This is a genomic window from Polaromonas jejuensis NBRC 106434, from assembly GCF_001598235.1.
GTDB classification, from domain to species: domain Bacteria; phylum Pseudomonadota; class Gammaproteobacteria; order Burkholderiales; family Burkholderiaceae_C; genus Polaromonas; species Polaromonas jejuensis.
The window spans coordinates 454,214-537,680 of sequence record NZ_BCYO01000001.1; the positions used below are offsets into that span (position 1 = coordinate 454,214).

The window sequence follows — 83,467 nt, forward strand, 5'->3', positions numbered from 1 at the left end:
TGTCGTCGGCCCGCAGCAGCACGTCGCACAGGCCGCCCGCGTAGGTGTCGGGCAGCGGGCATTCCTGGATATCCGTCAGGTCTCCGAGCGCGGTGCGTACCACCACAGTCTCCCCGCGCTGCTCGATGCGCGCCTGTGCAAACACGCCATGGCCGATGAAGTCCGCGACAAAGCGCGTCGCGGGCCGGTGGTACAGCGCATAAGCGTCGTCCCACTGGTGCAAATGCCCCTCATGCATCACGCCTATGCGGTCCCCGATGGCAAAGGCTTCGAGCTGGTCGTGGGTGACAAACAGGGCCGTGGTACCGGCCGCCTTGAGGATGCCGCGCACCTCGTGCGCCAGGCGTTCGCGCAGGTCCACATCGAGGTTGGAAAAGGGCTCGTCAAGCAGCAGCAGACGCGGCCCCGGTGCCAGCGCCCGAGCCAGTGCCACGCGCTGCTGCTGCCCGCCGGACAGCTCATGCGGAAAACGCCTGTGCACATGGCCCAGGCCGACCAGCTCCAGCACTTCGCTGACACGCTGCTGGCGTTGGGCGGCATTCAGCTGCGTGAGCCCGAAGCCCACATTGCGCGCCGCGTCCAGATGCGGGAACAGGGCGTAATCCTGAAACACCATGCCGATGCGGCGCGATTCGGCCGCTACATGGCTGGAGGGGCTGCTGACGATTTGCTGCGCCAGGCTGATGGTGCCGGCCTGAGCGCGCTCCAGCCCGGCGACCGCCCGCAGCAGCGTGGTTTTGCCGCAGCCCGAGGGGCCGATCAATACCCCGATCTCTCCGGCCTGCAGGCTGAAAGACACACCATCAACGGCCGGTTGTGAGCGGCCCGCATAGTGCACACCCAGCCGGGAGAGATCCAAAAACATGGGTCTGATTGTAGATGCTTACAATTCTCATTTGCAGTGACAGACTGCCAAATGCAAAACCACGGCGCAGGCCGGTGGCCCTGGCCCGCACCGGCCGAGGCCTTATTTCGGGTCTACATGCTTCGCCGTCTCTTGCCCTCATTTCTTCTCCGGTTTCTTGCCCCGGCATTGCTTTTTTCACTGGTGGGCCTGCTGACTTTGCCAGTGCTGGCGGTGGCCTTGTCCTGGCTGCAGTTCAACGAGGAGGCGCGCTCCATCCTGGCGCAGATGCTGCAAACCGTCTTGCCGGACTACGCCTGGACCTCCTTGCTGCTGTGCCTGTTCGTGGCGCTGGGTGTGGGTCTGGTGGGCATGGCCACCGCCACGGCCGTCACGCTGTTCGAATTTCCCGGCCGGCGCAGCTTTGAATGGGCGCTGCTGCTGCCGCTGGCCATGCCGGCCTATGTGCTGGGCTATGCCTACACCGATTTTTTGCAGTACGCCGGCCCCCTGCAAACCTGGCTGCGCGCCGCCTTGGGTCTTGAGGGCCGCCTGCTGCCCGAGGTGCGCAGCCTGGGCGGCGCGGTGCTGGTCTTTACCGTGGCGCTCTACCCCTATGTTTATCTGCTGGCGCGCACCGCCTTGTCGGAGCGCGCCGCGCACCTGATGGAAGCGGCGCGTCTGCTGGGCGCGCCCCTGTCGCGCCGCATTCGCGAGGTGGCACTGCCCCTGGCCCGCCCGGCCGTGGCGGCGGGCGTGGCGCTGGCCTTGATGGAAACGCTGGCCGATTTCGGCCTGGCGAGCTATTTCGGCATCCAGACCTTTACCGCCGGCATCTACAAGGCCTGGCTGTCCATGGACAACCGCATTGCCGCCGCGCAGCTGGCGACGGTGCTGCTGCTGGCGGTGGCCGCGCTGCTGCGCATCGAGCACGGCGCGCAAAAGCGAATGCGCTTTGTCGTCGGGCGCGGCGCACGCGCCGGGGCTGCGGATGCGGCGCCGGTTCAGCTGCAGGGCGGGCGCGCGGCTCTGGCCTGGCTGGCCTGCGCCTTGCCGATTGCGCTTGGCTTTGTGCTGCCTGTGCTCTTCATGCTGCGGCCCCTGATCCTGGGTTGGGAGCATCTGCTCTGGGACAAATTCCTGGGCTGGACGCTGAACAGCGTCGTGCTGGCCGGCCTGAGTGCGGTGCTGGCGAGCGCCCTGGCGGTCAGCCTGGCGTTTGCGCTGCGGCGCCGGCCGCATGTACTCACGCGCGCGGCCGCGCAGCTCGCCGGCCTGGGTTATGCCGTGCCCGGGGCCGTGGTGGTGGTCGGTTTGCTGCTGCCCGTGGGCTGGCTGCAGGCGGCCGCGCCGCAAACCGGCGTGGGTTATTGGGTCACGGCCACGGTGCTCGGCATTGTCTGGGCCTATCTGGTGCGCTTCAGCGCGGTCGCGCTGCAAACCATGCAAAGCGGCTACTCGCGCATTCCGGTCAGCTTCGATGACAGCGCCCGCATGCTGGGCAGCACCGGCGCCGGCCTGCTGGCCCGGGTGCACTGGCCGCTGCTCAAGCGCTCGGTCGCGGCGGCCGGCCTGCTGGTGTTTGTGGACGTGATGAAGGAACTGCCCGCCACACTGGTGCTGCGCCCCTTCAACAGCGACACCCTGGCCGTGGTCACCTATCAGCTGGCACGCGACGAGCGGCTCGGCGAAGCCGCCTTGCCGGCCTTGGCGCTGGTACTGGTGGGCCTGCTGCCGGTGGCGCTGCTGAGCCGCACCCTGCGCGCCAGGTAGCGCCGGCCTGGCCGGGCAAGGCGGCGCCCAGCTTGCGCTGGCCCGCAGGTTGCTATTTATTCGATAGCTGCTTGCGCCCGTACCATATGGGCCAATCCCGGAAAGTACAAGAAACTGTCCCCGGGGGTGCGTCACTCGATGCCTGGATATCTTGAAACGAGCGGCGGCCTAAAAAACCATGTCTTTACCGCAGCACGACCCGGCAGCGCGTGATTTTTTGAAGACTGATGCAACTTGTTTCATTCCTTACTGATCTGCACGAGTCGCGCAAAGAACAGCCTGCAGAGAACCGTATCCAACCAGTATCAACAGTGAGGGCGGGATGGCGAAAGTCCAAGAATGCTTGAAAGGCAGTAGCAGGAAGAGGCGTTGCCGTGAAGAGGACTATGGTTTCATGGTTTGCAGCCGCCGCGCTGATAGGGGCGGCGTGCACTGGTTTGGCGATGGCGCCCAACTCGGGCCGCATGCATGGGGGCATGGGGCAGCACCAGGGATTTGCGCATCCCTTTGTACAGCACCCCGGGTTTGTACAGCACCCTGGGTTTGTACAGCACCCTGGGTTCGTGCACTCCCATGAGTTTGGCAGGTTCCACCATTTTCATAGGCATGCCAACGTCATCATCGTCGGCGGTCCGTTTTTCTGGCCACCCTACTACGATCCTCTGTACATTGCGCCGAATCCGCCGGTTTATGTGGCACCTGCCGTGAATTACAGTTATTACTGCACCAACCCAAGCGGTTATTACCCCCAGATTCAAAGCTGCCCGAGCGGCTGGCTGCGGGTTGTTCCAGATAATCCGCCGGCCTACTGAAACTTGATCGTTTCCCGGGCCGCGCTTCCCGAAATTTCTCCAGAAACTCCATCGCCCCATGGGCGACCCGGCTGGCGCGCCAGGCGTCGGTATTTTTGGCGGTTTCTGCCTCTAGCCCCTGATGGACGGCTGTAGTCAGCTATAAAAACAATAGCGAATGTGCGAGCCCCCAGTGCGAGGCACCGCTTGCCCGAATGATCCAGCGGCCGCCATCCCGGCTGGAGTCCGCGATCTCAAGGCGTCGCAGCGGCTTCGCGGCATCGGCCCCGCCCCTGAAATCTCTTGGCAGCGCTCATAAAATAGGAGCGACCCAGCCCCTCATTGTTCCCATTGCAGCGCCTGTCATCGCGGGTGCCTGTTCCTCGTCCACTGTTACCAAAGGCCCGCATGCTTGTTCAGGATGGTTTGCCCGCGCGTGAGCGCATGCGCGCGCTGGTGGTGATCATTCTCGGGATTGTCATGGCCGTGCTCGACGGCACCATCGTCAACCTGGCGCTGCCCGACATCACGCGCGAACTCCATGCCTTTGCCGCCCAGTCCATCTGGGTCATCAACGCCTACCAGATCGCCACGCTGGCGCTGCTGTTGCCGCTGGCCACGCTGGGCGACATTGTGGGCTATCGCCGCGTTTATCTGACAGGCCTGGCGGTGTTCACGGCGGCCTCCGTCGCCTGTGCACTGGCCGATTCATTGACCATGCTGGCACTCGCCCGCGTGCTGCAGGGACTGGGCGCGGCCGGGCTTATGAGTGTGAACACCGCGCTGGTCCGGCTCATTTATCCCAAGCAGCTGTTGGGCCGCGGCATTGCCATCAACTCGCTGGTGGTGGCCATCGCCTCGGTGGCGGGGCCGTCCATTGCCGCGGCCATTCTTTCCGTGGCCTCCTGGCCCTGGTTGTTTGCGCTCAATGTCCCGTTTGGCCTGCTGGGCCTGATCCTGGGACGCAGCGCCTTGCCGCAAAACCCGGCCAAGGCCGAGGGGGCACGGTTTTCCTTGCTCGATGTGGTGTTGAACGGCCTGATGTTTGGGCTGATATTCATAGGTGTCGAGGGACTTGGGGTGCGTGTTGATGCGGCGCCGGGCGGGGCGCAGGGTGCCCCGCTCTGGCTGGCGCTGGCAGAGCTCGCCACAGGCATCGTCGTCGGTGTGATTTATGTGCGGCGCCAGTTGGCCCAGCCTGTTCCGCTGTTCCCGCTGGACTTGTTGCGCATCCCGGTTTTTGCACTGTCCATGGGCACCTCCATTGGCGCCTTTTGCGCCCAAACCCTGGCGTATGTCGGCCTGCCTTTCCTGCTGCTGGGCAGCTATGGCCGCAGCCATCTGGAGGCCGGCTTGCTGCTGACCGCCTGGCCGCTGAGCATCGTGGTCATGGCGCCGCTGGTGGGCCGCCTGATCGGCCGCTATTCCGGCGGTCTGTTGGGTGGCACTGGGCTGGGCATGCTGTCGCTGGGCCTGGTGCTGCTCGCCATGCTGCCATCGCAACCGGCCAATGCCGATATCGTCTGGCGCATGGCCTTGTGCGGCCTGGGCTTTGGCCTGTTCCAGTCGCCCAACAACCACATCATCATCACCTCGGCGCCGGCGCACCGCAGCGGCGGCGCCAGCGGCATGCTGGGTACGGCGCGCCTGACCGGGCAGACTCTGGGTGCGGTGTTGCTGGCCATGATCTTCGCGTTTTTTGATCCGCAAGATGGCAAGGGACCGCTCGTCGCCCTGTGGCTGGCTGCAGCCTTTGCCGCTTTGGCGGGCACTTGCAGCGCGCTGCGCATGAAGCGGCAATAAGGGCCGCCTCAACGGGCACCATGCCCACCCTGATTTATGGCTTTGCCACAGCGGCCGCCTGGCGGATGGCCTGCAGGGTGACGCGGCCCAGCAGGCTGCCATTTGTGTCCACAATGCCGGCCTCATCGGTGCCGGCATCCAGCATGGCGGACAGCGCATCGCGCAGGGGCGTAGCGGGTGCCAGGTGCGGTGCGCCGGCGGCGGGCATGCCGCCTTCCATGCAGGGGCCCGCTGTCAGCAGCGCCAGTCTCTTCAGCGAGCGATCGCCGCCCACAAAGGCTTCTACAAACGCGTCGGCCGGATGCGCCAGGATGCGCTCCGGCGTGTCGTACTGAACGACTTTTCCCGCACGCAGGATGGCGATGCGCGAACCCATGCGGATGGCTTCGTCGATGTCGTGCGTGACAAACACAATGGTTTTGCCGAGCTCGCGCAGGATGCGCAAAAATTCGTCCTGCAGGCGGGTGCGGGTGATGGGGTCGATGGCGCCGAAGGGTTCGTCCATCAGCATCACCGGTGGGTCGGCGGCGAGTGCCCGTGCCACGCCCACGCGCTGCTTTTGCCCGCCAGAGAGTTCACGCGGAAAACGCTCCCGGTAGAGGCCAGGCTCCATGCCAACCAGCGCCAGCAGCTCATCCACGCGCCTGGCAATACGCGGCGCATCCCAGCCCAGCATTTTCGGGACGGTGGCAACGTTCTCGCCAATCGTCATGTGGGGAAACAGCCCCACCTGCTGGATCACATAGCCAATGGAGCGGCGCAGCTCCACCGCGTCGATTTGGGTCACATTCCGTCCGCCGACTTCGATGCGCCCCGAGTCGGGCTCTACCATGCGGTTGATCATTCGCATGGTGGTGGTCTTGCCGCAGCCCGAGGGGCCGATCAGCACGCAGATTTCGCCCGCATTGATGGTGAGCGACAGCCCGTCGACCGCGGACTGCGCGCTGGTTCCGAAGGTCTTGGTGAGGCGGTCGAGTGTAATCATGCAGTGCGAAGCCCTTGGGGAGTCATGCGGCGCTGCAAGGCGCCAAAAAGAAAGTCAGTGCCCAGCGCCAGCACAGAGACCGGGATGGCACCGACCAGCAACTGCGGAATCGCCATCATCGCGATGCCCGCGGTGATGAAGTCACCCAGCCCGCCGCCACCAATGAATGCGGCAAGCACAGCACCGGAAATCACCTGCACCGCAGCCGTGCGCAGGCCCGCAAAAATGACCGGCAAGGCCATCGGCAGTTCGACCTGCCGCAGGAGGGTTGACCGGGTCATGCCCATTCCGACGGCGGCATCGACGACATCGGCGTCCACGCCGCGCATTCCGACAATGGTGTGGGTCACGATGGGCGGTAATGCGAGCAGCGTCAGGGCGAACAGTGCCGGTGCAAAGCCAGTCCCGAGAAGCGGCATGACCAGCGCCAGCACGGCCAGCGATGGCAGGGTGCGACCGACATTCGCCGCGTTCACCACGGCCAGCGACAGGCCGCCACGCCGGGCAACGGCAATGCCGGCGGGGATGCTGATCAGCGCGGCCAGCATCAGTGCCGACGCCGACAGTGCAATATGCACGCCCAGTGCCCGTGAAAACTGCGCCGGGTGGGCGAGGATATAGTGCCAGGCATCCAGGAGCATCATGATTCCTGCGGTTCAGGCCGCAAGACGGCGTTTAAGCTGCCGCTCGACCAGGGCGAGCAGCAGGTCGACGCTGACTGCCAGGGCGCAGGCAGTCAATGCACCCGCCCATATTTTTGCGGGATGGTCGCTGGCAATGCCGTTAAAGATCAGCGTGCCCAGTCCGCCCGCATTGACATACGCGGCGACCACGGTCACGCTGATGACCGTGACGGCCGACACGCGCAGGCCGGCCACAATCAGGGGCAGGGCCAGCGGCAGCTCGATGCGCCGCATGATCTGGGCCGTATTCATGCCCATGCCGCGCGCGGCATCGATCACGTCGGCGGGAACCTCCCGAATGCCGGTCGCCACGCTGCGGATCAGGATCATCAATGAAAACGCCACCATGGTGATGATGGCGTTGGCACGGCCCAGCCCGACGACGGGAATCAAAAATGCGAGAAAGGCCAGCGTCGGGATGGTGTACAGAAACCCGGAGATGGTCATGACCGTGCCGTACAGCCGTTCACGCCGGGCGGCCACGATGCCAATGGCCAGCGACAGGGCGAAGGCAATCGTGAGCGCGGTCAGGGAGATGGCAATATGCTCCCACAATGCGTAGGCGATATCCGTCCAGTTGCGCAGGAACCATTTCATAGTGGTTTCACGCGGCCTCAGGTTTGAGCGGGGTCGAACAGACCCGCAGCGACAGCGCGTTGAACGCGGTCGATGTCCGGACCCAGCGGGCGATCCTCGTCCAGCACGGGAACCAGGTCGCGCACTTGCCTGTAGGTCCGGCGTGCGCCTTCACCCATGAGGGTTTCGTCAAGTTCACGCAGGTCCACCGCCTGGGCGGAAACCAGAAGCTCGATGGCAATGAGATAACGTACACGCTCTACCAGCTCGTCCAGTTTTTCTGCAACGCCCAGGGCCATGCACGCATGATCTTCCAGCCCCTCGGAGACAGGCATGTAGTCCAGCGAGCCGGGATTGGCGCGCAGCCGTATCTCGGCCCACAGGGCTGTCAGGGTCTTTTGCACCGTGGCAAAGCCGGAGTGGGCCGGCCCGTGGCGGGTCAATTGCAGGGGCAGGCCCGTGAGCGCGGGTGACATGAAGCGCTGGCAGCGGGCCACGGACATGCTGGCGCACTGTGCCAATGCGATTGCGCAGGCGTCCAGCGCCAGTGCCAATGCCGGCACGTGAAAGTTTCCATTGGAGAGCATGACGCCTTCGTCGGCCAGAACCAGAGGGCTGTCAGCGGCGCTGTTCAACTCCACCTCGACCTGCGTCCTGGCCAAGTCGACCATACCCTGGGCAGCGCCATGCACCTGAGCCACGACACGCATGGAAACCGGATCCTGCACGCGGCGGGCAGAACCCGGCGTCAGGAGCGCGCTGCCCTTGAGAAGCGCGCGCAACTGCTTCGCGACCTCCACCTGGCCCGTGGCGGGTCTTGCCGCGACCGCGCTGGGATGAAGCGGCGAGAGGTTGGCCCGAAAGCCCTCGTAGCCCAGCGCTACCGCTGCCAGCCAGGCATTCAGTGCAGCCGTCGCGTCGTGCAGCACCAGCGCGGCACGCGCCGTGGTGGCTGCGTTGGCGCTGATCAGTGCCAGTCCATCCTTGGCGCCCAGTTTCACGGGCTTGAGCCCGGCACGCTCAAGCGCGACGCTGCCACTCAGGACTTCGCCGCCAAATTCGGCTTCACCCTCGCCGAACAGTGGCAAGGCAAGGTGCGACAGCTGGGGCAGATCGGCCACGCCAATGGAACCGAAGCGCGGCACCACCGGGTGCACCTGATGATTCAGCAGCGCGATGCAGGCATCCAGCACATCGGGTGACACCCCGGACCCGCCGCGTGCCATGCCGGCGACGCGGGCAAACTGCATGGCGCGAACGGAAGACCGCTCATAGGCCGGCCCGACGGCCACTGCTCGGGCGCGTACGGCCCTGCGCTGGTAGTCTTCCAGATCACCTTCTGGCAGCACCGCACCGGTGTTGGCACCCAGCGCGGAGTTGAGGCCATAAATGGGCAGGCCGGATGTAGACAAACGCATGACTACGTCACGCGCCGCAACGACACGCGCACGCGCGCCAGCTGCCAGCAAGACGGACTCACCCGTGCGCGCCACACGCACCAGATCGTCGATTCCCACCCACTTTTCGCCGACCTCAATTGTCATGACGCGGCAGCTTTCATGCGTTGATGCGTTGGTGTGCCGACGGCACTACTTGACGAGACCCTTGGCCTTGAGAAAGTCGCGTGCCACCTCTTTGGGTTCCAGCTTCTCCCCGTCGACCTGGTAGTTCATCTGTGCCATCGTGGCTTCGTCGAGCAAGGCGCTGACGCGGTTCAGGACGTCACCAATTTTCGGGTTGGCTTCCAGTGTTTCCCGGCGAATCACAGGCACGACGAAGTACGGGGGCCACAGGCTTTTGTCATCCCGCAGCCGCTTCAGTTTCATGGCACTGATCATGCCGTCCGTGGAGTAACCGTTGACCACCTGGATCTGGTCGTTCTTGAGTGCCTGATAACGCAGGCCAATGGCCATCTGCAAGTCTTCACCAAACACCATGTTGTACTTGGCCTTCAGGCCGGGCAGTCCGTCCTTGCGATCGCGAAATTCGGGGCCGGCGCCTATCTTCAGGTCTTTGGCGACCCTGGCCAGATCCGACAGGGTTTCCAGCTTGTACTTCTGCGCCGTATCGCTGCGGACCACCATGACGTAACCGTTGTTGAGCTTGGACTGGTTCAGCACCACAAACCCCATCTTGGCGTAGGCCTCTTTCACCTTGTCATAGACGGCCTTGGCGTCCGTCATGGGTTCCTGCTTCAGCACGGCAAGCAGCATGGTACCGGTGTACTCGGGGTAGAAGTCGATCTGCTTTTCTTCCATGGCTTTCTGCGCAATCAGCGTGCCGCCGAGGTTGAGCTTTTTCTCGGTCTTGATGCCGGCCGCCTCCAGAGACTGGGCGTAAATTTCCGCCAGTACAAACTGCTCGGTGAAGTTTTTGGAGCCCACGCGAACCGCCTGCTGGGCCTGAGAGGCAAGCGGCACCACGGCGGCAAGCGCCAATGCAGAAAAGGCCAAAAGTTTGCGAATGGTCACGATGATCTCCGGGCGAGGGTTGCTGCAGGAAAGGCCGACATTAACAGTTCTTATGACTTCGTGCCTATCATCTTGCCTGGCAAAAAAACGTTTCATCAGAGCTCCTCGAAAGGCGTAGCGGCCGCGGCAGCCATGGCCGCCAGGGGCCGGTAGTCGGCGGGATCGGGGATCGCAAAGCCTGCAAGCAACAAACGTTCCATGACCGGCGCCAGTTCCGGCGCCGCGGCCGTTGCCAGCAGGGCCTCGCGCAGCCGCGCGAGCTCGTCTTTATGCAGGGTGGCAGTTGCCACCAGCGGGGGGATGGGAAGTGCAGGGGTGCTCGCGATGATGCGCACCTGGGCGGCAAAGCCCGGTTCATGGCGCCGCAGCAGATCGTGGTAATAGCTGTCCAGCGGACCCACGTCGATGCGGCCCGTGGCCAGCGCCTCGATCACGCCGCGTGCATGGATCAGGTCGCCGACTGCCTCACGGTAAAGCCGTGGTCGCGCAGCCGTGCGGTAACTTTCAAGATGACGGCGCAGCGCAACGCCGCCCGACATGGAATCGGCCAGCGTGTAGCCGACCACGCCGCCAAAAGTATCTTCCAGTGTGCGGTAAGGCGCGTCGGCGCGTACCACGATGTCGGTGAAGTACACCGGTTTTCCGCCGTAGCGGGCCGGCGACGGCAGCGGCGCGGCGACCAGGGTGGGCGGCCTTGCCTCATTGATCCGCTGCGCAAAGGGCAGGCCGCACATCATGGCCAGGCCCAGGTCATTGCGCGCCCACAGCGCCGACAGGGGCGCCGGCGCATCGTAGTCGATCACGTTCCATGGCAGGCCTGCGCGCGCCAGCGCCCAGGCGAGCAGCTGTTTCCAGTCGGCCTTGACCGACGGAGTCGCCGAGTACATGCGGGCGTTGGCAACCGGCTGGGCGCTTTCCTCGGAAGGCGGCATGACATTCATGGCTTGGCTCCTGTATCAACGGAAGCGCAACTGCTGTCCAAGATTCATGCGTTTGGCTTTCTCCAGCATGAAGGCACCCAATGCAATGTCCGACAGCGAGAGGCCGCGGTGCCAGAACAGGTTGGTTTCGTCATCACTCTGGCGGCCTGGCTTGAGACCCGCGACGATCTGACCGAGCTCGGCATACAGCGTTTTCTCTGACAGTTTGCCGGCGTCCACATGAGCGCGCAGGGCGCCGAAAGGCCCAGCCTTGGCCTGGCCCCAGTCGTCCATGACCATTTTGTCCATGATGTCGGTGAGCGACAGCTCGACCGCGCTCATGGTGCCGTAGGGAATGACGCAGGCGCCTTTTTTGATCCATTCGGTCTTGAGCAGGGGTTCGGGCTTTTCGAGCCGCGAAGCCTCGACCACGATGTCGGCGCCGCGCACGCACGATTCCCAGTCATCGGTGACCGTGATTTTTTTGCCCAGGTCTTTTTCAAGCCTGGCGGCAAAGGCGTTGCGGCTTTCGGGCCGGCGAGAGTGCACGCGAATCTCGTCGAAGTCGTAGATCGAGTCGAGCAGGCGAACATTCCAGTAAGACGTGCCGCGCGCACCGATGTGGCCCAGCACCCTGGAATCTTTTCGCGCCAGGTATTTCGCCCCCAGGGCGGTGATCGCGCCTGTGCGCATGTCGGTGATGTCCGAGGCGTCGATGATGGCGATGGGTGAGCCGTTCTTCGGATTGAACAGGTTGAGAACAGCCAGCTCGGACGGCAGGCCGATCTCATAGTTGCGGTAGAAGTCACCCACCACCTTCACGCCCGCCAGGCCCAGCGGGCGGATGTAGCCGCGCAGCACATTGAAGTGGCCCGGGTAATCCTTTTCCGGCACCAGGTGCATGCGCGGCTCGATCGTGGTCTGCTGGTTGCCTTGCGCATGCAGCGCCTGCTCCACCGCGGCAATGATTTCCGCGTTGGTGAGGGCCAGCGCCTGAACGTCGGGATGGTTCAGGTAGGTCAGGTAGATTTCGGATGCATCGTCAGACATGGTTCAGGCTCCCCGCATCGGTAGGTTTAGTGGTTGTCCTTGGCGCTCTGCCTTGCGATGTTATAGCCGGCATCGGCATGGTGCGCCGCAACCAGCCGTTGGCTGCTGCCGATCTGGCTGAGTTCGAGAGAATGCGGGTGGAAAGCGGTGCCGGAAGTGCCGATGAGGCGAATCGCGCCAGGGACGAGGGGGACCGTGATGCCGCGACACAGGCGCCGAGCGGCTCTGAAAACAGGCCAAAACAAGCTGTCTGTTAGATGAATCAGGCTGCAGCCCATATGGATAGAGCGCATGAAGCTATTGAATTAATAGCGAATCCCTGGCGGGAAGACGGCGCTGGTACCACCAACAGGAATCGAACCTGTATCTAGCGCTTAGGAGGCACTCGTTCTATCCATTGAACTATGGCGGCACTTCTTGGCAAGCTGCGAAGAACAGGAATTGTATGCGCAGCCGGGCCTGACTTCGCACCATGTGGCGCGACTCAATCGTAGGGAATGGTGAAGATCAGGTCCACCGCGCTCTGGTTGCCGGCCTGGGCACGGACCGTGAAGCGGCGCGACAGGTCATAAAACACGTACAGCGTGCCCAGTGCACCCGAAACGCTGCGCTCGTAGGCGGCGTAGAAATTGCGCGAAAAGCGCTTGCCCAGGGTGACAGCGCCTTCGGTGGTGCTGCCGTCGGCGCTGCTGGAGGCGCCGCGAAACGACAGCTCGTCGAGTCCCAGCGCGGCGGCCAGGCCGCCCGACATGCCGCCGCTTTTGCTGCCAAGCAGGGCCAGTGCCGCCTGCTGCAGCAGCGCGGCTTCGGCGCCACCCGAGGCCGCGGCCCGGCCCACGATCAGCCACGACAGTTTTTCCGCATCCGGCAGCTCGGGCTGGGCGTACAGGCGCACGCTGGGCAGCAGGGCGGTGCCGGTGATTTGCACGCCCACGCGCTGCGTGAGGTTGGGGCGTATCGCCAGGATGTCCAGCGCCGGGTTGGCGATGGGGCCGGTAAAGCGCAGCACGCCTTGCTCCACATCCAGGCGCTGGCCGTAAGCCCGGTACTGACCGCCTGCGGTCCTGACCGTGCCGGTCAGCCGGGGCTCGCGCAGCGAGTCGCCATCGAGGGCCAGGCTGCCGCGGATGCGCGTGTCTATGCCCTTGCCCTGAACCCGGAAATCGGGGCCGAGGTCGATCTGCACGGCCAGCTTGACGGGGCGGGCTTCCTTGTCGGCCGTGGCGCCGCTGGTTTGTGCCGGTGCTTGCTGGCCCGCCGCCGCGCCGCTGGCGCTGCGCACCACCACGTCATCGCCCAGCTGCGGCGTGCCCTCGTCGGGCAGGATGATGCGCGCCTCGTCCACCACCAGCCTGCCATTGAGTTCGGTCTGCCCGCCCTTGAGGCTGGCCTGCACCTCGCCCGACACGGTGAGTTTTCTGTCGGTGCGCAGGCTGGCGCGCAGCCGCTGCAGTCTGGCATCCAGCTGGACTTGCGGCCTGCCGTCTATCCAGCCGGCCTCGCCCTGGGCCGTGAGCGTGCCGCCCGTGCCTTTTTCGCCCGCGCCCTGCAGGGTGAACTCGTTGATGCGCATGCGGGTGCCGTCGAGCCGGGCGCGCAGGCGGCCGTTGCCAAACTCGATGCCATCCACTACCGAGCGCAGCGCCAGGTCGTTGGCCTGCAGGTCGCCGGCCAGCTGAGGGGCGGCGCGCGTGCCGCTGATCGCCACATCGGCGCCCAGCGAGCCGCGCAGCCGCCAGCCCGGCGGCGCCAGCAGCGACCACACGCCTATGCGCGGCAGCTGGGCACGCAGCTGGCCACTCAGCGGCGCATCCGCGGGCCATGACCAATGACTCCAGCCGCCGCCACCGCTGCCCGCGGGGGCGCGGGCCAGACGGGTTTTAAGCTGGCCTTCGGCCGTGCCCGCGCGCTCACTGTCCCAGCGCAAGGCCAGCGTCAGGGCCTCGCCTTCGCTGAGCAGCGACAGGCGCGCCTGCCTGACGCCCGCCGCCACGCGCGCTGAGCCGCCTTGCGCGGCTTCGGCCTGCACCGTGATGTCGCCGCTGCTGCGCGCCAGGCTGGCATTGAGGCGCAAGGTCTCGCCGAGCGTGGCGTTCCATTCGCCATCGAGCAGCAGGTTGCCGCCCAGGCCTGCGCCTGCCATTTGGGGGCCGGCCAGCAGCTCGATCCAGGCCATGGGCAAACCGCTGAGTTTGCCGGCGCTGATGAACTCGCCGGGCCGCCAGCGCAGGGGTTGCCAGGACAGGGTGGCCTGCGAAGGAGTTGTCGCTGAAATGGCGCCGGACGGCGCACTCAGGAGCGCCTCGCCGGCACCGCTTTCAAAGGCCCCGCCGCTGCGGGTCGGCGTCCACTTGAGCGGCACCGTGCCGCGCGTGGCCAGCCGCCAGGCGCCGCTGCCCAGGGCCGGGTCTTCCACGCTCACGCTGAGCGTTTTGAGCAGGCCCTGCCAGGTCGCTTCGCTCGGCGCGGCTGGCGGCTTGACGCGCCCGCCTTCGCCGGCCAGTTGCACGCTGAAGCGCCGTTGGTCCACTTCGATGCGGCCCTGCGTGCTGAGTTGGGCCTGGCTCAGGCGACCCGAGAGCGTGGCCTGGAAGGCGCGGATTTTCAACGCCTCTGCCGTTGTTGTCGCGGTTGCGGCGGTGGTCGCCATTGCGGTGTTTGCGGGGGCAGGCGTTGACGCTGCCCTGCGCCAGTCGAGCGAAGACAGTTCCAGCCGTGCCTGCAGGGCCGGGTCTTGCCAGCCGCCTTGCCAGCTGGCCTGCAGTTCGGCGCTGCCGCTGGCCGAAGCGGTCTTCAGCGACGCGGGCAGGCCCGGCAGTTTCTGCAGCCAGCGCAGGGCTTGCGCCATGTCGCTGCCGTGCACGCTCACCTCGCCCTTGCCGCTGGCGGGCCGCAACTCGCCCTGCAGTTGAGCGTCCAGTCCGGGGGCTGTGAGCGTCAGCTTGCCTTTGCCGCCCTTCGCGGCGGGCTGGGCTTCGAGCTGGCCGGCCAACTCGGCGTCGTCGGTGCGCACGCGCAGGGTCGACAGCACCAGGGTGCCGCCCGCCTGTTCGGTATTCCAGCTGCCGGTGGCGCTAGCATCGCGCAGGCGCAGCGGGCCCAGGGGATTGTTTTTGGCGTTGGCGTCGTTGCGCGCCGCCTGCATGTTCGCTTCAAAAGCGATGGCCGCCCCCTGGCTGCGGACGTCGGCCTTGCCGTCCAGCGGCAGCGGGGCCAGCTGGGTGTGCAGCAGGGCCGGGTTGACGTTTCGCAGGGTGGCTTGCAGTTTCCAGGCTGGCGGTGCGCCGGCTGTGCGGGGTGTGGCGCGGGCATCGGCCCATTCGCCGCTGGCCAGCAGCTCGCCGCCGCCCAGCCTGGCCTTGAGCGTACGAACCATGGCCGCGCCCTTGCTGGCGTCTGTGCTTGCGCTGCCGCGCCATTCGCCCTGGGCTTCCAGTCGCTCCAGCGGCAGCTTCTGCTGGTCCCAGGGGCCGGGCAGGGCATTGGCCAGTTGCAGCTGCAGCAGCCAGGCCGAGGCGGCCGGTGCGCCGGAATTTTCCGCCGGCCGCACGCTGGCGCTGCCGGTCAGCAGGGTTTGCGGCCCTCGGGGCCAGAACGCGGCCACGTCCAGGTCGCGAAAGCTCGCGTCGGCTTGCGGCAGGGGTTGCGCAGCCCAGGGCATCACGCGGGCCGTGGCGCTGGCCTGCGGCTGCAACGGCGTTTTTCGCGCTGGAGGCTGAGCCTCCATCTGCAGTTCGGCCTTGACCAGCAGCTCGGCAAGCGGGCCGTGCGCGGTGGCCTTGAAGGCGAGCGGCAAAGCGGTCTTGCCACCGGGGATAAGGGTGTCGAGGGCGCCCGCGAGGCTGGCATCCAGCCGCAGCGGGCTGCGTGAAGACAGGACCGCCCGGCCGTTGTAACGGCCGCGCGCCACCTGCGCGCTGAGCAATTCGAGTTGGTGCGCCAGGCCGTTGAAAGCGTAGTTGCCCGCGATGCCTGAGGCGGAAAATACCGTGCCGCCCGTCCATTGCAGCTGGCCCACAGAGAACCCGTCAAGCACCACCGGCAGCGGCAGCCCGAGCGCCGAAGGCGGCACCGACGGCGTGGTGGAGGGCGGGCGCTGGTCGTCAACCTGCACGCTGGCCGCGGCCAGCCTGTTGAGCTTGAGCGTGCCATGCAGCAGCGACCAGGGCTGCCAGGCCAGCGTGACGTCCCGCACGTCCACACGCAAGCCGTCCCGCTGCCATACCAGCTGGTCGACATGCCCGCCGGCGCGCAGCGAACCCGTGACGCGTTCGGCGCTCAGCGGCTGCGACCGACCTATCCAGCCCAGCGCGGTGGCCAGCGAGCCGTCGGTGCCGGCCCACCACCACAGGCCTGCCGTGGCGCTGACGGCCAGAACGGCCACGCTGCCCGCGGCCCACGCGGCGGCGCGCCACCGGCGCCGCGGCGGGCGGGCCGGTTCAGGCGGATTCGCTGAGGTGGCGGGCGTGTACATCAGAAAACAAATCCCACGCTGACGTGCAGGCGCAGCCGTTTGACCTTGACACCGTAAGCCAGGTCAATCTGCAAAGGCCCGATCGGGCTTCTCCAGCGAACACCTGTGCCAAGGCCGACGGAGGGGCGCAGGTCACGCGGCTTGTCGGCAACGGCACCGGCGTCCAGAAACACCGTGTTTTCCCATTCGCTGGGGCGGCCATCGATCATCAGGGGGCGTTGCCATTCGACGCTGCCGACCGCCATGTAACGGCCGGGCCCGACCACCCCATTGGCCAGCGGAATGCCGATGTCGCGGTAGCCGTAGCCGCGCACCGTGTTGTCGCCACCGGTGCGAAACAGCTGGGCGCTCGGGATGCGGGCCGCGTCTTTGGCCAGCACGGCGCCGCCTTCTGCGCGCATGGCAATACGCCCGCGCCCCAGCGTTTGAATGCCCAGCCAGCGGCCGGTCGTGCGGGTAAAAGGCTGGCGATTTTCGCCCAGCGTGGTGCCGGCGCCCAGCTCGAATCCCAGGCCGTAGCCATTGCTGGGAAAAGGCAGGCTGTTGAAATAGCGGCCGGTCCAGACGTAGTTGGCCGTCAGCGCCGAGCCGTCGCCGGTATCGGCCGCCGAATTGCCCAGCAGGCCTGTGCCATGGACATTGGCCCGATCGTATTGCAGGTAGATATTGCGGTCGATGCGATCACCGGCCTGCGTGCGGCCAAAGCGCAGCCGCTGGGCCTGGGTGATCAGTTCGTTGTCGTCGATGCGTTCGGTACGGCCCAGGGCGACCCAGCGCCAGCTGGCTTCGTCGGGGATGGAGGTCCATTCGGTTTGCGCGAACGGGTCTTTTTTCTCAAGCTGCAATTTGGTGACGGCACGCCAGCCTATGCCGGGTACGCGCTGGTGGGTGTGTTCCACGGATGCCCGCGGCCCGCTGTCGGTGGTCGCACCCACGCCCAGGATGACTTTTTGCAGCCTGGCTTCACGCACCTGCACCTGAACCGGCGCGGCCTGCGGGTCGCTGGCGGGGTCGACAAAAATATAGGCCGAATCGAAGTAACCGCTGGACGCCAGCCGCTGCTGGGCCTCCACCAGCTGGCTCTGGTCATAGACCGCACCCGCATTCAGGCGGGCCAGCCGCGGCACCAGCAGCGGGTCATAACGTTGGATGCCGGTGACCTCCATAGGGCCCAGGCGGTACAGCGGGCCTGAGTCGAGCTGGAGTGTCAGGTGGGCGGTGCGGGCCGGCGCATCCACATCGGCCAGGCTGTCGGCCAGTTTTCCGGCCGGGTAGCGCCTGGCCACCAGCTTGCGCAGGGCCTGTGTCTTGGCGCCATCCCAGGCCTCCTGGGTAAAGCGCTGGCCGGTGGGCAGGCGCCAGTCGCGCCGGATTTCTGCACGCTGGGCAATGGCATCAGGATCCGGTGATTCGGCAATATCTCCCGCGAAGTTGATGGCGACGGGGCCCGTCAGGGTGGCTTCGCCGGGATCCACCGCCACCACGATGGTGGGTCGTTCATTGAGGCCGCCTTCACGCGTGATGCGAATGTCGGGGCTGAAGAAACCCAGCGTGCCCACAAGGTTGCGCACATTGCGCTCGGCCAGCACGATCAGGCGCGCCAGTTCCGCCTCGTCCAGATCGGTCACTGCGCGGTAGCGCTGCAGTTCGAGGTGTTTTTCGAGCAGTTCGCGCACCGCTGGCGGGGCTCGCACGGCAATGTCGAAGGCGGTGACTTCCTGCCCGGCGCTGGTGGGGCCGACGGCGCCTTCCGGCGTCGGGGCCGGCCTTACCTTTTCGGGTGGGGGTTCGGGCGCGGGGGAGGTTTGCGTGACGCCGGACGGCGGCGTTGATAGCGTGGGACGCGTGGGCGAAGCGGGGATGACGGCACTGGCCGGCTGTGCCGGCGCGGCGGTTTGGGCCCTGGCCACGGTCGCAGGAGACATCGCCAACAAGGCGAGAAGGGGGAGCAGGGCGGCGAATGCAAGGCCTGCAGTGGTCAGCCCTTGCGGGGTGGCCGTCCGCGCGCAGCAGGTACGGGGGGTGGTCACGGCCCCGAGTTTACTTGAGCACTACTTGGAGAGCAGACGCATCGCCTCTTCAAGGCCCTTGATGGTCAGCGGATACATGCGCTGGCCCATCAGCTGCTGAATCACGCTGATGCTCTGGCGGTATTGCCAGACGCCCTGCGGCTCCGGATTGATCCAGGCGAACTTCGGAAAGGCGTTGGTCAGGCGCTGTAGCCATTCGGCGCCGGCTTCCTCGTTGTTGTATTCCACGCTGCCGCCGGGCTGCAGTATTTCGTAGGGGCTCATGGTGGCGTCGCCCACGAAAATCAGCTTGTAGTCCTTGTTGTACTTGCGGATGATGTCCCAGGTCGGAAATTTTTCGGCGAAGCGGCGGCGATTGTTCTTCCACATGAAGTCGTAGACGCAGTTGTGGAAGTAATAGAACTCCAGGTGCTTGAACTCGGCCTTCACGGCGGAGAACATTTCCTCGACCCGGTGGATGTGCTCGTCCATGGTGCCGCCCACGTCCATCAGCAGCAGCACCTTCACGTTGTTGTGGCGCTCGGGCACCATCTTGATGTCCAGCCAGCCGGCGTTGGCGGCTGTTGATTTGATGGTGTCGTCCAGGTCCAGTTCCTCCTGGTTGCCCTGGCGGGCGAACTTGCGCAGGCGGCGCAGCGCGACCTTGATGTTGCGCGTGCCCAGTTCCTGCGTGTCGTCGTAATCCTTGTAGGCGCGCTGGTCCCAGACCTTCACCGCGCTCCTTTTGCGGCTTTTTTCCTGGCCTATGCGTATGCCCTGAGGGTTGAAGCCATTGGCGCCAAACGGCGAGGTGCCGCCGGTGCCTATCCATTTGCTGCCGCCTTCGTGGCGCTCCTTTTGCTCTTCAAAGCGCTTCTTCAGCGCTTCCATGAGCTCGTCCCAGCCCATTTTTTCGATCTTGGCCTTGTCCTCGGGGCTGAGTTCCAGCTCCAGGTTCTTGCGCAACCATTCGAGCGGAATCTCCTTGGTGAAATCGGCGATCATTTCCACGCCCTTGAAGTAGCTGGCGAAGGCGCGGTCAAACTTGTCGTAGTGTTTTTCGTCCTTCACCAGCACGGTGCGGCTGAGGTAGTAGAAGTCGTCAATCTTGTAGGCGCCTTCACCGCCGCTGGATTCGTGCTTTTCGCTGTTCGGGCCAACGACACCGACCTCCAGCGCTTCAAGCAGCATCAGGTACTCCTTGACGGACACCGGCAGTTTGGCCGAGCGCAGCGTGTAGAAGAAGTCGATCAGCATGGCAGTCTCAATGACGCGGCTTGTCGAGCAGGTACAGCAGTTGCGCCTTCACCTCGGGCCATTCGCCGGCGCGCAGGCTGTACATGACGGTATCGCGAATGGTGCCGTCGCGGCGCAGCGCGTGGCCGCGGATCACGCCGTCCTTGCGGGCGCCCAGCCGCTCAATGGCGCGTTGTGAGGCGTGGTTGAAGTTGTCGGTGCGCCAACCGACCACATGGCAGCCCAGGGTCTCAAACGCATGCGTGAGCATCAACAGCTTGCAGGTGGTGTTGACATGCGTGCGCTGGCAGCGTGCGGCGTACCAGGTGTAGCCAATCTCGACGCGCTTGAGGGCCGGCACGATGTCGTGGTAGCTCGTAGAGCCCAGCACCTCGCCGCTGTCCGCATCGGTGACGGCAAAAGCCAGGCGGTTGGTGGTCTGCAGCGCGGTTTCGATGTATTCGCGCGTCTCGTACGGTTCGGGCACCGAGGTGATGCGCAGCTTCCACAGCTCGCCATCGGCGGCGGCGGCTTTCAGTCCGGCTTCATGTTCAAGTCCCAGTGGCACAAGCCGCACGCCGCGTGCTTGCAGGGTGACGGGTTCGACAAACGCCATGCTCAATTCTCCTTATCGGGCTTCTGGCGGTTTCTCCAGCGGCGGGCGATCTGCAGGCCCAGGCCGCCGCCCAGGCCCACCAGCACTATGCCGCCTATGGCGCTGTTGCCGTAGCCTTGCGCAAAAATGTCCAGGCCCAGCAGCTGGCCGGCCCAGTAGCCTATGAGTGCACCGCCTATAAAGCCAATGGCGTCCGACAGGCCTTCAAGCAGCAATGATCTCTGGTCCATGGATGGGTCTTCGGTTTCAGCGGTTGTTGCGTTGCATGAACACCAGTTTCTCAAACAGCGTCACGTCCTGTTCGTTCTTGAGCAGCGCGCCTACCAGCGGCGGCACCGCCACTTTTTCGTCCCGGCTTTGCAAGGCCTCCAGCGGAATGTCCTCGGCCACCAGCAGTTTGAGCCAGTCGAGCAGTTCGCTGGTCGATGGTTTCTTTTTCAGGCCGGGCAGATGACGCACGTCATAAAAAGTCTTCATGGCCGCCGCCAGCAGTTCTTTCTTGAGGTCGGGGAAATGCACGTCCACGATTCTCTTCATGGTGTCGGCGTCGGGGAACTTGATGTAGTGGAAAAAGCAGCGCCGCAAAAAAGCATCGGGCAGTTCTTTTTCGTTGTTGGAGGTGATGAACACCAGCGGCCGGTGTTTGGCCCTGATGAGTTCACGCGTCTCGTACACGTAAAACTCCATGCGGTCGATTTCGCGCAGCAGGTCATTGGGGAATTCGATGTCGGCCTTGTCGATCTCATCGATCAGCAGCGCCACCGGCTGCTCCGAGGTGAAGGCCTGCCAGAGCACGCCCTTGACGATGTAGTTGTGGATGTCCTTGACCTTTTCGCCGCCATCGACGGTACTTAGCTGCGAATCGCGCAGGCGCGACACGGCGTCGTATTCGTAGAGGCCTTGCTGCGCCTTGGTGGTGGACTTGATGTGCCACTGCAGCAGCGGAAGGTTCAGGGCCTGCGCCACTTCCTCGGCCAGCATGGTTTTTCCGGTGCCCGGTTCGCCCTTGACCAGCAGCGGCTTTTTCAGCGCGGCGGAGGCATTGACGGCCAGCATCAGGTCCTGGGTGGCGACGTAGTTTTTTGAGCCTTGAAATTTCATGTTCATGGGTCAGCAGCGTGAGAGGTGAGACGGAAATTGAGCGGGCCCTGGTGCGGGGTGCCGGCAATGCATGCCCGGCTTCGACGAGCCCAGATATAATCCAAGGTTGTTTTATACGATGAATTCTCACCGGATTGTGCGCGCAAAATGAATAAGCTGTTCACCACGATATTCGCTGTAGCTGTCTCATGTGTGACGGCGTCAAGCCTTGCCCAGGAGATCAAGGGCGACGCCAAGGCCGGCGAAACCAAGAACGCCATGTGCATCGGGTGCCACGGCATCAAGGGCTACCAGGCTTCCTTTCCCGAGGTCTACAAAGTACCCATGATCTCCGGCCAGGGGGCCAAGTACATCATCGCTGCGCTCAACGAGTACAAAAAAGGTGAGCGCAAGCATCCCACCATGCGCGACATCGCCGCGTCCCTGTCGGATCAGGACATGGCCGACCTCGCCGCCTACTATGGTGCGCATGGCGTGGTGGCCGGTGCCGCCGTGCCGGCCACGCCCAGCAAAGCGCCCAGCCCTGAGGTCCAGGCCTTGCTGAACAAGGCCAATTGCGCGTCTTGCCACGGCGCCAATTTCAGCAGCCCCATCGATCCGGCCTATCCCAAGATCGGCGGCCAGCATGCGGACTACCTGTTTGTGGCACTCAAGGCCTACAAGACTGAGCACAACCCCAAGGTCGGTCGTGGCAACGCCATCATGGGCGGCATGGCCAAGCAATTCAGCAACGCAGAACTCAAGTTGCTGGCCAACTACCTGTCGTCGGTGGACGGTGAGCTGAAGGTTGTTCCGCAGAGCCACTTCCGCTGAGCCGGGAACAAGCCCATTTAAAAAAGCCGCTGCTTCAGCGGCTTTTTTATTGGCGTGAACAGGCCCTAGTCGCGGGTCGCGCGGCGCTGCACGCAGTCTATATATGCCGCGCCATCGGGCGGGCGGCCCGAGCGCTGGCTTTCCCAGACCATTTGCCCCAGACAGTCCATGGTCTCATGGTGCGCGTCATGCAGGGAGTCGCGCCTGGCGGTCAGCAGCTCCACCGCCTGGCGGATGCCGCGCGGCTGGTCGATGGAGCATTGCTCGCTGATGGTCAGGTGCATGGACAGGTGCAGGAAGGGATTGGTTTTACCGCCTTCCACGTCGTACATTTTTTCCAGCGCAGCATCCGCATCGGCAAAGTCCGCGTGGTATTCGGGGTGTTCATCCAGCCACTGGCTTGCTATGGTTTCTATAGCTTCCAGCGGTTGCCCTGAGCGGGCTTTGGCATAAACTGAGCAGAAAAATCGGCGAACGTCGGCTTGCGAGGGCGTGAACATGGCCTGAGCGTATCACGCGATGGTTTCCCGCTGCCGGCGAGGTGGTTTCGTATATGTGCCTCATCGGCGGCGCGCGCCGGCCACGTCCTACAGACAACGCCCGCGGCTTTGCCTACAGTACGCTTCAAGGTGGCGCAGTTCCGGGGCAGGGCCATCCAGGGACCCACAAGCCCGGCGAGGAGATTTCAATGAACGCAGCACGCATTGCCGGAATTATTTTGATCGTGGCCGGACTGGCCGGCTTTTTCACCGGTGGTTTCAGCTTCACCAAAAACACCACCGCGGCCAAAATCGGACCCATTGAGCTGTCGGTGCAGGAAAAAGAATCCGTCAACATTCCGAAGTGGTTGAGCCTGGGGGCCGTGGCTTTGGGCGCGATCGTGCTGGTGGCGGGCTTTCGTAAATCCTGAGCGTCCCTGATGCAGTGGGTGGCTTGTCCAGCCGCGCCAGCCGTCACTTGTGGGGCGCGTGTTTTGGCGGCTTCAGTTGCGCTGAGCGCCCAGCAGGCGGGAAATGGTTTGTGCGGCCGTGAGCAGTTGCGGCAGCATGCTTGCCTGCATCACCTTGGCGCTGGTCCGGTTGGCCTGGCCGCTGATGTTCAAGGCCGCGACGGTCTGGCCGGCCCGGTTGGTGATCGGTGCCGCCATGGACACCATGCCTTCCTCGAGTTCCTGATCCACCAGCGCCCAGCCCTGCCGGCGAACCTGGGCGATGCGCGCCGCCAGCTCATCGATGTCGGTTACCGTGTGTTTGGTGCGCGCTGTCCGTTTTGAGGCTTGCAGGCGCTGCATGAGTTCATTTTCCGGCAGCGCCGAGAGCAGCATGCGTCCCAGCGAAGTGCAATAGGCCGGCAATCGCGAGCCCACGTTCAGGCTGATGCTCATGATCTTGTGCGTGGGCACGCGTATCACATACACGATGTCCGTCCCGTCAAGCACGGCCGCCGAGCATGACTCCTTCACCTGCTCGACCAGGGTCTCCATCACCGGCTCGGCCAGGTTCCAGATCGGCATCGACGAGAGGTAGGCAAAGCCCAGGTCCAGGATGCGCGGGGTCAGGCGGAACAGCTTGCCGTCGCTGTCCACATAGCCCAGGGTTTGCAGCGTCAGCAGAATCCGGCGGGCGCCGGCGCGCGTGAGGCCGCTGCGCCCGGCCACTTCGGTGAGGGTTTGCAGGGGCGACTCGGCGCTGAAGGTGCGAATCACCTCCAGCCCCCGCGCAAAGGACTGAACATAGCTGTCGCCCGGCGCGGGCGTGGTGCGGGGTGCTGCGCTGATGTCGGATGTTGCGCTGGGGGGTTGGGTTGCCATCATGGACAAAATCTCCTAGAATTCATTATACGAACTCTTGTTCTAATGTCGAACAAATTTAGCCGGCGCAGCCTGATTTCCGGGTTTGCTCCATGCGCACGGTGTGTCGCGTTTTTTTTTGCCCCTTTGGAGACTATTGAATGATCAACAAGATTGCCCGTTCCGTTGCCGATGCGCTGGCGGACGTGAAAGACGGTTCCACCGTGCTGATTGGTGGCTTTGGCACCGCCGGCATTCCCAATGAGCTGATTGACGGCCTGATTGAACAAGGCGCCAAAGACCTGACGGTGGTCAACAACAACGCCGGCAATGCCGAGGTCGGCTTGGCCGCTCTGCTCAAGGCCGGGCGGGTGCGAAAAATCATCTGCAGCTTTCCGCGCCAGGCCGACAGTCAGGTGTTTGACGGGCTGTACCGCAGTGGCCAGCTGGAGCTGGAACTGGTGCCGCAAGGCAATCTGGCCGAACGCATTCGCGCAGCCGGTGCGGGCATCGGCGCCTTCTTCTGCCCCACGGGCTTCGGCACGCAGCTGGCGGGTGACCGCGAAACGCGAGAGATCGACGGCAAGCAGTACGTGCTCGAGTACCCGATCCATGGCGACGTGGCGCTGATCAAGGCCGAGAAGGGGGACCGCTGGGGCAACCTCAGCTACCGCAAGGCCGCACGCAACTTCGGGCCTGTGATGGCGATGGCCGCAGGCCGCACCATCGCGACCGTGCATGAAGTCGTCGAGCTGGGCGAGATGGATCCCGAAGCCATCATCACCCCGGGCATCTTCGTTCACCAGATCGTCAAGATCGACCGCGTGGCCACGCAGGCCGGCGGCTTCAAGAAGGCAGCATGACCATGAGCTATCAAAAACGTACCAAAGACCAGCTCGCCGCCCGCGTGGCGCAGGACATCTTCGACGGCGCGGTCGTGAACCTCGGCATCGGGCAACCGACGCTGGTCGCGAACCACCTGCCGGAAGGCCGCGAAGTCATCCTGCACAGCGAAAACGGCATCCTGGGCATGGGCCCCGCGCCGGTCGAAGGCGAGGAGGACTACGACCTCATCAACGCCGGCAAGCAGCCGGTCACGCTGCTCAAGGGCGGCGCATTCTTCCACCACGCCGACAGCTTCGCGATGATGCGCGGCGGCCACCTCGACATCTGCGTGCTGGGCGCCTTCCAGGTCTCCGCCACGGGTGACCTGGCCAACTGGAGCACCGGTGAGCCCGGCGCCATTCCGGCCGTGGGCGGCGCCATGGACCTGGCGATAGGCGCCAAGCAGACCTGGGTGATGATGGATTTGCTGACCAAAAAAGGCGAGAGCAAGGTGGTGGCGCAGTGCACTTATCCGCTCACCGGCATTGCCTGCGTCAAGCGCATTTACTCCGAACTGGCGACGCTGGAATGCACGCCGCAAGGCCTCAAGCTCATCGACAAGGTGGAAGGCCTGGAGCACGCGGAGCTGGAAAAACTCATAGGCCTGCCTGTGGCAGTCTGATTTCCTGTGGCCTGATCCCCCCTGATCACCGCCTGTTGTAACCCTTTTTCATCGAGAACCCCATGACCCAAGCTTTCATTTGCGATGCCATCCGTACCCCCTTCGGCCGCTACGGCGGCGCCCTGAGCAGCGTGCGCGCCGACGACCTGGGCGCGGTGCCTATCAAGGCGCTGATGGCGCGCAATCCGAACGTGGACTGGGCGGCCGTCACCGACGTGATCTATGGCTGCGCCAACCAGGCCGGCGAAGACAACCGCAACGTGGCGCGCATGTCCAGCCTGCTGGCCGGCCTGCCCATCGAAGTGCCCGGCGCCACCGTGAACCGCCTGTGCGGCTCCGGCCTGGATGCCGTGGGCACGGCGGCGCGTGCCATCAAGTCCGGCGAGGCCGGCCTGATGATTGCCGGCGGCGTGGAAAGCATGAGTCGCGCCCCGTTCGTGATGCCCAAGGCCGAGTCGGCTTTCAGCCGCAACAACGCCGTGTACGACACCACCATAGGCTGGCGCTTTGTCAACAAGCTGATGAAGGCCCAGTACGGCGTGGATTCCATGCCCGAAACCGCCGAGAACGTCGCCACCGACTTCAAGATCGAACGCGAAGCCCAGGACCGCATGGCGCTTGCCAGCCAGCTCAATGCCGTGGCGGCGCAAAAGGCCGGCCACCTGGCCCGCGAAATCGTCGCGGTGTCGGTGCCGCAGAAAAAGGGCGACGCCATCGTGGTGGACAAGGACGAGCACCCGCGCGAAACCAGTCTCGAAGCGCTGGCCAAGTTGAAGGGCGTGGTGCGCCCTGACGGCAGCGTGACCGCCGGCAACGCCTCGGGCGTGAACGACGGCGCTTGCGCCCTGCTGCTGGCCGGCGAAGCCAGTGCCGCCAAGTACGGCCTGACGCCGCGTGCCCGTGTGGTCGGCATGGCCACGGCCGGTGTGGCGCCGCGCATCATGGGCTTCGGCCCCACGCCCGCTACGCTGAAAGTGCTGGCGCAAACCGGCATCACGCTGGAGCAGCTCGACGTGATCGAGCTCAACGAAGCCTTTGCCGCCCAGGGACTGGCCGTGCTGCGCGCGCTGGGCCTGAAGGACGACGACGCCCGCGTCAACGCCTGGGGCGGTGCGATTGCGTTGGGCCATCCGCTGGGTGCCAGCGGTGCGCGCCTGGCCACCACGGCCGTCAACCGCCTGCACGCCACCGGCGGCCGCTACGCCCTGTGCACCATGTGCATTGGTGTGGGCCAGGGTATTGCCGTGATTCTGGAACGTGTCTGAAGCGCCGGCCTTGGCCCCCAGCCATCCCATTTCCGGTAATTTCTCGAGTCTTTGACATGGCGCCCTTGATGAAGCCCGCCCGTTCAAGCCGCCGAGCCCTGCTGATGGCGTCGCTGGCATCCCTGACCCTTCCGGCATGGGCCCAGGACGCCAGACCCATCAAGATCATCGTGCCGTTTGCGCCCGGCGGGGGCAACGATGTGTTTGCGCGCCAGATGGCCAGGAGTCTGGGCGAGATGCGCAAGCAGGGCATCATCGTGGAGAACAAGCCGGGAGCCGGCGGCAACCTGGGGACGGAACAGGTGGTGCGCAGTCCGGCGGATGGCACGACGCTGCTGCTGGGCCACTCCGGCACGATCTCCATCAATCCGGCACTGTACAAACAGGCCAGGTTTGACCCTCGCAAAGACCTGGTTCCCGTCGCCATGTTTGCCTCGTCGGCACTGGTGCTGGTGGTGCCGGCCTCGTCGAATGTCAAAACGGTCGCCGAGCTGGTGGCCCTGGCCAGGTCACGCCCCGGCGAACTCAATTACGCGTCCAGCGGCAGCGGAACCGGTGGCCATCTCACGGGCGAGCTGTTCGAGGAAAAGAGCGGCGTGAAAATCAGCCATGTCCCCTACAAGGGCACGAATCCGGCCCTGACGGATCTGGTCGGCGCCCAGGTGCAGATGATGTTCAGTGTCATCCCGCCGGCGCTGGCCCTGGTCAAGAGCGGCCGCCTGCGGGCGCTGGCCGTCACCAGCAGCAAGCGCCTGCCTTCGCTGCCGGACGTGCCCACCCTGGCCGAATCCGGCGTTCCAGGGCTTGCCGGGTTTGAAAGCACGCTGACCTACGGCATCCTCGCGCCGCGCGGGACGCCCGAGGCCTTGGTCAGGGAAATGTCCGAACAGATGCTCAAGGTCGCCGCGACCGCCGATTTCCAGTCCCGGCTGGGTGTGGAGGGCGCGGTGCCGCTGCTGGGCGGTTCCGCTGACTATGCGGCCCTGATCCGCAAAGAAAGCACCAAGTGGGCCGAGGTCGTGAAGATCTCTGGCGCCACGGTCGAATAGGCAAGCCACGCGCGGGATTCCCTGCGTGTGGTTTTGAATCGCCGCGCGCGACGCTGTCCGCAAGGCCTCCCATGAAAGAAACCATGAGCAAGCAAGAAGTTACGCTGGTCACGGGCGCCAGTTCGGGCATTGGCCGCGCCATCGCCGAAGCCCTGCTGGCACAGGGCCGCCATGTGGTCAACCTTGACTATGTGCTGCCCGACTGGAGCCATCCGAACCTTGCCTCCTACCAGGCCGACCTGACCAAGGAAGCGTCCACGCGTGAGCGTGCCGCCGAAATTGCCGCCAGCTACAAGGTCACGGCGCTGGTCAATAACGCCGGCGCGACTCGCCCCGGCACCATAGACACGGCCACCACGGCCTCGCTCGATGACGTGGTGGGCCTGCACCTGCGCGCCGTCATGCTGCTGACGCAGGCTTTTCTTCCCAGCTTGCGTGCCTCGGGCCAGGGCCGCATCGTCAACATGTCCTCGCGCGCCGCTTTGGGCAAGGCGGACCGCATCGTGTATTCGGCCACCAAGGCCGGCATGATAGGCATGACGCGCACGCTGGCCATGGAGCTGGGGCGCGACGGCATTACCGTGAACGCCATAGGCCCCGGGCCCATCGCCACCGAACTGTTTCGCAAGAGCAACCCCGAGGGCGCGCCGCAAACGCAGCGCATCCTGGACAGCATTGCGGTGGGGCGCATGGGCACGGCAGAGGACGTGGCGCGCGCGGCAATGTTCTTCCTGTCGCCCGACAACGGCTTTGTGACCGGCCAGGTGCTCTACGTGTGCGGTGGCACCACCCTGGGGGTGGCGCCGATCTGATTTTTCGCCCCTCTGCTGGGGCCTCTCCCATCCCGGTTTCACGCGTGCGGTCCACAGGATCAGCCTGTGCGTGACCGGGGCTTTCTCTCTCGTTACCTTGAAAGACTTCTCCATGTCCCGCTTTTCCACTTCCGATCGCCGTCAATTCGCACTGCGCAGCCTGACCGCCGCCGTGGCCCTGGGCGCCGGCCTGCTGGCCGCCATGCCCGCGGCCGCACAAGCGGCCTACCCCAGCAAGCCCATCACCGTGATCGTGCCTTTCTCCGCGGGCGGCACCACCGACATTCTGGCGCGCATCGTGGGCCAGGCCTTGACGGCGGAGTTGGGCCAGTCCGTGATCATCGACAACCGCGCCGGCGCGGGCGGCAACATTGGCGGGCAGGCCGCGGCCCGCTCGCCTGCCGACGGCTACACCCTGTTCATGGGCACGGTCGGCACGCATGCGATCAATGCGGCACTCTACAAAAAAATGCCCTTCGACCCGATCAAGGACTTCACGCCCCTGACCCGCGTGGCCAATGTGCCCAACCTGCTGGTGGCCAACCCGGCGCAGCCCTTCAAGACCGTGAAGGAGCTGATCGCCTATGCCAAGGCCCATCCCGGCCAGCTGAACTTCGGCTCCTCGGGCAATGGCAGCTCCATCCACCTGTCGGGCGAGCTGTTCAAGACCATGGCCAAGGTCGACATGCAGCATGTGCCTTACAAGGGCAGCGCGCCGGCAGTGACCGACCTGCTGGGCAACCAGATCGCCATCATGTTCGACAACATGCCCTCGGCCATCCAGCATGTGCGCTCGGGCAAATTGCGTCCCATCGCCGTGACCACCGCCAAGCGCTCGCCGGAACTGCCCAACGTGCCGACCATCGCCGAAGCCGGCGTGCCCGGCTATGAGGCCACCTCGTGGTTCGGCCTGTTCGCGCCCGCCGGTACGCCGCCTGCCGTGGTCAGCAAGCTGAACAGCGCCATCGTCAAGGTACTGGCCAAGGCCGACGTCAAGAAGAAAATCAACGAGCAGGGCGCCGAGGTGTACAGCGAAACGCCCGAGCAGTTCTCCGCCTTCATCCAGAAGGAGTCGCTGAAGTGGGGCAAGGTGGTGCATGAGTCCGGCGCCAGCGTGGACTGAGGCTGACTGCTTCCATTTCTACTTCAACACGGTATGTCGCTGCGCCCCCCTTGCCGTGATGTAGCACTGTCTGCGGGAGCGCGCCTGATCTCGCATTGAATAAGAAATGGCATAAACACCGGGCCCTGGCACGGCCCGTGGCGCCATGCGCTGCCAGCGGCTGCATCGGCCGCTGGCAGCGCATGGCGGTTATTCTTGGACGGTTTTGTCGGCGGCTGCGGATGGCGGGCTTTCACCAGCGATTCCTGCAGCGGCTTTTGCTATTGATTTGGTAGCTGCCTGCGCCCGATTCTATTGGGCTAAAGGCATATCTGGTTCCTAATATGGCCTTTCCGCTGATCACCGACCCTTTTTTCTACGCCGTGGCCATTCCTGCCGTGCTGATGCTGGGCGTCAGCAAAAGCGGCTTTGGCGCGGGTTTTGGCTCGCTCGCCGTGCCGGTGATGGCGCTGGCTGTCACGGTGCCGCAGGCGGCCGCGATCTTGATGCCGCTGCTGCTGATGATGGACCTGCTGGGGCTGGCGGCCTTCCGCAAGGACTTCGATATGAAGTTTCTGCGCTTCCTGATTCCCTTCGGCCTGGTGGGCACGGTCGTCGGTGCGCTGCTGTTCAGGGTGCTCGATGCCAAGGTGGTGGCCGGCATCGTGGGGGTATTCACCTTGCTGTTTTTGGCGCAGCGACTGCTGTTTCCGCCCCGGCCCGGCAGCCCGCCGCCGCCGACATGGCTGGGGGCGATATTGACCGTGACCTCCGGTTTCACCAGTTTTGTCTCCCACGCCGGCGGCCCGCCGCTGAGCGCCTATGTCATTCCGCTGCGCCTGTCGCCCGTCAAGTTCACCGCCACCATGGCGTGTTTCTTTTTTGTGATCAACCTCTCGAAGTGGATTCCCTATGCCTGGCTGGGCCTGCTGGACCTGCGCAACATGGCGACCTCGCTGCTACTGCTGCCCCTGGCACCTGTCGGCGTGTGGATGGGGGTGCGCCTGGCCAAAAGCATCAGCCCGCTCTGGTTTTACCGCTTTCTTTACCTGGGCATGTTCCTCACCGGCGTCAAGCTGCTGTGGGACGGCATGCACTGAGGGCCTTTGGCCCTGGCAGGGCTGTTTGTGTGACATTTGTCATGGCTGGCTGGTATTTTTCGGCCACTTTCAGGAAAATGGCGACCCGGCTAAAGCTTATGTCTTATAAGGGCTGCTGCTTTCCGTTTTAAGTCCCGGCGGGCTTGTCCATTCCTACCATCCCCATGCGTCCGAAGAAACTTGGCCGATACAACCTCATCCGTGTGCTCGGCAAGGGGGCGATGGGTTTGGTGTACGAGGGGCGCGATCCCCATCTGGATCGCCGCGTGGCGATCAAGACCATCCAGGTTGAAAACCTGTCGGTCGAGGCCGCGATGGAATACGAGCAGCGCTTTCGCACCGAGGCGCGGTCGGCGGCGCGCCTGCAGCACCCGAACATCGTCAGTGTCTACGACGCAGGCCGCGATGGCGACATCGCCTTTCTGGTCATGGAATTCATCCAGGGGAGCGACCTCAAGCACCACCTGGACCAGGGCGAGGTTTACACGCTGGGGCAGACGCTGGCCATCATGGGCGACCTGCTGTCGGCGCTGGACTACGCGCACTGGCAAAACATCGTCCACCGCGACATCAAGCCCGCCAATCTGCTGATCGAAGCCGGCGGACGGGTCAAGCTTGCGGATTTCGGGGTGGCGCGCATCCAGGACTCGGGCGAGGCCACGCGCACGCAGGGCTCCCTGGTGGGCACGCTCAAATACATGTCGCCGGAGCAGGTGCAGGGCCGCTCGATTGACGCCCGGGCCGACCTCTTTGCTGCGGGCATCGTGCTGTACCAGTTGCTCACGGGCCAGCGGCCGTTTGATGGCGCCAACGACTTTGCCATCATCCAGCAAATCATCGGGCATAGCCCGGCACCGCCGTCCTCGGTCAATCCTCAATTGCCGCCCGCTGTTGACGCCGTGCTGGCCCGGGCGCTGGCCAAGTCGCGCGAGCAGCGCTTTGCCGACGCGCAGGAATTCGCCACCGCACTGCGGGCGGCCACAACAGAGGTTTCCGAGAGCACGCTGGTGCTGCCGGTAGCCACGCCCGGGTCGGCCCATGCCACCTGGAGCGCCACCCGGCGAAGCGGCGAAGCCCAGGTGGGTGCGTTGCCGGGGGGCAGCACGGCTGTGCCGACGGTGACGCAGGAACTCGAGCTGGTTTACTGGAAAGACATCAAGGACTCGGCCGACAGCGAAGACATCCAGGGTTTCCTGGCCCGATTCCCGGCCGGCATTTACGCCGGGCTGGCGCGCCGCCGGTTGAAGACGATCGGCGCGCTGGCGGGCGAGGGCGCAGACAGCGGTTCGCACTCGGGCCCGGAAACGGTGATCATGCCGCGATCGGTGTCCGGGGAGGAGCGCACCGTGCTCATGCCGGGAAGCGCTGGCGCGGGCATGTTGGCGGCGCTCCCGGAGCCGCCTGGCCATGCCTGGATGCCGCCCGAAGAGGGTGCCGAGGGTAGCGCGGGTAAGAGGCCATCGCTGGAACGCACTCTGCCTCTGCCGGTGGCGCCCGCGGCCGCCTCCCGGGACGCGAAGGTTTCGGTGTCGGCGACTCGCCCACAGCCCAGCTCCCGGCCTTGGGGCTGGGCCCTGGCCGGTATCGTCGGTGTCGTGCTGATGGCGGGTGCCGGCATGGGCCTCAAGCGCCTGTCAAGGCCGGGCACGCCGTTGGCCGCGCCATTTGCCGTGCCGGCCGCTGCATCCTCAGCGGGGCTGGAAACCGGACCGGCCGAAGCGCTGCCACCGCTGGCGTCCGCTCCGCCGGCGCCAGACCCCGCGGCCTCGAAACCGCCTGAACCTGTGGCGGCGAGGAAATCTGCGCCTGATCAAGACCGGCCGGCCAGACGGGCACAGGCCGGTGTGGCCGCTGGCGCGGCAATGCCGCGGCACTTTGAGCACGCCGTGTCCGCCGCCGCCCATCCGCGGCAGGCCTGCGAAAGCCGCATGCTCATCGCCTTTCAGATATGCATGGCCGAGCAGTGCGCCAAGCCGGCCTTTGCCCATCATCCGGTATGCGTGGAGCGGCGCGCCATGGAGCAGCGGCGGCGCGACGCCGAGATAAGCCGGTAGCCACCTGCTGTTGCTATTAAAAGCATAGCTGATTGCGGCTGCCCATCAAGGGCTGCAGCCGCGTTTTGCTAATAGTTCAGTCATGCCAGCGGACGGGCCCGCGCTGCCTCAGCTGCTCGCGCTCCTGCGCCATCTGCTCTTCCAGTTGCAGGCGTCCCTGCGTGGCCACGGCGATGACCTTGGTGCGGTCTTTGCGGTGCGGGTACATCTGCTCGAACAATTCAAGGTTGTGCTGGCGAAAGCGCATGGCGGTCTGCCGTGCCTCGTGCGGCGGCTGGCCCAGCAGCTCCAGCACGGTGCGGGCGCTGCGCAGGCTGGACTCGAACACCTCGCGCTCCACCCGCATCACACCGCGGTCGCGCAGCGCATTCCAGTGCGTCACGTCGCGGGCGCGCGCCACGATCTGCAGGTGCGGAAAGTGCTCCCGCACCAGGTCCACGATCTTCAGCGACTGCTCCATGCTGTCCACCGACAGCACCAGGATCTTGGCGCTGGCGGCGCCGGCCGTGCGCAGCAGGTCCAGGCGCGTGGCATCGCCGTAGAAGACGCGGTAGCCGAAGGCGCGCACGGTTTCAACCATGTCGGCGTCGTGTTCCAGCACGGTGGCGGGAATGCCCTGGGCCAGCAGCATGCGGCCGATGATCTGGCCGTAGCGGCCAAAGCCGGCAATGATGATGGGCGCGTCCTGCGGCTCGGAGATTTCTTCGAGCTGCGGTGTGTCGCAGTTGGCCCAGCGCGGCAGCAGCAGCTTGTCGGCGGCCAGCAGCAGCAGCGGGCTGATCAGCATGGACAGCGCCACCGCGCCTATCAGCAGCGAGGCCGTCTCGGCAGAAAACACCCGGGCGCCTGCCGCGGCCTGGAACACCACAAAGGCAAATTCCCCGCCTTGGGCCAGCAGCACGGCAACCACCGGGCGCTCCTGGTAAGGCAGTTTCATGAGGGCGGCCAGCCCGTAGATCACGGCCAGCTTCAGGCCCAGGAAGCCCAGCAGGATGACGGCCATCAGACCGGGTGACTTCCACAGCACGCCAAAGTCGATGCTCATGCCTACCGCAATGAAAAAGAGGCCGAGCAACAAGCCCTTGAAGGGCTCGATGTCGGTTTCCAGCTCGCGCCGGTATTCGCTTTCGGCCAGCAGCACGCCGGCCAGAAAAGCCCCCAGCGCCATGGACAGGCCCACCAGCTGCATCAGCGTGGCAATGCCGACCACCAGCAGCAGCGAAGCGGCGGTGAAGATTTCAGGCGTGCCGCTGTTGGCGATCCAGCGCAGCAGCGGACGCAGCAGCAGCCGGCCGCCCAGGATGATGCCGCCAATGACTGCTATGATTTTGATAGCTTCCAGCGCCCGATGGGTATGGGCGACGGCCTCGTTTTCACCGGCAAGAGCGCCTAGCAGCGGCAGCAGCGCCAGAATCGGAATGGCCGCGACGTCCTGAAACAGCAAAATGGAAAACCCGGCCTGGCCGCTGGACGTGGGCAGCAGGTTGCGCTCGCCCATGGTCTGCAGGGCAATCGCGGTGGACGAGAGGGCCAGGCCCAAGCCGGCCACCAGCGCCGTTTGCCAGTTCACGCCAAGCGCCATGGCCGCGCCGGTGAGCAGGGCGGCGCAGCCCAGCACCTGGGCGCTGCCCCAGCCGAAGATGGGCCGGCGCAAGTTCCACAGACGATGCGGTTCCAGTTCCAGGCCGACCAGAAACAGCATCAGGACCACGCCGAATTCGGCGAAGTGAAGAATGTCCTGCACAGCGGTGACCAGGCCCAGGCCCCAGGGGCCAATGGCGATGCCGGCGGCCAGGTAGCCGATGATGGAGCCCAGGCCGAATTTTTTCGCCAGCGGCACCGTCAGGACGGCGGCGGCGAGGTAGATAAAGCTGTTGACGAGCCAGGCGGGGGCGTGTTCCATCAGGAGGGGGCCCCCATGTGCGTTGCCGCGCGTACGTCGCCGTCCTCCGACAGGGCCGCCGCGATGTTGTCTTCGTTCATGGCCAAACGGTCTCTTTTGGGCACCACGCAGGCGGGATGCTGCTCGAGGTCTTCGAGTTCGGGCCAGTCGGGGTAGCTTTGCAGACGCTGGCTGAAGACCGCCAGGTGCTCGGCGACGGCCTCCTTGCTGACCCTGTGCGCGCCGTGCAGCACCATCGGCGGCAGGAAGCGCATGCCGCACAGGACGGCGCTTTGCTCATAAGGCGGCAGGAAGGCCTCAAAAAAATAGCGGTTGTAGCCCTGCGGGTGGTAGGAGGCCTCCGGCCCGCCGGTGGTGGCCACCAGCCACAAATCCTTGCCCTGCAACGCACGTCCGTCCTGGCCATAGGCCCAGCCATAGCTGAGGACATCGTCGAGCCAGAGCTTTTGCAGGGCCGGCATCGAATACCACTGGATCGGGTGCAGCAGCACCACGAGCCGGGCGCGGGCCAGCGCGGCTTGCTCTCTGGCCACGTCAATCGCGTAGTCGGGGTAGCTTGAATACAGGTCCTGCACCTGCACGCGCGGCAGTGCCTGGGCGGCCTGCATCAGGGGGCGGTTGACCCGCGATTCGCGCCAGGTGGGGTGGGCGGCGATGACATAGATGTCAGGGCTGGCGGCCGCCACGGGGGGGCTGTCGGCGGTTGTGAGAACGGTGTCCATGCCGTTACCATAGCGGAAAAATCAGGATCAGAGTTTCCCCAAACACCAGAGGAGATCGGAATGCCCGTGGTTGTGATTGCCAATCCGAAGGGAGGCGTCGGTAAAACGACATTGGCCACCCATGTTGCCGGCTACTTTGCCAGCCAGGACCATGCGGTCATGCTGGGGGATGCCGACCGGCAGCAGTCCTCACGACTGTGGCTGGGCTTGCGATCACCGGCTGTCAGGCCGATTGCGACCTGGGATGTGAACGCCGACCTGATTGTCAAGCCGCCCAAAGGCACGACCCATGTGGTGCTGGATACGCCCGGCGGCCTGCATGGCTGGCGCTTCAACGATGTCATCAAGCTTGCCGACAAGGTGATCGTGCCGCTGCAGCCCAGTGTGTTTGACATCTTTGCCACGCGCACCTTTCTGGATCTGCTGACCGAACACCGCCATGCCGGCCGGGTGCAGGTGGGCATTGTCGGGATGCGCGTGGATTCGCGCACGATTGCCGCCGACAAGCTGCGCGAATTCGTGGAAGGCCTGGGGCTGCCGGTGCTGGGCTATCTGCGCGACACGCAAAACTACATTCACCTGGCGGCACGCGGATTGACCCTGTTTGACGTGGCGCCCGGCCGGGTTGAAAAGGACCTGGAGCAGTGGCAGGGCATTTGCCGATGGTTAGGTTAGCTTGTCGCTGATTCGACAATCGGGCCCCGGACGTCCGGCTAAAGTCAACGCATGAAAATCTTTCAAACCTTGTCCGAGCTGGCGGCCTGCACCGGCCAGGAAGTCGCGGTCAGCGACTGGATCACCATCACGCAGCAGCAGGTCAACCTGTTTGCCGAGGCGACGGGCGACCACCAGTGGATTCATGTGGACCCCGAAAAAGCCAGCGCCGGGCCGTTTGACGGGACGATTGCGCACGGCTTTCTGACGCTGTCGCTGTTGCCGCAGTTTTTTGAATCCTCGTTCGAGATCACCGGCTCACGCCTGGGCGTGAACTACGGCCTGAACAAGGTGCGCTTCACGGCGCCGGTCCCCGTGGGCAGCCGCCTGCGCGCCCGCATGAAGCTGCTGGCGGCCGAGCCGATTGAGCAGGGTGGCCTGCAGCTGAGCTGGGAAGTGACGGTGGAAAGCGAAGGCTCGGCCAAGCCGGTCTGCGTGGCCGAATCGCTGGTGCGGCGCTATCCCTGAGTCGCGGCTCAGACGGGTGTCAGCAGGCGGGCCGGCAGCCAGCCTTCAAACACACCGATCACGCTGTTGAGGCGCGCAGTCGCCTCGGCTTGGCCGTGCACTTTCGCAATGCACAGGTGCAGGTCGCTGCGCAGCAGCCACAGGTCGGCCGGGGTCAGGGCGATATTGATCTTGTAGATGACACGCTGCGTGCGCATGTCTTTGCAGTCAAGCAATATGGCTTGAAGGCTTTCCCGGATTTGTTCAATCGGCAGACGATGGTTTGCCCTGACTGAATCGGATGAATCGGAAACCGAATCGGAAAACTTGAGAACGGCATGGCCGAGGAAACGGGAGATGGACATGGTCACGGGGTGTCCCTGGGCGTTTTGTGAACGGCAGGGAAATGTGATGGCGCCTGACTGCCGGGTATCGGCATCCATGCGTATTAAAGTTTCAATTTTACGGGTTTACCCTAATCCGCACTGACCGAATGGTTGGCGGAGAGTGTGGATGCTTCTGGCAGGTGGGCCAGCGAAACAGGGCCGCCGGCAGCTGATTCTCGCGCCTCAGCCGCCCGAGGCCCCGCCAAAGCCGTTCTGCCGCCAGGCCTCAAAGACGGTGACGGCAACCGTGTTGGACAGGTTCAGGCTGCGCTGGCCCGGCCGCATCGGCACCTTGAGGCGTTGGGCCAGGGGAAAGCTTTCGCGCACGTCGGGCGCCAGGCCCCGGGTTTCCGCGCCAAACACCAGCCAGTCGCCGGGCAGGAAGCGCACGTCATACATGTTGCCGGCGCCCTGTGTCGTCATCGCGAAGAGCCGCTCCGCCGGCGGTTGCTGGCTGTGCAGCAGTGCCTGCCAGCTGGCATGGCGCAGCACCTGGGCGTATTCGTGGTAGTCGAGGCCGGCGCGCCGCATGTGCTTGTCGTCCATCGAAAAGCCCAGTGGTTCCACCAGGTGCAGGCGGCAGCCGGTGTTGGCTGCCAGCCGGATCACATTGCCGGTGTTGGGCGGAATTTCGGGCTCGACAAGGACGATATTGAACATGAGGCGGATCAGGAGAGGCTCGGGCCTCGGCGGCTTGATGGTGCGGGCAAAAAAGGGCGGTGAGGCAGGGATTCTAGGCGGGGGCCGTCCTGGCCAGCACCACAGCGGTGATGTGCGCGGCGCCGGCGTCCCGCAGGGCCTGCGCGGCCGTGAACAGCGAGGCACCGCTGGTCATCACGTCATCCACCAGCAGCACACGCCGGCCTTCGAGGTCGGCCACGCGCAGCGGGTCCACCTCGAAGGCGCCCCTGACATTGGCCAGCCGGGCCTCGCGCTTGAGCTGGCTTTGCGGTCGCGTGTGCTTGATGCGCAGCAGCAGTCGGGCATCGGCCTGGGCGGCGGTTCGGCTCTGCCGGGCCAGCGCACCGGCCAGCTCCCAGGCCTGGTTGAAGCCGCGCGTCTGCAGGCGCACCAATGACAGCGGCATGGGCACGACCCAGTCCCTGGCGTCCAGCATGCCAAAGGCCTGCGCGACGCCGGGCGCCTTGAGCAGCAGGGCGGCAAAAAATCCGGCCCAGCCTGGCTGCTCGCCAAATTTGTAGCCGGCAATCAGGGTGGACCAGGGATAGGCGTAGGGCACTGCGGCCAGCGTCCGGTCCGGCGGCGGGCGCTGGCGCGCGCAAGCGGCGCAAAGCTCATGGCCGGTCCGCAGGCCCATGGAGAGATCGGCGGGCAAGGCCAGCGCGCAGCCGGCGCAACGAGGCTCGGCCTGCGCAAAACGCGCCACGCAGGGCTGGCACACCTGGCGCGCAGGCCAGCTCCGGCAGACGGCGCATTGACTGGCAAAGCCGGGCAGCCGGGGCGGGAACAGGCCGGGGGAGAGCAGGCGCGTGAACACCGTGCCAATATACTCGCCTACCTTTCGCCAACTGCGCAACCCCTTTTCATGACCACCACCCAGCGCCCGCCCACGCTCGATCCACTTGCCGTCAGCCGTTGGCAGCGCAGCGCACCGCCGGCCTCGCCCTGGCTGCATGAAGAGGTGGCGCGCCGCATGCTGGAGCGGCTTCAGTGGATCAAGCTGCAGCCGCAGGCCTGGGCGCATTGGGGCGCCTTGCGCGGTGGCCTGGAGGCGCATGCGCAGCTCGCCAGCCGATACCCGGATTCAGCCTGTTTTGTGGCTGAAGCCCATTCGGACAGGGCGCAGCAAGCTATGAAAAATATAGCGAAACCGTGGTGGAACCCCAAGCAGTGGATGGCGGCCCCGACGCGCTTTGAGGCGCCGCCGCCGGCCAGCGTCGACATGCTGTGGGCCAACATGGCGCTGCACGAAGCGGCCGACCCGCAGGCCCTGCTGGCCCAATGGCACCAGGCCCTGAAGGTCAATGGTTTTCTGATGTTTTCCTGCCTCGGGCCGGATACCGCCCGGGAACTGCGCGCACTCTACGCGCAACTGGGCTGGCCGCCTGCGGGGCACCAGCTGACCGACATGCACGACTGGGGCGACATGCTGGTGCAGACCGGTTTTGCCGAACCGGTGATGGACATGGAGCGCATCACGCTGACCTACGAGACCCCGGCAAGGTTGCTGCAGGAGCTGCGCGAGCTGGGCCGCAACTTTCACCCGGCGCGCTTTCCCGCCTTGCGCGGGCGTGCCTGGAAGGCGCGGCTGGAGCAGGCGCTGGGCCAGCATCTGGCGGTGGGCGCTGATGGACGGCTGTCACTGACTTTCGAGGTCATTTATGGCCATGCGCTGAAAGCCCAGCCCAAAATCAAGGTCAGCGCGCTCAGTGCGGTCTCGGTTCAGGACATGCGCGCCATGCTGCATGACAAGCGGGACAAGTCCTGAGTTTTTCTGAGTTCGCCCCCGCAGCTGCCGGGTCGCCCGGCCGCAGGCCCTGAGTCAAGCTGCGGCTTGCGCATGCGTTTTCGCAGGTGTATAAGTCCATTGTGCTTTGTTCTATTGTCCTGTGGTCACAAGGTGTGATGAGAGGGGGTGTTATGAGCAGACGCATTTATTGGCTGATACCCGATGTGGCGAGCGCCAGGCGGACGGTGGATGACCTGCTGCTGGCGCGCGTTCCGGTGCAGCATATTCACTGTGTCGGACGTGAAGGCGTGAACCTGTCCGGACTCCATCCCGCCAATGTCTTGCAGACCACGGACGTGATTTACGCGGCCGAGGCGGGTCTGCTGATCGGCGGCACCCTGGGTATTGCCGCTGGCCTGCTGGTCGCCATGTACTACCCCATAGCCATAGGGGGGAGTTCCCTGCAGTGGGGCATGGTGGCCGTGCTGGGTGTGCTGGGCGCCTTGTTTGGCGCCTGGTCGTCAAGCATGATTGGCGTGTCCGTGCCGAGCCACCGCCTCAAACGCTTCGAGGCTGCCGTCGAGCAGGGACAAATCCTGCTGATGGTGGATGTGCCGGGTTTGCAGGTCAAGGCGATCGAAGCCCTGTTGCAGGCTTCGCATCCGGAAGCGCACTTTGAAGGCGAGGATCCGGACACCCCGGTGTTCCCCTGAAACACTGACACGCGTGCCTGTCTTTCGGCACGAGAGCATTGTCCAGATTTGAGGGAGATGATCATGGACCTCCATATGCGTTCGTACCGCGGGCACAGCCTGCCGGACTGGTCTGCCGCGGCGGTCGCCGGGCTTGCGGCGGGCGCCATCCTGATGGTGCTGGAACTGTTCTGGTCGACCCTGGCCAGCAGCGGCAGTCCGTGGGCGGCCTCGCACATGATTGCCGCCATCGTGATGGGGCCGGGCGTGCTGCAATCGTCCGATTTCAGCCTTCAGATCGTGGCGGTGGCGCTGGTGGCCCACTATGTGCTGGGCATCGTCTTCGGCCTGGTGCTCGCGGCCATCATCGCGCCGTTCCGCGGGGATTCGGGTGTGGCCGTGGTGGCGTTGGCCGGCGCGGTGTTCGGCGCGGTCCTGTACCTGCTGAACTTTTACGGCATGGTTCACTTTTTTCCGTGGTTCGCCGAATGGCGCGGCGCGGCGACGCTGGTGATCCATCTGATCTTCGGGGTGGCGGCGGCACTGCTGTACTGGAAGCTGGAGCGACAGGAGGCAGGGCGTCTACGGTGACGCAAGAGGCCTCCCATGCTCATGGCTGTCACGCTTATCGTCATTGTCATCGGCTCGGTACTGTTTCACCTGATCAGTCCCTGGTGGACGACACCGCTGGCCTCGAACTGGCAGCAGATGGACGATACGCTGACGATCACGGTGCTCATGACCGGCCTTTTTTTCGTTGTCATCAATCTTTTCCTCGTCTATATCCTGCTGCGTTATCGCCACCGCGAAGGTCGCCGCGCCGCCTATGAGCCCGAGAACCGCAAGCTGGAGCGCTGGCTGATCGGGATCACCACGGTCGGCATCGCGGCCCTGCTGGCGCCTGGCCTGCTGGTGTATGCGAATTACGTCAGGGCGCCACGCGAGGCCGTGGTGCTGGAAGTGCTGGGCCAGCAATGGCAATGGCGCTACCGCTTTCCCGGTGCCGGCGGCAAGCTGGGCTTGAGCGACGCCCGATTCGTCAGCGCGGCCAATCCCTTTGGCCTGGACCTCGCCGACCCGGCGGGCCAGGGCAACATCCTTGTCAACAACAACGAGGTGCATCTGCCGCTGGGTAAACCGGTGAAGGTGCTGCTGCGCTCCCACGATGTGCTGCATGATTTTTACGTTCCGCAGTTTCGTGCCCGCATGAACATGGTGCCGGGCATGGTCACGTCGTTCTGGTTCACACCGACAAAAACCGGCCGCTATGAGGTGCTGTGCGCCCAGCTATGCGGCGTGGGGCACAGCAACATGCGCGGCACTGTGCTGGTGGAAGACGAGGCGAGTTTTCAGGCGTGGCTGAAGGCACAGCCGACCTTCGCCATGACGATGGCCGGCCCGGCCCCTGGCGCACTCGCCGGGCTGGCGGCTGGCGCCGATGCGCAGGTTGCACAGGGGCAGGCACTGGCCCAGTCCAAGGGTTGCGTGGCTTGCCATACCGTTGACGGCAGTCCGAAGGTGGGGCCGAGCTGGAAAGGTCTGTACGGCAAAGCCGAAACCATGAAAGACGGCTCGACCGCGCAGGTCGATGAAACTTATCTGCAGAGCTTCATCCGCAACCCGCAAGCCCGTGGCGTGAAAGGCTTTCCGCCTGTCATGCCCAGGATTGAACTGAGTGATGAAGAACTGGCCGCGCTGGTGGCCTACATCAAGTCGCTTGGCGGCCCGGTTCCAGCCGCACCCGAGCAGAAGGCGCAACGCTGACGGCTCGCCGTCCCACGAGGAACACCATGGACTACGCTGACCACGCCGCACATCATCCGCAGAGCTTCTGGACCCGCTACGTCTGGAGCCAGGACCACAAGGTGATCGCGGTGCAGTACGCCTGCATCGCCATTGCCGTGGGGCTGGTCGGCCTGGTGCTGTCCAACCTGATGCGCTTGCAGCTGGGCTTTCCCGGCCAGTTCGAATTCATCAACATCGAGCGCTACTACCAGTTCGTCACCATGCACGGCATGATCATGGTGATCTACCTGCTCACCGCGCTGTTCCTGGGTGGTTTTGGCAACTACATGATTCCGCTGATGGTGGGGGCGCGCGACATGGTCTTCCCCTACCTCAACATGCTGAGCTTCTGGGTCTATCTGCTGGCGGTGCTGGTGCTGGTGGCGAGCTTCTTCGTGCCCGGCGGGCCCACCGGCGCGGGCTGGACGCTGTACCCGCCGCAGGCCATCCTGCCCGGCACACCGGGCCATGACTGGGGCATCATCCTGATGCTGGTGTCGCTGCTGATCTTCATCGTGGCCACCACCATGGGCGGGCTCAACTACGTGACCACGGTGCTGCAGGCGCGCTGCGAGGGCATGACCCTGCTGCGCCTGCCGCTCACGGTGTGGGGTATCTTTGTGGCCACCATTCTTGCGTTGCTGGCCTTCCCGGCGCTGTTTGTCAGCGGTGTGATGATGCTGCTAGACCGCACGCTGGGCACCAGCTTTTTCATGCCGGCGCTGGTCTCGATGGGGCAGGTGACGAACTACAGGGGGGGCAGCCCGCTGCTGTTCCAGCACCTGTTCTGGTTCTTTGGCCATCCCGAGGTCTACATCGTGGCGCTGCCGGCCTTCGGCATCGTCTCCGACCTGATCAGCGTGCACGCGCGCAAAAGCATCTTTGGCTACCGCATGATGGTCTGGGCGATCCTGGCGATCGGCGTGCTCAGCGTGGTGGTGTGGGCGCACCACATGTTCGTCAGCGGCATGAACCCGTATTTCGGCTTCTTCTTTGCCACCACGACGCTGGTCATCGCCGTGCCGACTGCCATCAAGGTCTACAACTGGCTGTTGACCCTGTGGCGCGGCGACATACACCTGACCGTGCCGATGCTGTTTGCGCTGGCCTTTGTCAGCACCTTCGTGATTGGCGGCCTGACCGGCCTGTTCCTGGGCAACGTGAGCGTGGACATTCCGCTGTCCGGCACCTACTTTGTGGTGGCGCACTTCCACATGGTGATGGGGGTGGCGCCGCTGCTGGTGGTGTTTGGTGGCATTTACCACTGGTTCCCGAAAGTCACCGGCCGCATGCTCGATGACCGAATCGGCAAGCTGCATTTCTGGGTCACCTTCCTGGGCACTTATGCGATCTACTTTCCTATGCACTACCTCGGTGTGCTCGGCATGCCGCGGCGCTACTACAACTACGACAACTACCAGTTCATTCCGGCGTCGGCCCACGTGCTGAACACCTTCATCACCGTGGCTGCATTGATCGTCGGCGTCACGCAACTGCTGTTCATTTTCAATCTGGCCTGGAGTGCGGTGCGCGGCCGGCGGGCCGATGCCAACCCCTGGCGCGCCGCCTCGCTGGAATGGCAGACGCCCACCACGCCGCCTGGCCACGGCAACTGGGGGCCGCAACTGCCGGTGGTTTACCGCTGGGCCTACGCCTACAGCGTACCGGGCGCGTCGCAGGATTTCATCGCGCAGAATGCGCCGCCCGCGGCCGGCGGCTTTGAACCTGAACCTGGCGCCGACGAGGGGCCGACCCAAGGAGCACCGGCATGAATGCAAACGCCACCCTGAGCGTCGCCGGTGATCGCCGCGGCGGCCACGGAATTGACGCGGGCATTGGCCTGTGGGTATTCATGGGCGTGGTCACCACCCTGTTCCTGTTGTTCGTCACAGCCTATGTGATGCGCATGGATGGCGCTGACTGGTCGGCCATCGCCATGCCCTGGCAGCTGTGGCTCAGCACGGCTCTGCTGACGGCGGCCGGTGTCCTGCTGCAACAGGCCAGCCTGGCGGCGCGGGGCGCGCACTGGGTCCGGGTTCGCAATCGGCTGCTGGCGGGTGGTGCCTGCACCTGGGCTTTTTTGGCGGTTCAGCTATGGGCCTGGCAGGCCTTGTATGCCCTGCGTGTGATGCCGGCGGGCAATCCGGCCGCCAGTTTCTTTTACCTGCTGACGGCCTTGCATGGCCTGCATGTGGCCGGCGGCCTGGTGGCCTGGGGTGTGACGACTTACGGCATCTGGCACAGCCCCGACCCCGCCCGCACGGCCTGGCGCATTGCGCTGTGCGCGCGGTACTGGCATTTTCTGCTGGCGGTGTGGGCATTGCTGTTTGCCACGCTGAGCGGGCTGACGCCGGACGTGGTGCGCTTTATCTGCGGCACGGCTTGACAAAGGATATGCCATGAATACCGCCTCCTTACCGATTGCGCAAGATGCGCCGGTGGCTGTTCCCGGCGGCTGGCGGGGGCTGGTTGCGGACTGGTCGTCCGATCAGACGGCCTTCCACGTGTCGTGGGGCAAGGCGATGATGTGGATCTTTCTGCTTTCCGACACGTTTGTCTTCAGCTGCTTTCTCACCGGCTACATGACGGTGCGCGCCTCGACCATCGTGCCCTGGCCCAATCCCAGCGAGGTGTTTGGCTTGCATGTAGGGGGGGTGGATGTACCGCTGATGCTGATCGCGCTGATGACCTTTGTGCTCATCACCAGCAGCGGCACCATGGCAATGGCGGTGAATTTCGCCTACCGCCGCGACCGCGTGAATGCCGCCACGCTGATGCTGGTGACGGCCACCTTTGGCGAGCTTTTTGTGGCCATGCAGGCGTTCGAGTGGTCCAAGCTGATCCTGGAGGAGGGTGTGAGGCCCTGGGGCAATCCGATGGGGGCGGCGCAGTTCGGCTCGACCTTCTTCATGATCACCGGCTTTCACGGCCTGCATGTGTCCATAGGAGTGATCTACCTGTTCATCGTGGCATTCAAGGTGATTCGCGGGGACTACGAAAAGTCCGGCAACTACCAGATCGTCGAGATCGCCGGCCTGTACTGGCACTTCGTCGATCTGGTGTGGGTGTTCATTTTTGCACTGTTCTATCTCTGGTGAGGTTTGTATGTCATCCAGCGGCCAACAACATCCGATCAGCCTCTATCTCAAAGTTTGGGGGCTGCTGTTCGTGCTCAGCACGCTGTCCTACCTGGTGGACTATTTCCGCTTCGCGGGTTATCTGCGCTGGAGCCTGATCCTGATGCTCATGCTGATGAAGGCCGGCCTGATTGTCGCGGTCTTCATGCACATGGCATGGGAGCGGCTGGCGCTGGTCTGCGCCATCTTGCTGCCACCCGGGTGTCTGCTGGTGCTGGTGGCCCTGATGGCGCTCGAGGCCGACCATACGTTTGTCACCCGCTTGCTGTTTTTCCGGTGAGTACAGGGCTTTCCTGGCGCTTGATGCCTGCGGATAGGCCGGTACGGGGCCTGAACTGAGCCAGCCGCCGCCGACCACCCGCGATCGGATTGCTGGCGCCAGGCAGGAAGAAGGAGGGCGGTCAACCCGGAAGCCAGGCTGACTACAGGCCTGGCACGACCTTGGCAGTGGGATTTCCCTCCGACATTCCCCCGGGTAGCCGTTCCGAACTGCCCTTGCGGGCGGGCTTGTACGGGATAAACGGGGCTACAATTGCCAGCAGAATTGTGGGTATGTTTCCAGGCCTCATGCGGCCAATGTCGGGTATTGGCCGCAGTTTTTGAGGGTTGCCACATGTCGCAGCCAACACCACCAGCGTTTCGTTTTGCCACCCTGTCCGTGCCGGACAGTCACAGCCATGAGGCTGTGCAGTGGCTTCTCAAGCGTCATTGCTCCATTACACCAGCCCAGCTGGGATGGTTTTACGTGTCGCTGTGCGTGGTGTCGCTGGGGATTGCGGCATTTTTCTGGTCGCAGGGCGCCACCATGGTGATGCCGTATGCATGGCTGGAGCTGGTGGCAGTGGGGGCTGCCTTTTTGGTGTATGCCCGTCATGCGGGGGACGGCGAGAAAATCGTCCTGCAGGATGGGCTGCTGGTGGTTGAGCTGGAAACAGCGGGGCGCATGCAGCGGGAGGAATTCAACCAGGCGTGGGTCCGGATTGAACCCAAGGACGGAGATGGCGCGCTGATTGAGGTGTCGGGCCAGGGGCGATCGGTGCGGGTGGGGCGGCATGTGCGGCCTGAATTGCGGCCGGCACTGGCCCGTGAGATCCGCCTGGCACTGCGGGCCCGCTGAGGGGCGTGTTGAGAACAGATGTCCTGAAAGTCTTGAGTCAGCTTGAGAGCGGCGGGGTGACCCGCCGCTAACTTTATAATCAGCCGGTTAATTTGGTCGGTAATTGAAGCAAAAAAAGTGATCACGATGAACGTAAGCAACACCATGGGCAAAATGACACGGCTTGGCATGCAGCATGCGGGCACAATTCTGGTATCTGCGGTTGCCTGGGTCAGCAGTGCTGCTTACGCCGTGAATGATTTGCCCGGTGGTCCGGCGGTCAATCAGCTCAATCTGCATCCTGCGGTCACCAAAATCGCCGAAGAGCAGCAATGGTTGCACTGGTTCATGATGGCCATTTGCCTTGCGATTTTCGTGGCTGTCTTCGCCGTGATGTTTTACTCCATCCTGAAGCACCGCAAATCGGTGGGTCACAAGTCGGCCAACTTCCATGAGTCCACCGCGGTTGAAATCGCCTGGACGGTAGTGCCATTCATCATTGTGATTGCCATGGCCTTGCCCGCCACCAAGGCGCTGGTGGCCCAGAAAGACACGACCAACGCCGACCTCACCATCAAGGCCACGGGCATCCAGTGGAAATGGGGTTACGACTACATCAAGGGCGAGGGCGAAGGCATTGGTTTTGTCTCCACGCTCGACAACTCGCAGCGCGAAATGTCTGACCGGGGTGGCCCGAAAGCCAGCGAAGCGCCTGACGACTACCTGCTCAAGGTTGACAATCCGCTGGTCATTCCCGTCAACAAGAAAGTCCGCATCATCACGACGGCCAGTGACGTGATTCATTCCTTCGCGGTGCCGGCCTTCGGTATTCATCAGGACGCGATTCCCGGCTTTGTGCGCGACACCTGGTTTCGGGCGGAGAAGGTCGGTGATTATTACGGTCAGTGTGCCAAGATTTGCGGCAAGGAGCATTCCTACATGCCGATCCACGTGAAGGTGGTTTCTGCGGAAGACTACAGCGCCTGGGTGGCCGTCAAGGCCAAGGAGGCCGCGGCCAAAGCGGATGATCCGTCCAAGGTCTGGACGCTGGTGGACCTCAAGGCCCGCGGCGAAAAGGTTTACGCCGCCAACTGTGCCGCCTGCCACCAGCCCAACGGCAAGGGTGCCGGCCCGATCAAGCCGCTGGACGGCTCTGCCATCGTGCTGGACGCGGACCACGCCAAGCAAATCCATACCGTACTCAATGGCGCTGCTGCCGGTGCCATGCCCTCCTGGAAGTCGCTGAGCGACACTGACATTGCCGCCGTGGTGAGCTACACCAAGAACAACTGGTCCAACCAGACCGGCCAGATTGTTCAGCCCGCTGAAGTGCAGGCCGCGCGCAAGTAAGTCCCGTTTTACCTCGCAGATTTAATTGGTCGGCCGGATCGACGTCGGCCGCAAAAAAAGCTACAGGCACAAGCCACCAAAGGAAGCCAAGATGAGTGCAGTTCTAGACCATCACGATCATCACGCGCATGATGACCACGACCACCATGCCCCGACGGGCTGGCGTCGCTGGGTGTTTGCCACCAACCACAAGGACATTGGCACGCTGTACCTGCTGTTCAGCTTTTTCATGCTGATGTTTGGTGGTGTGCTGGCGCTGATGATCCGTGCCGAGCTGTTCCAGCCTGGCCTGCAATTCGTGAACCCTGAGCTCTTTAACCAGCTCACCACCATGCACGGCCTGATCATGGTGTTCGGCGCCATCATGCCGGCCTTTGTGGGCTTTGCGAACTGGATGATCCCGCTGCAGATCGGCGCATCCGACATGGCCTTTGCGCGTATGAACAACTTCAGCTTCTGGCTGCTGATTCCGTCCGGGCTGATGCTGGCCAGCTCGTTCTTCATGCCTGGCGGCGCACCCGCCGGCGGCTGGACGCTGTACGCGCCGCTTTCGCTGCAAATGGGTCCGTCCATGGACGCCGGCATTTTTGCATTGCACATCATGGGCGCCTCGTCCATCATGGGTTCGATCAACATCATCGTGACCATCCTCAACATGCGCGCGCCCGGCATGACGCTGATGAAGATGCCGATGTTCTGCTGGACCTGGCTGATCACCGCCTACCTGCTGATCGCCGTGATGCCCGTGCTGGCCGGCGCCATCACCATGACGCTGACTGACCGCCACTTTGGCACCAGCTTCTTCAACCCCGCCGGCGGCGGCGACCCGGTGATGTTTCAGCACATTTTCTGGTTCTTCGGTCACCCCGAGGTGTACATCATGATCTTGCCGGCCTTCGGCATCATCAGCCAGATCATTCCTGCCTTCTCGCGTAAACGCCTCTTCGGCTACGCCTCCATGGTGTACGCCACGGGTTCCATTGCCATCCTGAGTTTTGTCGTGTGGGCGCACCACATGTTCACCACCGGCATGCCGGTCACCGGTCAGCTGTTCTTCATGTACTCGACCATGCTGATCGCAGTGCCCACCGGCGTGAAGGTGTTCAACTGGATTGCCACGATGTGGAAGGGTTCCATGACGTTTGAGACCCCCATGCTGTTCGCCGTGGGCTTCATTTTTGTGTTTACGGTGGGCGGCCTGTCGGGCGTGATTCTTTCTGTGGCACCTATCGACATCCAGCTGCAGGACACCTACTACGTGGTGGCTCATTTCCACTATGTTCTGGTGGCGGGCTCGCTGTATGCGTTGTTCGCGGGCTACTACTACTGGTCGCCCAAGTGGACCGGCGTGATGTACAACGAAACCCGCGGCAAGATCCACTTCTGGTGGTCGCTGATTTCCTTCAACGTGACCTTCTTCCCGATGCACTTCCTGGGCCTGGCCGGCATGCCGCGCCGCTATGCCGACTACCCGATGCAGTTTGCCGACTTCAATGCGGTGGCCAGCGTGGGCGCCTTCTTCTTCGGCTTTGCCCAGGTGTATTTCTTCCTGTTCATTGTGGTGCCTACCATGCGTGGCAAAGGCGAACCGGCCAAGCAAAACCCCTGGATGGACGAAGGCGGCAAGGGTGCGCAAGGCCTGGAGTGGGAAGTCCCATCGCCCGCGCCTTTCCATACGTTTGAAACCCCGCCCAGGCTGGATGCCACGGCAACCCGCGTGATTGGTTGAGCGGCCGGCTACTGACATGAAACCTGAGCAAAAGAAAAGCAATCTCCGGCTGGCACTGATACTGGCTTCGGTCGCACTCGTCTTTTTCCTGGGCTTCATGGCCAAGATGATTTTTCTGAGCCACTGAGCGGATTCGTCCGCTCCAACCAGGTAATACTTCGATGCGGCTCAAGAGCGAAAACTTCAAGATGATGGGCAAGCTGGGCGTGATCGTGCTCGGCATGTTCTGCTTTGGTTATGCGCTTGTGCCCATTTACAAAACCATTTGCGAGATGACCGGCATCAACATCCTGGCGCTGGGCGACCGGGAGATCCCGGGCGCCACGCCCAAATTGCCGGCTAACACGCAGGTGGACCGCACGCGCACCATCACGGTGGAGTTTGACGCCAATTCGCGTGGTCCCTGGCATTTCAAGCCAGCCCAGAATACGCTGCAGGTGCATCCCGGCGAGCTGGCCACGGTGATGTATGAGTTCCAGAACGTGCAGAACCGCACCATGACCGCGCAGGCCATTCCCAGCTACGCACCGGTGCAAGCGGCGGCTCATTTCAACAAGCTGGAGTGTTTTTGTTTCAGCGAGTACACCCTGGCGCCCGGTGAGAAAAAACAGTGGCCGGTGGCCTTTGTGATCGACCCGAAACTCTCCAGGGATGTGGGCACCATCACGTTGTCCTACACGTTTTTTGAAGTGGGTGGCAAGACGCCCGCTGCTCCGATGACGTCCAAAGCGACCACGGCCGCTGCGGTGCCAGATCAAAAGCTGGGGGTGTGAGCATGGTTTCGGCCCCTCCCAAGAAAGCATCGCTTTGGCGTACCGTCAAGGCCATCGCATGGTCATTCGTGGGCTTGCGCGCGCGCGGGGCCTATGAAGAGGACATCAAGAATCTGAGCCCTGTCCATATCATCGTGGTCGGGTTGATTGGTGTTTTTGTATTTGTGGCAGTCCTGGTGCTGCTGGTGAACTGGATAGTGGCGCGCTAGAGCGCCGGCGCATGAAACGCGCCACGGTTTGAATGAGAAGTTAGTGGAAATTCGAGAGAAAAACAGGAGTCGAGCGATGTCAGCAACAACCCCCGGGGCAACCCCTTATTACTTCGTGCCTGGCCCGTCCCGGCATCCGGTCATGGCGGCCATTGGCCTGTTTTTTGTCATTCTGGGTGCCAGCCAGTGGATTAACGGTGCCGCTTGGGGCGCCTGGTCGCTGGCCTTTGGCATGCTCTTTTGGCTGGGGACGCTGTTCCAGTGGTTCCGTGATGCTGTTTCCGAGAGCGAAGGCGGCATGTACGGCTACAAGATTGACCTCTCATTCCGCTGGAGCATGAGCTGGTTCATTTTCTCGGAAGTGATGTTCTTTGGCGCCTTCTTCACCGCCCTCTGGTGGGCCCGCTCGCACTCGGTGCCGGCGCTGGGCAGCCTGGACAACGCGCTGCTCTGGCCCGATTTCAAGGCCGTCTGGCCCAGCATGGCGGCCGGCGTGACGGCATCGCCTGCCGACATCATTGAGCCTTTCACGACCATGACGCCGTTCTGGCTACCCACCATCAATACGGCGCTGCTGCTGAGCTCCGGCGCGACCCTGACCCTTGCCCACCACGCCCTGCGCGAAAACCATCGCGGCCAGACCATTGCCTTCATGTGGATGACGGTGCTGCTCGGCTGCATCTTCCTGGGCGTGCAGGGCTATGAATACGCTCATGCCTACTCCGAGCTCAACCTCAAGCTCACGTCCGGCGTCTACGGTTCGACCTTTTACATGCTGACCGGTTTTCACGGTTTCCACGTGTTCGTGGGCATGTTGATGCTGCTGTTCATTACCCTGCGTTTGCAAAAAGGCCATTTCACTGCTGACAGGCATTTCGGTTTTGAAGGTGCCGCCTGGTATTGGCACTTCGTGGACGTGGTGTGGTTGGGCCTGTATATCGTTGTCTACTGGATGTAAGTCGGCGGGGCGGGCTGTGCTCGCCATGTCGAGTTGCAACTGCGCAATAAAAAGGCCGCTTGACGCGGCCTTTTTATTTTATTTGCCGGCGGGAATGCCGGTTGGTTGGATGTAACCCAGTTTCCAGGCAATCAGAATGCAGACAAACAGCAAAATCGAGAACCCGACACGGAACGCCAGGGCGCGTGCCATGTTGCTGGTTTTGCGTTTGCCATCGGTGCCGTCTTTCAGCATGAAAAAGAGCGCTGAACCTAGGCTGGCGAGTATGGCTATAAATGCCAGTGCTACGAGATAAGTCATGAACAGGATTATCCGCCCATGATTTTTGCATTGAAGTCACCCCGTTTCTGGGTGATCACCCTGGCGACGCTGCTGGTGGCCGGGGCGACGTTTTCGCTGGGTCAGTGGCAGCTGCGCCGCGCGGCCCAGAAGCAGGCCCTGCAGGCTGCCATTGAGTCAAGAAATATGCTTCCAGCCCTTGATGGAAAAGCGCTGGCTGCTATTGAAGATATAGCAAAAGAGCTGCACAGGCGGGTCTCGGTCCAGGGCGTCTGGCAGCCGGCGCAGACCATTTACCTGGACAACCGTCCCATGGATGGGCGTTCCGGCTTTTGGGTGCTCACACCGCTGTCATTGCAGGGCAGCCAGCAGGTGGTTCTGGTGCAGCGCGGCTGGGCACCGCGCAACTTCAGCGACCGTACCCGCCTGCCGGATGTGGCCACGCCCACCGGCGTCGTGACCGTCGAGGGCCGCATTGCCCCCGCGCCTTCCAAGCTATACGAGTTCAAGGGCGAGGACAGCGGTCGAATCCGGCAAAATCTGGACCTGAACGCTTTCCGTGCAGAAACCGGTTTGCCCCTGCTTAACGGATCATTGCTACAGACTGGTGCGCCCAGCGACGGGCTGCTGCGCGACTGGCCGGCGCCCAATCTGGGGGTGGAGAAGCACTATGGCTATGCCTTTCAGTGGTTTGGCATGTGCGGCCTGGTACTCATCCTGTATGTGTGGTTTCAACTGATTCTTCCCTTACGTAAAAAATGACGCGCGCAACCGTGCGATCAACTGCTGTGACAAAAGACACTCCTGACTCCTCCCTTTCTCGCGGCGCGGCCTCCGGTGCCCCTGCAGCGCAAGAGCAGCCACTGGGCCTGACGGTCCATGCCATGCCGGTGCTGGACCAGTCCAGTGCACGTGCCGCTGGCTCGGTGGCCGGTCGCTGGAAGATGCTGGCTGTGCTGCTGGTCTGTGCGGCGCCAGTCATCGCGTCTTATTTCACCTACTATGTGGTCCGCCCTGAAGGGCGCGGCAACTTCGGCGAATTGATTGACCCGCAGCGCCCCTTGCCAGCCATGGCCACGCAAACCCTGGACGGCCAGACCGGTGACCTGAGGGCCTTGAAGGACCAGTGGCTGCTGATCAGCGTGGCGGGCGGAGCCTGTGACGCGCACTGCGAGCAAAACCTGTATTTCCAGCGCCAGTTGCGTGAGGCGCTGGGCAAGGAAAAAGAGCGTCTGGACCGGGTCTGGCTGGTCAATGACGAAGCGCCGGTGCGCGAGGCCTTGCGGCCGGCCCTGGCCTCCTCGGCCGTGTTGCGCGTGGCGCCCGCCGCGCTGGCCGACTGGCTGCAGCCCGCGGCGGGGCAGCGCCTGGAAGATCACCTCTATCTGGTAGACCCTATGGGCAACTGGATGATGCGTTTCCCGGCCCATATGGATGCCGCGGCGGCGGCCAAGGCCAAGCGCGACGTGGACCGTTTGCTGCGCGCCTCCAGCAGTTGGGACAAGGTAGGTCGCTAGGCATATGGCCCCCACGCTCGTCACTGCGTGTACTTCGCTGCCCCCCGAAGGGGCCGCTGCACCTGCGGCCCGGCAAAGCCGGTTCCGCGGCCCCTGCTGGTGTAAAACTCCATCGCGCACGGCAATGGCCGATTCTCTTTAAACATGGACACGCAAGACCTTTATAACCTGAGCCCTGCTCTGCGTCTGATGATCATGGGCCTGGCCGTGGCGCTCGGGCCGCTGGGCTGGGTCTGGGTACGCAACAAGAATGTCCCGGTCGCCAAGCGCCTGCATGTGCTGACCCTGGTCACTTTGTTCCTGACCTTCGACCTGGTCATTTTCGGTGCTTTCACCCGTTTGACCGACTCCGGCCTGGGCTGCCCCGACTGGCCGGGCTGCTATGGCAGCGCCAGCCCGGTCGGCGCGCAGATGCATATCGAGGCCGCGCAAACCGCCATGCCCACCGGTCCGGTCACGCACTCCAAGGCCTGGATTGAGATGATCCACCGCTACCTGGCCACGGGTGTCGGGGTGCTGATCCTGACGCTCACCCTGGCGAGCTGGCTTGAATGCCGACGTCACACGTCCGACCGACGGGCCGCCCCTGGGTCGGACAGCCCCCTCGGGGGGCAGCGTATTACACGAAGTGTTCTCGAAGAGCGGCGTAGCCAACAGCGTGAAGGCCCGATTTCGCCCTGGTGGCCCACGGCAACGCTGTTCTGGGTGTGCCTGCAGGGGGCGTTTGGCGCTCTCACCGTCACGATGAAGCTGTTTCCGGCGATTGTCACCATGCACTTGCTGGGCGGCCTGGCCTTGCTGGCCTTGCTGCGGGCGCAGTCGGCGCGTTATGCGCAGGCGCAGGGGGTGCTCGCGCCCGTGCCCTTAAGCGCCTATACGCGGTGGTTTGCCATCCTGGCGTTTGCGCTGCTGTGGCTGCAGATCACCCTGGGCGGCTGGGTCAGCACCAACTACGCGGTGCTCGCCTGCACGGACTTTCCCGGCTGCCAGAATTCGCTCTGGCCGGCCATGGACTTCAGGCAGGGCTTCACGCTGTGGCGGGAACTGGGCGCGGGGCATGACGGCGCCAACATCAGCTTCCAGGCGCTCACGGCCATCCACTATGTGCACCGCCTGGCGGCCTATCTGGTCTTCGTGGTGCTGCTGGCGCTGGCGCTTCGCCTGCACCGTGTGCCGGCCCTGCGTGCCCATGCCCGCTGGCTGGGCGGACTGACGCTGTTGCAAGCCGCCACAGGTCTGAGCAACGTGGTGCTGGGCTGGCCGCTGCTGGCCGCGGTGGCCCACACCGGAGGCGCGGCGGCGCTGGTGGTGGTACTCACCGGTATTGTTTTTTCCAGTCGCAGCACCTCTGAAGCGGTACCTGCGTCAAAATTGACGACTTCGAGATTGTCCGCATGAACCCCAGCAACCCGCCTGCCGCATCGGCGTCCACCCACCGCGCTCCGTCCCGGTTCGCCCAGTTTTACGCGCTGACCAAGCCGCGCGTGGTGCAGCTCATCGTGTTCTGTGCCCTGATAGGCATGGTGCTGGCCGTTCCCGGCGTTCCGGGCTGGTCTCACATTCAGCTGGCCCTGATCGCCTGCGCCGGCATCTGGCTGGTGGCCGGCGCCGCCGCGGCATTCAATTGCCTGGTGGAGCAGCATATTGATGCCCGCATGCGCCGCACGGCCTGGCGCCCCACGGCGCGGGGCGAGCTCAGCAATCCGCTGACCCTGGCGTTCTCCGCCGGCCTGTGCGCCCTGGGTTCGTGGATTTTGTACGTCTGGGTCAACCCGCTCACCATGTGGCTGACGTTTGCCACCTTTGTAGGCTATGCGGTGGTCTACACCGTCATTCTCAAACCGCTCACGCCGCAGAACATCGTGATCGGCGGCGCTTCCGGTGCCATGCCGCCGGTGCTGGGCTGGGCCGCGATGACGGGCTCGGTGGGGCCGGAAGCGCTGATTCTGTTTTTGATCATCTTCCTCTGGACGCCGCCGCATTTCTGGGCGCTGGCGCTGTACCGCGTGGAGGACTACCGCAAGGCCGGCCTGCCCATGCTGCCGGTGACGCACGGCAACGAGTTCACCCGCCTGCAGATTTTTCTCTACACCCTGGTCTTGTTCGCCGCCTGCCTGATGCCCTTCATCTTCAAGATGAGCGGCTGGCTTTATCTGGTGGTCGCCGTGCTGCTCAGCATAGGCTTCAGCTGGTATGGCTGGCGGCTGTGGCGCGCCTATTCCGAGGCGCTGGCGCGCAAGACCTTCCGTTTTTCACTGATCCATCTTTCGGTCCTGTTTGCAGCGCTGCTGCTGGACCACTACCTCGTATGAACACAAACTCCATGCGGCCCGGCCGCCGTCTCGCACTCAAAACCATGGCCGGCGCCGCGGCCCTGGCCCTGACGGCAGGGCTTCTGACGGCCTGCGCGCCCGACAAGCCGCAGTTCCAGAGCGTAGACCTGACCGGCGCCGACTATGCCCAGGGCTTTGCGCTGGCCGACCACAACGGCCAGCCGCGCGCGCTCAAGGACTTTGCCGGCAAGGTCGTGGTGGTATTTTTTGGCTTCACCCAGTGCCCCGATGCCTGCCCGACCTCCATGGCCGAACTGGCGCAGGTCAAGCAATTGCTGGGGCCCGATGGCGACAAGCTGCAGGTGATCTTCATCACCGTCGACCCCGAGCGGGACACGCCGGAGCTGCTCAAGGCCTATATGGCCAACTTTGATCCCACTTTCCTGGCACTGCGGCCCAGCATGGACCAGCTACCCCAGGTCGCCAAGGACTTCAAGGTGTACTACAAAAAGGTCGAGGGCAAGACGCCAGGCAGCTACACCATGGACCATTCGGCTGGCAGCTACATCTTCGACGGCAAAGGCCGTATCCGGCTGTACAACCGCTACGGCGCCGGTGCCGAGGTTCTGGCCTCCGACATTCGCCTGCTGCTGAAAAATACCTGATCGGCCGCATCCCGGGTCTGGCGGCGGCGAGCCGCCCATGAAAAACGGCCTGTCCCCTTTGCGGGAGCAGGCCGGTCTGCACGGCGGGCGTGCAAGCGTAGAAATCTATCTCAGGCGTAGGCCGCCAGCACCTTTTTCATTTTTTTCATGGCCGCCACTTCAATCTGGCGGATGCGCTCGGCGCTGACCTTGTACTCGGCCGCCAGATCGTGCAGCGTCATGCCGCCCGAACCGTCGTCATTGACCTTGAGCCAGCGCTCTTCCACGATGCGGCGGGCACGCGGATCGAGTTCTTCCAGCGCGGCGCCTATGCCGTCCGAGGCCAGGTTGTCACGCTGGCGCGACTCCATCAGTGCCGTCGGCTCCTGCGTGGCGTCGGCCAGATAGGCGATCGGGCCAAAAGCGTCGTCGCCGTCGTCGCTGGGGCTGGGGTCCAGCAGCACATCGCCGCCCGACATGCGCTGCTCCATCTCGATGACTTCCTCGCGCTTGACGTTCAGCGTCTTCGCCATGGAGTCAATCTGGCCTTCGGTCAGGGTGTCGCGGTGCGTCGCCACATCCGCGTCGTCCTTGAAGCCCTGTTTCATGGAGCGCAGGTTGAAAAACAGCTTGCGTTGGGCCTTGGTAGTCGCCACCTTGACCATGCGCCAGTTTTTCAGGATGTACTCGTGGATTTCGGCCTTGATCCAGTGCATGGCGTAGCTCACCAGGCGCACATTCTGGTCAGGGTCAAAACGCTTGACCGCCTTCATCAGGCCGATATTGCCTTCCTGGATCAGGTCGCCGTGCGGCAGGCCATAGCCCAGGTATTTGCGCGAAATCGACACCACCAGGCGCAAGTGCGAGAGCACCAGCTTGCCGGCCGAGTCAAGATCGTTGTTTTCTTTCAGGTTTTTGGCAAATTCCTGCTCCTGCTCCAGCGTCAGCATGGGCAGGCGGTTGACCGCCGAGATATAAGCATCCAGGTTGCCCAACGGGGGAACCAGCGACCACGGGTTGATGATGGCCACGGCACCCGTTTGGGCAGCAGGCATGGCCATGGTGGCGGTCAGGGTTGGGCTGGAAAGGGCATAAGACACGGCAGAACTCCTTTTCTCTGTTGGGCCAAATATTAGCACTCCATTGGAGAGAGTGCTAAGCAATAGGTTCAATGATCTGGATAGCGCAAGGCTAATTGGCGATCAGCGTTTTACTGGGTGTGAGCGGGCTTGCGGCCTTTAGTTCAGCGGCAAGGGTTTCCGGTTTGTAAAGGGCAGCAGGATGTCCCGACATCCGTTTCAGGGGCGCGGCGACGTCCCAGCCTGTGGCGCATGATGAAATCAGGCTCCAGCCCAATATCAACGGGTGCAAGCAGCTATGCCTTTGATAGCGATTTCGGTGGGCGGGGTGGCGGATGCCGTCTTCAGGGCAGGCGCCGGTCTTCGCGGACTTCCCTGACCTCGACGTCCACGACATCGCCGCCATGGGCGGCATTTTCGCGCCCGGCTCCACCCGGCCACATGCCTTGCGCAGAGAACTGCCGAAACCGGCCAAACACCGCGGCGGGCGCGGGTTTACGGCCTGTCACCAGGGCCTTGAGCAGGCTCAAGGCCACCACGATCAGTGCGGCGGCCAGCAGGCTGACCGCAAAAATGGCCGCGAACAGGCCCAGAAAGAGTTTCAGAACAAAGTGCGGAATTCGGCTGGCAAGGCTGGGCACGTAAAAATCCTTTAAACATCAGACATGGAGGTGAAAGCGCGGTTTTCAAGCCGGAACCGCGGCGGGCGGGGCGGCCAATGAATTACCAGCGGATACCGACTTTACCGAAGAGTTTGCTCAGTGCAAACAGGGGGCCTACCCAGAGGTACTGGATATCTTCAAGGAAAGAGGGCTTTTTTCCTTCCATCTTGTGGCCGATGAACTGCAAAATCCAGGCGCCGACGAAGATGGCGAGGCAGATCTGCAGCCGCCGTGGGCCCATGGCGAACACCAGCACTATGGTGACGGCCGACCACAGCACCATGGTGAGCAAAAACACCCAGGACAGCCTGGCGTAATAGACCATGCTGGCCGCTATGAACACATACGCGACGTAGGGATGCAGGGCAAACAGCATGCCCACCAGGCTCAGCATGATGAGCGGAATGGCGATGAAGTGAATCAGTTCGTTGCGCGGGTTCTGGTGGCTTTCCCCGTAGTGCGCGAGCAGCCGATCCACCTTGCGCGGCGCGGCCGCCGCAGGGGCCGTGGTGTCGGTGGCGGTCGTCATGGTCTGTCCCCGGAGTTGATCCTCCAGACTGTAGTCGCCGGGCCGGTTTGCGCAAGTACCAAGGGGTCAGGTGTTTCCCGCAGGCCCGGTCATGGGGCCTGCAAGGCATTTCCGGCGCGGCCGGCGGATAGGGCGATCAGGCCAGCAGGGCCTGGGCAAATTCGCGGGCGCTGAAGGTTTCCAGGTCTTCCAGCTTCTCGCCCACGCCGATGAAGTACACCGGCACCGGGCGCCGATCCGGCGCGGCCAGTGCCCGCTCCCGCGACCACAGCGCAATGGCGGCCAGCACGCCCCCCTTGGCCGTGCCGTCCAGCTTGGTGACGATCAGGCCGGTCAGCTGCAGCGCATCGTCAAAGGCCTTGACCTGGGCCAGCGCGTTCTGGCCGGTGTTGCCGTCGATGACCAGCAAAATTTCATGCGGCGCGGTGGCGTCGGCCTTTTGCACCACGCGCTTGATCTTGCGCAGCTCTTCCATCAGGTGCAGCTGCGTGGGCAGTCGGCCCGCAGTGTCGACCAGCACCACATCCTTGCCGCGCGCCTTGCCGGCCGTGACGGCATCAAAGCTCACGGCGGCCGGGTCGCCGCCTTCCTGGCTGACAATCTCGACCGTGTTGCGATCCGCCCAGATGCTGAGCTGCTCGCGCGCCGCCGCGCGGAAGGTGTCGGCGGCCGCCAGCAGCACCGAGGCGCCCTCGTTGGCCAGGTGGGCCGTGAGTTTGCCTATCGATGTGGTCTTGCCCGCGCCATTGACGCCCGCAACCATGATCACCGTGGGCTGGTACTGGCCAATCACCAGGGCCTTTTCCAGCGGCTTGAGCAACTGGGCAATGGCCTCAACCAGCGCATTCTTGACGGCCACCGGATGCGTCATGCCGCCTTCCTTGACCCGGCGTTTCACGTCGTCCAGCAGGTGTTCCGTGGCCTTCACGCCGGTGTCGGCCATCAGCAGGGCGGTTTCCAGGTCTTCGTACAGCGCATCGTCAATGCGGCTGCCGGTAAAGACCGTGGAGATGCTGGAGCCGGTCTTGCGCAGGCCCGCCTGCAGCTTGCCGAGCCAGCGCTGGCGCTCAGGCGGCACCGCGCCGGGCAGTGGAATTTCAATCGGGGTGACCAGGGCGCTGCCAATCAGCCCGCCGCCCGTGGTGCTGGGCGCTGGCGGGGAGGGGAGGGGTGCAGGTGGCCGGGGTAGCGCAGGCGCTACGGCCTCGGACGGCGGAGCCGCCACGGGCGCCAGTGCCTCCGGCGGCGCCGGGGCCACCGTTGTCGGCGGCAGCGTTACGGCCTCCGGTGATGGAGGCGCCATGGCCTCTGGCGGCGCTGGCTTTTTGAATCGCTTGAAGAAACTGAACATTGGGTATGCTTATAGAGTCCTGGTGCCGCGGCGTCCTGGCCGAAATGCCATATTTCAGGCGAGCGGCGGCATCGCATGAGATGAGTATTCTATGAAACCCCTCTCCTTGAGCGCTTTGTCCATGCCCATCCTCTTTTCGCCGCCACGAATTGCGCGCTTCGCCCCTCTGGTCCTGGCCGCCGCGCTGGCCCTGGGCTCAGGCGTCGCGGCACGGGCGCAGCCGGCGCCCGAGGCGGTCACGCAGTTCACGCTGGCCAACGGCCTGACGGTGATTGTCAAACCGGACCACCGGGCGCCCACCGCGGTGCACATGCTGTGGGTGCGTGTGGGCGCCATGGACGAAGTGGACGGCACCTCGGGCGTGGCCCATGCGCTGGAGCACATGATGTTCAAGGGCACGCCGACCGTGAAGGCGGGCGATTTTTCCAAGCGGGTGGCTGCGCTCGGCGGGCGTGACAACGCCTTCACCAGCCGCGACAACACGGGCTACCACCAGCAGATCCCGGCCGGCAAGCTGGAAGAGGTGATGCGCCTGGAGGCCGACCGCTTCGCCCACAACCAGTGGCCCGATGAGGAGTTCAGGCGCGAGATCGAGGTCGTCAAGGAAGAACGCCGCTTGCGCACCGAAGACTCACCGCGCGCCATGCTGTACGAGCAGCAGGCCGCCGTGGCCTTCCTGGCCTCGCCCTACCGCCGCCCCATCGTCGGCTGGATGAGCGATCTGGACGCCATGACGCCAGGCGATGTGCGCGACTTCTACCGGCGCTGGTATGTGCCGGCCAATGCCGCAGTGGTGGTGGCCGGTGATGTGGACGTCGCGCAAGTCAGGAAACTGGCCGAAAAATACTATGGCGGCATTGCCGCACGCCCCGTGCCCGAGCGCAAGCCGCGCCTCGAGCCCGAGCAGGCCGGCCTGCGCCGCCTGGAGTTCAAGGCTCCCGCCAGCCAGGCCTATGTGGGCCTGGCCTTCAAGGTGCCCAAGCTGGAGCCCGCAGACCTGACGGATGCCGCGGGCGCGGCGTCGCCCACGGCAGCGGCCTCGCGCGATGCCCTGGCGCTGACGGTGCTGGCCGCGGTGCTCGACGGCTACAGCGGTGCCCGCCTGGAGCGCGCCCTGGTCCAGGGGGAAGGGCGTGTGGCCGACAGCGCCGGCGCCTCCAGCAGCCTCCTGGGGCGCGGGCCGCAGATGTTTATCCTGGATGGCGTTCCGGCCGAAGGAAAAACCACGCAGCAGGTGGTGGATGCCCTGCGCCGGCAGGTGGCCGTGGTGGCCCGCGACGGTGTCAGCGAGGCGGAACTCAATCGCGTCAAGACCCAGTGGGCGGCCAGCGAAACCTACAAGCTGGACTCGCTGTTCAGCCAGGCGCGTGAACTCGGCTCCAACTGGATACAGGGCCTGCCTGCAGACGCCGGCAGCCGCGTGATCGCCCGGCTGCGCAGCGTCACCGGTGCCGAGGTGCAGGCCGTCGCCGCCAAATACTTCGGCGATGACCAGATGACCATGGCCACCCTGTTGCCGCAAGCCATGGACCCGAACCGCAGGCCGCGCCGGCCGGCGGCGGCTGGCCGGCACGATGCCGGCGTCCTGAACTGAAGGGGGCGACCCTCATGATAAATGCTACAAAAAACATAGCTGTACGCGCTTTCGTGGCGGGCGCTGCAGGCCTATTTATTCACTCATTGGCGCTGGCGACGATTCCGGTGCAGCACTGGACCCAGGCCAGCGGCGCCGAGGTCTACCTGGTCGAGAACCCGGCCATCCCCATGCTGGATGTGCAGATTGACTTTGATGCCGGCAGCCGCCGCGACCCGGCCAGCCAGACGGGCCTGGCCAGCGTGACGGCGGGTATGCTCGACAAGGGCGTGCGGGCGAAAGACGGCGAAGCTACAAAGGATGAAAACGCGCTGAGCGAGGCCTGGGCCGATCTGGGCGCGCAATTTGGCGCCGGCGCCTCGGCGGATCGCTTGAGTTTTTCATTGCGCTCGCTGACCGAGCCCGGCCTGCTGGACAAGGCCGTGGCGCTGGCTGCGCGCGAGATGGCCGAGCCGTCCTTCCCGGACGCCATCTGGCAGCGCGAACGCCAGCGCCTGCAGGCCGCGCTCAAGGAGTCCTACACGCGTCCCGCCTCCGTGATTCGCCGGGCCTACGCCCCCGCCGTTTATGGCTCGCACCCTTATGGCTATGAGGTGACAGAGGCCACGCTGGCGCGCATCAGCGTGGCCGACATGCGCGCCCTTCACGCGGCCAGCGTGGTGGCCTGCCGCGCGCGCATCAGCATGGTGGGCGCCGTCACGCGTGCGCAGGCCGACAGCATCGCCGCGCGCCTGCTGTCGCGCCTGCCGCAAGTCGCTTGCGCCAGCCTGCCGCCGCTGCCGCCCGTGCCCGAAGTCGCGCCGCTTGCCCAGGCCCAGGAAAAACGCATTCCCTTCGAGTCGGCGCAGGCCCATGTGCTGATCGGCCAGCCCGGCTACAAGCGTGATGACCCGGACCATTTCGCCCTGAGCGTGGGCAACTACATCCTGGGCGGCGGCGGCTTTGTGTCGCGCCTGACCACGCAAGTGCGCGAAAAGCGCGGCCTGGCCTATGGCGTTTCCAGCTCCTTTTCCCCCGGCCGGCATGCCGGCAGCTTCACGGTGGGCCTGCAAACCCGGCCCGACCAGGCCATGCAGGCGGTTGAGCTGGTGCGCCAGGTGCTGAAGGACTTCGTGGCCAACGGGCCCACGCCGGCCGAACTCCAGGCCGCCAAGGACAACCTGATAGGCGGCTTTGCCCTGGGCCTGGACAGCAACCGCGGACTGCTGAGCAACATCGCCGGCATGGCGTGGAATGGTTTGCCCCTCGACTATCTGGACACCTGGACGCAGCAGGTGGACAAGGTCACTGTGGCCGACGTCAAGGCGGCGTTTGCGCGCAAGCTGCAGCCGGAGAAAATGGTGACTGTTATCCTTGGCGCCGCACCATGAAATACACCCCCGCCAAGCCCTCTACCAAAGCCCCTCCAACGGACTATGCCAAGGCGCGCGCCGTGGCCGCGCACGCCAGAGCCCATGCCAAGCCGCCCGGCGAAATCCGCATCATAGGCGGGCAGTACAAGCGCACCAAACTGCCGGTGGCCAACAAGCCCGGCCTGCGCCCCACGCCGGACCGCGTGCGCGAGACCCTCTTCAACTGGCTGGGCCAGGATTTGACCGGCTGGCGCTGCGTGGATGTGTTTGCCGGGACCGGCGCTCTGGGTTTCGAGGCTGCCTCACGCGGCGCGAGCGAAGTGCTGCTGTGCGAGCAGGACCCGGCGCTGGTGCTGCAGCTCAAGGCCCTGCAGACCAGGCTGCAGGCCGCCATGGTCAGGATCGAGCGCGGCGACGGGCTGAGCCTGCTGCGCCGCCTGCCGGCGGGCAGCCAGCAGCTGGTGCTGCTCGATCCGCCCTTTGAATCCACCCTGTTCGAGCCCGCGCTGAAAGCCGCCGCGCAGGTGCTCGGCCCGACTGGGCTGATTTACCTGGAGGCACCCAAGGCCTGGAGCGACGAGGAACTGGCGCCGCTGGGCCTGCAAGTGCACCGCAGCGGCAAGGCCGGGGCCGTGCATTTTCATCTGCTGGCCGGCAAGGACGCGCCCGCCGCCTGAGCAGGCGCCTGCTGTGGCCTTGCCTGCCTTGTGGCTACATGGCCTGCCGGGCCGCGGCTAAAGGGCGGGCCGGGGCATAATTCCCCCATGCCCAGCCCGCAGCCATCCACCCCGCGCATTGCCGTCTATTCCGGCACTTTTGACCCGTTCACACTGGGCCATGATGACGTGCTGCGCCGCGCCGCCGGACTGTTTGACGTGCTCATCATTGCCGTCGCGGCCGCCCACCACAAAAAAACCTTGTTTTCACTGGAGGCCCGCGTCGAGCAAGTGCGGGAAGCTAGCAAAAACATAGCGAACTCGAAGGCGACGGTCAGGGTCTTGCCGTTTGACGGCCTGATCATGGATTTTTGCGCCGAACACCAGGCCTGCGCCGTGGTGCGCGGCATCCGCAACCTGACGGACTTTGACTACGAAGCGCAAATGGCCGCCATGAACCGCAAGCTGCGCCCCCAGGTGGAAACCGTGTTCCTGCTGCCCGATGCGCCCTTGCAATGCATCAGCAGCACGCTGGTGCGCGAGATCAGCAAACTCGGGGGCGATGTCGGCCAGATGGTGAGCCCGGCCGTGGCCGCCGCGCTGGCCGGGGTTCACCCCGGCGCAAAAGGAGGCTGAGCATGGCTCTGATGATCACCGACGAATGCATCAATTGCGACGTTTGCGAGCCGGAATGCCCCAACGAGGCGATTTACCTCGGCAAGGAAATTTACGAGATTGACCCGCACAAATGCACCGAGTGCGTGGGCCATTTTGACGAGCCGCAATGCGTGCAGGTCTGCCCGGTGGCCTGCATTCCGGTTGACCCGAAGAACGTCGAGAGCAAAGAAACGCTGTGGGAAAAATACCATCGGCTACAGGCCGTGATTCCGATCATCGCGGCGCGAAGCAACTAGCGTTCAAGGGGCTCAAAATGCTGGTTTGGGCCGGTTTCAATGCTCAAATCGGCCTCAAGCCCGAACAATACCTGTGTTGTCAGCTATTGAATTCATAGCGGTTCAAACCAGCAACGCATCCAGCGGGCTGGCCGTTCCACCTGCCGCCACCTTCAAAACATGGGTGTAGATCATGAGAGTGGACACAACGGAATGCCCCGGTAGTTTCTGCACGGTGCGAATGTCGGTGCCTGATTGCAAGAGGTGAGTCGCAAAACCATGGCGCAAGGTGTGAACCGGGACCGGTTTAACAATTCCAGCCAATGGAGCCGCTTTTTTCAAGGCGCGCTGCCAGCAAGCAGCTGCCGAAGACGAGATCGGCATCGGCCTTATGGCCTCACGGCCTATAGGCAATGACCTCGATCTCAATCTTGGTGGCGACCATGTTTTTCGCCTGTATTGTCGAGCGCGCCGGCTTATTTCCAGGGAAAAACTCGCTGTAAACGCGATTGAATTCATCGAAGTCGCGTGCGTCATCGAGCCAGACCGTGGTCTTCACCACGTCCTCGAGCGTGCAACCGGCCAATGCAAGTGCGTGAGCGACATTTTTCATCGTCTGGCGCGTGTGAGCCTCCACCCCACCTGCGATGACGTCGCCGCTTTCGTCCCTGGCCACTTGGCCGGACACAAACACAAAGCCGCCGGCCTTCGTCGCCAGCGAGCGCGGCAGTGTTCGTGTACCCGCATTACTCTCTTCAAAGAACTCAATCGTCATTTTCGGCACCTTTCGCGAAGAAGGACTCATCGATTCTGTGCGACCGGGGCATTCACGTCCACCCATACCCACCTGACCGGCTGGGTCTGTCTTGCTGGGTCTGTCTTATATCCTGTTGCTCACCGCGTTCTATGTGGGCCGCATGTGCCACTGTGGTGGTCTCTGCCAGCATTTGCATACTGGTTGGGCCCCAAGTCTCATCGGCCTTCCAATTCTCGTGCACGCGCTCATGCGCCATCCGCTTGTTCTTCAGTCTCGTGCGCAAAGTCCCGCCCAACAAAACGCTCCAGCCGACGGTCCTGCCGCCGCTTCGCGCCGTCGGGGCCGCGGCTGAGCTTGGGCGTAGACTGCAGTTGCGCCCGGGGCTTCAAAACCAGGCGGCCATTCAAGCCATGGGCAGCACAGAGAACGCAACCTTCATTTGCTGGACGCGTGAAAATGCCCTTTGACCCGGACCCGCTACGGCAGGCCTTCGCGGTCGGCTGAACTCAAACGTTCAGGGCGTGTGGGAACTACGAGCAACCGCAGGCAGTAACTCCCGGCATTGCTGCGGACGGCGGGCAGGCTAAAAAAGTCTTTTTGCGCCATTTCTGGAGCTCAAACTGACCTCCAGCCCAATCAATACGTGCGGAACGTGCTGCTAAATTTATAGCATGCAAAAAACCACGCCTAGTCTTCCGGCTCGGTTTTACGCGGCGGTTTGGGCCTGGGCGGCTGGCTGGTGTGAATCATCATCGTGGCCTTGTCCATCTCGCCCCTGAGCAGCTCGGGCACGGCCTTGAGGCAGCGTGCAATGCCGTCTTCAATGGCCACGCGGTGTTCTTGCGAGGGCTTCTTCAGCACCCAACTGACCACCTCGGACTTCACGCCCGGGTGGCCCACGCCTATGCGCAGGCGCCAGTAGTCGGGCGTGCCCAGCTGGGCATGGATGTCACGCAGGCCGTTATGCCCGGCATGGCTGCCGCCCAGCTTGAGCTTGACCTGACCCGGGACAATGTCCATCTCGTCATGCGCGACCAGCACTTCGGCCGCCGAAATCTTGAAAAACCGGGCCAGCGCGGCCACCGATTTGCCGGACAGGTTCATGTAGGTGAGGGGCTTGAGCAGCCAGACGGTTTGCCCGTTCACGGTGGCGCGGGCGACCTGGCCGTGGTAGCTTTTGTCGAAGCTCAGTGGCGCCTTCAATTCGCGTGACAGCGCGTCAATCCACCAGAAGCCGGCGTTGTGGCGCGTGGCTTCGTACTCGGGGCCGGGGTTGCCCAGGCCAACAAACAGTTTGATCATGTGTGGCGATGAAAAAGGAGGGGCAGCTTGTGCGTGTCGCCCGTGCTGTGATTATCGGCGCAGCCGGGCCCCAAGAAAAACGGCCCCTGTCCTCGGGCGAGGACAGGGGCCGCAGACCGGTTCAGGTCACTGCCGAAGGCGGCAGATTATTTCTTGCCCTTGCCTTTGCCCTTGGCATCGGCGGGTGCGGCTGCAGCGACGGGGGCTGCAACGACTTCTTCCTCGATGGCCGCCACGGTGACGAGCACGGGGTTTTCCTGGCCTTTGACCACGAACTTCACGCCCTTTGGCAGCGTGATGTCCTTGACGTGCAGCGAGACGCCCTTTTTCAGGCCGCTCAAATCAACGGCGATGAATTCAGGAATGTCGGCAGGGAAGCAGGACACGGTCAGCTCGGTCACCACATGGTTGACCAGGCAGTTTTCCGTCTTGACGGCCGGGGATTCTTCTTCGCCGCTGTAGTGCACGGGCACTTTCACGGTCATGCGGGTCTTGGCTTCAACGCGCTGGAAGTCGATGTGCAGGATCTGTTGCTTGTAAGGGTGCATTTGCAGATCGCGCAGCAAAACCTTGTGGGTCTTGCCAGCCAGTTCCATCTCCAGGATGGAAGCGTGGAAGGCTTCTTTCTTGATGGCGTGCCACAGCGCGTTGTGATCGATTTCGATCAGCAAGGGCTCGGCAGTGCCGCCATAAACGATACCGGGCGTGCGGCCCGTGATGCGGAGACGGCGGCTCGCACCCGTGCCCTGCTTGGCGCGCTCAAAAGCGACGAAGTTCATAATTTTCTCCAAAAGAGGTGTTCCGCGACCAGTTCACCCCGACATTAAAAGGCTGCTCAGGCTCTTCAGAGCCGGCAGCCACCTTTTGACTTCAAATCAGGGCCTGTTGGTCCTGGTCCGAAAACAAACTCATGACCGACTCTCCCTTGGCGATGCGCTGTATGGTTTCAGCGATCAGCGGTGCCACGGAGAGCTGGCGAATCTTTTTGCAGCCCTGCGCGCTCACGTTCAGCGGAATGGTGTTGGTCACCACCACTTCGTCGAGGGCGCTGGCCTGAATGCGCTCAATCGCCGGGCCCGAGAAAATCGGGTGCGTGCAGTAGGCGTAAACCTTTTTGGCGCCGCGCTCCTTGAGCACCTCGGCAGCCTTGACCAGCGTGCCGGCCGTGTCGATCATGTCGTCCATGACCACGCAGTTGCGGCCTTCGATGTCGCCGATCACATGCATCACTTCCGAGACGTTGGCCTTGGGGCGGCGCTTGTCGATGATGGCCATGTCGCAGCCCAGCTGCTTGGCCAGGGCACGGGCACGCACCACGCCGCCCACGTCGGGCGAGACAACCATCAGGTCGGAATAGTTCTTCTGGCGCAAGTCACCCAGCAGCACCGGGGAGGCGTAAATATTGTCGACCGGGATGTCAAAGAAACCCTGGATCTGGTCGGCGTGCAAGTCCATGGTCAGCACGCGCGACACGCCGACTGCCTGCAGCATGTTGGCCACCACCTTGGCGGTGATGGGCACGCGTGCCGAGCGCGGGCGGCGGTCCTGGCGGGCATAGCCGAAATAGGGGATCACGGCGGCGATCTCATCGGCCGATGCGCGCTTGAGCGCGTCGACCATGATGAGCAGTTCCATCAGGTTTTCGTTGGTGGGCGCGCAGGTGGACTGCACGACAAACACATCACGCGCCCGGACGTTTTGCTGGATTTCGACGGTGACCTCGCCGTCTGAAAAGCGGCCCACGTGGGCGGCACCCACGGAAATGTTCAGGTGTTGGGCAATTTCTGCGGCCATGCTCGGATTGGCATTGCCGGTGAAAACCATGAAGTCGGGGTGGTGCGTTTGCATGTGGGGCCCAGCTGTATCGGGATTGAACGTGGCTGAAATTTTTATCGAGGCAAAAATACGCACGGGAAAACACGTTGCAACAGGGACTTGGCAGTGAGTGCCGGTTGCCGGTGCTTCCAAAATACGCAGACCCGCCACTCTGCGGGTCTGAAGGACCCGCGGATACACATCACGCGGGCCGGGAGTCAACTCAGACCCGCTCCGGGCGGATCTGAAAAATTTGGCAGGGGTGGAAGGATTCGAACCTGCGAATGCCGGAATCAAAATCCGGTGCCTTAACCAGCTTGGCGACACCCCTACACAGGACAATTGTTGTTGCCAACAACCGACCTATTAATCGTCGCTTGAAAACACAATCTCAAGAGCGGCTATTTTACCAAGCTGCCAGAGGGTGCGCCTCCAAAGTACTGCATTTTTTTATCTTCCAGTCATCGGGCAGGCCCGACAATTCAGACAGATCAATGTCATGCAGCAATTGCGCAAATACAGCACTTCCCGAACCGGTCATTCGCCCATCGAGATGCTGCGCTTTCAGCCAATCGAGAGATTGGCCAATCTGCGGACACATCGCCTGTGCAACCGGCTGCAAGTCGTTATGGCCAAATTTGAAAACCTGGTCATCTGCATGTGCAGCAAAGCCTAGCATTGTAGCAGTTTCTGTATCGCGTTTTAGCGATGGCGCGCTGAAAATACTTTGCGTGGGGACTCCGGCGGCTGGTTTGAGCACCAGAAAGCGGGCGCAAGGCAGTGTGATGGGGCTTATTTTCTCGCCTATGCCTTCGACCCAGGCATGGCCGCCCGAGAGGAAAAAAGGCACGTCGGCGCCCAGTGAAAGCGCTAGCGTGCGCAGTTTGTCGGCGGGCAGTCGCACGCCCCAGAGGCGTTGCAGCGCCAGCAGGCAGCTCGCGGCATCGGACGAGCCGCCGCCCATTCCGGCCTGCGAGGGAATGCGCTTTTCAAGGCTGATGTGCACGCCCAGGGGCGTTGCGCAGGCTGCCTGCAGGGCCTTGGCGGCGCGAACGGCCAAATCTTCCGCCGGCAGCGCTTCAGGCGGGGTGCCGGCCGGGTGCTCCGGGTCGCCGAGGTCGGTGCGGCTGATGTGCCCGTCGGTGCGCAGCTCGAAGTGCAAGGTGTCGCACCAGTCGATCAGCATGAACACCGACTGCAGCAAATGGTAGCCGTCGGGCCTGCGCCCGGTGATGTGCAGGAACAGGTTGAGCTTGGCCGGCGCGGGGACGTCGTAAAGGGCCTTGAGGGGCCGCTGGGCGCGCGAAGGTGGAGCGGTGCGTGTCGTCACGTGGGGATGATCCGGGAAACAGCGCGGTCGTGCGATGCCGCGCAGAGTTGATTCACTGCTTGATTCACTTATTGATCCAGCACGACGCGCAGGTCAGCCTGCGGCGTGGGCTGGATTCGTTTGGCTGAAATGCGGCCTTCGCCGCGCCGGGACAGATCGGCCGACCAGCCGCTGACGCTGGCGTTGTCGCCCTGCAGCCAGGCAAACAGCGCGTTCAGCGGCAAGGCTGCGCCCGTGGCTTGCGCCATCAGTTCGTCGATGGAGGCAAAGCGCTGGATTTTCTGGCTGCCAGAGTCCAGTTCCGCTTCGCCGGGCGACCAGCGCAGCACGCTGAGCACATTCCCCAGGGGGCTGATCAGGGTCAGTTCACCGCGCTCGGGCTTTCCCTTGAGCTCAAAGCTGGCTGAAAACGACTGCGCGGGCTCGCTCTGGACCTGCAGGCTGAGGCGCCCTGTCCAGAATTCATTTTTCAAGTCATTTGTGCTTGTAGCCCTTGGTGGAACTGCGCAGCCAGCTATTAAAAGAGTAGCAAGAAGAGTTCCGCAAATGAGTGCGGAACGCAGGCGGCTGGTGAGGCGCAAGGGACGGGTCCTGACTTAGAGCTTCACGTGCAGGCGTTTGAGCGTCTCTAGCAGCGTTTCATTGTCCGGGTTGATCAGCCGGCCTTCCTTCCAGATGGCCATGGCGCGGTCACGCTGCCCCATGCTCCAGAGCACTTCGCCGAAATGCGCCGCGATTTCGGCATCGGGTTTGGCCTTGTAGGCGGCCTCAAAAATCCGCACGGCCTCGGCGTGGCGACCCATGCGAAATTCGACCCAGCCCAGGCTGTCCTTGATGAAGGGATCCGCCGGCGCATATTCCAGCGCTTTCTGGATCAGCGCGCGTGCTTCCGCCAGGCGGATGTTGCGTTCTGCCAGCGAATAGCCCAGGGCGTTATAGGCCTGGTGGTAGTCGGGCTTGAGCTTGATGATCCGGCGCAGCAGCTGTTCCATCTCGTCCAGCGAATTGAGCTTTTCGGCGAGCATGGCCTGGTCGTAGAGCAGGTCCGTGTCCTCGGGGGCTTTGGCCAGGGCCTGCTTCAGCACATCATGGGCCAGGCGGTATTGCTTGAAATCGCGCAGCAGGCCGACTTCGGCATTGAGTTTCAGCCGGGCATCGTCCGGGCTGCGTTCAGGCAGCTGGCGGATCAGCTGGCGGCCGGCTTCCAGCTTGCCCTGGCTTGCCAGGATGGAGGCGCGCCGGGCTTGCGCCTGGGCCAGCTCCGAGGAGTTCTCAATCTTGTTCAGCCAGCTTTCGGCCGCCGCGTAGTCCTTGCGTTTTTCGGCCACTTGCGACAGGGAGAGGTAAGCCTGGGCCAGGCCGCGGCTGATCTCGGGCTGCGGTGCCTGCTGCCGGGCCAGCGCAACAAAGCGCTCCAGCGAGGCCTGTGCCTGTGCCAGCTGGTTGTCCTGCAGCTGCAAGGAGCCCAGAACCAGCCAGCCTTCCGGGAAGTCGGGTCTTTCGCTGGTCACGATCTGCAACTGGGCGATGGCTTCCGCATAGCGCTGCGCATCCAGCAGGGCGCGTGCATAGGCCATGCGGATTTCCGGCAGGGCTTTGGCATGGCCCTCGAGGTATTTCTGGACCAGGCCTTCGGCTTCAGGCAGTTTGGGGTCCATCAGCTCCAGGGCGATCACCGCCGGGCCCTCCGAGCGGGCATCCACGGCCTGGCCGCGTTTGGCCGCATCCAGTGCGCCAGGCGCGTCGCCTGCGGCCAGTCGCATCTGTCCCACGGTGGTCCAGGCGGCGCTGGCGGTTGCCGGATGGCTCAGGTAATTGGCCAGTGCCTTTTCGACCACGGTGCTGGCCAGTGTTTTGTCACTGGCCCGGGCATAGGCGCGCGGCACCGCTGCCAGCACCTGCGGGCGCTCGGGCTGCGGCGCCAGTTCAATTTCGGTTTTCAGGGGTTCGGCCGTGTCGGCGATGCGGTTCAGCGCAATCAGGATTTGCAGCACATAGCGATTGGCTTCGCGCGAGGCGGGTTGCGCCTGTTTCCAGGCGCGGGCCGACTGCAGTGCGGCGTCGCCGGAGCGCGACTGCAGCGCGATCTCGGTGGCCCGCTTGTAAAGCAGGGCGTCGTTGGTCTTTCGGGCGGCATCCAGCATCAGCGCGAAGCTCGCGGCAGGCTCGTCCTCCTGCAGGGTGATTTCGCCCACCAGCAGCTGGTAAAACAGCGCGCTGTCGAGCAGCGAGGACGGCGCTGCGTCCTGTGCGGCCCTGGCTTCGGCCAGCCCTGACGGCACGGCTGGCTCGGATGCCTCGGTTTGGGCCATAACCAGGGGCGCGGCGAGCCACAGACAGCCAAAGGCAAGGCCAAGTATTTTCTTCATCAGGCCATGATAATTGAAGCTTACCTGCCACGTTTCCCACCTTGCCCCCAGGGTCTGTCCTCGCGCTGCGGTTTCTGCGCCTCTTTTTGTGAGCCTATGCCTGAGTTGCCCGAAGTTGAAGTTACCCGCCTGAGCTTTGCCAACCGCATTGCCGGCGCCCGCATCGAGGCCGTGCTCATGGGGAAACCCCTGCGCTGGCCGCTGGGTTGCAGCCCGCAGCAGCTCGTTGGCCAGAGCGTGCTGGCCGTGCGCCGCCGCGGCAAATACCTTCTGCTTGATTTGAGCGACGGTTTGCTGCTGATTCACCTGGGCATGTCGGGCAGCGTGAGTTTCGCCACCGGCTTGCCCGGGGCGGGCAAGCATGACCACTTCGAAATGGTGACCAGCCTGGGCACCTTGCGCCTGCACGACCCGCGCCGGTTTGGGGCGGTGGTGTACGCCAGCGGTGAAAGTGACGCGGTTGCGCAGAAATTGCTGGGCCGGCTGGGCGTCGAGCCTCTCAGCGAGGCGTTTGACGCGGCGGCTTTCCATCAGGCGCTCAAGCTCAGGAAGACGCCCATCAAACAGGTCTTGCTGGGCGGCGAGGCGGTGGTGGGCGTGGGCAATATTTATGCGTCCGAGGTGCTGTTTCTGGCCGGCATCCGCCCCACCACGAAGGCGTTCCGCATCAGCAAACCACGCGCCGCGCTGCTGCATCGCGCCATTCAGCAGGTACTGGCACAGGCCGTTACAAAAGGGGGCAGCACGCTGCGCGACTTTTCCAATGCCCATGGAGAGGCGGGGCATTTTCAGCTGGACGCCATGGTCTATGACCGCGCGGGCCTGCCGTGCAGGGTGTGTGCCGCACCGATCAAAAGCATACGGCAGGGCCAGCGCTCGACTTTTTACTGCGTCAGCTGCCAGAAACCCTGAGTCTGTCGTCTTGCCATCGGTGCTGGCGCCGGAGTGGCGATGCTATATTGACCGTCAACACTTCTATGGCTGACCATGTCCTTTAACGAACAATTTGACCAGCACGGCGCATGGCGGCGCGAATTTGCACTGCGCCTGAAGCTGCTTGCCGAATGGATGAAAGACCATGATCTGCTCGATGCGGCGGTCGAGGAGCGTTTGCAGCGGCTGGAGACGCAGGTGCGCTCCGACAAGGTCATGGTGGCATTTGTGGCGGAGTTTTCGCGCGGCAAGTCCGAGCTGATCAATGCCATCTTTTTTGCCGGCTATGGCCGCCGCATCATGCCGGCCAGTGCCGGGCGCACGACCATGTGCCCGACCGAACTCGGTTATGACGCGGACGTGCCGCCCTGCCTGCGCCTGCTGCCCATAGAAACGCGGCTGCAGACGCAGGCGCTCATGGAATGGCGCATGGTCCCGGAAAAGTGGACGCGCATTGACCTGGACGTGAATGACCCTGCGCAGCTGGCGCAAGCCCTTGAGAAAGTGGGTGAAGTCCGGCATGTCACCCAGGACGAGGCCCGCGCCCTTGGCTTCTGGCACGACAACAGCCCGGACGACAATCCGCTGGTGGGCCCGGACGGCTTGATTGAGGTGCCCAGGTGGCGTCATGCGCTGATCAATATTGCGCACCCGTTGCTCAAACAGGGACTGGTCATTCTCGATACACCGGGCCTGAACGCCATTGGCGCCGAACCCGAGCTGACGGTGAGCCTGATTCCCCAGGCGCACGCCGTGGTGTTCATTCTGGCGGCCGACACGGGCGTGACCAAATCCGACCTCTCCATCTGGCGCGAGCACCTGATCACCGAGGGCAATACCACCGACGCCCGTCTGGTGGTGCTGAACAAGATTGACACCCTGTGGGATGCCCTGAGCACGCCCGAGCAGGTGCAGGCGCAAATCGACAGACAAAGGGCCACATCGGCAGAAATTCTGGGCCTGCCCGAATCGCAGGTGATTCCGGTTTCAGCGCAAAAAGGACTGGTTGCCAAAGTCACCGCGGACATGGCGCTTTTGCAGGCCAGCCAGTTGCCGGCGCTGGAGCTGGCGCTGGCGCAGGGCGTGATGGGGCCGCGCCAGAAAATCCTGCGCACGGCGGTTGACGCCGGCATCGCCGAACTCAGAGTGGAGGCCGGACGGGCCATGCACATTCGCCGGCGCGATCTGGCCGAGCAGATGATTGAGTTGCGCGGCTTGAGAGGTAAAAACGTTTCCGTGATCAAGCACATGCGTTCGCGCATTGAGCAGGAGCAGACCGAGTTTGCCGCCAGCGGCGCCAAAATACACGCGGTGCGATCGGTGCACCTCAAATTGCTGCGCGAAATTTTCCATTTGCTCAGCACGCCAACGCTCAAGGCCGAACTGGCAGAGCTGACCGCTGCGCTCAAACAGCCGGGTATCAAGCTGGGCGTTAAAAAAGCCTACGGCCAGACTTTTTCCAGGCTGCGTGAAGGCCTGCAAAAGGCACAGCTATGCAGCGGCGAAATCCAGGCCATGCTGACGGTGTCTTTCCAGAAGCTCAACGCCGACTTCAGCTTTTCGCTGCAGGCGCCGAAGGAGCCCGAATTGGCTCGCTATGTGCATGATCTGGCGCAAATTGAGCGCAGCCACCTGCAATACCTGGGAGTGAGCAACATACTGAAACTGTCCCAGGCGGGCTTTTCCGAGCGCTTGATGCGTGCCTTGGCCACCCGTCTGCGGGTGGTGTACGAGTCCGCATTGGGCGAGGTGGAGCTCTGGAACAAGTCGGCGGCATCGCAACTGGATGCGCAACTGCGCGAGCGGCGCCGCAATTTCGGACGCCGGCTTGAGGCCATAGAGCGCATCCAGCAGGCCGCCTCGGGCCTGGATGAGCGGATTGCCGAAATTGATGCCCAGGAGCATGTTCTTGATGAACTGGACGCCAAATTGCACGCGTTGACCTCCCATCTGCTGGGTGGCCCCTTGCTGCAGGCTCCGGCGCATGATTCGCCCGCCGCCTCAGTCCATGCGGCGATGGTTGCGGTGGCCTGAGCGTTGGCTATTTCCACAAGCACCCGGCGCCAGCAGGAAGCGGCAGGCCAGCCCGCGTCCGGGGAAGGCAAAAACGCCATGTTGAAGCAAATTTCACTTTCCGGTTTTGCCCAGGCAGTCGTGCGCTGGCAGGAAACGCATGGCCGTAACAGCCTGCCCTGGCAAAACACGCGCGATCCCTATCGTGTCTGGTTGTCCGAAATCATGCTTCAGCAAACGCAGGTCACGACCGTCCTGGAGTACTACGCCCGGTTTCTGCAGCGCTTCCCCACGGTGAGTGACCTGGCCGCCGCGGGACAGGATGATGTGCTGGGTTTATGGAGCGGCTTGGGTTATTACAGCCGCGCACGCAACTTGCATCGTTGTGCGCAGGATGTGATGGCGCTGCATGCGGGGCAGTTTCCGCGCACGGCAGAGCAGCTTCAGACCTTGCCCGGCATAGGCCGGTCAACAGCGGCGGCGATTGCCTCGTTTTGCTTTGGCGAGCGCGTCGCCATTCTGGATGGCAATGTCAAACGGGTGCTCACGCGGGTGCTCGGCTTTTCTGATGATCTGGCGAAAAGCGCCAATGAGCGTGCGCTCTGGGAGCGGGCAACAGACCTGCTGCCCCAGCATGATTTGCCTGCAGCGATGCCGCGTTACACCCAGGGTTTGATGGACCTCGGTGCGACAATTTGCACAGGCCGGCAACCCCAGTGTCTGCTGTGCCCGGTACAGGCGCTGTGCAGCGCTTTCGCGGCGGGGGAGCCCGAAAAATACCCTGTCAAGACACGAAAACTCAAGCGCAGCGCACAGGCGCTGAGCCTGCTGTGGGCGCAGAGGCCGGACGGCTCGGTATGGCTTGAAAAGCGTCCCGCCTCTGGCATATGGGGCGGACTTTACTGCCTGCCCGTGTTTGAAAGCGACGCGGCGCTGAAAGCGCTTTTGCCCCCAGGTTTGCACGACCATCTTGAACCGCTGCCGCATTTCGTGCATGTCCTGACGCACAAGGATTTGCACCTGGCGCCATGGGTTGCCGACTTTCGGGCCGGTCAGGCCATGCCGGCCAGCATCGTCTCGGAGGATTGCGCCGGGGCATGGTTCGGTCCGGATGTGTGGCCGGGTCTGGGCTTGCCCTCACCGATTCGTAAACTGCTGGTACAGGATGTGCCCGCCTAAAACTGCTTTCCCGCCGGCAGGTTCACCAACGGCGGCCTGATCAGAGGGCATCCAGTTCGCGGTGCCGCTTCAGGGTGGGCCACTGGCGGCTGAAGGCTTCGGCCAGGGCTTCCACGAGATAGACCGAGCGGTGTTGGCCGCCGGTGCAGCCAATGGCCACCGTGACATAGCTGCGGTGATCCCGTACCAGCGCGTGCAGCCAGTGGCTGAGGAACTGTTCGATGTGATTGAACATGTCCTCCACTTCCGCATGGGCCTTCAGGTAGTCCGCCACGGGCTGGTCGCGTCCGGTCAGCTGGCGCAGGCCCGACTCGTAATGCGGATTGGGCAGCATGCGCACGTCAAACACATAGTCGGCATCCAGGGGTACGCCCCGCTTGAAGGCAAATGACTCAAACACCAGCGTCAGCTGGGTGGGCGGGGCGGAAATCAGCGCTTTCACATAGCCCTGCAGCTGTGAGGCGCGGATCATGCTGGTGTCGAGCACATGCGCCTGCTCGCGCATCTCGCCGAGCAACTCGCGCTCCAGTTCTATGGCATCCACCAGCGCGCGATGCTGGTCGGAGGTATCCATGCGCGACAAGGGGTGAAGCCGGCGGGTTTCCGAAAAGCGCCGCACCAGTGTTTCGGTGTCGGCGTCGAGAAACAGCGACTGCACCGCCACATCCTGCTCACGCAATTCGCGCAGCTGTTGCGGAACAAGCGGCAAGGACGTGGCGCTGCGCACATCCATCGCAATCGCCACCTTGGGCGCGCCATGCTGCTGCTCCAGCACCACAAAAGGCGTGAGCAGTTCGGGCGGCAGGTTGTCCACGCAGTAGTAGCCTGCATCTTCCAGCGCGTGCAGGGCGACGGATTTTCCGGAACCCGACATCCCGGTAATGAGGACCATTTCCAGTGCCGCCATCACTGCCCCAACATTTCCTTGGCGTGCGCCAGCGTGGTGCCGGAGAGGCGTTCGCCGCCCAGCATGCGGGCAATTTCGGCCACGCGCTGCTCGCCGTTGACATGGTCCACGGAGCTGATGGCGATGCCTTTTTCCGCGCGCTTGGCCACCACCAGGTGCTGGTCGGCACAGGCAGCGACCTGGGGCAAATGGGTCACCGCCATCACCTGCCGGTCCCTGCCCAGCTGCTTCATCAGGCGGCCCACGGTTTCGGCCACGGCACCGCCCACGCCCGAATCAACCTCATCAAATATCAGTGTCTGCGCTTGCCCCAGCTGGCTGGTGGTGACCGCGATGGCCAATGCGATACGTGACAGCTCACCCCCCGAAGCGACCTTGCCGACGGGCCTCGGCGTGCTGCCGCTATGGCCGGCGACCAAAAATTCGGCCTGCTCAAGGCCGTGCTGGGCTGGCTGCTCCAGTTTGGTGAGGGCGACGTCAAATTTGCCGCCCTGCATGCCCAGGCCTTGCATGGCCTGGGTAATGGCTTTGGCGAGTTGCGGCGCGGCCCTGCCGCGGCCTTTGGAAACCTGGCGCGCTTCTTCCAGATAGGCCGAGTTGGCCTGGGTTTCGTTCTTTTCCAGCTGAACCAGATCGGCTGCCGCATCGAGCTTTTGCAGCTCTGAGCGCCAGGATGCCAGCAATTCCGGCAGCTCCGCCGGGGGACGTTTGTAGCGCCTGGCCAGGCTGACCCACAGCGACAGGCGTTCGTCGAGTTCTGCCAGCCGCTGCGGCTCCAGTTCGGCGTGCCGGGCATAGCCGTGCAGCGAATGAACGGCATCTTCCATTTGCGCCAGCGCAGCACTCAAGACCTCAACCAGTCCTTTGAATTCGGGCTCTATATGCTCCTGATTTTGAAGCGCTGAAATGGCGCGGCCAAGCAGCGAGCTGGCATTGTCATCGGATTCCTGCAAGGCATCCACCGCGGTTTGCACGGCGTCAAGCAGGGCTTGCGCGTTCGACAGGCGTCCGTGCTGGGCATTGAGTTCCTCCCATTCATCAACGCCGGGCGCCAGCTTGTCCAGCTCGCCTATTTGCCACGCCAGGCGCTCGCGTTCGCGTTGCAGGCTGTCCTGCGCATGACGCGCTTGCGCTAGTGTTTTCTGGGCCAGTCGCCATTGTTGCCAGCGGCTGGACAACTCCTCGGTGGAGACCTCCGCATAGGAGTCCAGCAGGCCGCGCACGGCGTCGGGGCGGGTCAGGCTTTGCCAGGCATGCTGGCCGTGGATGTCCACCAGCCGGTCGGCGATGTCCTTGAGCTGGGTGGCGGTGGCGGCGCTGCCGTTGATCCAGGCGCGGCTTTTGCCCTGCGCATCAATCGTGCGGCGCAGCAGCAGGCTATCGCCCGCTTCAAAGCCGGCTTGCTCCAGCCATTGCGTCAAACCGGCAGGGCTGTCGAATTCCGCGCTGATCTCGCAGCGCGGCGCGCCTTCGCGCACCACGCCGGCATCGGCGCGCCCCCCGAGGGCCAGTTGCAATGCATCAATCAGGATGGATTTGCCGGCCCCGGTTTCACCGGTGAGCACGGTAAATCCATCCGACAGATCCAGATCCATTTCGCGGACGATGACGAAATCGCGAAGCGAGATACTTTTGAGGCTCATAACTTAAGTCCAGGCCAGTTCCAGGGGCCGGTCAGCCCGCGCCTTCATTCCAGTGAAGCTTTTTGCGCAAGGTGTCAAAGTAACTCCATCCCTTGGGGTGGAGAAAGCGCATCTGATGCGCCGAACGCCTGACGGTGATCCGGTCACCGTGCAACAAGCTGGCCAGCGACTGCATGTCAAAGTTGGCGCTGGCATCCCGGCCTGCTACTATTTCAATAGCTATCTCTCCAGTATCTGAAAGGACAATGGGCCGATTTGACAATGTATGCGGGGCGATCGGCACCAGCAGCCAGCCGGCAATGGATGGATGCAGCAAGGGCCCGCCGGCGGAAAGCGCGTAGGCCGTGGAGCCGGTCGGCGAGGCAATGATCAGGCCGTCGGCACGCTGGTTGGCCACAAAACGGCCATCCACCTCAACGCGGAGTTCCACCATGCCGGCCGTCGCGCCACGGTTGACCACGACGTCGTTCATGGCGGTCGCGCTGAAAACGCAGTGGCCGTCACGCACCACCTTGGCCTGCATCATCCAGCGCCGGTCTTCCTCAAATTCACCGCGCAGCATGGGTTTGAGTGTGTCCTGGTAATCTTCAAAGGCGATGTCGGTGATGAAGCCGAGCCGTCCCTGGTTGATGCCCACCATAGGCACGCCAAACTGCGCCAGCAGCCGGCCTATGCCCAGCATGGTGCCGTCCCCGCCGACAACGAGGGCGAGGTCGCATTGGGCTCCTATGCCGGCCGCATCCAGCGTGGGAAATTGCGTCAGGCCGGTATTGCTGGCCGTGTCCTGCTCAATAGCGACATCGCAGCCTTGTGTGCCCAGAAAATGCGCGATGTCTTCCAGCGCGGAACGGGACCCGTGGGCCTGGAACTTGCCGATCAGGGCGACATGGCGAAATTGCGACTTCATTGGCAAATTACATCACAACATCCGTTACAAGCTTCGTAGAATGTAAGCATGCTTGATGACCGCGCCCGTTTGTTGTTGAAAGCGCTTGTCGAACGCTATATAGCGGACGGCCAGCCGGTCGGTTCGCGCACGCTGTCCAAGGCCTCCGGTCTGGAGTTGTCACCGGCCACGATACGCAATGTCATGAGCGATCTGGAGGAGCTCGGCCTGATTGTCAGCCCGCATACGTCTGCCGGCCGCATTCCTACCGCCAGGGGCTATCGGCTCTTCGTCGACACCATGCTGACCGCGCAGCGCGATCCGCTGTCTGTGGGGGGGCACATAACCGCGCCCAGACTTGCGCCCGATCAGCCGCAGAAGGTGATCAGCAACGCGGCCCACATGCTGTCCAGCCTGTCGCAGTTCGTCGGGGTGGTCATGGCGCCGCGCCGCACATCGGTGTTCCGGCATATCGAGTTTCTGCGCCTGTCTGAAAAACGCTTTCTGGTGATCATCGTCTCGCCGGACGGCGATGTTCAAAACCGCGTCATCTTTACGGAAGCCGACTACACGCAGTCGCAGCTGATCGAGGCTGCCAATTTTCTGAACTCGCACTACGCGGGCATGGCCATTGAAGAGGTACGCGAGCGCCTGCAAAATGAGGTGGAAGCGCTCAGGGGCGAAATTGCCACCTTGATGCAGGCCGCGGTCAAGGTCAGTTCCGAGGCCATTGAATCGCGCGATGAAGTGGTGATCTCCGGTGAGCGCAACCTGCTGGCCGTCAGTGATTTCTCCAGCGACATGGGCAATTTGCGCAAGCTCTTTGATCTTTTTGAACAGAAGGCGCAGCTGATGCGCTTGCTCGATGTGTCCAGCCGCGCCGAAGGTGTGCGCATCTACATAGGCGGTGAAAGCCAGGTCATTCCCTATCAGGAGCTGTCGGTGGTCACGGCGCCTTATGAGGTCGATGGCCAGGTTGTGGGAACACTGGGTGTGATTGGCCCCATGCGCATGCCCTACGAAAAAATGATCCAGATTGTCGATATCACCTCCAAACTGGTCAGCTCGGCGCTTAGCCACAGCAAGTAGCCCCTACAATCTAGGCATAAACGGGGGGCGTTAGCTCAGTTGGTTAGAGCAGAGGACTCATAATCCTTTGGTCGACAGTTCAAGTCTGTCACGCCCTACCATTTATGCGCTATAATTTAAAGCTTAGCGGCTGTAGCTCAGTTGGATAGAGTACTTGGCTACGAACCAAGGGGTCGTGGGTTCAATTCCTGCCAGCCGCACCAAACGACAAGCCCTAGAACTGAAAGGTTCTAGGGCTTTTTCGTTTCTACGCTACTTTCTCTTAGGGGACTTTGGGGGAGTGGTATTCCCCAGTTCCCGCGCTCAATGCTATTCTGGTCTGCGCATGAACAAAGCCTTTACCAAAGAAACCGAGCCTGACGACGATGAGCCGGCACTGGCACCTTTGCCCGTGGGGGGTAAAAACTACATCACCCCCCAGGGGTATGAGCGCCTGCGCGCCGAATTGCTTGAGCTGATTGACAACGAGCGCCCCAAGGTCGTGGATATTGTTCACTGGGCGGCCAGTAACGGTGATCGTTCCGAGAACGGTGACTACCTGTACGGTAAAAAACGCCTGCGCGAAATTGACCGGCGCATCCGGTTTTTGACGAAGAGACTGGAAATAGCCGAAATCAGCGATCCCTCTCTCCACCACGGCAGCGATCAGGTCTTTTTTGGCGCTACCGTGACCTATGTTGATGACCTGGGTGAGGAGCGTTGCGTCACCATTCTGGGCATTGATGAAGCCGACAGTGCACTGGGGCAAATCAGCTGGATTTCTCCCGCCGCGAGAGCGCTGCTCAAATCCCGGGTGGGGGATGAGGTCAATCTGGTCACGCCCCAAGGCCTGCGAGTGCTTGAGGTGCTGAAGGTCGAATACCCGGCCCCCGATACTGCGGCGCATTGAGCTCTGTTGTGCCTGGCGAGTCCGATGAAGAGAACGAGGCGACTCTTGGGGGGGAATGCGCAAATCCAGATGGTGAGAGCGGCAACTGGCTAGCCGGTCGCCTTGGCGCGCTGCACCCGCAGCACCGACGGGGTGCGCTTGATGCTGCGCAGTACCGAAGCGAGGTGAATACGATCACGTACTGCCACGCCAAAGCGCAGATCCGTCGCATCCTGCGCGGGATCATTACCCATATTCACCTGGGTGATGTCGGCTTCAGCGCCGGCCAGGGCGGCGGCTACACGTGCCAGTACGCCCTTGCCGTTGGTCACCGTGATCAGGAGATCGGTTTCAAAGGTGCGCACAGGCTCATCCGACCAATCCACCGCAATAAACCGTTCGCTGTCTCGGTGTTGCAGGCGTTTGGCCACCGCGCAGTCATCCGTATGCACGGTCAGACCTTCGCCTCGACCCAGATAGCCGAGGATGCTGTCACCCGGGATAGGGCGGCAGCAGGGCGCGAACTGCACCGAAGTGCCTTCACTGCCATCCAGCAGCAGCGCACCCTGAGAGACTGATTCATGCGCGGTGTAGCGTTCGCGGCTCATCAGCAGGGCATCGGGTTTTTCACCGGTTTCGGCGAGCAAGGTCACGATGCGCTTGGCCACCATGCTGGCAATGCGCTTGCCCAGACCGATGTCGGTGAGTAATTCGGCGCGCGAGCGATTGCCGGTAAAGCGCAGAATTTTTTCCCAGGTGGCGTGATGGGCTTCATCGTCCTCGGAAAGGCGTTCGCGGTCTATGCCTTCGGCCCGCAGCGCCTGGGCCAGCATTTTTTCGCCCAGAACCTGCGATTCGGCCAGCGCCATGGTCTTGAGGTACTGGCGTATTTTGGAGCGTGCCTTCCCGGTTCGCACAAAGCTCAGCCAGCCCGGGTTGGGGTTGGAGACGGACGCCGTGGTGATCTCGATCACATCGCCGTTGTGCAGTTCGGAGCGCAGGGGCACCTGCTCGCCATTGACTTTGGCCGCGACCGCGCGGTGGCCCACATCGCTATGGATGGCATAGGCAAAATCGACAATCGTGGCGCCACGCGGCATCGCCATGATCTGGCTTTTGGGCGTGAACACATAGACCGCTTCAGGAAACAGGTCGATCTTGACATGATCCCAGAACTCGGCCGCGTCACGCGTTTCCTGCTGGATATCCAGCAGCGACTGCAGCCATTGAGCGCCCAGTCGCTGTGAAGCGTCGCTGTTTGGATCCGTGGCCTTGTAGAGCCAGTGCGCCGCTACACCCGATTCGGCCACGACATGCATGGCCTCGGTACGCATCTGAAATTCGATATTGGTCCCGAACGGGCCTACCAGGGTGGTGTGCAGCGACTGGTAGCCGTTGATCTTCGGAATCGCAATATAGTCCTTGAACTTGCCGGGCAGGGGTTTATAGAGCTGGTGCAAAACCCCCAGCGCGGTGTAGCAGCCTGTCAGGTCCTGCACGATGATCCGGAAGCCATAGAGGTCCGTGACCTGGGCAAAAGACAGGTGCTTTTCATCCATCTTGCGGTAGATGGAGTAGAGCGTCTTTTCGCGCCCATCGATATGAACCGGGATATGGGCATTGACAAAGGCGGACTCGACTTCGGACTGCACCCGCTTGATCACATCGCGCCTGCGGCCGCGCGCGCGCACCAGGGCTTTGGCCAATGTGACGTAACGCCATGGATGCAAATGCCTGAACGACAGGTCTTGCAGCTCCCGGTAGGTTGCGTTCAGGCCCAGGCGGTGCGCAATAGGGGCGTAGATATCCAGGGTTTCCTGCGAAATTCTGGCCCATTTGGTGCGCGGCACATCACCCAGCGTGCGCATGTTGTGGGTACGATCGGCCAGTTTGATCAGAATCACGCGCACATCGCGCGCCATGGCCAGCAGCATTTTCCGGAAGGACTCGGCCTGATTTTCTTCCCGGGTATTGAATTCCAGCTTTTCCAGTTTCGTCAGGCCGTCCACCAATTCGGCCACGGGGGCGCCAAACCGCTCAATCAGTTCGGGCTTGGTTACGCCGCAATCTTCAATGGAGTCATGCAGAAGCGCCGCCATCAGCGCCTGTGCGTCCAGCTTCCATTCTGCGCACTGTTGCGCGACCGCGATGGGGTGGGTGATGTAGGGCTCGCCGCTGTTTCGCAGTTGGCCCAGATGGGCCTCGTCGGCGAAGCGGTAGGCCCGGCGGACACTTTCGACGTCTGCCGCACTCAGGTAGTCCAGTTTTGCCGTGAGCGCCGCAAAGCTGGCCGCGGCGGCGTTGGCGGCAGGGGTCGATTTGCCGGAAGTGACGGGCGAAAGCATGGCGCTCATGCCTTAAATGTATCGCGGCATGAATGGAATATGAAAAAAGGGACTTTGGAGGATGTAGG

General features: G+C 63.5%; 84 protein-coding genes and 4 tRNA genes (1 of these 88 only partly in view). 47 read left to right on the forward strand and 41 right to left on the reverse strand.

Annotated features, from left to right (window positions below; translation table 11 throughout):
* A protein-coding gene (locus tag PJE01S_RS02020; RefSeq protein WP_068831449.1) for an ABC transporter ATP-binding protein crosses the window boundary here: on the reverse strand, window positions 1-865 show its 5' portion. It extends 233 nt beyond the left edge of the window; the window shows 865 of its 1,098 coding nt (coding positions 1-865); the start codon lies at window positions 863-865; its stop codon lies beyond the left edge, outside the window.
* A gap of 117 nt (window positions 866-982) precedes the next feature.
* Here PJE01S_RS02020 and PJE01S_RS02025 point away from each other — a divergent pair, with 117 nt between their 5' ends.
* From PJE01S_RS02025 to PJE01S_RS02035, 3 genes are all read left to right on the forward strand, one after another.
* Entirely contained in the window at window positions 983-2,617 is a 1,635-nt protein-coding gene (locus PJE01S_RS02025; protein ID WP_068831567.1) for an ABC transporter permease, read from the forward strand.
* Window positions 2,618-3,003: 386 nt separating this feature from the next.
* Window positions 3,004-3,429 (forward strand): mitochondrial large ribosomal subunit protein uL15m, encoded by a 426-nt coding sequence (locus PJE01S_RS24250; protein ID WP_084389301.1) that lies wholly within the window; start codon window positions 3,004-3,006, stop codon window positions 3,427-3,429.
* 387 nt (window positions 3,430-3,816) lie between these two features.
* Entirely contained in the window at window positions 3,817-5,211 is a 1,395-nt protein-coding gene (locus tag PJE01S_RS02035) for an MFS transporter (protein ID WP_068831451.1), read from the forward strand.
* Window positions 5,212-5,245: 34 nt separating this feature from the next.
* Here the strand turns inward: PJE01S_RS02035 and PJE01S_RS02040 are convergent, their stop codons facing one another.
* From PJE01S_RS02040 to PJE01S_RS02110, 15 genes are all read right to left on the reverse strand, one after another.
* Entirely contained in the window at window positions 5,246-6,196 is a 951-nt protein-coding gene (locus tag PJE01S_RS02040) for an ABC transporter ATP-binding protein (RefSeq protein WP_068831452.1), read from the reverse strand.
* The gene (locus PJE01S_RS02045; protein ID WP_245660541.1) at window positions 6,193-6,840 is read right to left on the reverse strand and encodes an ABC transporter permease; all 648 of its coding nucleotides are present in this window, start codon (window positions 6,838-6,840) and stop codon (window positions 6,193-6,195) included. Before PJE01S_RS02045 ends, PJE01S_RS02040 begins: the two co-directional genes overlap by 4 nt.
* 12 nt (window positions 6,841-6,852) lie before the next feature.
* Window positions 6,853-7,476 carry an ABC transporter permease gene (locus tag PJE01S_RS02050; protein ID WP_068831454.1) on the reverse strand — a complete coding sequence of 208 codons (624 nt, stop codon included), beginning with the start codon at window positions 7,474-7,476 and terminating at the stop codon, window positions 6,853-6,855.
* Window positions 7,477-7,493: 17 nt separating this feature from the next.
* A complete protein-coding gene (locus PJE01S_RS02055; RefSeq protein WP_068831455.1) occupies window positions 7,494-8,999 on the reverse strand; it encodes an HAL/PAL/TAL family ammonia-lyase in 1,506 nt (501 codons plus the stop codon).
* Between the two features lie 45 nt (window positions 9,000-9,044).
* On the reverse strand, window positions 9,045-9,926 hold the full coding sequence (locus tag PJE01S_RS02060; protein ID WP_068831456.1) for a glycine betaine ABC transporter substrate-binding protein: 882 nt from the start codon (window positions 9,924-9,926) through the stop codon (window positions 9,045-9,047).
* Window positions 9,927-10,021: 95 nt separating this feature from the next.
* On the reverse strand, window positions 10,022-10,867 hold the full coding sequence (locus PJE01S_RS02065; RefSeq protein ID WP_068831457.1) for a phosphate/phosphite/phosphonate ABC transporter substrate-binding protein: 846 nt from the start codon (window positions 10,865-10,867) through the stop codon (window positions 10,022-10,024).
* Between the two features lie 15 nt (window positions 10,868-10,882).
* Window positions 10,883-11,896 (reverse strand): ornithine cyclodeaminase family protein, encoded by a 1,014-nt coding sequence (locus PJE01S_RS02070; protein ID WP_068831458.1) that lies wholly within the window; start codon window positions 11,894-11,896, stop codon window positions 10,883-10,885.
* 26 nt (window positions 11,897-11,922) lie between these two features.
* Window positions 11,923-12,189, reverse strand: coding sequence for a hypothetical protein (locus PJE01S_RS02075; RefSeq protein WP_068831459.1), 267 nt, complete (start codon window positions 12,187-12,189; stop codon window positions 11,923-11,925).
* Between the two features lie 44 nt (window positions 12,190-12,233).
* A tRNA-Arg gene (locus PJE01S_RS02080) sits at window positions 12,234-12,308 on the reverse strand.
* 72 nt (window positions 12,309-12,380) lie between these two features.
* Window positions 12,381-16,370, reverse strand: coding sequence for a translocation/assembly module TamB domain-containing protein (locus PJE01S_RS02085; protein WP_068831460.1), 3,990 nt, complete (start codon window positions 16,368-16,370; stop codon window positions 12,381-12,383).
* Entirely contained in the window at window positions 16,370-18,295 is a 1,926-nt protein-coding gene (locus PJE01S_RS02090) for an autotransporter assembly complex protein TamA (RefSeq protein WP_245660543.1), read from the reverse strand. Before PJE01S_RS02090 ends, PJE01S_RS02085 begins: the two co-directional genes overlap by 1 nt.
* A gap of 126 nt (window positions 18,296-18,421) precedes the next feature.
* Window positions 18,422-19,636 carry a vWA domain-containing protein gene (locus tag PJE01S_RS02095; RefSeq protein WP_068831462.1) on the reverse strand — a complete coding sequence of 405 codons (1,215 nt, stop codon included), beginning with the start codon at window positions 19,634-19,636 and terminating at the stop codon, window positions 18,422-18,424.
* A 7-nt stretch (window positions 19,637-19,643) separates the two neighbouring features.
* Window positions 19,644-20,231, reverse strand: a complete 588-nt coding sequence (locus PJE01S_RS02100; RefSeq protein WP_068831463.1) for a GNAT family N-acetyltransferase — start codon at window positions 20,229-20,231, stop codon at window positions 19,644-19,646.
* Window positions 20,232-20,233: 2 nt separating this feature from the next.
* Complete coding sequence (locus tag PJE01S_RS02105; RefSeq protein WP_068831464.1) at window positions 20,234-20,461, reverse strand: hypothetical protein; 228 nt, start codon at window positions 20,459-20,461, stop codon at window positions 20,234-20,236.
* A 16-nt stretch (window positions 20,462-20,477) separates the two neighbouring features.
* Window positions 20,478-21,332, reverse strand: coding sequence for an AAA family ATPase (locus PJE01S_RS02110; RefSeq protein WP_068831465.1), 855 nt, complete (start codon window positions 21,330-21,332; stop codon window positions 20,478-20,480).
* 147 nt (window positions 21,333-21,479) lie between these two features.
* Here PJE01S_RS02110 and PJE01S_RS02115 point away from each other — a divergent pair, with 147 nt between their 5' ends.
* A complete protein-coding gene (locus PJE01S_RS02115) occupies window positions 21,480-22,145 on the forward strand; it encodes a c-type cytochrome (RefSeq protein WP_068831466.1) in 666 nt (221 codons plus the stop codon).
* A 65-nt stretch (window positions 22,146-22,210) separates the two neighbouring features.
* Here PJE01S_RS02115 and PJE01S_RS02120 read toward each other — a convergent pair whose 3' ends face one another.
* Window positions 22,211-22,645 (reverse strand): DUF1841 family protein, encoded by a 435-nt coding sequence (locus PJE01S_RS02120; protein ID WP_068831467.1) that lies wholly within the window; start codon window positions 22,643-22,645, stop codon window positions 22,211-22,213.
* Between the two features lie 188 nt (window positions 22,646-22,833).
* Here PJE01S_RS02120 and PJE01S_RS02125 point away from each other — a divergent pair, with 188 nt between their 5' ends.
* Window positions 22,834-23,055 (forward strand): hypothetical protein, encoded by a 222-nt coding sequence (locus PJE01S_RS02125; protein WP_068831468.1) that lies wholly within the window; start codon window positions 22,834-22,836, stop codon window positions 23,053-23,055.
* Window positions 23,056-23,127: 72 nt separating this feature from the next.
* On the opposite strand, the gene PJE01S_RS02130 is transcribed toward PJE01S_RS02125, so the two are convergent.
* Window positions 23,128-23,955: an IclR family transcriptional regulator gene (locus PJE01S_RS02130; RefSeq protein WP_068831568.1), complete on the reverse strand. Its 828-nt coding sequence runs from the start codon at window positions 23,953-23,955 to the stop codon at window positions 23,128-23,130.
* A gap of 140 nt (window positions 23,956-24,095) precedes the next feature.
* Here PJE01S_RS02130 and PJE01S_RS02135 point away from each other — a divergent pair, with 140 nt between their 5' ends.
* From PJE01S_RS02135 to PJE01S_RS02170, 8 genes are all read left to right on the forward strand, one after another.
* On the forward strand, window positions 24,096-24,797 hold the full coding sequence (locus PJE01S_RS02135) for a 3-oxoacid CoA-transferase subunit A (RefSeq protein ID WP_068831469.1): 702 nt from the start codon (window positions 24,096-24,098) through the stop codon (window positions 24,795-24,797).
* 2 nt (window positions 24,798-24,799) lie between these two features.
* Window positions 24,800-25,441 carry a 3-oxoacid CoA-transferase subunit B gene (locus tag PJE01S_RS02140; RefSeq protein WP_068831569.1) on the forward strand — a complete coding sequence of 214 codons (642 nt, stop codon included), beginning with the start codon at window positions 24,800-24,802 and terminating at the stop codon, window positions 25,439-25,441.
* Window positions 25,442-25,503: 62 nt separating this feature from the next.
* Window positions 25,504-26,706, forward strand: a complete 1,203-nt coding sequence (pcaF, locus tag PJE01S_RS02145) for a 3-oxoadipyl-CoA thiolase (RefSeq protein ID WP_068831470.1) — start codon at window positions 25,504-25,506, stop codon at window positions 26,704-26,706.
* 56 nt (window positions 26,707-26,762) lie between these two features.
* Entirely contained in the window at window positions 26,763-27,755 is a 993-nt protein-coding gene (locus PJE01S_RS02150) for a Bug family tripartite tricarboxylate transporter substrate binding protein (protein WP_169804352.1), read from the forward strand.
* An 83-nt stretch (window positions 27,756-27,838) separates the two neighbouring features.
* Window positions 27,839-28,567, forward strand: a complete 729-nt coding sequence (locus PJE01S_RS02155) for an SDR family NAD(P)-dependent oxidoreductase (RefSeq protein ID WP_157090194.1) — start codon at window positions 27,839-27,841, stop codon at window positions 28,565-28,567.
* A gap of 112 nt (window positions 28,568-28,679) precedes the next feature.
* A complete protein-coding gene (locus PJE01S_RS02160) occupies window positions 28,680-29,690 on the forward strand; it encodes a Bug family tripartite tricarboxylate transporter substrate binding protein (protein WP_068831473.1) in 1,011 nt (336 codons plus the stop codon).
* A 323-nt stretch (window positions 29,691-30,013) separates the two neighbouring features.
* The gene (locus PJE01S_RS02165) at window positions 30,014-30,769 is read left to right on the forward strand and encodes a sulfite exporter TauE/SafE family protein (RefSeq protein WP_068831474.1); all 756 of its coding nucleotides are present in this window, start codon (window positions 30,014-30,016) and stop codon (window positions 30,767-30,769) included.
* 164 nt (window positions 30,770-30,933) lie between these two features.
* Window positions 30,934-32,823: a serine/threonine-protein kinase gene (locus PJE01S_RS02170; protein ID WP_068831475.1), complete on the forward strand. Its 1,890-nt coding sequence runs from the start codon at window positions 30,934-30,936 to the stop codon at window positions 32,821-32,823.
* 76 nt (window positions 32,824-32,899) lie between these two features.
* Here PJE01S_RS02170 and kefC read toward each other — a convergent pair whose 3' ends face one another.
* Both kefC and kefF read right to left on the reverse strand, forming a co-directional pair.
* Entirely contained in the window at window positions 32,900-34,726 is a 1,827-nt protein-coding gene (gene kefC, locus PJE01S_RS02175; RefSeq protein ID WP_068831476.1) for a glutathione-regulated potassium-efflux system protein KefC, read from the reverse strand.
* On the reverse strand, window positions 34,726-35,448 hold the full coding sequence (gene kefF, locus PJE01S_RS02180) for a glutathione-regulated potassium-efflux system oxidoreductase KefF (RefSeq protein WP_068831477.1): 723 nt from the start codon (window positions 35,446-35,448) through the stop codon (window positions 34,726-34,728). The genes kefC and kefF overlap by 1 nt, the downstream gene beginning before the upstream one ends.
* A 60-nt stretch (window positions 35,449-35,508) precedes the next feature.
* On the opposite strand from kefF, the gene PJE01S_RS02185 reads away from it, so the two are divergent.
* Both PJE01S_RS02185 and PJE01S_RS02190 read left to right on the forward strand, forming a co-directional pair.
* The gene (locus PJE01S_RS02185) at window positions 35,509-36,123 is read left to right on the forward strand and encodes a nucleotide-binding protein (protein WP_068831478.1); all 615 of its coding nucleotides are present in this window, start codon (window positions 35,509-35,511) and stop codon (window positions 36,121-36,123) included.
* A 51-nt stretch (window positions 36,124-36,174) separates the two neighbouring features.
* Window positions 36,175-36,630, forward strand: a complete 456-nt coding sequence (locus PJE01S_RS02190) for a MaoC family dehydratase (protein ID WP_068831479.1) — start codon at window positions 36,175-36,177, stop codon at window positions 36,628-36,630.
* A gap of 8 nt (window positions 36,631-36,638) precedes the next feature.
* On the opposite strand, the gene PJE01S_RS24955 is transcribed toward PJE01S_RS02190, so the two are convergent.
* From PJE01S_RS24955 to PJE01S_RS02205, 3 genes are all read right to left on the reverse strand, one after another.
* Complete coding sequence (locus PJE01S_RS24955) at window positions 36,639-36,827, reverse strand: hypothetical protein (protein WP_157090195.1); 189 nt, start codon at window positions 36,825-36,827, stop codon at window positions 36,639-36,641.
* A 351-nt stretch (window positions 36,828-37,178) separates the two neighbouring features.
* Entirely contained in the window at window positions 37,179-37,655 is a 477-nt protein-coding gene (locus tag PJE01S_RS02200; protein WP_068831481.1) for a tRNA (cytidine(34)-2'-O)-methyltransferase, read from the reverse strand.
* Between the two features lie 73 nt (window positions 37,656-37,728).
* Window positions 37,729-38,532 (reverse strand): ComF family protein, encoded by an 804-nt coding sequence (locus PJE01S_RS02205; RefSeq protein ID WP_339374659.1) that lies wholly within the window; start codon window positions 38,530-38,532, stop codon window positions 37,729-37,731.
* 9 nt (window positions 38,533-38,541) lie between these two features.
* Between PJE01S_RS02205 and PJE01S_RS02210 the strand changes: the two genes are divergently transcribed.
* The 15 genes from PJE01S_RS02210 to PJE01S_RS02275 all read left to right on the forward strand — a co-directional run bounded on the left by PJE01S_RS02210 (window position 38,542) and on the right by PJE01S_RS02275 (window position 51,134).
* Window positions 38,542-39,444, forward strand: a complete 903-nt coding sequence (locus PJE01S_RS02210; RefSeq protein WP_068831482.1) for a methyltransferase domain-containing protein — start codon at window positions 38,542-38,544, stop codon at window positions 39,442-39,444.
* A gap of 152 nt (window positions 39,445-39,596) precedes the next feature.
* Complete coding sequence (locus PJE01S_RS02215; RefSeq protein ID WP_068831483.1) at window positions 39,597-40,118, forward strand: hypothetical protein; 522 nt, start codon at window positions 39,597-39,599, stop codon at window positions 40,116-40,118.
* A gap of 63 nt (window positions 40,119-40,181) precedes the next feature.
* A complete protein-coding gene (locus tag PJE01S_RS02220; RefSeq protein WP_068831571.1) occupies window positions 40,182-40,688 on the forward strand; it encodes a hypothetical protein in 507 nt (168 codons plus the stop codon).
* A 15-nt stretch (window positions 40,689-40,703) separates the two neighbouring features.
* Window positions 40,704-41,861 carry a c-type cytochrome gene (locus tag PJE01S_RS02225; protein WP_068831484.1) on the forward strand — a complete coding sequence of 386 codons (1,158 nt, stop codon included), beginning with the start codon at window positions 40,704-40,706 and terminating at the stop codon, window positions 41,859-41,861.
* 26 nt (window positions 41,862-41,887) lie between these two features.
* On the forward strand, window positions 41,888-43,654 hold the full coding sequence (gene ctaD / locus PJE01S_RS02230; RefSeq protein ID WP_068831485.1) for a cytochrome c oxidase subunit I: 1,767 nt from the start codon (window positions 41,888-41,890) through the stop codon (window positions 43,652-43,654).
* The gene (locus PJE01S_RS02235; protein WP_068831486.1) at window positions 43,651-44,268 is read left to right on the forward strand and encodes a cytochrome c oxidase subunit 3 family protein; all 618 of its coding nucleotides are present in this window, start codon (window positions 43,651-43,653) and stop codon (window positions 44,266-44,268) included. Before ctaD (PJE01S_RS02230) ends, PJE01S_RS02235 begins: the two co-directional genes overlap by 4 nt.
* 13 nt (window positions 44,269-44,281) lie before the next feature.
* Window positions 44,282-44,980, forward strand: coding sequence for a heme-copper oxidase subunit III family protein (locus PJE01S_RS02240; protein ID WP_068831487.1), 699 nt, complete (start codon window positions 44,282-44,284; stop codon window positions 44,978-44,980).
* A gap of 7 nt (window positions 44,981-44,987) precedes the next feature.
* Window positions 44,988-45,299, forward strand: coding sequence for a cytochrome C oxidase subunit IV family protein (locus PJE01S_RS02245; protein WP_068831488.1), 312 nt, complete (start codon window positions 44,988-44,990; stop codon window positions 45,297-45,299).
* 333 nt (window positions 45,300-45,632) lie between these two features.
* On the forward strand, window positions 45,633-46,136 hold the full coding sequence (locus PJE01S_RS02250; protein WP_068831489.1) for a DUF2244 domain-containing protein: 504 nt from the start codon (window positions 45,633-45,635) through the stop codon (window positions 46,134-46,136).
* Between the two features lie 168 nt (window positions 46,137-46,304).
* Window positions 46,305-47,465, forward strand: a complete 1,161-nt coding sequence (gene coxB / locus PJE01S_RS02255) for a cytochrome c oxidase subunit II (RefSeq protein WP_377371990.1) — start codon at window positions 46,305-46,307, stop codon at window positions 47,463-47,465.
* A 91-nt stretch (window positions 47,466-47,556) separates the two neighbouring features.
* Window positions 47,557-49,194 carry a cytochrome c oxidase subunit I gene (gene ctaD / locus PJE01S_RS02260; protein ID WP_068831490.1) on the forward strand — a complete coding sequence of 546 codons (1,638 nt, stop codon included), beginning with the start codon at window positions 47,557-47,559 and terminating at the stop codon, window positions 49,192-49,194.
* Window positions 49,195-49,210: 16 nt separating this feature from the next.
* The gene (locus PJE01S_RS25700) at window positions 49,211-49,321 is read left to right on the forward strand and encodes a cytochrome oxidase small assembly protein (RefSeq protein ID WP_218017486.1); all 111 of its coding nucleotides are present in this window, start codon (window positions 49,211-49,213) and stop codon (window positions 49,319-49,321) included.
* Window positions 49,322-49,355: 34 nt separating this feature from the next.
* On the forward strand, window positions 49,356-49,967 hold the full coding sequence (locus PJE01S_RS02265; RefSeq protein ID WP_068831491.1) for a cytochrome c oxidase assembly protein: 612 nt from the start codon (window positions 49,356-49,358) through the stop codon (window positions 49,965-49,967).
* Between the two features lie 2 nt (window positions 49,968-49,969).
* Window positions 49,970-50,176: a DUF2970 domain-containing protein gene (locus PJE01S_RS02270; RefSeq protein ID WP_068831492.1), complete on the forward strand. Its 207-nt coding sequence runs from the start codon at window positions 49,970-49,972 to the stop codon at window positions 50,174-50,176.
* A 76-nt stretch (window positions 50,177-50,252) separates the two neighbouring features.
* Window positions 50,253-51,134: a cytochrome c oxidase subunit 3 gene (locus PJE01S_RS02275; RefSeq protein ID WP_068831493.1), complete on the forward strand. Its 882-nt coding sequence runs from the start codon at window positions 50,253-50,255 to the stop codon at window positions 51,132-51,134.
* 78 nt (window positions 51,135-51,212) lie between these two features.
* Here the strand turns inward: PJE01S_RS02275 and PJE01S_RS02280 are convergent, their stop codons facing one another.
* Window positions 51,213-51,434, reverse strand: coding sequence for a twin transmembrane helix small protein (locus PJE01S_RS02280; RefSeq protein WP_068831494.1), 222 nt, complete (start codon window positions 51,432-51,434; stop codon window positions 51,213-51,215).
* Between the two features lie 18 nt (window positions 51,435-51,452).
* Here PJE01S_RS02280 and PJE01S_RS02285 point away from each other — a divergent pair, with 18 nt between their 5' ends.
* From PJE01S_RS02285 to PJE01S_RS02305, 5 genes are all read left to right on the forward strand, one after another.
* Window positions 51,453-52,175 carry an SURF1 family protein gene (locus PJE01S_RS02285; protein ID WP_068831495.1) on the forward strand — a complete coding sequence of 241 codons (723 nt, stop codon included), beginning with the start codon at window positions 51,453-51,455 and terminating at the stop codon, window positions 52,173-52,175.
* A 122-nt stretch (window positions 52,176-52,297) separates the two neighbouring features.
* On the forward strand, window positions 52,298-52,930 hold the full coding sequence (locus PJE01S_RS02290) for a redox-active disulfide-containing membrane protein (protein WP_068831496.1): 633 nt from the start codon (window positions 52,298-52,300) through the stop codon (window positions 52,928-52,930).
* 144 nt (window positions 52,931-53,074) lie between these two features.
* On the forward strand, window positions 53,075-54,328 hold the full coding sequence (locus tag PJE01S_RS02295) for a COX15/CtaA family protein (protein WP_068831497.1): 1,254 nt from the start codon (window positions 53,075-53,077) through the stop codon (window positions 54,326-54,328).
* A complete protein-coding gene (gene cyoE, locus PJE01S_RS02300) occupies window positions 54,325-55,242 on the forward strand; it encodes a heme o synthase (RefSeq protein WP_068831498.1) in 918 nt (305 codons plus the stop codon). Before PJE01S_RS02295 ends, cyoE begins: the two co-directional genes overlap by 4 nt.
* 44 nt (window positions 55,243-55,286) lie before the next feature.
* The gene (locus PJE01S_RS02305) at window positions 55,287-55,868 is read left to right on the forward strand and encodes an SCO family protein (RefSeq protein ID WP_068831573.1); all 582 of its coding nucleotides are present in this window, start codon (window positions 55,287-55,289) and stop codon (window positions 55,866-55,868) included.
* A gap of 110 nt (window positions 55,869-55,978) precedes the next feature.
* On the opposite strand, the gene rpoH is transcribed toward PJE01S_RS02305, so the two are convergent.
* The 4 genes from rpoH to ftsY all read right to left on the reverse strand — a co-directional run bounded on the left by rpoH (window position 55,979) and on the right by ftsY (window position 59,468).
* Window positions 55,979-56,947: an RNA polymerase sigma factor RpoH gene (gene rpoH, locus PJE01S_RS02310; RefSeq protein WP_377371975.1), complete on the reverse strand. Its 969-nt coding sequence runs from the start codon at window positions 56,945-56,947 to the stop codon at window positions 55,979-55,981.
* A 323-nt stretch (window positions 56,948-57,270) separates the two neighbouring features.
* Complete coding sequence (locus PJE01S_RS02315; protein WP_068831499.1) at window positions 57,271-57,567, reverse strand: hypothetical protein; 297 nt, start codon at window positions 57,565-57,567, stop codon at window positions 57,271-57,273.
* Between the two features lie 82 nt (window positions 57,568-57,649).
* The gene (locus PJE01S_RS02320; RefSeq protein ID WP_068831500.1) at window positions 57,650-58,117 is read right to left on the reverse strand and encodes an Mpo1 family 2-hydroxy fatty acid dioxygenase; all 468 of its coding nucleotides are present in this window, start codon (window positions 58,115-58,117) and stop codon (window positions 57,650-57,652) included.
* Between the two features lie 136 nt (window positions 58,118-58,253).
* Window positions 58,254-59,468 (reverse strand): signal recognition particle-docking protein FtsY, encoded by a 1,215-nt coding sequence (gene ftsY, locus PJE01S_RS02325; protein WP_068831501.1) that lies wholly within the window; start codon window positions 59,466-59,468, stop codon window positions 58,254-58,256.
* A 91-nt stretch (window positions 59,469-59,559) separates the two neighbouring features.
* On the opposite strand from ftsY, the gene PJE01S_RS02330 reads away from it, so the two are divergent.
* The 5 genes from PJE01S_RS02330 to PJE01S_RS02350 all read left to right on the forward strand — a co-directional run bounded on the left by PJE01S_RS02330 (window position 59,560) and on the right by PJE01S_RS02350 (window position 63,984).
* Entirely contained in the window at window positions 59,560-61,062 is a 1,503-nt protein-coding gene (locus tag PJE01S_RS02330; RefSeq protein ID WP_245660545.1) for a M16 family metallopeptidase, read from the forward strand.
* A 14-nt stretch (window positions 61,063-61,076) separates the two neighbouring features.
* A complete protein-coding gene (locus tag PJE01S_RS02335; RefSeq protein WP_068831503.1) occupies window positions 61,077-62,432 on the forward strand; it encodes a M16 family metallopeptidase in 1,356 nt (451 codons plus the stop codon).
* Window positions 62,429-63,091 carry a 16S rRNA (guanine(966)-N(2))-methyltransferase RsmD gene (rsmD, locus tag PJE01S_RS02340; RefSeq protein ID WP_084389305.1) on the forward strand — a complete coding sequence of 221 codons (663 nt, stop codon included), beginning with the start codon at window positions 62,429-62,431 and terminating at the stop codon, window positions 63,089-63,091. Before PJE01S_RS02335 ends, rsmD begins: the two co-directional genes overlap by 4 nt.
* Window positions 63,092-63,178: 87 nt before the next feature.
* Entirely contained in the window at window positions 63,179-63,706 is a 528-nt protein-coding gene (gene coaD / locus PJE01S_RS02345) for a pantetheine-phosphate adenylyltransferase (RefSeq protein ID WP_068831504.1), read from the forward strand.
* A 2-nt stretch (window positions 63,707-63,708) separates the two neighbouring features.
* The gene (locus tag PJE01S_RS02350; protein WP_068831505.1) at window positions 63,709-63,984 is read left to right on the forward strand and encodes a YfhL family 4Fe-4S dicluster ferredoxin; all 276 of its coding nucleotides are present in this window, start codon (window positions 63,709-63,711) and stop codon (window positions 63,982-63,984) included.
* Window positions 63,985-64,086: 102 nt separating this feature from the next.
* Here the strand turns inward: PJE01S_RS02350 and PJE01S_RS24255 are convergent, their stop codons facing one another.
* The 9 genes from PJE01S_RS24255 to PJE01S_RS02395 form a co-directional block, all read right to left on the reverse strand.
* A complete protein-coding gene (locus PJE01S_RS24255; protein WP_084389306.1) occupies window positions 64,087-64,347 on the reverse strand; it encodes a tyrosine-type recombinase/integrase in 261 nt (86 codons plus the stop codon).
* A gap of 13 nt (window positions 64,348-64,360) precedes the next feature.
* A complete protein-coding gene (locus PJE01S_RS02355; protein ID WP_068831506.1) occupies window positions 64,361-64,738 on the reverse strand; it encodes a RidA family protein in 378 nt (125 codons plus the stop codon).
* A 669-nt stretch (window positions 64,739-65,407) separates the two neighbouring features.
* A complete protein-coding gene (gene pth, locus PJE01S_RS02365) occupies window positions 65,408-66,022 on the reverse strand; it encodes an aminoacyl-tRNA hydrolase (protein ID WP_068831508.1) in 615 nt (204 codons plus the stop codon).
* A 146-nt stretch (window positions 66,023-66,168) separates the two neighbouring features.
* The gene (locus tag PJE01S_RS02370; protein WP_068831509.1) at window positions 66,169-66,801 is read right to left on the reverse strand and encodes a 50S ribosomal protein L25/general stress protein Ctc; all 633 of its coding nucleotides are present in this window, start codon (window positions 66,799-66,801) and stop codon (window positions 66,169-66,171) included.
* A gap of 91 nt (window positions 66,802-66,892) precedes the next feature.
* Complete coding sequence (locus PJE01S_RS02375; protein ID WP_068831510.1) at window positions 66,893-67,870, reverse strand: ribose-phosphate pyrophosphokinase; 978 nt, start codon at window positions 67,868-67,870, stop codon at window positions 66,893-66,895.
* A gap of 221 nt (window positions 67,871-68,091) precedes the next feature.
* Window positions 68,092-68,168 (reverse strand) — tRNA-Gln (locus PJE01S_RS02380).
* 75 nt (window positions 68,169-68,243) lie between these two features.
* A complete protein-coding gene (ispE, locus tag PJE01S_RS02385; protein WP_068831511.1) occupies window positions 68,244-69,167 on the reverse strand; it encodes a 4-(cytidine 5'-diphospho)-2-C-methyl-D-erythritol kinase in 924 nt (307 codons plus the stop codon).
* 68 nt (window positions 69,168-69,235) lie between these two features.
* Window positions 69,236-69,640, reverse strand: coding sequence for a lipoprotein insertase outer membrane protein LolB (locus PJE01S_RS02390; RefSeq protein ID WP_245660547.1), 405 nt, complete (start codon window positions 69,638-69,640; stop codon window positions 69,236-69,238).
* Between the two features lie 123 nt (window positions 69,641-69,763).
* Window positions 69,764-71,536: a tetratricopeptide repeat protein gene (locus tag PJE01S_RS02395; RefSeq protein ID WP_068831513.1), complete on the reverse strand. Its 1,773-nt coding sequence runs from the start codon at window positions 71,534-71,536 to the stop codon at window positions 69,764-69,766.
* 96 nt (window positions 71,537-71,632) lie between these two features.
* Here PJE01S_RS02395 and mutM point away from each other — a divergent pair, with 96 nt between their 5' ends.
* The 3 genes from mutM (at window position 71,633) to mutY (ending at window position 75,661) form a co-directional block, all read left to right on the forward strand.
* Window positions 71,633-72,448 carry a bifunctional DNA-formamidopyrimidine glycosylase/DNA-(apurinic or apyrimidinic site) lyase gene (mutM, locus tag PJE01S_RS02400; protein ID WP_068831514.1) on the forward strand — a complete coding sequence of 272 codons (816 nt, stop codon included), beginning with the start codon at window positions 71,633-71,635 and terminating at the stop codon, window positions 72,446-72,448.
* Between the two features lie 75 nt (window positions 72,449-72,523).
* The gene (locus PJE01S_RS02405; protein WP_068831515.1) at window positions 72,524-74,503 is read left to right on the forward strand and encodes a dynamin family protein; all 1,980 of its coding nucleotides are present in this window, start codon (window positions 72,524-72,526) and stop codon (window positions 74,501-74,503) included.
* 78 nt (window positions 74,504-74,581) lie between these two features.
* A complete protein-coding gene (mutY, locus tag PJE01S_RS02410; RefSeq protein ID WP_068831516.1) occupies window positions 74,582-75,661 on the forward strand; it encodes an A/G-specific adenine glycosylase in 1,080 nt (359 codons plus the stop codon).
* 40 nt (window positions 75,662-75,701) lie between these two features.
* On the opposite strand, the gene rapZ is transcribed toward mutY, so the two are convergent.
* The 3 genes from rapZ to PJE01S_RS02425 are packed head-to-tail and all read right to left on the reverse strand — an operon-like array spanning window position 75,702 to window position 79,118.
* Window positions 75,702-76,568 (reverse strand): RNase adapter RapZ, encoded by an 867-nt coding sequence (gene rapZ, locus PJE01S_RS02415; RefSeq protein WP_068831517.1) that lies wholly within the window; start codon window positions 76,566-76,568, stop codon window positions 75,702-75,704.
* Window positions 76,568-78,211 (reverse strand): DNA repair protein RecN, encoded by a 1,644-nt coding sequence (gene recN / locus PJE01S_RS02420; RefSeq protein WP_068831518.1) that lies wholly within the window; start codon window positions 78,209-78,211, stop codon window positions 76,568-76,570. Before recN ends, rapZ begins: the two co-directional genes overlap by 1 nt.
* A gap of 31 nt (window positions 78,212-78,242) precedes the next feature.
* The gene (locus tag PJE01S_RS02425) at window positions 78,243-79,118 is read right to left on the reverse strand and encodes an NAD kinase (RefSeq protein ID WP_068831519.1); all 876 of its coding nucleotides are present in this window, start codon (window positions 79,116-79,118) and stop codon (window positions 78,243-78,245) included.
* Between the two features lie 48 nt (window positions 79,119-79,166).
* Here PJE01S_RS02425 and hrcA point away from each other — a divergent pair, with 48 nt between their 5' ends.
* The 4 genes from hrcA to greB all read left to right on the forward strand — a co-directional run bounded on the left by hrcA (window position 79,167) and on the right by greB (window position 81,075).
* Complete coding sequence (gene hrcA / locus PJE01S_RS02430; RefSeq protein WP_068831520.1) at window positions 79,167-80,186, forward strand: heat-inducible transcriptional repressor HrcA; 1,020 nt, start codon at window positions 79,167-79,169, stop codon at window positions 80,184-80,186.
* 24 nt (window positions 80,187-80,210) lie between these two features.
* Window positions 80,211-80,287: transfer RNA gene (locus PJE01S_RS02435), tRNA-Ile, on the forward strand.
* A 25-nt stretch (window positions 80,288-80,312) separates the two neighbouring features.
* A tRNA-Arg gene (locus tag PJE01S_RS02440) sits at window positions 80,313-80,389 on the forward strand.
* A gap of 122 nt (window positions 80,390-80,511) precedes the next feature.
* Window positions 80,512-81,075: a transcription elongation factor GreB gene (greB, locus tag PJE01S_RS02445; protein WP_068831521.1), complete on the forward strand. Its 564-nt coding sequence runs from the start codon at window positions 80,512-80,514 to the stop codon at window positions 81,073-81,075.
* Window positions 81,076-81,164: 89 nt separating this feature from the next.
* Here the strand turns inward: greB and PJE01S_RS02450 are convergent, their stop codons facing one another.
* A complete protein-coding gene (locus PJE01S_RS02450; RefSeq protein ID WP_068831522.1) occupies window positions 81,165-83,408 on the reverse strand; it encodes a RelA/SpoT family protein in 2,244 nt (747 codons plus the stop codon).
* Window positions 83,409-83,467: the final 59 nt, after the last annotated feature.

Coding starts and splice junctions, on each gene's coding strand:
- PJE01S_RS02025 (WP_068831567.1), top strand. CDS start 983: ATGCTTCGCCGTCTCTTGCCCTCATTTCTTCTCCGGTTTCTTGCCCCG.
- PJE01S_RS24250 (WP_084389301.1), top strand. CDS start 3,004: ATGGTTTCATGGTTTGCAGCCGCCGCGCTGATAGGGGCGGCGTGCACT.
- PJE01S_RS02035 (WP_068831451.1), top strand. CDS start 3,817: ATGCTTGTTCAGGATGGTTTGCCCGCGCGTGAGCGCATGCGCGCGCTG.
- PJE01S_RS02040 (WP_068831452.1), bottom strand. CDS start 6,196: ATGATTACACTCGACCGCCTCACCAAGACCTTCGGAACCAGCGCGCAG.
- PJE01S_RS02045 (WP_245660541.1), bottom strand. CDS start 6,840: ATGATGCTCCTGGATGCCTGGCACTATATCCTCGCCCACCCGGCGCAG.
- PJE01S_RS02050 (WP_068831454.1), bottom strand. CDS start 7,476: ATGAAATGGTTCCTGCGCAACTGGACGGATATCGCCTACGCATTGTGG.
- PJE01S_RS02055 (WP_068831455.1), bottom strand. CDS start 8,999: ATGACAATTGAGGTCGGCGAAAAGTGGGTGGGAATCGACGATCTGGTG.
- PJE01S_RS02065 (WP_068831457.1), bottom strand. CDS start 10,867: ATGAATGTCATGCCGCCTTCCGAGGAAAGCGCCCAGCCGGTTGCCAAC.
- PJE01S_RS02070 (WP_068831458.1), bottom strand. CDS start 11,896: ATGTCTGACGATGCATCCGAAATCTACCTGACCTACCTGAACCATCCC.
- PJE01S_RS02075 (WP_068831459.1), bottom strand. CDS start 12,189: ATGCGCTCTATCCATATGGGCTGCAGCCTGATTCATCTAACAGACAGC.
- PJE01S_RS02085 (WP_068831460.1), bottom strand. CDS start 16,370: ATGTACACGCCCGCCACCTCAGCGAATCCGCCTGAACCGGCCCGCCCG.
- PJE01S_RS02090 (WP_245660543.1), bottom strand. CDS start 18,295: ATGTCTCCTGCGACCGTGGCCAGGGCCCAAACCGCCGCGCCGGCACAG.
- PJE01S_RS02095 (WP_068831462.1), bottom strand. CDS start 19,636: ATGCTGATCGACTTCTTCTACACGCTGCGCTCGGCCAAACTGCCGGTG.
- PJE01S_RS02100 (WP_068831463.1), bottom strand. CDS start 20,231: ATGGCGTTTGTCGAACCCGTCACCCTGCAAGCACGCGGCGTGCGGCTT.
- PJE01S_RS02105 (WP_068831464.1), bottom strand. CDS start 20,461: ATGGACCAGAGATCATTGCTGCTTGAAGGCCTGTCGGACGCCATTGGC.
- PJE01S_RS02110 (WP_068831465.1), bottom strand. CDS start 21,332: ATGAAATTTCAAGGCTCAAAAAACTACGTCGCCACCCAGGACCTGATG.
- PJE01S_RS02115 (WP_068831466.1), top strand. CDS start 21,480: ATGAATAAGCTGTTCACCACGATATTCGCTGTAGCTGTCTCATGTGTG.
- PJE01S_RS02120 (WP_068831467.1), bottom strand. CDS start 22,645: ATGTTCACGCCCTCGCAAGCCGACGTTCGCCGATTTTTCTGCTCAGTT.
- PJE01S_RS02125 (WP_068831468.1), top strand. CDS start 22,834: ATGAACGCAGCACGCATTGCCGGAATTATTTTGATCGTGGCCGGACTG.
- PJE01S_RS02130 (WP_068831568.1), bottom strand. CDS start 23,955: ATGGCAACCCAACCCCCCAGCGCAACATCCGACATCAGCGCAGCACCC.
- PJE01S_RS02135 (WP_068831469.1), top strand. CDS start 24,096: ATGATCAACAAGATTGCCCGTTCCGTTGCCGATGCGCTGGCGGACGTG.
- PJE01S_RS02140 (WP_068831569.1), top strand. CDS start 24,800: ATGAGCTATCAAAAACGTACCAAAGACCAGCTCGCCGCCCGCGTGGCG.
- pcaF (WP_068831470.1), top strand. CDS start 25,504: ATGACCCAAGCTTTCATTTGCGATGCCATCCGTACCCCCTTCGGCCGC.
- PJE01S_RS02150 (WP_169804352.1), top strand. CDS start 26,763: ATGGCGCCCTTGATGAAGCCCGCCCGTTCAAGCCGCCGAGCCCTGCTG.
- PJE01S_RS02155 (WP_157090194.1), top strand. CDS start 27,839: ATGAGCAAGCAAGAAGTTACGCTGGTCACGGGCGCCAGTTCGGGCATT.
- PJE01S_RS02160 (WP_068831473.1), top strand. CDS start 28,680: ATGTCCCGCTTTTCCACTTCCGATCGCCGTCAATTCGCACTGCGCAGC.
- PJE01S_RS02165 (WP_068831474.1), top strand. CDS start 30,014: ATGGCCTTTCCGCTGATCACCGACCCTTTTTTCTACGCCGTGGCCATT.
- PJE01S_RS02170 (WP_068831475.1), top strand. CDS start 30,934: ATGCGTCCGAAGAAACTTGGCCGATACAACCTCATCCGTGTGCTCGGC.
- kefC (WP_068831476.1), bottom strand. CDS start 34,726: ATGGAACACGCCCCCGCCTGGCTCGTCAACAGCTTTATCTACCTCGCC.
- kefF (WP_068831477.1), bottom strand. CDS start 35,448: ATGGACACCGTTCTCACAACCGCCGACAGCCCCCCCGTGGCGGCCGCC.
- PJE01S_RS02185 (WP_068831478.1), top strand. CDS start 35,509: ATGCCCGTGGTTGTGATTGCCAATCCGAAGGGAGGCGTCGGTAAAACG.
- PJE01S_RS02190 (WP_068831479.1), top strand. CDS start 36,175: ATGAAAATCTTTCAAACCTTGTCCGAGCTGGCGGCCTGCACCGGCCAG.
- PJE01S_RS24955 (WP_157090195.1), bottom strand. CDS start 36,827: ATGCGCACGCAGCGTGTCATCTACAAGATCAATATCGCCCTGACCCCG.
- PJE01S_RS02200 (WP_068831481.1), bottom strand. CDS start 37,655: ATGTTCAATATCGTCCTTGTCGAGCCCGAAATTCCGCCCAACACCGGC.
- PJE01S_RS02210 (WP_068831482.1), top strand. CDS start 38,542: ATGACCACCACCCAGCGCCCGCCCACGCTCGATCCACTTGCCGTCAGC.
- PJE01S_RS02215 (WP_068831483.1), top strand. CDS start 39,597: ATGAGCAGACGCATTTATTGGCTGATACCCGATGTGGCGAGCGCCAGG.
- PJE01S_RS02220 (WP_068831571.1), top strand. CDS start 40,182: ATGGACCTCCATATGCGTTCGTACCGCGGGCACAGCCTGCCGGACTGG.
- PJE01S_RS02225 (WP_068831484.1), top strand. CDS start 40,704: ATGCTCATGGCTGTCACGCTTATCGTCATTGTCATCGGCTCGGTACTG.
- ctaD (WP_068831485.1), top strand. CDS start 41,888: ATGGACTACGCTGACCACGCCGCACATCATCCGCAGAGCTTCTGGACC.
- PJE01S_RS02235 (WP_068831486.1), top strand. CDS start 43,651: ATGAATGCAAACGCCACCCTGAGCGTCGCCGGTGATCGCCGCGGCGGC.
- PJE01S_RS02240 (WP_068831487.1), top strand. CDS start 44,282: ATGAATACCGCCTCCTTACCGATTGCGCAAGATGCGCCGGTGGCTGTT.
- PJE01S_RS02245 (WP_068831488.1), top strand. CDS start 44,988: ATGTCATCCAGCGGCCAACAACATCCGATCAGCCTCTATCTCAAAGTT.
- PJE01S_RS02250 (WP_068831489.1), top strand. CDS start 45,633: ATGTCGCAGCCAACACCACCAGCGTTTCGTTTTGCCACCCTGTCCGTG.
- coxB (WP_377371990.1), top strand. CDS start 46,305: ATGCAGCATGCGGGCACAATTCTGGTATCTGCGGTTGCCTGGGTCAGC.
- ctaD (WP_068831490.1), top strand. CDS start 47,557: ATGAGTGCAGTTCTAGACCATCACGATCATCACGCGCATGATGACCAC.
- PJE01S_RS25700 (WP_218017486.1), top strand. CDS start 49,211: ATGAAACCTGAGCAAAAGAAAAGCAATCTCCGGCTGGCACTGATACTG.
- PJE01S_RS02265 (WP_068831491.1), top strand. CDS start 49,356: ATGCGGCTCAAGAGCGAAAACTTCAAGATGATGGGCAAGCTGGGCGTG.
- PJE01S_RS02270 (WP_068831492.1), top strand. CDS start 49,970: ATGGTTTCGGCCCCTCCCAAGAAAGCATCGCTTTGGCGTACCGTCAAG.
- PJE01S_RS02275 (WP_068831493.1), top strand. CDS start 50,253: ATGTCAGCAACAACCCCCGGGGCAACCCCTTATTACTTCGTGCCTGGC.
- PJE01S_RS02280 (WP_068831494.1), bottom strand. CDS start 51,434: ATGACTTATCTCGTAGCACTGGCATTTATAGCCATACTCGCCAGCCTA.
- PJE01S_RS02285 (WP_068831495.1), top strand. CDS start 51,453: ATGATTTTTGCATTGAAGTCACCCCGTTTCTGGGTGATCACCCTGGCG.
- PJE01S_RS02290 (WP_068831496.1), top strand. CDS start 52,298: ATGCCGGTGCTGGACCAGTCCAGTGCACGTGCCGCTGGCTCGGTGGCC.
- PJE01S_RS02295 (WP_068831497.1), top strand. CDS start 53,075: ATGGACACGCAAGACCTTTATAACCTGAGCCCTGCTCTGCGTCTGATG.
- cyoE (WP_068831498.1), top strand. CDS start 54,325: ATGAACCCCAGCAACCCGCCTGCCGCATCGGCGTCCACCCACCGCGCT.
- PJE01S_RS02305 (WP_068831573.1), top strand. CDS start 55,287: ATGGCCGGCGCCGCGGCCCTGGCCCTGACGGCAGGGCTTCTGACGGCC.
- PJE01S_RS02320 (WP_068831500.1), bottom strand. CDS start 58,117: ATGACGACCGCCACCGACACCACGGCCCCTGCGGCGGCCGCGCCGCGC.
- ftsY (WP_068831501.1), bottom strand. CDS start 59,468: ATGTTCAGTTTCTTCAAGCGATTCAAAAAGCCAGCGCCGCCAGAGGCC.
- PJE01S_RS02330 (WP_245660545.1), top strand. CDS start 59,560: ATGAAACCCCTCTCCTTGAGCGCTTTGTCCATGCCCATCCTCTTTTCG.
- PJE01S_RS02335 (WP_068831503.1), top strand. CDS start 61,077: ATGATAAATGCTACAAAAAACATAGCTGTACGCGCTTTCGTGGCGGGC.
- rsmD (WP_084389305.1), top strand. CDS start 62,429: ATGAAATACACCCCCGCCAAGCCCTCTACCAAAGCCCCTCCAACGGAC.
- coaD (WP_068831504.1), top strand. CDS start 63,179: ATGCCCAGCCCGCAGCCATCCACCCCGCGCATTGCCGTCTATTCCGGC.
- PJE01S_RS02350 (WP_068831505.1), top strand. CDS start 63,709: ATGGCTCTGATGATCACCGACGAATGCATCAATTGCGACGTTTGCGAG.
- PJE01S_RS24255 (WP_084389306.1), bottom strand. CDS start 64,347: ATGCCGATCTCGTCTTCGGCAGCTGCTTGCTGGCAGCGCGCCTTGAAA.
- PJE01S_RS02355 (WP_068831506.1), bottom strand. CDS start 64,738: ATGACGATTGAGTTCTTTGAAGAGAGTAATGCGGGTACACGAACACTG.
- pth (WP_068831508.1), bottom strand. CDS start 66,022: ATGATCAAACTGTTTGTTGGCCTGGGCAACCCCGGCCCCGAGTACGAA.
- PJE01S_RS02370 (WP_068831509.1), bottom strand. CDS start 66,801: ATGAACTTCGTCGCTTTTGAGCGCGCCAAGCAGGGCACGGGTGCGAGC.
- PJE01S_RS02375 (WP_068831510.1), bottom strand. CDS start 67,870: ATGCAAACGCACCACCCCGACTTCATGGTTTTCACCGGCAATGCCAAT.
- PJE01S_RS02395 (WP_068831513.1), bottom strand. CDS start 71,536: ATGAAGAAAATACTTGGCCTTGCCTTTGGCTGTCTGTGGCTCGCCGCG.
- mutM (WP_068831514.1), top strand. CDS start 71,633: ATGCCTGAGTTGCCCGAAGTTGAAGTTACCCGCCTGAGCTTTGCCAAC.
- PJE01S_RS02405 (WP_068831515.1), top strand. CDS start 72,524: ATGTCCTTTAACGAACAATTTGACCAGCACGGCGCATGGCGGCGCGAA.
- mutY (WP_068831516.1), top strand. CDS start 74,582: ATGTTGAAGCAAATTTCACTTTCCGGTTTTGCCCAGGCAGTCGTGCGC.
- rapZ (WP_068831517.1), bottom strand. CDS start 76,568: ATGGCGGCACTGGAAATGGTCCTCATTACCGGGATGTCGGGTTCCGGA.
- recN (WP_068831518.1), bottom strand. CDS start 78,211: ATGAGCCTCAAAAGTATCTCGCTTCGCGATTTCGTCATCGTCCGCGAA.
- PJE01S_RS02425 (WP_068831519.1), bottom strand. CDS start 79,118: ATGAAGTCGCAATTTCGCCATGTCGCCCTGATCGGCAAGTTCCAGGCC.
- hrcA (WP_068831520.1), top strand. CDS start 79,167: ATGCTTGATGACCGCGCCCGTTTGTTGTTGAAAGCGCTTGTCGAACGC.
- greB (WP_068831521.1), top strand. CDS start 80,512: ATGAACAAAGCCTTTACCAAAGAAACCGAGCCTGACGACGATGAGCCG.
- PJE01S_RS02450 (WP_068831522.1), bottom strand. CDS start 83,408: ATGAGCGCCATGCTTTCGCCCGTCACTTCCGGCAAATCGACCCCTGCC.